This window comes from Pseudonocardia halophobica (genome assembly GCF_050948485.1).
In the GTDB taxonomy this organism is placed as follows: domain Bacteria; phylum Actinomycetota; class Actinomycetes; order Mycobacteriales; family Pseudonocardiaceae; genus Pseudonocardia; species Pseudonocardia halophobica.
This window is the reverse complement of record NZ_CP192046.1, coordinates 2,380,886-2,493,562: the sequence shown is the minus strand read 5'-3', so window position 1 is coordinate 2,493,562 and position 112,677 is coordinate 2,380,886. Positions and strand designations below refer to the sequence as shown.

At 74.2% G+C, this 112,677-nt stretch carries 105 protein-coding genes, 1 tRNA gene and 2 pseudogenes (2 of these 108 only partly in view); 53 read left to right on the top strand and 55 right to left on the bottom strand.

The genetic code is table 11. From position 1 onward, the window contains the following. The 4 genes in view from ACQP04_RS12010 to ACQP04_RS11995 are tightly spaced (at most 42 nt apart) and all read right to left on the bottom strand, a layout consistent with a single transcriptional unit that may run on beyond the window. Positions 1 to 648: the 5' portion of a 2OG-Fe(II) oxygenase gene (locus ACQP04_RS12010; protein ID WP_433507128.1), read on the bottom strand. It extends 21 nt beyond the left edge of the window; 648 of the gene's 669 nt are visible here — the first part of the coding sequence; the start codon lies at positions 646 to 648; the stop codon falls past the left edge of the window. 42 nt (positions 649 to 690) lie between these two features. After that, the gene (locus ACQP04_RS12005) at positions 691 to 1,374 is read right to left on the bottom strand and encodes a response regulator (protein WP_433507127.1); all 684 of its coding nucleotides are present in this window, start codon (positions 1,372 to 1,374) and stop codon (positions 691 to 693) included. A 24-nt stretch (positions 1,375 to 1,398) separates the two neighbouring features. Continuing rightward, complete coding sequence (locus tag ACQP04_RS12000) at positions 1,399 to 3,249, bottom strand: TIM barrel protein (protein ID WP_433507126.1); 1,851 nt, start codon at positions 3,247 to 3,249, stop codon at positions 1,399 to 1,401. Next, the gene (locus tag ACQP04_RS11995; RefSeq protein WP_433507125.1) at positions 3,239 to 4,138 is read right to left on the bottom strand and encodes a shikimate dehydrogenase; all 900 of its coding nucleotides are present in this window, start codon (positions 4,136 to 4,138) and stop codon (positions 3,239 to 3,241) included. Before ACQP04_RS11995 ends, ACQP04_RS12000 begins: the two co-directional genes overlap by 11 nt. Positions 4,139 to 4,297: 159 nt before the next feature. On the opposite strand from ACQP04_RS11995, the gene ACQP04_RS11990 reads away from it, so the two are divergent. From ACQP04_RS11990 to ACQP04_RS11975, 4 genes are all read left to right on the top strand, one after another. Then, positions 4,298 to 4,966 (top strand): TetR/AcrR family transcriptional regulator, encoded by a 669-nt coding sequence (locus tag ACQP04_RS11990; protein ID WP_433507124.1) that lies wholly within the window; start codon positions 4,298 to 4,300, stop codon positions 4,964 to 4,966. A 149-nt stretch (positions 4,967 to 5,115) separates the two neighbouring features. Further along, positions 5,116 to 6,462: an MFS transporter gene (locus tag ACQP04_RS11985; protein ID WP_433507123.1), complete on the top strand. Its 1,347-nt coding sequence runs from the start codon at positions 5,116 to 5,118 to the stop codon at positions 6,460 to 6,462. Continuing rightward, the gene (locus ACQP04_RS11980; protein ID WP_433507122.1) at positions 6,459 to 7,232 is read left to right on the top strand and encodes an N-acyl homoserine lactonase family protein; all 774 of its coding nucleotides are present in this window, start codon (positions 6,459 to 6,461) and stop codon (positions 7,230 to 7,232) included. The genes ACQP04_RS11985 and ACQP04_RS11980 overlap by 4 nt, the downstream gene beginning before the upstream one ends. Before the next feature lie 207 nt (positions 7,233 to 7,439). Next, on the top strand, positions 7,440 to 8,063 hold the full coding sequence (locus ACQP04_RS11975) for a hypothetical protein (protein WP_433507121.1): 624 nt from the start codon (positions 7,440 to 7,442) through the stop codon (positions 8,061 to 8,063). 1 nt (position 8,064) lies between these two features. Here the strand turns inward: ACQP04_RS11975 and ACQP04_RS11970 are convergent, their stop codons facing one another. Together ACQP04_RS11970 and ACQP04_RS11965 are read right to left on the bottom strand one after the other, a co-directional pair. Further along, positions 8,065 to 10,020: an amino acid transporter gene (locus tag ACQP04_RS11970; RefSeq protein ID WP_433507120.1), complete on the bottom strand. Its 1,956-nt coding sequence runs from the start codon at positions 10,018 to 10,020 to the stop codon at positions 8,065 to 8,067. 73 nt (positions 10,021 to 10,093) lie between these two features. Beyond that, a pseudogene (locus ACQP04_RS11965) lies at positions 10,094 to 10,876 on the bottom strand (glycosyltransferase); the annotation flags it as partial. Here ACQP04_RS11965 and ACQP04_RS11960 point away from each other — a divergent pair. After that, a complete protein-coding gene (locus ACQP04_RS11960; protein WP_433507119.1) occupies positions 10,842 to 11,453 on the top strand; it encodes a TetR/AcrR family transcriptional regulator in 612 nt (203 codons plus the stop codon). The pseudogene ACQP04_RS11965 and the gene ACQP04_RS11960 overlap by 35 nt on opposite strands. 58 nt (positions 11,454 to 11,511) lie before the next feature. Here the strand turns inward: ACQP04_RS11960 and ACQP04_RS11955 are convergent, their stop codons facing one another. Continuing rightward, positions 11,512 to 11,775: a hypothetical protein gene (locus ACQP04_RS11955; RefSeq protein ID WP_433507118.1), complete on the bottom strand. Its 264-nt coding sequence runs from the start codon at positions 11,773 to 11,775 to the stop codon at positions 11,512 to 11,514. Positions 11,776 to 11,840: 65 nt separating this feature from the next. On the opposite strand from ACQP04_RS11955, the pseudogene ACQP04_RS11950 reads away from it, so the two are divergent. From ACQP04_RS11950 to ACQP04_RS11925, 6 genes and pseudogenes are all read left to right on the top strand, one after another. Then, positions 11,841 to 12,593: pseudogene (locus ACQP04_RS11950) on the top strand (DUF222 domain-containing protein); the annotation flags it as partial. Then, positions 12,591 to 12,893: an HNH endonuclease signature motif containing protein gene (locus ACQP04_RS11945; protein WP_433508349.1), complete on the top strand. Its 303-nt coding sequence runs from the start codon at positions 12,591 to 12,593 to the stop codon at positions 12,891 to 12,893. The pseudogene ACQP04_RS11950 and the gene ACQP04_RS11945, both read left to right, overlap by 3 nt. A gap of 150 nt (positions 12,894 to 13,043) precedes the next feature. Beyond that, positions 13,044 to 14,303, top strand: coding sequence for an erythromycin esterase family protein (locus tag ACQP04_RS11940; protein WP_433507117.1), 1,260 nt, complete (start codon positions 13,044 to 13,046; stop codon positions 14,301 to 14,303). Positions 14,304 to 14,336: 33 nt separating this feature from the next. Then, entirely contained in the window at positions 14,337 to 14,591 is a 255-nt protein-coding gene (locus ACQP04_RS11935) for a hypothetical protein (protein WP_433507116.1), read from the top strand. 136 nt (positions 14,592 to 14,727) lie between these two features. Next, positions 14,728 to 15,153 (top strand): hypothetical protein, encoded by a 426-nt coding sequence (locus ACQP04_RS11930; RefSeq protein WP_433507115.1) that lies wholly within the window; start codon positions 14,728 to 14,730, stop codon positions 15,151 to 15,153. Positions 15,154 to 15,212: 59 nt separating this feature from the next. Next, on the top strand, positions 15,213 to 15,647 hold the full coding sequence (locus ACQP04_RS11925) for a helix-turn-helix transcriptional regulator (protein WP_433508348.1): 435 nt from the start codon (positions 15,213 to 15,215) through the stop codon (positions 15,645 to 15,647). 5 nt (positions 15,648 to 15,652) lie between these two features. On the opposite strand, the gene ACQP04_RS11920 is transcribed toward ACQP04_RS11925, so the two are convergent. Next, on the bottom strand, positions 15,653 to 16,432 hold the full coding sequence (locus ACQP04_RS11920) for an SDR family NAD(P)-dependent oxidoreductase (RefSeq protein ID WP_433507114.1): 780 nt from the start codon (positions 16,430 to 16,432) through the stop codon (positions 15,653 to 15,655). A gap of 202 nt (positions 16,433 to 16,634) precedes the next feature. Here ACQP04_RS11920 and ACQP04_RS11915 point away from each other — a divergent pair, with 202 nt between their 5' ends. Both ACQP04_RS11915 and ACQP04_RS11910 read left to right on the top strand, forming a co-directional pair. Beyond that, complete coding sequence (locus tag ACQP04_RS11915; protein ID WP_433507113.1) at positions 16,635 to 17,654, top strand: LLM class flavin-dependent oxidoreductase; 1,020 nt, start codon at positions 16,635 to 16,637, stop codon at positions 17,652 to 17,654. 26 nt (positions 17,655 to 17,680) lie between these two features. Beyond that, positions 17,681 to 18,478 carry an alpha/beta fold hydrolase gene (locus ACQP04_RS11910; RefSeq protein ID WP_433507112.1) on the top strand — a complete coding sequence of 266 codons (798 nt, stop codon included), beginning with the start codon at positions 17,681 to 17,683 and terminating at the stop codon, positions 18,476 to 18,478. Here ACQP04_RS11910 and ACQP04_RS11905 read toward each other — a convergent pair. Then, positions 18,445 to 19,119, bottom strand: a complete 675-nt coding sequence (locus ACQP04_RS11905; protein ID WP_433507111.1) for a TetR/AcrR family transcriptional regulator — start codon at positions 19,117 to 19,119, stop codon at positions 18,445 to 18,447. The genes ACQP04_RS11910 and ACQP04_RS11905 overlap by 34 nt on opposite strands. Before the next feature lie 22 nt (positions 19,120 to 19,141). Continuing rightward, positions 19,142 to 20,716, bottom strand: coding sequence for a PucR family transcriptional regulator (locus ACQP04_RS11900; protein ID WP_433507110.1), 1,575 nt, complete (start codon positions 20,714 to 20,716; stop codon positions 19,142 to 19,144). 160 nt (positions 20,717 to 20,876) lie between these two features. Here ACQP04_RS11900 and ACQP04_RS11895 point away from each other — a divergent pair, with 160 nt between their 5' ends. Together ACQP04_RS11895 and ACQP04_RS11890 are read left to right on the top strand one after the other, a co-directional pair. After that, entirely contained in the window at positions 20,877 to 21,968 is a 1,092-nt protein-coding gene (locus ACQP04_RS11895; protein ID WP_433507109.1) for an LLM class flavin-dependent oxidoreductase, read from the top strand. A gap of 1 nt (position 21,969) precedes the next feature. Next, a complete protein-coding gene (locus tag ACQP04_RS11890) occupies positions 21,970 to 22,377 on the top strand; it encodes a nuclear transport factor 2 family protein (RefSeq protein WP_037040625.1) in 408 nt (135 codons plus the stop codon). A gap of 181 nt (positions 22,378 to 22,558) precedes the next feature. On the opposite strand, the gene ACQP04_RS11885 is transcribed toward ACQP04_RS11890, so the two are convergent. Together ACQP04_RS11885 and ACQP04_RS11880 are read right to left on the bottom strand one after the other, a co-directional pair. Beyond that, positions 22,559 to 24,115, bottom strand: coding sequence for a long-chain-fatty-acid--CoA ligase (locus ACQP04_RS11885; RefSeq protein ID WP_433507108.1), 1,557 nt, complete (start codon positions 24,113 to 24,115; stop codon positions 22,559 to 22,561). Positions 24,116 to 24,211: 96 nt separating this feature from the next. Beyond that, positions 24,212 to 24,715, bottom strand: a complete 504-nt coding sequence (locus ACQP04_RS11880; RefSeq protein ID WP_433507107.1) for a carboxymuconolactone decarboxylase family protein — start codon at positions 24,713 to 24,715, stop codon at positions 24,212 to 24,214. Between the two features lie 50 nt (positions 24,716 to 24,765). On the opposite strand from ACQP04_RS11880, the gene ACQP04_RS11875 reads away from it, so the two are divergent. After that, a complete protein-coding gene (locus ACQP04_RS11875) occupies positions 24,766 to 26,187 on the top strand; it encodes a PLP-dependent aminotransferase family protein (RefSeq protein ID WP_433507106.1) in 1,422 nt (473 codons plus the stop codon). A 4-nt stretch (positions 26,188 to 26,191) separates the two neighbouring features. On the opposite strand, the gene ACQP04_RS11870 is transcribed toward ACQP04_RS11875, so the two are convergent. Beyond that, positions 26,192 to 26,662 (bottom strand): DoxX family protein, encoded by a 471-nt coding sequence (locus tag ACQP04_RS11870; protein WP_433507105.1) that lies wholly within the window; start codon positions 26,660 to 26,662, stop codon positions 26,192 to 26,194. Positions 26,663 to 26,784: 122 nt separating this feature from the next. Between ACQP04_RS11870 and ACQP04_RS11865 the strand changes: the two genes are divergently transcribed. Together ACQP04_RS11865 and ACQP04_RS11860 are read left to right on the top strand one after the other, a co-directional pair. Continuing rightward, positions 26,785 to 27,660 carry a DMT family transporter gene (locus tag ACQP04_RS11865; RefSeq protein WP_433507104.1) on the top strand — a complete coding sequence of 292 codons (876 nt, stop codon included), beginning with the start codon at positions 26,785 to 26,787 and terminating at the stop codon, positions 27,658 to 27,660. Positions 27,661 to 27,800: 140 nt separating this feature from the next. Beyond that, complete coding sequence (locus ACQP04_RS11860; RefSeq protein WP_433507103.1) at positions 27,801 to 27,998, top strand: hypothetical protein; 198 nt, start codon at positions 27,801 to 27,803, stop codon at positions 27,996 to 27,998. A 164-nt stretch (positions 27,999 to 28,162) separates the two neighbouring features. Here the strand turns inward: ACQP04_RS11860 and ACQP04_RS11855 are convergent, their stop codons facing one another. After that, positions 28,163 to 29,692: an FAD-dependent oxidoreductase gene (locus ACQP04_RS11855; protein WP_433507102.1), complete on the bottom strand. Its 1,530-nt coding sequence runs from the start codon at positions 29,690 to 29,692 to the stop codon at positions 28,163 to 28,165. Between the two features lie 39 nt (positions 29,693 to 29,731). Then, positions 29,732 to 30,676: an AurF N-oxygenase family protein gene (locus ACQP04_RS11850; protein ID WP_433507101.1), complete on the bottom strand. Its 945-nt coding sequence runs from the start codon at positions 30,674 to 30,676 to the stop codon at positions 29,732 to 29,734. Between the two features lie 142 nt (positions 30,677 to 30,818). On the opposite strand from ACQP04_RS11850, the gene ACQP04_RS11845 reads away from it, so the two are divergent. From ACQP04_RS11845 to ACQP04_RS11825, 5 genes are all read left to right on the top strand, one after another. After that, a complete protein-coding gene (locus tag ACQP04_RS11845; RefSeq protein WP_433507100.1) occupies positions 30,819 to 31,721 on the top strand; it encodes a mycofactocin-coupled SDR family oxidoreductase in 903 nt (300 codons plus the stop codon). A 119-nt stretch (positions 31,722 to 31,840) separates the two neighbouring features. Next, positions 31,841 to 32,395: a hypothetical protein gene (locus ACQP04_RS11840; protein WP_433507099.1), complete on the top strand. Its 555-nt coding sequence runs from the start codon at positions 31,841 to 31,843 to the stop codon at positions 32,393 to 32,395. Continuing rightward, the gene (locus ACQP04_RS11835) at positions 32,392 to 32,526 is read left to right on the top strand and encodes a hypothetical protein (protein ID WP_433507098.1); all 135 of its coding nucleotides are present in this window, start codon (positions 32,392 to 32,394) and stop codon (positions 32,524 to 32,526) included. The genes ACQP04_RS11840 and ACQP04_RS11835 overlap by 4 nt, the downstream gene beginning before the upstream one ends. A 92-nt stretch (positions 32,527 to 32,618) precedes the next feature. Then, complete coding sequence (locus ACQP04_RS11830; protein WP_433507097.1) at positions 32,619 to 33,518, top strand: LLM class flavin-dependent oxidoreductase; 900 nt, start codon at positions 32,619 to 32,621, stop codon at positions 33,516 to 33,518. A gap of 36 nt (positions 33,519 to 33,554) precedes the next feature. Then, on the top strand, positions 33,555 to 34,490 hold the full coding sequence (locus ACQP04_RS11825) for a cyclase family protein (protein ID WP_433507096.1): 936 nt from the start codon (positions 33,555 to 33,557) through the stop codon (positions 34,488 to 34,490). A 199-nt stretch (positions 34,491 to 34,689) separates the two neighbouring features. Here ACQP04_RS11825 and fahA read toward each other — a convergent pair whose 3' ends face one another. The 6 genes from fahA to ACQP04_RS11795 form a co-directional block, all read right to left on the bottom strand. Continuing rightward, on the bottom strand, positions 34,690 to 35,862 hold the full coding sequence (gene fahA, locus ACQP04_RS11820; protein ID WP_433507095.1) for a fumarylacetoacetase: 1,173 nt from the start codon (positions 35,860 to 35,862) through the stop codon (positions 34,690 to 34,692). Beyond that, entirely contained in the window at positions 35,862 to 36,722 is an 861-nt protein-coding gene (locus tag ACQP04_RS11815) for a hypothetical protein (RefSeq protein WP_433507094.1), read from the bottom strand. Before ACQP04_RS11815 ends, fahA begins: the two co-directional genes overlap by 1 nt. Further along, a complete protein-coding gene (locus ACQP04_RS11810; RefSeq protein WP_433507093.1) occupies positions 36,719 to 37,915 on the bottom strand; it encodes a homogentisate 1,2-dioxygenase in 1,197 nt (398 codons plus the stop codon). Before ACQP04_RS11810 ends, ACQP04_RS11815 begins: the two co-directional genes overlap by 4 nt. Continuing rightward, a complete protein-coding gene (locus ACQP04_RS11805) occupies positions 37,890 to 39,563 on the bottom strand; it encodes an FAD-dependent monooxygenase (RefSeq protein WP_433507092.1) in 1,674 nt (557 codons plus the stop codon). The genes ACQP04_RS11810 and ACQP04_RS11805 overlap by 26 nt, the downstream gene beginning before the upstream one ends. A gap of 37 nt (positions 39,564 to 39,600) precedes the next feature. Beyond that, positions 39,601 to 40,578: an MBL fold metallo-hydrolase gene (locus tag ACQP04_RS11800; RefSeq protein ID WP_433507091.1), complete on the bottom strand. Its 978-nt coding sequence runs from the start codon at positions 40,576 to 40,578 to the stop codon at positions 39,601 to 39,603. A gap of 232 nt (positions 40,579 to 40,810) precedes the next feature. Beyond that, positions 40,811 to 42,511 (bottom strand): AMP-binding protein, encoded by a 1,701-nt coding sequence (locus tag ACQP04_RS11795; RefSeq protein ID WP_433507090.1) that lies wholly within the window; start codon positions 42,509 to 42,511, stop codon positions 40,811 to 40,813. 194 nt (positions 42,512 to 42,705) lie between these two features. Between ACQP04_RS11795 and ACQP04_RS11790 the strand changes: the two genes are divergently transcribed. Beyond that, positions 42,706 to 43,524, top strand: a complete 819-nt coding sequence (locus tag ACQP04_RS11790; RefSeq protein ID WP_433507089.1) for a response regulator transcription factor — start codon at positions 42,706 to 42,708, stop codon at positions 43,522 to 43,524. Between the two features lie 22 nt (positions 43,525 to 43,546). Here the strand turns inward: ACQP04_RS11790 and ACQP04_RS11785 are convergent, their stop codons facing one another. Next, a complete protein-coding gene (locus ACQP04_RS11785) occupies positions 43,547 to 43,945 on the bottom strand; it encodes a DUF5313 family protein (protein WP_433507088.1) in 399 nt (132 codons plus the stop codon). A gap of 47 nt (positions 43,946 to 43,992) precedes the next feature. Between ACQP04_RS11785 and ACQP04_RS11780 the strand changes: the two genes are divergently transcribed. From ACQP04_RS11780 to ACQP04_RS11755, 6 genes are all read left to right on the top strand, one after another. Then, the gene (locus ACQP04_RS11780) at positions 43,993 to 44,484 is read left to right on the top strand and encodes a MarR family winged helix-turn-helix transcriptional regulator (protein WP_433507087.1); all 492 of its coding nucleotides are present in this window, start codon (positions 43,993 to 43,995) and stop codon (positions 44,482 to 44,484) included. Positions 44,485 to 44,630: 146 nt separating this feature from the next. Then, a complete protein-coding gene (locus ACQP04_RS11775) occupies positions 44,631 to 45,845 on the top strand; it encodes an ABC transporter substrate-binding protein (RefSeq protein WP_433507086.1) in 1,215 nt (404 codons plus the stop codon). After that, positions 45,842 to 46,732 (top strand): branched-chain amino acid ABC transporter permease, encoded by an 891-nt coding sequence (locus tag ACQP04_RS11770; RefSeq protein ID WP_433507085.1) that lies wholly within the window; start codon positions 45,842 to 45,844, stop codon positions 46,730 to 46,732. Before ACQP04_RS11775 ends, ACQP04_RS11770 begins: the two co-directional genes overlap by 4 nt. Beyond that, on the top strand, positions 46,729 to 47,778 hold the full coding sequence (locus ACQP04_RS11765; RefSeq protein ID WP_433507084.1) for a branched-chain amino acid ABC transporter permease: 1,050 nt from the start codon (positions 46,729 to 46,731) through the stop codon (positions 47,776 to 47,778). Before ACQP04_RS11770 ends, ACQP04_RS11765 begins: the two co-directional genes overlap by 4 nt. Next, complete coding sequence (locus ACQP04_RS11760) at positions 47,775 to 48,545, top strand: ABC transporter ATP-binding protein (protein WP_433507083.1); 771 nt, start codon at positions 47,775 to 47,777, stop codon at positions 48,543 to 48,545. Before ACQP04_RS11765 ends, ACQP04_RS11760 begins: the two co-directional genes overlap by 4 nt. Beyond that, a complete protein-coding gene (locus tag ACQP04_RS11755; RefSeq protein WP_433507082.1) occupies positions 48,542 to 49,249 on the top strand; it encodes an ABC transporter ATP-binding protein in 708 nt (235 codons plus the stop codon). Before ACQP04_RS11760 ends, ACQP04_RS11755 begins: the two co-directional genes overlap by 4 nt. 6 nt (positions 49,250 to 49,255) lie before the next feature. Here ACQP04_RS11755 and ACQP04_RS11750 read toward each other — a convergent pair whose 3' ends face one another. From ACQP04_RS11750 to ACQP04_RS11715, 8 genes are all read right to left on the bottom strand, one after another. After that, the gene (locus tag ACQP04_RS11750) at positions 49,256 to 49,624 is read right to left on the bottom strand and encodes a maleylpyruvate isomerase N-terminal domain-containing protein (RefSeq protein WP_433507081.1); all 369 of its coding nucleotides are present in this window, start codon (positions 49,622 to 49,624) and stop codon (positions 49,256 to 49,258) included. After that, positions 49,621 to 51,306: a (2,3-dihydroxybenzoyl)adenylate synthase gene (locus ACQP04_RS11745; RefSeq protein ID WP_433507080.1), complete on the bottom strand. Its 1,686-nt coding sequence runs from the start codon at positions 51,304 to 51,306 to the stop codon at positions 49,621 to 49,623. The genes ACQP04_RS11750 and ACQP04_RS11745 overlap by 4 nt, the downstream gene beginning before the upstream one ends. Then, positions 51,287 to 53,380, bottom strand: a complete 2,094-nt coding sequence (locus tag ACQP04_RS11740) for an acetate--CoA ligase family protein (protein WP_433507079.1) — start codon at positions 53,378 to 53,380, stop codon at positions 51,287 to 51,289. The genes ACQP04_RS11745 and ACQP04_RS11740 overlap by 20 nt, the downstream gene beginning before the upstream one ends. Further along, on the bottom strand, positions 53,377 to 54,966 hold the full coding sequence (locus ACQP04_RS11735; RefSeq protein WP_433507078.1) for an FAD-dependent monooxygenase: 1,590 nt from the start codon (positions 54,964 to 54,966) through the stop codon (positions 53,377 to 53,379). The genes ACQP04_RS11740 and ACQP04_RS11735 overlap by 4 nt, the downstream gene beginning before the upstream one ends. Further along, positions 54,966 to 55,781 carry a fumarylacetoacetate hydrolase family protein gene (locus ACQP04_RS11730; RefSeq protein ID WP_433507077.1) on the bottom strand — a complete coding sequence of 272 codons (816 nt, stop codon included), beginning with the start codon at positions 55,779 to 55,781 and terminating at the stop codon, positions 54,966 to 54,968. The genes ACQP04_RS11735 and ACQP04_RS11730 overlap by 1 nt, the downstream gene beginning before the upstream one ends. Next, entirely contained in the window at positions 55,778 to 56,857 is a 1,080-nt protein-coding gene (locus ACQP04_RS11725) for a cupin domain-containing protein (protein ID WP_433507076.1), read from the bottom strand. The genes ACQP04_RS11730 and ACQP04_RS11725 overlap by 4 nt, the downstream gene beginning before the upstream one ends. Then, positions 56,854 to 58,257, bottom strand: a complete 1,404-nt coding sequence (locus ACQP04_RS11720) for an MFS transporter (protein WP_433507075.1) — start codon at positions 58,255 to 58,257, stop codon at positions 56,854 to 56,856. The genes ACQP04_RS11725 and ACQP04_RS11720 overlap by 4 nt, the downstream gene beginning before the upstream one ends. A 118-nt stretch (positions 58,258 to 58,375) precedes the next feature. Continuing rightward, on the bottom strand, positions 58,376 to 59,197 hold the full coding sequence (locus tag ACQP04_RS11715; RefSeq protein ID WP_433507074.1) for a PaaX family transcriptional regulator: 822 nt from the start codon (positions 59,195 to 59,197) through the stop codon (positions 58,376 to 58,378). Between the two features lie 180 nt (positions 59,198 to 59,377). Here ACQP04_RS11715 and ACQP04_RS11710 point away from each other — a divergent pair, with 180 nt between their 5' ends. After that, entirely contained in the window at positions 59,378 to 60,094 is a 717-nt protein-coding gene (locus ACQP04_RS11710) for an alpha/beta fold hydrolase (RefSeq protein ID WP_433507073.1), read from the top strand. Between the two features lie 341 nt (positions 60,095 to 60,435). Here the strand turns inward: ACQP04_RS11710 and ACQP04_RS11705 are convergent, their stop codons facing one another. Together ACQP04_RS11705 and ACQP04_RS11700 are read right to left on the bottom strand one after the other, a co-directional pair. Next, entirely contained in the window at positions 60,436 to 61,623 is a 1,188-nt protein-coding gene (locus tag ACQP04_RS11705) for a hypothetical protein (RefSeq protein ID WP_433507072.1), read from the bottom strand. A 670-nt stretch (positions 61,624 to 62,293) separates the two neighbouring features. Beyond that, a complete protein-coding gene (locus tag ACQP04_RS11700; RefSeq protein WP_433507071.1) occupies positions 62,294 to 62,758 on the bottom strand; it encodes a MarR family winged helix-turn-helix transcriptional regulator in 465 nt (154 codons plus the stop codon). Positions 62,759 to 62,787: 29 nt separating this feature from the next. On the opposite strand from ACQP04_RS11700, the gene ACQP04_RS11695 reads away from it, so the two are divergent. From ACQP04_RS11695 to ACQP04_RS11675, 5 genes are all read left to right on the top strand, one after another. After that, positions 62,788 to 63,315, top strand: a complete 528-nt coding sequence (locus ACQP04_RS11695) for a cupin domain-containing protein (RefSeq protein ID WP_433507070.1) — start codon at positions 62,788 to 62,790, stop codon at positions 63,313 to 63,315. A 62-nt stretch (positions 63,316 to 63,377) separates the two neighbouring features. After that, complete coding sequence (locus ACQP04_RS11690; protein WP_433507069.1) at positions 63,378 to 64,091, top strand: energy-coupling factor ABC transporter permease; 714 nt, start codon at positions 63,378 to 63,380, stop codon at positions 64,089 to 64,091. Next, a complete protein-coding gene (locus ACQP04_RS11685; protein ID WP_433507068.1) occupies positions 64,088 to 64,405 on the top strand; it encodes an energy-coupling factor ABC transporter substrate-binding protein in 318 nt (105 codons plus the stop codon). The genes ACQP04_RS11690 and ACQP04_RS11685 overlap by 4 nt, the downstream gene beginning before the upstream one ends. Then, positions 64,405 to 65,145, top strand: coding sequence for a cobalt ECF transporter T component CbiQ (gene cbiQ / locus ACQP04_RS11680; protein WP_433507067.1), 741 nt, complete (start codon positions 64,405 to 64,407; stop codon positions 65,143 to 65,145). Before ACQP04_RS11685 ends, cbiQ begins: the two co-directional genes overlap by 1 nt. 5 nt (positions 65,146 to 65,150) lie before the next feature. Then, a complete protein-coding gene (locus ACQP04_RS11675; RefSeq protein ID WP_433507066.1) occupies positions 65,151 to 66,014 on the top strand; it encodes an energy-coupling factor ABC transporter ATP-binding protein in 864 nt (287 codons plus the stop codon). A 246-nt stretch (positions 66,015 to 66,260) separates the two neighbouring features. On the opposite strand, the gene ACQP04_RS11670 is transcribed toward ACQP04_RS11675, so the two are convergent. The 5 genes from ACQP04_RS11670 to ACQP04_RS11650 all read right to left on the bottom strand — a co-directional run bounded on the left by ACQP04_RS11670 (position 66,261) and on the right by ACQP04_RS11650 (position 75,143). Next, on the bottom strand, positions 66,261 to 66,599 hold the full coding sequence (locus tag ACQP04_RS11670) for an STAS domain-containing protein (RefSeq protein WP_433507065.1): 339 nt from the start codon (positions 66,597 to 66,599) through the stop codon (positions 66,261 to 66,263). A 111-nt stretch (positions 66,600 to 66,710) separates the two neighbouring features. Beyond that, positions 66,711 to 71,354 carry a Pls/PosA family non-ribosomal peptide synthetase gene (locus tag ACQP04_RS11665; protein WP_433507064.1) on the bottom strand — a complete coding sequence of 1,548 codons (4,644 nt, stop codon included), beginning with the start codon at positions 71,352 to 71,354 and terminating at the stop codon, positions 66,711 to 66,713. Between the two features lie 151 nt (positions 71,355 to 71,505). Beyond that, entirely contained in the window at positions 71,506 to 72,858 is a 1,353-nt protein-coding gene (locus ACQP04_RS11660; RefSeq protein WP_433507063.1) for an MFS transporter, read from the bottom strand. A gap of 101 nt (positions 72,859 to 72,959) precedes the next feature. Then, on the bottom strand, positions 72,960 to 74,360 hold the full coding sequence (locus ACQP04_RS11655) for a HAMP domain-containing sensor histidine kinase (RefSeq protein WP_433507062.1): 1,401 nt from the start codon (positions 74,358 to 74,360) through the stop codon (positions 72,960 to 72,962). Positions 74,361 to 74,444: 84 nt separating this feature from the next. After that, on the bottom strand, positions 74,445 to 75,143 hold the full coding sequence (locus ACQP04_RS11650) for a response regulator transcription factor (protein WP_433507061.1): 699 nt from the start codon (positions 75,141 to 75,143) through the stop codon (positions 74,445 to 74,447). 378 nt (positions 75,144 to 75,521) lie between these two features. Between ACQP04_RS11650 and ACQP04_RS11645 the strand changes: the two genes are divergently transcribed. The 3 genes from ACQP04_RS11645 (at position 75,522) to ACQP04_RS11635 (ending at position 77,142) form a co-directional block, all read left to right on the top strand. Continuing rightward, positions 75,522 to 76,265 (top strand): GAF and ANTAR domain-containing protein, encoded by a 744-nt coding sequence (locus tag ACQP04_RS11645; RefSeq protein ID WP_433507060.1) that lies wholly within the window; start codon positions 75,522 to 75,524, stop codon positions 76,263 to 76,265. A 100-nt stretch (positions 76,266 to 76,365) separates the two neighbouring features. Continuing rightward, positions 76,366 to 76,566, top strand: a complete 201-nt coding sequence (locus tag ACQP04_RS11640) for a hypothetical protein (protein ID WP_433507059.1) — start codon at positions 76,366 to 76,368, stop codon at positions 76,564 to 76,566. 48 nt (positions 76,567 to 76,614) lie between these two features. After that, positions 76,615 to 77,142: a hypothetical protein gene (locus ACQP04_RS11635; protein WP_037040547.1), complete on the top strand. Its 528-nt coding sequence runs from the start codon at positions 76,615 to 76,617 to the stop codon at positions 77,140 to 77,142. 194 nt (positions 77,143 to 77,336) lie between these two features. Here ACQP04_RS11635 and ACQP04_RS11630 read toward each other — a convergent pair whose 3' ends face one another. Beyond that, on the bottom strand, positions 77,337 to 78,338 hold the full coding sequence (locus ACQP04_RS11630) for a zinc-dependent alcohol dehydrogenase family protein (protein WP_433507058.1): 1,002 nt from the start codon (positions 78,336 to 78,338) through the stop codon (positions 77,337 to 77,339). Between the two features lie 96 nt (positions 78,339 to 78,434). Continuing rightward, a complete protein-coding gene (locus ACQP04_RS11625) occupies positions 78,435 to 79,799 on the bottom strand; it encodes a PQQ-dependent sugar dehydrogenase (protein ID WP_433507057.1) in 1,365 nt (454 codons plus the stop codon). 125 nt (positions 79,800 to 79,924) lie between these two features. On the opposite strand from ACQP04_RS11625, the gene ACQP04_RS11620 reads away from it, so the two are divergent. Then, complete coding sequence (locus ACQP04_RS11620) at positions 79,925 to 82,327, top strand: HAD-IC family P-type ATPase (RefSeq protein ID WP_433507056.1); 2,403 nt, start codon at positions 79,925 to 79,927, stop codon at positions 82,325 to 82,327. Between the two features lie 46 nt (positions 82,328 to 82,373). Further along, entirely contained in the window at positions 82,374 to 83,204 is an 831-nt protein-coding gene (gene ppk2, locus ACQP04_RS11615; RefSeq protein WP_433507055.1) for a polyphosphate kinase 2, read from the top strand. A 4-nt stretch (positions 83,205 to 83,208) separates the two neighbouring features. Here the strand turns inward: ppk2 and ACQP04_RS11610 are convergent, their stop codons facing one another. The 4 genes from ACQP04_RS11610 to ACQP04_RS11595 form a co-directional block, all read right to left on the bottom strand. Continuing rightward, positions 83,209 to 84,669: an APC family permease gene (locus ACQP04_RS11610; RefSeq protein WP_433507054.1), complete on the bottom strand. Its 1,461-nt coding sequence runs from the start codon at positions 84,667 to 84,669 to the stop codon at positions 83,209 to 83,211. A gap of 73 nt (positions 84,670 to 84,742) precedes the next feature. Further along, positions 84,743 to 86,749, bottom strand: coding sequence for a primary-amine oxidase (locus tag ACQP04_RS11605; protein ID WP_433507053.1), 2,007 nt, complete (start codon positions 86,747 to 86,749; stop codon positions 84,743 to 84,745). Positions 86,750 to 86,943: 194 nt separating this feature from the next. After that, entirely contained in the window at positions 86,944 to 87,564 is a 621-nt protein-coding gene (locus ACQP04_RS11600) for a hypothetical protein (protein WP_433507052.1), read from the bottom strand. 327 nt (positions 87,565 to 87,891) lie between these two features. After that, a complete protein-coding gene (locus ACQP04_RS11595) occupies positions 87,892 to 88,494 on the bottom strand; it encodes a hypothetical protein (protein ID WP_433507051.1) in 603 nt (200 codons plus the stop codon). 172 nt (positions 88,495 to 88,666) lie between these two features. Here ACQP04_RS11595 and ACQP04_RS11590 point away from each other — a divergent pair, with 172 nt between their 5' ends. Beyond that, positions 88,667 to 89,017, top strand: coding sequence for a hypothetical protein (locus ACQP04_RS11590; protein ID WP_433507050.1), 351 nt, complete (start codon positions 88,667 to 88,669; stop codon positions 89,015 to 89,017). Positions 89,018 to 89,235: 218 nt separating this feature from the next. Here ACQP04_RS11590 and istB read toward each other — a convergent pair whose 3' ends face one another. Genes istB through ACQP04_RS11575 form a run of 3 tightly spaced genes read right to left on the bottom strand, consistent with a single transcriptional unit; the run spans position 89,236 to position 91,903 of the window. Further along, positions 89,236 to 90,054 (bottom strand): IS21-like element helper ATPase IstB, encoded by an 819-nt coding sequence (gene istB, locus ACQP04_RS11585; RefSeq protein WP_433503543.1) that lies wholly within the window; start codon positions 90,052 to 90,054, stop codon positions 89,236 to 89,238. Next, on the bottom strand, positions 90,051 to 91,340 hold the full coding sequence (istA, locus tag ACQP04_RS11580; RefSeq protein ID WP_433503544.1) for an IS21 family transposase: 1,290 nt from the start codon (positions 91,338 to 91,340) through the stop codon (positions 90,051 to 90,053). The genes istB and istA overlap by 4 nt, the downstream gene beginning before the upstream one ends. 20 nt (positions 91,341 to 91,360) lie before the next feature. Beyond that, positions 91,361 to 91,903 carry a hypothetical protein gene (locus tag ACQP04_RS11575; protein WP_433507049.1) on the bottom strand — a complete coding sequence of 181 codons (543 nt, stop codon included), beginning with the start codon at positions 91,901 to 91,903 and terminating at the stop codon, positions 91,361 to 91,363. 367 nt (positions 91,904 to 92,270) lie between these two features. On the opposite strand from ACQP04_RS11575, the gene ACQP04_RS11570 reads away from it, so the two are divergent. Continuing rightward, a complete protein-coding gene (locus ACQP04_RS11570) occupies positions 92,271 to 92,525 on the top strand; it encodes a hypothetical protein (protein WP_433507048.1) in 255 nt (84 codons plus the stop codon). A 106-nt stretch (positions 92,526 to 92,631) separates the two neighbouring features. Here the strand turns inward: ACQP04_RS11570 and ACQP04_RS11565 are convergent. Beyond that, a tRNA-Ile gene (locus ACQP04_RS11565) sits at positions 92,632 to 92,706 on the bottom strand. Positions 92,707 to 93,017: 311 nt separating this feature from the next. Here ACQP04_RS11565 and ACQP04_RS11560 point away from each other — a divergent pair. Further along, positions 93,018 to 93,707 (top strand): YceI family protein, encoded by a 690-nt coding sequence (locus tag ACQP04_RS11560; RefSeq protein WP_433507047.1) that lies wholly within the window; start codon positions 93,018 to 93,020, stop codon positions 93,705 to 93,707. A gap of 7 nt (positions 93,708 to 93,714) precedes the next feature. Here the strand turns inward: ACQP04_RS11560 and ACQP04_RS11555 are convergent, their stop codons facing one another. The 5 genes from ACQP04_RS11555 to ACQP04_RS11535 all read right to left on the bottom strand — a co-directional run bounded on the left by ACQP04_RS11555 (position 93,715) and on the right by ACQP04_RS11535 (position 97,931). Further along, a complete protein-coding gene (locus ACQP04_RS11555) occupies positions 93,715 to 94,152 on the bottom strand; it encodes an SRPBCC family protein (RefSeq protein ID WP_433507046.1) in 438 nt (145 codons plus the stop codon). A gap of 3 nt (positions 94,153 to 94,155) precedes the next feature. After that, positions 94,156 to 94,992 (bottom strand): phosphoenolpyruvate hydrolase family protein, encoded by an 837-nt coding sequence (locus ACQP04_RS11550; protein WP_433507045.1) that lies wholly within the window; start codon positions 94,990 to 94,992, stop codon positions 94,156 to 94,158. Further along, positions 94,989 to 96,173 (bottom strand): Tm-1-like ATP-binding domain-containing protein, encoded by a 1,185-nt coding sequence (locus ACQP04_RS11545; protein ID WP_433507044.1) that lies wholly within the window; start codon positions 96,171 to 96,173, stop codon positions 94,989 to 94,991. The genes ACQP04_RS11550 and ACQP04_RS11545 overlap by 4 nt, the downstream gene beginning before the upstream one ends. Before the next feature lie 21 nt (positions 96,174 to 96,194). After that, positions 96,195 to 96,458, bottom strand: coding sequence for a hypothetical protein (locus ACQP04_RS11540; RefSeq protein ID WP_433507043.1), 264 nt, complete (start codon positions 96,456 to 96,458; stop codon positions 96,195 to 96,197). A gap of 243 nt (positions 96,459 to 96,701) precedes the next feature. Then, positions 96,702 to 97,931, bottom strand: coding sequence for a DoxX family membrane protein (locus ACQP04_RS11535; protein WP_433507042.1), 1,230 nt, complete (start codon positions 97,929 to 97,931; stop codon positions 96,702 to 96,704). A gap of 99 nt (positions 97,932 to 98,030) precedes the next feature. Between ACQP04_RS11535 and ACQP04_RS11530 the strand changes: the two genes are divergently transcribed. The 3 genes from ACQP04_RS11530 to ACQP04_RS11520 are packed head-to-tail and all read left to right on the top strand — an operon-like array spanning position 98,031 to position 101,224. Further along, positions 98,031 to 98,996 carry an ROK family protein gene (locus ACQP04_RS11530; RefSeq protein WP_433507041.1) on the top strand — a complete coding sequence of 322 codons (966 nt, stop codon included), beginning with the start codon at positions 98,031 to 98,033 and terminating at the stop codon, positions 98,994 to 98,996. 9 nt (positions 98,997 to 99,005) lie between these two features. Beyond that, complete coding sequence (locus tag ACQP04_RS11525; protein WP_433507040.1) at positions 99,006 to 100,661, top strand: alkaline phosphatase D family protein; 1,656 nt, start codon at positions 99,006 to 99,008, stop codon at positions 100,659 to 100,661. Continuing rightward, positions 100,658 to 101,224 carry a GNAT family N-acetyltransferase gene (locus ACQP04_RS11520; RefSeq protein ID WP_358206702.1) on the top strand — a complete coding sequence of 189 codons (567 nt, stop codon included), beginning with the start codon at positions 100,658 to 100,660 and terminating at the stop codon, positions 101,222 to 101,224. Before ACQP04_RS11525 ends, ACQP04_RS11520 begins: the two co-directional genes overlap by 4 nt. Here ACQP04_RS11520 and ACQP04_RS11515 read toward each other — a convergent pair. Next, the gene (locus ACQP04_RS11515) at positions 101,196 to 101,915 is read right to left on the bottom strand and encodes a TetR/AcrR family transcriptional regulator (RefSeq protein ID WP_433507039.1); all 720 of its coding nucleotides are present in this window, start codon (positions 101,913 to 101,915) and stop codon (positions 101,196 to 101,198) included. The genes ACQP04_RS11520 and ACQP04_RS11515 overlap by 29 nt on opposite strands. A gap of 80 nt (positions 101,916 to 101,995) precedes the next feature. Here ACQP04_RS11515 and ACQP04_RS11510 point away from each other — a divergent pair, with 80 nt between their 5' ends. Next, positions 101,996 to 103,441: an MFS transporter gene (locus tag ACQP04_RS11510; RefSeq protein ID WP_433507038.1), complete on the top strand. Its 1,446-nt coding sequence runs from the start codon at positions 101,996 to 101,998 to the stop codon at positions 103,439 to 103,441. 2 nt (positions 103,442 to 103,443) lie between these two features. On the opposite strand, the gene ACQP04_RS11505 is transcribed toward ACQP04_RS11510, so the two are convergent. Continuing rightward, a complete protein-coding gene (locus ACQP04_RS11505) occupies positions 103,444 to 104,229 on the bottom strand; it encodes a maleylpyruvate isomerase family mycothiol-dependent enzyme (protein WP_433507037.1) in 786 nt (261 codons plus the stop codon). Positions 104,230 to 104,332: 103 nt separating this feature from the next. Here ACQP04_RS11505 and ACQP04_RS11500 point away from each other — a divergent pair, with 103 nt between their 5' ends. The 5 genes from ACQP04_RS11500 (at position 104,333) to icmF (ending at position 112,371) form a co-directional block, all read left to right on the top strand. Next, positions 104,333 to 104,659, top strand: a complete 327-nt coding sequence (locus tag ACQP04_RS11500; protein WP_433507036.1) for a hypothetical protein — start codon at positions 104,333 to 104,335, stop codon at positions 104,657 to 104,659. Positions 104,660 to 104,966: 307 nt separating this feature from the next. Next, entirely contained in the window at positions 104,967 to 105,098 is a 132-nt protein-coding gene (locus tag ACQP04_RS11495; RefSeq protein WP_433507035.1) for a hypothetical protein, read from the top strand. A gap of 162 nt (positions 105,099 to 105,260) precedes the next feature. Then, positions 105,261 to 107,972: an ABC transporter ATP-binding protein gene (locus ACQP04_RS11490; RefSeq protein WP_433508347.1), complete on the top strand. Its 2,712-nt coding sequence runs from the start codon at positions 105,261 to 105,263 to the stop codon at positions 107,970 to 107,972. Between the two features lie 94 nt (positions 107,973 to 108,066). Continuing rightward, positions 108,067 to 108,996, top strand: a complete 930-nt coding sequence (locus ACQP04_RS11485) for a serine/threonine-protein kinase (protein WP_433507034.1) — start codon at positions 108,067 to 108,069, stop codon at positions 108,994 to 108,996. 156 nt (positions 108,997 to 109,152) lie between these two features. After that, the gene (gene icmF, locus ACQP04_RS11480; RefSeq protein ID WP_433507033.1) at positions 109,153 to 112,371 is read left to right on the top strand and encodes a fused isobutyryl-CoA mutase/GTPase IcmF; all 3,219 of its coding nucleotides are present in this window, start codon (positions 109,153 to 109,155) and stop codon (positions 112,369 to 112,371) included. Positions 112,372 to 112,510: 139 nt separating this feature from the next. Here the strand turns inward: icmF and ACQP04_RS11475 are convergent, their stop codons facing one another. Then, on the bottom strand, positions 112,511 to 112,677 hold the final stretch of the coding sequence (locus tag ACQP04_RS11475; RefSeq protein WP_433507032.1) for a MarR family winged helix-turn-helix transcriptional regulator. 277 nt of this gene lie beyond the right edge of the window; 167 of the gene's 444 nt are visible here — the last part of the coding sequence; its start codon lies off the right edge, out of view; it ends in the stop codon at positions 112,511 to 112,513.

Here is a 112,677-nt window from a genome sequence, read left to right as displayed (position 1 = left end):
GATTCCCAGCACGAACCGCTCCCCCGTGTGCACCGCCGCGACCCCGTGCCGCAGCAGCCGGCGGTGGTCCCCGCGCGAACCCCGGACGGGCCGGTGGTGCACCGGGAACACCACGGCGTCGCCCTGCCCGGGCCGCACGACGATCGGCCGCGACTGCTGCCGCGGCACCTGCTCGACGAACACGCTCTCGCCGCCGGTGAAGTCGGCGTCCGGCCGGCTGAGCATCACCAGGAGCTGCAGCGGGAAGGTCAGGTCGCCGTAGACGTCCTGGTGCAGCCGGTTGTGCCCGCCCGGCCCGTACCGCAGCAGCAGCGGGGTGGGCCGGCGCTGGCCGCGCTCCGCGCACTCCGCCCGCAGCCCGGCGAGGGTCGGCGGGAAGGTGCGCTCGCCGAGCCGCTCCGCCCACCGATTCGCGATCTCCGCCAGCGGCGGGTACAACTCCTCGCGCAGCCGCTGCACCACGTCCGGGAGCGGGTCGGCGAAGTAGCGGTAGGTCCCCTCGCCGAACGCGTGCCGGGCCATGACGACGGTGCTCCGGAAACGTGCGTCGTCGTCGAACAGGGCCGCCACCCCGGCGCACTCCTCCGGGGACAGCACGCCCGGGACGTGCGCGACACCGGTGCCGTCGAGCTCCTCCGCGAGATCCATGCCTCCACCCCACCAGCGGCGACGCCGGAGTTCCGGCGGGAATCAGACGTCGAGCCGGTAGCCCATCCCCGCCTCGGTGATGAGGTACCGCGGGTGTGCGGGATCGGGCTCGAGCTTGCGCCGCAGCTGCGCCAGGTACACCCGCAGGTAGTTGGTGCGTTCCTCGTAGTGCGGCCCCCACACCTGCCGCAGCAGCTCCCGCTGCCCGACGAGCTTGCCGCGGTGCCCGGCCAGCATCTCGAGGATCCCCCACTCGGTCGGGGTCAGGTGCACCTCCGCGTCGCCCCGGTGGACCCGCTTGGCCTGCAGGTCCACGGTCAGCTCGCCCAGCCGCAGCACGGGCTCGCCGGTCGGCGCCGCCGCCCCCGCCCGCCGGACGGCCGCGCGCAGCCGGGCCAGCAGCTCGTCCATGCCGAAGGGTTTGGTGACGTAGTCGTCCGCGCCCGCGTCGAGCGCGGCCACCTTCTCCCCGGAGTCGGTCCGCGCGGACAGCACGATGATCGGGACCGGGCTCCAGCCGCGGATGCCGGCGATGACGTCCGCGCCGTCGAGGTCGGGCAGGCCCAGATCGAGGACGACGACGTCGGGGTGCCGGTCCGCGGCCGCCCGCAGCGCCGTGGCCCCGTCGCCGGCGAGGGTCACGTGGTAGCCCTGCGCGGTCAGGTTGATCCGCAGGGCCCGGGCGATGGCCTTGTCGTCGTCGACGACGAGGACCCGGGTCTGCACGCCCCCATTGACTCACAGCCGCGCTCAGGCGCGCACGCGCTCCCGGGCGAGCCGCCGGCGGCGGTGCGCGGCCATCCGGACCGGCGCGTCGGTCCAGCCGTAGCCGTCGTGGTCGCCGACGCGCTGGACCAGCGCGAGGAACACCCGCCCGCCCAGCACCTCGGTGCAGACCTGCAGGTACGCGCCCCCGGCGGTCTCCTCGTGCAGCACCCCGAGGTCGCGGTAGGCGGCCAGCCGGTCCTTCGACAGGGCGAGCCGCGCGTCGAGGTCGGCGTAGTAGTTGTCCGGGATCGCCAGCAGCGGCGCCCCGGCCGCGCGGGCGGCGCGGGCGGCGGCGAGGACGTCGTCGACGGCCAGGGCGACGTACTGCGGCTCGGAGACCCCCGGCGCCCACTCGCCCCGCCGCAGCAGCGACACGGTGAGCGCGAGCCGGACCCGCCGCTGCGCGTCGACGACGGCGCGGCTGCGGACCAGGCCGAACGGCGCGGCGAACTCACCGGTCGCGTCCGGTTCCAGGCCCAGCACCGTGCGGTAGAACAGCGTGGCCTCGTCGAAGTGGTCGAAGGGCTGGGCCAGGCCGACGTGGTCGATCCCGGTCACCCCGATCCCCGCCCCGTCGTCCGCAGCCGTCTCGCCGGTGGGCACGAAGTCGCCGGTCCAGTCCGCCCCCTCGACGGCCCGGGCGCCGGTGCGGCAGAAGAAGAGCGCCGTGCCGTCGGGCGCGGTCACGGCGGCGAGGTCGGCCTCGGCCGGCCCGCGCTCCCGGGGCAGGACGGGCGCGCTCAGCCGGGTCGCCCTCCGCGCCGCCGCGCGGGGATCGGCCGACTCGACGGCCAGCGCGGCGACCGCGACCGGGCCGCCGGAGCGGTTCACGAGGATCCGGGCCCCGCCCTGCTCCCAGCGCTCCACGGGCTTGGTGCGGTGCAGACCGGTGCGGGCGAAGCCGAGGGCGGCCAGGACCGGGGCCAGCGACTCGTCCGCCGAGAGCTCGACGAAGGCGTGCCCGTGCAGCTCGGGGGCCGCTTCCGCGACGGGATCGGCACCCTCGCCCCGCGCGGCCGTGGCCTCGGCGAGCGCCAGCAGGGACCGGTGGGCGTCGACCGCCGCGCGGGCCGGGTCGGCCTGCCGGAAGACGTCGTTGAACACCTCGAGCGACAGCGGGCCGGTGTAGCCCGCGGCGAGCACCGGGGCGAGGAAGCCGGGCAGGTCGAACGCACCCTGACCGGGGAAGAGCCGGTGGTGGCGGCTCCACTGCAACACGTCCATCGACAGGTGCGGGGCGTCGGCGAGCTGGAGGAAGAACAGCTTGTCGCCGGGGATGTCGGCGATCGCGGCGGGGTCCGACCCGCGGGACAGGATGTGGAAGCTGTCCAGGCACAGGCCGAGCGCGGGGTGGTCCGCCCGGCGCACTGCCTCCCACGAGCGGTCGTAGGTGTTCACGTGCCGGCCCCAGGCCAGCGCCTCGTACGCGATCCGCAGCCCGCGGGCGGCGGCGCGCTCGGCCAGCGCGTGGAGCTGCTGGGCGAGGAGGTCGACGTCGGCGACGGCGTCGGGCGCGACCGAGGAGCAGACGAGCACCGTGTCGGTGCCGAGCGCCTCCATCACGCCGAACTTGTGCTCCGCGCGCCGCAGGTTCGCGGCGAACCGCTCCGGATCGGTCGAGTCCAGGTCCCGGAAGGGCTGGTAGAGGTCGATCGACAGGCCGAGGTCGGCGCAGCGCAGCCGCACCTCGCCGGGCGGCATCGGCGAGGCGACGAGATCGGGCTCGAAGATCTCCACGCCGTCGAACCCGGCGGTCGCCGCGGCGGGGAGCTTGTCCTCCAGCGCGCCGGACAGGCACACGGTGGCGATGGCGGTCCGGGGCTCACGCGACACGACCGGCACCCCCCTCGGCCCCCGCCGCCTCCACGCCGACCAGCTCGGCGAGATGGCGCAGCATCCGGGCCGGGTCCGGCTCGCGGCCGCTGAACAGCCGCAACGCCTCCGCGGCCTGGTGCACGGCCATCGGCCCGCCGTCGAGGGTGCGGCAGCCACGCGCCCGCGCGGCCCGCAGCAACGGGGTCTCCAACGGCCGGTAGACGATCTCGGCGACCCAGAGCTCCGGGCGCAGCATCGCCGGCGGCAGCGGGAGGCCGGGGTGCTCGGCCATCCCGACGGGGGTCGCGTGCACCAGGCCGTCGGCCGCGGCCAGCCGGTGCCCGAGCTCGGCGACGGCCCCGCCGCGGGCGCGCCCGGTGCCGAACCGCGCGCCGAGGGCGTCGGCGAGGCGGGCGGCGCGGGCGGCGTCGACGTCGAGCACGGCGAGCGACCCGACGCCGAGGCTCAGCAGCGCGTGCGCCGCGGCCGCGCCGGCCCCTCCCGCCCCCAGCAGCACGACCCGGTCGAGCGGCACGCCGGGCAGGCCGGCGACGAGGCCGTCGCGGAACCCGGACCAGTCGGTGTTGTGCCCGACGGCCCGGTCCCCGTCGAACACGACCGTGTTGACGGCGCCGATCGCGGCCGCGTCGGGCGAGAGGCCGTCGAGGTGCGGGATCACGAGCTGCTTGCAGGGGTGGGTGACGTTCACCCCCGCCCGGCCCTCGGCCCGTGCCCGGGCCAGCAGGTCGCCGACGGCCTCCGCGGGAAGGTCCAGCTCGTCGAGATCGAACCGCGTGTAGGTGCAGTCCAGGCCGAGCTCGCGGGCCTCGCGCTCGTGCAGCGCCGGCGAGAGGGACGGGCCGATGCCGGCCCCGATCAGGCCGGTCAGGAGGCGGTCCTGGGACATGCTCACGGGCTCCCTCGCCGTCGATGAATGTACCGGTTAGTTACTTGTACCCGCTCGGAGGACGGAAGGGAAGCGTGAGCCGGATATCGTCGGCCCCGTGAGCCGCCCTGTGACCCCCCACGTGAGCCGACGCGTGAGCCGAGCGGTCGGGACGTCCCCGTGAGCGCCCAGCCGACCGGCCCGATCGGTGCGCCGGAGCGCCAGCGCGACGCCGAACGCACCCGCGCCGAGATCCTCGACATCGCCACCGCGGAGTTCGCCGACCGCGGCTACGCGGGCGCCCGGGTCGACGAGATCGCGGCCCGCACCCGCACGACCAAGCGGATGATCTACTACTACTTCGGCAGCAAGGAGGGCCTCTACGTGGCCGTCCTGGAGCGCGCCTACCAGGGCATCCGCGCCCTGGAGCAGCAGCTCGACGTCGACCACCTCGACCCCGCGCGGGCCATGCGCGCCCTCGCCGAGCTCACGTTCGACCACCACGAGTCGCACCCCGCCTTCATCCGCCTGGTCAGCATCGAGAACATCCACCACGCCGAGCACCTCCGGACCTCGCCGATCCTGCCCGGGCTCGCCGCCCCCGCGGTCGACGTGCTCGGCCGGATCCTGGAGCGCGGCCGCCGGGCCGGCCTGTTCCGCGAGGACGTCGACGCGCTCGACGTGCACATGGTGATCAGCTCGTTCTGCATCTTCCGCACCGCGAACCGGCACACGTTCCAGGCCATCTTCGACCGCGACCTGCTGGATCCCGGGCGGCGCGACCACTACCGGCGCATGCTCGGCGACCTGGTCCTGGAGTACCTCACCGCGCACGTCGGCAGAGCCTGACGACCCCTGCCGGCGCCGGGAATCGCCGGCCAGGGGTTGACAGCGTCCCGGAGCTAACTCACTATCCGGTACGTAACCAGGCGGTACATAAGCCGTTCCGACCCGGTCCCGCTGTGTCGTGCATCGGAGCATCACTCCAGGGAGCCCACGTGTCCTCACCGACCCCCGCCGCCCCGGCGGCCCAGCCGCGCAAGGCGGCGCTCGCCGCCTGGATCGGCAGCGCGCTCGAGTACTACGACTTCTTCATCTACGGCACCGCCGCGGCGCTGGTGTTCAACAAGATCTTCTTCCCGGCGCAGAGCCCGGCCACGGGCACGCTGCTGGCGCTGGCGACGTTCGGTGTCGGCTACGTCGCGCGCCCCGTCGGTGCGTTCGTGCTGGGCCACATCGGCGACAAGTTCGGCCGCAAGCGCGTGCTCGTCTTCACCGTGCTGCTGATGGGCGCGGCCACGTTCCTCGTCGGTTGCCTGCCCTCCTACGGCTCGATCGGCGTCGCGGCGCCGATCCTGCTCGTCTCGCTCCGGCTGCTGCAGGGCCTGTCGGCCGGCGGCGAGCAGGCCGGGGCGAACTCCATGAGCCTCGAGCACGCGCCGGCGAACCGCCGCGCCTACTACACCAGCTACACGCTCAGCGGCACGCAGTTCGGCCAGATCCTGGCCACCGCGATCTTCCTGCCGATCGCGGTGCTGCCCGAGGAGTCCCTGCTGACCTGGGGCTGGCGGGTGCCGTTCTGGCTCAGCGCGATCGTCGTGGTCGTCGGCCTGCTGATCCGCCGCACGCTCGAGGAGACGCCCGTCTTCGAGCAGGAGCGCGACCGGCACGAGGTGGCGAAGGCGCCGCTGGCGGTGCTCTTCCGGGACCACTGGGCCTCGGTGCTGCGGGTGGTCGTCGCGTCGACCATCGCCACCGTCAGCACGATCTTCACCGTCTACGCCCTGTCCTTCGCGGTCAACGTCGAGGGCCTCTCCCGCTCCGCCATGCTCTGGGTCGGGGTGCTGGCCAACGTCGCCGCGCTCGTCGCGCTGCCGCTGTTCGGCCGGCTGGCCGACCGGGTCGGGCGCAAGCCGGTCTTCATCGGCGGCTCGCTCGGCTGCGGTGTGCTGATGTTCGCCTACCTCGGCTCCATCTCGATCGGCAACTACGTGCTGATCTTCCTCGTCGGCATCCTGATGTTCGGCATCGTGCACAGCGCCACGGGTGGGGTCTGGCCCGCCTTCTACGGCGAGATGTTCCCGGCCCGCGTCCGCCTGTCCGGCATGGCGATCGGCACCCAGATCGGCTTCGCCGTCGCCGGCTTCGCGCCGTCGATCGCCGCCGGGCTGGCCGGCCCCGGGGGCGCGGACTGGCTCCCGGTGGCCTGGTTCGTCGCGGCCGTCTGCGTGCTCAACGTCATCGCCGTCGCCACCGGCCGGGACTACTACCGCACACCGACCGAGCGGCTCGGCGAGCGGCCGGCCCGCACCGACCAGCAGGCCACCGCACCGGTGGCCCCGTGACCGAGGAGTTCCAGGTCTTCGCCGTCCGGTACGCCTCGCGTGCCGGGCGGCGCGGCCAGCACTTCCTCGGCTACGACGAGCGCTGGGACGAGCCGCACCCGACCGCCTACTACGTCTGGCTGGCCGTCTCGCCGCTGCGGGCCGTCGTCGTCGACGCCGGGCTCGACCCGGACCGCGGGATCCCGCTCGAGGGGCTGGAGTTCCACTGCTCCCCCGCCGACGCCGTCGCCGCCCTCGGGGCCGACCCCGCGGACGTCGACCTGGTCGTGCTCTCGCACCTGCACTACGACCACACCGGCACGGTCGCGCGGTTCCCCCGCGCGCGGCGGGTGGTGCAGCGCGCCGAGGCCGACTACTGGACCGGACCGGTCGCGAAGCGCATCGCGCGCGAGCGCTGGCTCGTGTCCGACGACGACCTCCGCGAGGTCCTCGGCACCCCCGACCGCCTCGACATGGTCGAGGGCGACCGCGAGCTCGCGCCCGGGCTGTCGGTCCACCTCGTGGGCGGGCACACCGCCGGGATGCAGCTCACCCGGGTCCGGACCGAGCGGGGTTGGGTGGTGCTCGCCTCCGACGCCGCCCACTTCTACGAGAACCTCGAGCAGGACCGGCTCTTCCCGATCCTGCACTCGACGCCCGCGATGTACGCGGGCTTCGACCGCGCACGGGAGCTCGCCGACTCCCCCGACCTGGTGGTCCCCGGGCACGATCCCGCGGTCTTCGCGCGGTTCCCACAGGTCACGGGCGTGTCGGCGGTCCGGGTGGCCTGAGCCGCCCGTGTGGTGCCCTCGCACTCGGGATCATGTCCGCCCCGCCGGGGAGTTGTGCGGCTGTGGCGGCCGCACCGGCCGCCGCGCCGGCCGCCGCTCGACCCGAGCGTCCGACCACAGTCCGAGGCCGCGGCGGTCACGCCGGAAGGGCGCCGTGCCCGCCCCCCAGCTCGCGCACGCGGGCCGCAAGGGCTCGACCGCGGCGCCATGGCGGGGCGGGGGCACCATCGGCACCGAGGACGGCGGCTGGACCGCGCTGGCGCCGTCGGCTTCGACGTCGTCGAGGTGCACGCCGCGCACGGCTCTCTGCTCCACCAGTTCCTCTCGCCGCGAGCCAACCTGCGCACGGACTCCTACGGCGGCTCCTTCGAGAACCGCATCCGGATCGTCCTCGAAGTGGTCGACGCCGTCCGCGCCGCGCTGCCGGACCGGAAGGGCCTGCTCGTGCGGCTCTCCGCGACCGACTGGGTCGACGGCGGCTGGACGGCCGAGGAGACCGTCGAGCTCTCCGCGCGGCTGACCGGGCGCGGCGTGGACCTCGTCGACGTCAGCTCAGGTGGCCTCGACGCCCGTCAGGACATCCCCGTCGGCCCGGGCTACCAGGTCCCCTTCGCCCGGAACGTCCGCGCCAAGGCCGGCATCCCGACCGGCGCCGTCGGCCTGATCACCGACCCCGCCCGGGCACGGACCGCCCTCGACGAGGAGTCCGCGGACGTGGTGCTCCTCGCCCGCGCTGCCCTCCGCGAGCCCACCTGGTCGCTCCGGGCCGCGCTCGAGCTCGGCGCCGGGGCGCCCTACCCGGTTCAGTACGCGCACGCAGCCCGGGGCTGACCTACCCCACGTGCACCGCAGGCCGACGGCGCAGGTCGGGCTCGGCCTCGCGGAGGATCTCACGGGTCACCGGGGCCACCTCGCCCTCGCCGGTGAACAGGTAGCGGAGCAGGTGCAGGACGGGGTTGCCCTCGGTCCAGTCGAAGTAGACGTGCGGCGGCTTCCCGGTGAGGTCGCGGATGGTCATGAGGAGGGCCGCGATCGCGTTCGGTGCGGAGGGGGCCTCGGTGCACAGGACGCGGTACGGCCCCCGCTGCTCGCCGACGACGCTGAGCGACGTCTCGAACTCGGACGGGTCGGTGATCCGGACCTCGACGAGCAGTACCTTGTCGGGATCCGGGATGTTGTGGTCCTCGCGCTCCTCGGCGAGCTTCTCCCGGTACTCCTCGTCGCGGGCGGGGCTGGAGGCCTCCCCCGGCCGCGGTTCGTGCGCGACGAGCCGGACCGGGCCCGGGGCGCACGAGTCGAGGAAGCCGCGGGCGGCGTCGTCGATCTCCACGTCGGTCACCCGCAGCTCGAAGGCGCGGACCACCCGCGAGGCGAACGAGACCACGAGGATCCCGACGATGAAGCAGGCCGCGATCTTCACGCCCTCCGGCCGCTCGGCGATGTTCAGCACGGTCGTGTAGACGAAGACCAGCGACACCACCGCGAAGCCGGCGAAGATCGTCCGGCTGCTCTTGCGCCGCGCCGAGAGCGTCACCGCGATCGCTGCCGAGGTCATGAGGACCAGGACGCCGGTGGCGTACGCGCCGCCCTGGGCGTCGACGTCCGCGTCGAACAGCACGGTGACCAGGAACGCGATCGCGGTGACCACGAGCACGAGCGGCCGCACCGCCCGCGCCCAGTGCGGCGCCATGCCGTAGCGCGGCAGGTAGCGCGGCACGAGGTTCAGCAGGCCGGCCATCGCCGAGGCGCCGGCGAACCAGAGGATCACGATCGTCGACAGGTCGTACACCGTGCCGAACGCGGGGCCGAGGTACTCGTGCGCGAGATAGGCCAGGGCGCGGCCGTTCGCGGGGCCGCCGGGCGCGAGCTCGGGGGCGGGGACGAGCAGCGTCACGACCACGCTCGACGTCACCAGGAACGTGCTCATGATCAGCGCGGCGGTCGTCAGCAGCTTGCGCGCCCCGGCGATCCGGCCGGCCGGGCGCTGCTCGGTGTCGTCCGGCCCGCCCTTGATCAGCGGCATCACCGAGACGCCGGTCTCGAAGCCGGACAGGCCCAGCGCGAGCTTCGGGAACACGACCAGCGCCACCGCGACGGCCAGGAACGGGTTCGGGTACTGCACCTCCAGCAGCCGCGTCCAGTCGGCGACGACGTTCGGCTCGGTCGCGATGCGCCGCAGCCCGTCGACGATCACCACGGCGTTGAGGCCCAGGTAGACCGCCACGAGCACGACGGCGATCCGGATCGCCTCGCCGAACCCGGCCAGGAAGACCGCCCCCAGCAGGGCGAGCAGGAACAGCGTGATCCCGACGTTGTGGCCGTCGAACAACTGCGGAACAAGCGGGTTCTCGACGACGTGCGCGGTGGCGTCGGCGGCCGACAGCGTCATCGTGATGAGGAAGTCCGTGGCGGCGAACCCGAGCAGGACCAGCACGAACACCTTGCCGCGCCAGAAGGGCAGCAACCGCTCGAGCATGGCGATCGAGCCCTCGCCGCGGGGGCTCTCGCGCGCCACACGACGGTAGACGGGCAGGGCGCCGAGCAGCGTGACCAGCACCAGGACGACGGTCGCGAGCGGGCTCAGCACGCCGGCCGCCAGCGCGGCGATGCCCGGCTGGTAGCCCAGGGTGCTGAAGTAGTCGACGCCGGTGAGACACATGACCCGCCACCACGGGTGCCGCTTCTCCGGCTCGGGCGGGTGGGTGTGCGGGCCCTGCCGCGAGCGCCGGCCCTCGCCCTGCAGCAGCCAGCCCCCGACCCGGTGCCTGCCGCTCTCGATCACGCCCACGGCGGCAGCATCCCCCTGATCGCACGCCCGGGCCAGGTGCTCGGTGTTTCGTCCGGTTCGTCTCGAGGCGCCGGACCGCCTCTTCCAGTGGTGGCGGCGCGGCCATCTCGGCGGCCAGCCGCCGCGCGGCACGCGGGTAGGCGGGATCTCCCAGGACAGCCCGCACCGCCTTCCCGACACGGTCGGCGTGGCGCTGGTCCGGCGCGATGCTCTCCGCGACCCCGAGCGCCGCACACCGCTCCGCACTGAGGTGCTGGTCGGAGGCGATCGGTATGATCACCATCGGCACGCCCCGACTCATCGCCTCCTTCACGCTGTTGAAGCCGCCGTGGGTGACCAGCAGCGCGCAGCGGTCCAGCAGGCGGGTGAGCGGCAGGACGGGTTCGACGTGGACGTGCGGCGGCAGCGGACGGAGCCGTGCCGCGTCCTGGTCGGTCCCGAGCGCGACGCCGGCGACGACCGGCTCCTCGGCCAGCGCCTCGACGATCGCCTCGTAGGTGCCGGGCGTCCGGTGGAAGACCGTACCGAGGCTGACGAGGACGAGCGGGCGCCCGCAGGTGTCGACGGCCCAGCCGGGCAGCGGAGCCGCCGCGCCGACCACATCGCGGTGCCGGACGTACAGCGTGGTGCCGGGCAGGATTTCGACGTAGCGCGCATCGGAGCAGTGCCAGTCGAGGCCGGCGGCGAGGTGCCGAAGGCCGTAGGCCTCGACGTCCGGCCGGAACGAGGCGGACGAGCAGAGGGCGACCTCGTGCCCCGCCTCGTGGAGCGCCCGGGCGAGCGGCACCAGCGGACGGAGGCTGCCGGTTGCCGGAGGAGGCGTGAACAGTGCGGCCGAGGAGACGGGCCGCCGCATCCTCGACGCCGCGTTCGCCGCTTTCGGCGAGGACCTCTACGACCAGGTGTCGCTGCAGGTCGTCGCCGCCCGCGCAGGGGTCACGGTGCAGACCGTGATCCGGCGGTTCGGTTCCAAGGACGAGCTGTACGCAGCCCTGGCCCGCTGGCGGTCCGAGCAGATCCGCTCGGCCCGTGACGCGACGCCGACCGGCGACGTCGGCACGGCAGTCGAGCACCTCGCCGAGTGCTACGAGCGGTGGGGCGCCGACGTACTGAACGTGCTCGCGCAGGAACGCCGCAGTGCCGCGATGGCCGAGGTCGCGGAGAACGGGCGGCGGTACCACCGCGACTGGGTCGCCCGGGTCTTCGCGTCCCAGCTGGCGAAGAGGGAGGAGACCGAGCTCGTCGGCGCACAGCTGGCTGCGGTCACCGACCTCTACACCTGGGTCGTGCTGCGCCGCCACAGCGGACTGGACCGGCAAGCGGCCACCGTCGCCATGCGCGGACTTGTCGATGCCGTGCTCCGCGCAGGAGAGTGCGGTCGGGTCAGGTCGTCGCCTCCGACCCGCAGAGGCACAGTGCCACGACTGCACTGACGGCCGTGGAGCACAGGAGTTGCTGTGCGAATCCCCGGCGTCGGCGCAGCACCGGTCTTCAAGGCGCTCGAGCTGCGGACTTTACCTTGTGTTCGAACAAGTGTTCGAGTAGGATCGGATCATGCTCCCCAGCCCGGTGGCCGACGCGTGGCGCTTGCTCGACGAGGCCGTCGACGCGCTCGCGGCCGCCGCCGGGCAGGGCGCGACCGCCGCCGAGCTCGTGGAGACGCTGCGGGTACGCGAGACGGTGGCCCGGCGACTCGATCAGCTCGGGGTGCAGGCGGTGGCCGATCTGGACCGGCAAGGCACCTTTGCTGAGCACGGTTACGCCTCCCCGGCCCGGGCGCTGCAGGATCTGTTGCGGCTCGACCGCGGGGGGCCGCGCAGCGGGTCGCGGTGGCCGAGGCGGTCTGCCCGCGGGTCGGGCTCGACGGCGCGGCGCTGCCGGCACGGTTGCCGGCCACGGCCGACGTGTTCGCCGCCGGGGACACCTCGCTGGCCCAGGTCGCGGTGATCGCCCGGCTGTTGGCCTCCCCGGCGGCGGGCCGGTTGTCCCCGGAGCTCTGGGCCGGCGCGGAGACCCAGCTGGCCGAGGCCGCCGCCACCTACACCCCGCGGGAGCTGCAGCAGTGGGGCACCGCGCTGCTCGACGCGCTCGACGAGGACGGCCCCGAACCCGACGACGGCCCGCCGCCGCAAATCAACGAGCTGCGGCTGACCCGGTTCGCCAGCAAACCCGGTGGGCGGCTGGTCGGGCGCTACGACGACGCGGCGCTGTTCGAGGCGATCGCCACGGTGCTGGACGCCAAGGCCGCCCCGCTCACCGCCGACGACGGGCGCACCGCCGCCGAACGCCAGGCCGAAGCCTTGGCCGAGGTGTGCGGGTGGGTGCTCGAGCACGGCGAGCTGCCCGCGGTCGGCGGCCGCCGCCCGACCCTGACCGTGCAGATCCGGCTCGAGGACCTGGAAAACCGGGCCCGCGCGGCGATGTTGGAGTTCGCCGGGCAACTCTCGCCGACCGCACTGCGCCAGCTGGCCTGCGACTGCGGGGTGGTACCGATGGTGCTCGACGGCGCCGGGCAGCCCCTCGACGTCGGCCGGCTCACCCGCTCGATCCCCGACGGGCTGCGCCGGGCGGTGACCGCCCGCGACGGCGGCTGCGCCCATCCCGGCTGCGACCGCCCACCCTCCTGGTGCGAAATCCACCACCTGCTCCCCTGGGAACACGGCGGCCCCACCGCCCTGGGCAACCTGCTCATGCTGTGCAAGGCCCACCACCGCCAGATCCACTCCACGGACTGGGTGGTCCGCCTGCGCGACGGCATCCCCGAATTCATCCCGCCAGCGTGGATCGACCCGGAGCAAAGACCCCGCAGTCGACCACGGTCGTGGGACGCCACCCCTGCCCATGAAGCACGGCGCATCGCTGAATTCGCGTAGCCCTCCGGCTCGCGCGCACGGCAGGACTCACCGTGCGGTGGAGGGTGCTCGGGCTCCTTCCTGCAGTCCTGCTTCCCAAGCTTCAACCCGATACTTCACAGCTACGGTCGAACTGGTCACGCGCCCCGCCTCGCTCCGGAAGGACACCGCATGACCAGCGGCATCCCCACTCCCCTGATCAGCGCCGACGCCGACGACCACGAGGCGCTCGCCGCACGGATCGCCACCCGCATCGCCGGCCTGCCGCACCCACCACGGATGCTCGGGTTCGGGGAGCCGATGCACGGCGAGGAGGAGTTCGGCCTCCTTCGGAACGCCGTCTTCGCCGCACTTGTCGAGCGGGCAGGCTTCACCACGATCGCCCTGGAGTCCAGCGCCTGGCACGGCTGTGTCGTCGACGGGTACGTCGCTGGCGGCGACGGTCCCGAGGACGAGGTCATGACCGCCGGCTTCACCCACGGCTTCGGCGCCTCCCCCGCCAACCGCGCGCTGATCCGCTGGATGCGCGAACGGAACCGGTACCGCACCGACGCGCGGCGCCTCCGGTTCGCAGGCTTCGACGCGGCCGTCGAGATGATGGCGGCGCCCAGTCCGCGCCCCGCGCTCACCGTGCTGCACGGGTTCCTGCACACCCACCTCGGCCACGACGCCGACCTTCCTCCCTGGGACACACTCGACCGGCTGCTCGGCGCCGACGAGCCGTGGGAGGACCCGGCCGCGGCGATGGACCCTGCCTGCTCGGTCGGCGGCGAGCCCCGGGTCCGCGACCTGCGCGCGATCACCGACGACCTGCGCCGCACCCTCGCCGGCGAGATCCCGCACCTGCGGCCCGTCATCGACCCGGTCGACCTGGAGGACGCCCTCCTCGCCGGGCGCACCGCCGCGGACCTGCTCGCCTACCACCAGGTCATGGCGCAGGACACCGGGCACCGGTGGGACCGCCTCGCCACCCTCCGCGACACGGCGATGGCGGACAACCTCGAGGTGATCGCGGACCACGGCCCCGCCCTCGTGTTCGCCCACAACCAGCACCTGCGCACCGGCACCACCGGGTTGGCGCTCGGCCCGATGACGCTCCGCTGGCAGCCCGCCGGCGCGCACCTCGCCGACCGTTTCGGCGACGGCTACCGCGTCATCGCGTGCGTCCTCGGCGAGGCCGCTCACCACGACATCCCCGCGCCGCCGCCGGACACCGTCGAAGGCGCCCTCCACGGCGCGCTGCCGCCCGGGAACCACCTCCTGCCGGCCCAGGCGCTCCGCCGGGCGGCCACGACCCGGAGCAGCACGAACCCGGCCTACATCCCGGCCGACCACACCCTCCTCGACGAGGTCGACGACGTGCTGTTCCTCCACACCGTCGCGCCCCGCACGAGCCCACCCCACCCCGAACCCGGGGGTGTGCTGCAGTGATCGGGGCCCGGCCCCGCGCCTAGCGTCCGCGGCATGAGGCGTGTGCTGCTCGTGGCAGCGGTGATCCTGGGGCTGTACCTCGTCGGCCGCGCGGTGGCGGAGCCGTTCGTGATCGACCTGGGCGACCCGGCGAGCTACCGCGACGACTGGGGCGGGCCGAGCCTGGCCGGGGTGCTGGCCGTGCACTGCGGGCCCGGGCTCGTCGCGCTGGGGCTGGTGATCGCGTGCGTGCGGCGGCGGTCAGCACACGTACGTGCGTCGGCGGGGGACCCACGCCGCGGCTGGTGAACGCGCTCACTCCTTCGTGTGGAGCCCCGCGCCCGTCCCGACCGGCGGCCGTTGGACCCGATGACGCTCGCCGGCACCGCCGCCGCACGAGGAGGCGGGACGACGAGGTCCCCGGACGGACGAAGAGGAGCTCTTCATGCGCACGACGACTCGCGCCGCGCTGGTCGGTGCGGCTGTCCTGCCCCTCGCGGTGATCACGCCGGGCCTGGCGTTCGCCGGCGACGGGGGCTACGACGGCCACGCGGAGAAGGGCGGCCACAGCGAGAAGGCCGACAAGGACGGGCACGACGGCGATCACCACAAGGGCGATCACGACGGCCACCACAAGAAGCACAAGAAGCACGACAACTGCTGCGACGGCGCCCGCGGCCCCGCCCATGACGGCCCGCTCGGCCCGGGCGGCATCCCGCGCTCCCCGCTGCCCGCGCCGACCGGGGCGCCGGAGGTGCTGGGGCCGATCCTGAGCGTGCTGAACCCGCCGGCCGCGCCGACCGACGAGCCGGCGCCGACCGCCACCGAGGAGCCGCCCGTCGACCCGAGCGGCGAGTTCTCCGTCCAGTAGGACCGTCGGTCCCCTACCCCGAGCCCTTCCCCGGCTGCCCCGAGGAGTACGCGGCCGGGCTGCGCGGCGACTGGCGGGCCGCGGCCGCCGCCTGGGAGCGCCTGGGCGACCCCTACGAGCGGGCGCTCGAGCTCGCGGAGTCCGGCCGGCCCGAGCCGACGCTGCAGGCCCTGCAGCTGCTCGGCGGGCTGGGCGCGGAACCCGCGGCCCTGCTCGTCCGGCGGCGGCTGCGGGACCTCGGTATCACCCGGATCCCGCGCGGCCCGCTGCCCGCCACCCGCGACAACCCCGCGGGCCTGACGGACCGGCAGGTCGAGATCCTCCGGCTGGTCGCGCGCGGCCGCACGACCGCGGAGATCGCCGCCGCGCTCGTGCTGTCGGTGCGCACGGTCGACCACCACGTGGCCGCGGTGCTGGAGAAGCTGGGCGTCTCCACCCGGCGGGAGGCGGCCGCCCGCGACTTGCTCGGCCCGGACGACCGCACGCGCCGGTAGTCGGCTCAGTAGTTGCCCTTGGCCGACCACCCGCCGTCGACCGGGTAGACCTGCCCGGTCACGAACCGGCCCTCTCGGAACAGGTACGCCACCATCGAGGCGATCTCCTCGGGCAGGCCGAGCCGGTCGATGATGTGGGCGCGGGCGTTGGCCGCCTTCATCTCCGGTGTGATGTCGCCGAGGATCGGGGTGTCGATCGTGCCGGGCGCGATGGCGTTGACCAGGATGTTCCGCGGGCCGTACTCGAAGGCGGCCTGCTGGGTCAGCCCGATCACGCCGCCCTTCGCCGCCGAGTACGAGGCGAGGTTCGGCAGGCCGCGCAGCGCGGCGAGCGAGCTGATGTTCACGATCCGCCCGCCGCCGGCCTCGATCATCGCCGGGATCACCGCCCGCATCCCGAGCCAGACGCCCTTGAGGTCGGTCGCGAGGACGTTGTCCCAGGCCTCCTCGGTCAGCCCGACGACGGTGTCCTCGCTCTGCATGTTCACGATGCCGGCGATGTTGGCCAGCAGGTCGACCCGGCCGTGCCGCTCGAGCACCCCGGCGATCCCGGCCTCCCAGTCGGCGGCGACCCGGACGTCGAGCTGCACGCCGACGGCCTGCCCGCCCTCCTTCTCCGCGAGCGCGACGGTCTCGGCGGTGTCCTTGATGTCCGCGCACGTCACCAGGGCGCCCTCGGCGGCCAGCCGCAGCGCGGTGGCGCGGCCGATGCCCTGCGCGGCGCCGGTGACCACGGCGACCTTGTCGCGCAGCGTGGCCTCCTGAAGCGGGGGGAGATCGGACACGACGTGCTCCTCTCGACGACGGCCCGGCCGACGGTAGGAACCGCCGCGCACGGCCGACAGGGCGGCGTCGCCGAGGTGTTGGGAGAGTCCACAGGACCGTCGCGGCCCGGTTGGGGACGTCGACAACGCCGCGCGCACGAGGGGGATGACACCCCCGCCCCGCCTCGGGACCCTCCCCGGCAACCGACGAGAGGGGCCACAGGTGGACGGCACGGGACCGGTGTTCGGACTCTGGTACGACTTCCGCAACCCGGACCCGGAGCGGCCGTTCGGCGCGTTCTACCGCGAGGTCCTGGAGCAGATCGCCTGGGCGGAGCAGAAGGGTCTGGGCTCGGTCTGGCTGACCGAGCACCACTTCTGCGAGGACGGCTACAGCCCCTCGCCCTTCGTGCTGGCGTCGGCGATCGGCGAGCGCACCGCGAACCTGCGGATCGGCACGAACCTGATCGTCTCGCCGCTGCACAATCCCGTGCGGCTGGCCGAGGACGCCGCCACGCTCTCGCTGCTCACCGGCGGTCGGTTCGACCTCGGCGTCGGGCAGGGCTACTGGGAGCGCGAGTTCGCGGCGTTCGGGCAGACCGTGCGGAACCGGCCGAGCCTGCTGGAGGAGGGCGTCGAGATCATCCGGCGCGCCTGGGCCGGCGACGCGAGCGGCTTCGCCGGCAAGCGGTACTCGCTGCCCGAGGGGCTGGCCGTGACCCCGCGGCCGGAGACGACGCCGCAGCTGCTGGTCGGCGCGATGGCCGAGCCCGCGATCGCCCGGGCCGCGCGCATCGCCGACGGCTTCCTCTCCACCCAGAACGCCCACCAGCAGGCCTACCTCGACGCCGTCGCCGCGCTCGGCAGGCCGGTCGAGGACGCCCGGATCTACGCCGGCCAGTGGGCCGTCATCGCCGAGGACCCGGAGCGGACCTGGGCCCGGATCGGCGAGCACGCCCTCTACCAGCTCAACGAGTACATCGCCTGGGGCGCCTTCGGCCCGCCGGACGCGACCCCGCGCTTCACCGACCCGCAGCAGATCATCGACGCCGGCGCCTACCTCCTGTGGGACGCCGACACGGCCGTGACCGAGCTGACCGCGCTGCTGCGCGGGCGCCCGCAGATCCGCGACGTGCACTTCTGGGCGCAGCTGCCCGGCGAGCCCGTCGACAGCGGCTCGGAGCGCATCGAGTACCTGGCCACGAAGGTGATGCCGCAGGTCCGCGAGCGGCTCGCCGCCTGACCCCCGATCCCCGAGAAGGAGACGACATGGCGTACCTGGAGCGCGACGGCAAGCAGGTCTACTACGAGCACCACCGCGGCTCCGGCGGGCGCCCGGTCGTGCTGGTGCACGGCTGGGGCGCGACGAGCGAGTGCTGGGACACCACGCTCACCGCACTGCTGGGCGCGGGGCACGAGGTCGCGCTGATCGAGCACCGCGCGTGCGGGCGCTCGGACAAGGACTTCGACGACGTCTCGGTCGACGCGATCGCCTCCGACGTCGTCGCCCTGGTCCGGCACCTGGGCCTCGACCGCCCGGTGCTCAACGGCTGGTCGCTGGGCGGGGCTGTCGTGGTCGCCGCGGCGGCGGAGCTGGGCGACGAGATCTCCGGCGTGGTCCTCACCGGCGGGGCGAGCCCGCGGTACACCGCGACGGACGGCTGGCCGCACGGTGGCGCCCCCGCGGACACCGAGGCGGTGCTCGCCGGGCTGGCCGCGGACCGGGCGGCGACCTTCCGCGGGATCACCTCGGCGGTGGCCGCCAAGCCGCTCTCCGACGACCTCATGCAGTCCATCTGGCTGCAGTTCATGAGGACGGGCGCCCGGGCCGCGGACACCATCCGCAGCCTGATCGACGTGGACCAGCGCGAGCTGCTCGCCGGGCTGTCCGTGCCGGTGCTGTCCCTGCACGGCACGGAGGACGCCTTCGTGTCCTTCGCCGGGGCGAAGGCGGGCGTCGAGCTCTGCCGCGACGGCCGGCTCGTCGAGTTCGCGGGCGTCGGCCACGCCCCGTTCCTCGAGGACCCGGAGACCTACCGGACCGAGCTCCTGCGCTTCCTGGCCTGACGGGGCGGGGCGTCCCCGCCCACCAGCCGCAGCGCCAGCGCGGCATACCGGGCGGCCAGCTCGTCGATGGCGAGCCGGCCGCCCGGTTCCCACCACTCGTTCGGCCCGTTGATCATGTCCAGCACGGCGAGCGCGGACAGCCGCGGGTCCTCGCAGGCGAACTCCCCCGCCGCCGTCCCCGCGGTCAGGAAGTCGCCCAGGGCGTGCTGGTAGCGGCGCCGGTAGACCTGCACCTCGTCGAGCTTCCCCGGCGACAGCGCGCGCAGCTCGCGCCCCGCCACCCACCACGCGTCCCGGTTGGCGCCGATGTGCCCCACGTGCCCGCGGACCAGCCGCTCGAGCCGCTCCCGGTACGTCCCCTCGCCCTCGAGGATCGGCAGCTGGTCCACCACGAGGTCGCGGTCGACCACGTAGATCGACTCGAGGAGCAGCTCCTCCTTGCTGGCGAAGTGGTGGTAGAGCGAGGCGGCCTGGATGTCGGCCGCCTCGGCGATCGCCCGCATCCCCACGCCGTGGTAGCCGCGCTCGCGGAACAGCCGGCTCGCCACCGCCACCAGCTCGGCGCGCCGCGCGGCGTTGCGAGGCCGGCTCGCCTGTGCCCGCGTCGCCCGGGCGGGCGTCGCCCGTGTCGCCTGGGTCACCGTGGATCTCCCTCGTGCCGGTTCAGGCGCTGCCGCCCCGCGCCAGGTCGTCGATCTGCAGGGCGAGCTGGGCCGCCAGCAGGGCGTCGAACCGCCGCAGGTCGAGGCCGCCGACGTGCTCGATGCGGCCCAGGCGGTAGCGGATGGTGTTCTCGTGCACGCCCAGCACCTTCGCCGTGGCGCGCACCTGCGCGCCGCAGGCGAGGTAGTGCCGGAGCGTGTCGGTCAGATCGCCGCCGGTCTCCGCGTCGTTACGGCGCAGCGGGCCGAGCAGCGTCTCGGCGAACCGCACGGCCACCGAGGTGCGCTCGCCGTTGACCACCAGCCGCAACGTGCGGAAGTCCGCGGCGTCGAGCACCCCGGGCCGGCCGCCGAACCCGGCGACGATCGCCTCGGCGTCCCGGCACTCGGCATGCGCGGCCGGGTAGTCCTCGACCCGCCGGCAGACCGCCGAGACGACGGCCCGGCGGCAGCCGGTCAGCGGCCCGAGCCGGTCGAGCACCGCGCCCAGCTGCGCCTTCACCCGGGCCTCCGGCGCGCTGCCGGCGGGCAGCCCGGCGAGCAGGACGACGGCGTCGGGCTCGGCGATCGCGAGCACCGGCACTCCGAGGGCGTCCGCCACCACCGCGGAGGCGGGGGCCCGGCCGTCCCGGGAGCTGCGCCCGTCGGCCACCGGGAGCCGGACGAGCAGGTGCGGCCGCTCCACCTCGAGGCCGACGTGTGCGGCCATCCGCCGCAGGTCGTCCGGGGTGCGGGAGCCGCGCAGCAGCTCGCCGAGGACGTCGTCGCGGGCCTGCACGACCGCCTGCGCGCGCCGGGTCTCCGACAGCGACTGCAGGGCCAGCACGGCCGCGGCGTACTCGGCGACCGCCGCGTCGGCCGGGCCGAGCCGCCGCCCCGTCTCGACGACGTCGAGGTAGCCGGACACCTCCCCCTCGCCGACCAGGGCGGCGACGAGGTGGCGGCGCATCAGACCGGCGTCGGGATCGGGTGGCAGCACCGCCGTGCTGCGTTCCGGTCCGAGGTCGGCGAGCGCCGTGCGGACCCGGGCGGTGCCGGGCAGGAACGAGGACTCGTGCAGCGCCGCCGGCCCCTCGGGGGCGCTCCAGGTCACGGGGTGCAGCGCGGCGTCGAGCAGCGCGACGCCGGTGCCGAGCATCGACGCCAGGAGCGCGACCAGCGCGTCGCCCTCGGTCCCGCTGGCCACGGCGGCGGACAGCCTCCGCTGCAGCTCCCGGGTCCGGCCCAGCTCCGCGAGTTCGCGGCGCTGCCGGGCCCCGACGTTCGCCTGCCGCTCCCGGCCGAGGATCGTCTCGGCGAGGCCGGCGTACGGAGCCGCCGCGGTGGCGTCGCGCTCGGCGGCGGTGTCGTCCGGCGGGCGGCCGTCGACGGCGGGGCGCTCGACCTCGAGCACCCCGGCGACCTCGCCCTCGACGAGCAGCGGCACCGCGGCGCTGGTGTGCGCGCACTCCCGTGGGTCCCCGTCGGCGGCGAGCCGCGCGAGGCCGCCGTCGGGGCGGCGGGCGTACACCACGCAGCGTGCGGCACCGAGCTCCGCGCGCAGCGCACGCGCGACCAGCGTCAACTCCGCGGTCACGTCCTGTTGCGGCGGCTCGGGGCGGACCGTTGTAGGACTCGCCATGGCTCCCCCTCGACGTCGTTGGTTCGGCAGGGCCCTGCGACTACCGTCACAATCTGCCTCCCTAACACTCGTTAGGCAAGAGTCGACGCGGGACGAGACACGGAAGGACGCCCACATGGATGTCGGTGTGCTGCTGGTGTTCCAGAACTGGCACGAGAACCTGTCCGACGGCGAGATGTTCCGGCAGGAGGCCGAGCTCGGCGTCCTGGCCGAGGAGTACGGATTCGACTCCGTCTGGGCCGCCGAGCACCACTTCGACGACTACTCGATGTGCCCGGACAACCTGCAGCTGATGACCTACCTGGCCGGGAAGACCTCGCGGATCAAGCTGGGGACCGGCGCGGTCATCCTGCCGTGGAACAACCCGCTGCGGGTGGTCGAGAAGGCGATCATGCTCGACCACCTGTCCGGCGGTCGGGTGCTGCTCGGGATGGGCCGCGGCCTGGCGAAGATGGAGTACGAGCAGTTCGGCGTGGACATGAACGAGTCCCGCCAGCGCTTCGACGAGGCCGCTCCGGTCATCGTCGCGGGCCTGCGCAACGGGTACGTCGAGAACGACGGGCCCTTCTACCCGCAGCCGCGGGCGGTCGTGCGGCCCGGCCCCGCGCCGGAGTACGACTGGACCGGCCGGATCTACGGCGTCGCGATGTCACCGGACTCGGTGCCCGCCGTCGCCAAGGTCGGCGCCCGGATGATGACCTTCATGCAGTACCCGGCGGAGGTCCACGCCGAGTCGATCAACCGCTACCGCGACATCTACCGCGAGGAGCACGGCACCGAGCCGCTGCCGGTGCACACCCAGGACTTCGTCTACTGCCACGAGGACCCGGAGGAGGCGGAGAAGACCGCCCGCGAGTACCTGTCGCGCTACTTCCTGTCCGTGGTGAAGCACTACGACTTCGCCGGCAAGCACTGGCGCGAGACCAAGGGCTACGAGGCCTACCAGGTCGGCGCGGACATGATCCGCGAGGCCGGTATGGAGGCGGCGGCCGCGGGATACGCGGACACGCAGGTCTGGGGCACGCCCGAGCAGTGCATCGAGAAGTACAAGCACCGCCTCGAGGTGCTCGGCCCGCACCACCCGTCGATCGCGCCGTCGTTCGCCGGTCTGCCCTTCGAGAAGGTCCGGGCCTCGCTGAAGCTGTTCGGCGAGAAGGTCGTGCCCGAGCTGAAGAAGCTCGGCGTCGCGGCTCCGGCGGGGGTGTGACGTGGGCGCGCTCGAGGAGGAGAACAAGAAGGTCGTCACCGAGTTCATGGAGGTCTTCTCCTCCGGTGACGTGAACGGGATCCTGGGCTCGCTCACGGACGACGCCACCTGGTGGGTCGCCGGGAACATCCCCGGCATCTCCGGGACCAAGGACAAGTCCGGCTTCGGCGAGATGCTCGGCGGGATCGCCGAGGGCACGAAGACCGGCGCCATCACGCTCACCCCGCTGGCCTTCACCGCCGAGGGCGAGCGGGTGGCGGTGGAGACGGAGTCCTACGCGGAGCTGAAGAACGGGCGGGTCTACAACAACCTGTACCACTTCGTCTTCACCGTGCGGGACGGCAAGATCAGCTCGGTGAAGGAGTTCCTCGACACCGAGCACACCACCGCGGTGTTCGTGGCACCCTGACGCCGCTCCCTGCGTGAACGAACGGCACTTTCGCTCACTAGACGTGAGCGAAAGTGCCGTTCGTGCGTTGTGGGCGGTTCCGGGGTGGGCGGGTCGCCGGAGCCGGGCATGAGCGAACGGCGCTCTCGCTCACGCTCACTACATATGAGCGAGAGCCGTTCGCCGTGGCGGGGTGGGTGCGTCAGGCGTGGACGCCGGCGGACCAGTGCTCGCGGAGGGTCCGCTTGTCGAGCTTCCCGACGCTGGTGCGCGGCAGCTCGGTGGTCACCTCGATGCGCTCGGGCAGCCACCAGCGCGGCACCCGCTCGCCCAGCCGCGCCTTGAGCTCCTCCCCGGTCGCGGCCGAGCCGGGGTTCAGCACCACGAGCGCCAGCGGCCGCTCCTGCCAGCGCGGGTGCGGCACGGCGACCACAGCGGCCTCCGCCACCTCCGGGTCGGCCAGCAGCGCCTGCTCCAGGGCCAGCGAGCTGATCCACTCGCCGCCGCTCTTGATCAGGTCCTTGGCGCGGTCGACGATCCGCATCCAGCCGTCCGGGTCGATGACGGCGACGTCGCCGGTCAGCAGCCAGCCGTCGTCGAACCGCTCGGGGGCCTCGCCGAGGTAGTACCCGGTGGCCACCCACGGCCCCTTGACCTGCAGCTCCCCCGCGGACTCGCCGTCCCACGGGAGCTCGTGGCCGGCATCGTCGACGATCCGCCACTGCAGGCCCGGCAGCAGCCGCCCCTGGCTCTGCGTGCGGCGGCGGTGCTCCTCGCGGTCGGCGATCGGCCGGGGCGGGCGGGTGAAGCTGGCCATCGGGGACAGCTCGGTCATGCCCCAGCCCTGGTAGACGGGGATGCCCAGCTCCTCCTCGAGGTCGCGGATCAGGGCGAGGCTCGGGGTGGAGCCGCCCAGCACGAGCGCCCGCAGGCTGCGCAGGTCGCCGCCGTGCTCGCGGACGTGCCGGAGGATGTCGACGGCCACCGTCGGCACCATCCCCACGTAGGTCACCTTCTCGCGCTCGATGATCCGGGCGATCTCCGCGGGCGTCGGGTGCGGCCCGGGCAGCACCTGGGTGGCCCCGGTCATCGTCGCCGCGAACGGGACGCCCCAGGCGTTGGCGTGGAACATCGGGACGACGTGCAGCACGGTGTCCGCGGCCGAGATCGCGTGCCCGTCGGCGAGGCAGGCGGCGAAGGTGTGCAGGTAGAGGCCGCGGTGGCTGTACCCCACGCCCTTCGGCCGGCCGGTGGTGCCGGAGGTGTAGCAGAGGACGGCGAGGTCGTCCTCGCGCACGCCGGGCTCGCCGTCGAAGGCCAGGCCGTCGACCAGCAGGGCCTCGTAGGCGTCGCCGGTGTCGAGCACGCCCAGCTCGGGCTGGACGCCGTCGAGCAGGTGCTGCAGCTCGGCGTCGGCCACGATCAGCCGGTCGTCGGCGTGCCCCGCGATGTAGGCGATCTCCTCCGCGGACAGCCGCAGGTTGAGCGTGTGCAGCACGGCCCCGACCTGCGGGACCGCCGCGTACAGCTCGAGGTGGCGGTGGTGGTTCCAGGCCAGGCTGGCCACCCGGTCCCCCGGCCGCACCCCGAGCCGGCGCAGTGCCCCCGCGAGCCGGTGGACGCGGTCGGCGTAGGCGGCGTAGTCGTAGCGCAGGACCTCCTCGCCGTGCGCGTACGCCACGATCTCGCGGTCGGGATGGTGCCGGCGCGCCCGGCGCAGGAAATCGGTGATCAGCAGCTCGCCGGGGCGCGTCGTCATGGCGTCAGGGTCGTCGGGCGGGGTGGGGGCTGTCACCCGCCCGGGGCCCGGCGGCTTGTGGGCTCCTTCAACGCCGGCACCACCCGCCCGGGGACGTCATCCCCGGCGCGGGCGGTAGTGGCCCGGCACCATCCGCGTGGACACGCCGAAACGGTTCCAGGCGTTGATCGCCGCGATCACTGCGACGAGCTGGGCCAGCTCGGTGTCGTCGAACCGTGCGGCGGCCCGCTCCCACACGTCGTCGGGCACGAAGCCGTCCGTGAGCACGGTGATCGCCTCGGTCAGCTCGAGGGCGGCCACCTCGCGCGGCGAGTAGAAGTGCGCCGACTCCTCCCAGGCCGCGAGCTGCACGACCCGCTCGACCGACTCGCCCTGCGCCAGCGCGTCCTTCGTGTGCATGTCCAGGCAGAAGGCGCAGTGGTTGAGCTGCGAGGCGCGGATCCTGACGAGCTCGACGAGCGCCGGCTCGAGGCCCGCGCCGGCGGCGGCGCCGAACCGGGCCATGGCCTTGTAGACGTCCGGAACGAGCTCGGCGAGCACGAGCCGCGCGGGGTGCTCGGGGTTGCGGGCGGGGGCGGGGGTCTCCTCGGTGATGGTCACGTGCCCGACGGTAGGCCCCGGTTGGCGCACGGATGTGGTCCACTTCCGGCATGGTTTCGCGGGCCACTTCGGACCTCCACCTCGACCTCGCGCCCGGTCGTGGGGTGCGGTCCGGGCTGATGGAGGCCCTGCGCGAGGCGGTGCGCAGCGGGCGGCTGGCGCCGGGTTCGCGGCTGCCCTCCTCCCGGTCGCTCGCGGCCGATCTCGGGCTGGCGCGCAACACGGTCGCGGACGCCTACGCGGAGCTGGTCGCCGAGGGCTGGCTGGCGGCCCGGCAGGGCTCGGGCACCCGGGTGGCGCCGCGCGCCGTCCCCGGCGAGCGGCCCGCGGGTCCGGCCCGCCCGCTGCCGCCGGACCTCGCCCGGCCGGCGCACGACCTGCGGCCGGGCCGGCCGGACGTCGCGGCCTTCCCCCGCGCGGCCTGGCTGCGGGCCGCGCGCCGGACGCTGGCCGCGGCTCCGGACGAGGCCTTCGGCTACGGCGACGACCGCGGGCGGCCGGAGCTGCGGGCCGCGCTGGCCGAGCACCTCGCCCGGGCTCGCGGGGTGCGCACCGCACCGGACCGGATCGTGGTGTGCGCGGGCGCGGTGCACGGGCTCGCCCTGCTCGCCGGCCTGCTGCGGACCCGCCGGGTGCGACGGGTCGCCGCGGAGGCGCACGGCCTGCACCTGCACCGGGAACTGCTCGAGCGGCACGGGCTCGCGGTCGGCGCCCTGCCCGTCGACGACGCCGGGGCCCGCACCGACCTGCTCGACGGCGAGGGGGCCGTCCTGCTCACCCCGGCCCACCAGTTCCCCACCGGTGTGGCCCTGCGGCCGGACCGCCGGGCCGCGGCGGTCGACTGGGCCCGCGCGACCGGTGGGCTGGTGGTCGAGGACGACTACGACGGCGAGTTCCGCTACGACCGGCGGCCGGTCGGCGCCCTGCAGGGACTGGACCCGGAGCGGGTGGTGTACCTCGGCACCGCCAGCAAGGCCCTCGCTCCGGGGCTGCGGCTCGGCTGGCTGGTCCTGCCGGCCGGGCTGGCCGCGGAGGTGCAGCGGGCGGTCGCCGGGGAGGGCGGGACCCGGGTGTCCGCCGTCGACCAGCTCGTCGTCGCGGACCTGCTCACCTCGGGGGCCTACGACCGGCACGTCCGGGAGCGGCGGCAGGCCTACCGGCGGCGCCGGGACGAGCTCGTCGCCACCCTGGCGGAGCGGGCACCGGGCGTGGCGGTGCGCGGGCTGGCAGCGGGGCTGCACGCGCTGGTCGAGCTGCCCACCGGGGACGACCCGCCCGGCACGGCGGAGGCCGCCGCCCAGCGGGCGGCGGCCTGGCACGGGCTGGCGGTCGAGGGCCTGGACCGGTTCCGGCACCCGGACGCCCCGCCCCGGCCGGACGCGCTCGTGGTCGGGTACGCCACGCCGTCGCCGTCGGCCTGGGCGGGGGCGCTGGAGGCGCTCTGCCGGGTGCTCGCCCGGCCCGCCGGGTGAGGAGCTAGCGGGCGCGGCGGGTGCGCAGGTGGTCGAGGCTGTAGCGGCCGCCGCCGATCGCGCAGAGCAGCAGGAAGATCCAGCTGTAGAGCGCGGCGGGCTCGCCCATGTTGTAGATCGGGTTCCAGCCCTGCGGCAGGTGCATCGCGAAGTAGGCGAAGGCCATCATCCCGGAGAGCACGAAGCCGGCCGGCCGCACGTACAGGCCGATCGCGACGAGCACCGCGCCGACGAGCTCGACCACGGAGACCCACCAGTAGAGCGTGAAGGGTGGCAGCCCGGTACCGGCGCCGTCGACACCGCCGAACAGGCCGAAGCCCATGACCGCGTGCAGCGCGTACAGGAACCCGACGACGACGCGGAACGCCAGCAGCACCAGCTGCGGCGCGGCCTCGCGGATGCCGGTCGCCGCGCTGTCGGTGGTGCCGTCGGTGGTGCGACGGGTCAGGGCGCGGGTGGTGTCGATCGTGCTCATGGCGGGTCCTCCGTCCGGTGTGTCCGTGCTGTCGTGATGTGGACCGGCGCCGGCGCGGGAACTCATCGCTCCCCGGGAATCGAGTGGGGGTTCGAGTTCCGGCGGAACGGTTACCCGGGCGCGTGGGAGTGGTCCTGGCGGTGGTGGCGGCGGTGCTGAACGCGGCCGCCTCGGTGTTGCAGCGCAAGGCCGCCCGGGAGGAGCCCGAGGAGCGGGAGTTCTCGATCGGGCTGCTGTTCGACCTGGTCCGACGGCCGGTGTGGCTGGCGGGGATCGCGTGCGTGATCACGGGTTTCCTCGTCCAGGCCGTGGCGCTGACGCTCGCCGGGGTCGCGGTCGTGCAGCCGCTGCTGGTGGCCGAGCTGCCCTTCACGGTGCTGCTGGCGGCGTGGGCCTTCGGCGCGCGCCCCGGCGTGCGGGAGTGGACGGCGATCGGCGTGCTCGCCGCCGGTCTGGTCCTCGTCGTGGTCGCGCTGGCCCCGACCGGTGGGGACCCGGTCGCGGTGTCCGGCTGGACGTGGGTGGTCGGGTCGGCCGTGGTCGCCGTGATCGTCGGCGCGACCGTGGTCGCCGGCCGCGGGACGACGGGGTCGGCGCGCGCGGGGTGGCTCGGCATCGGGACCGGCACGGCGTTCGGCTACGTCGCCGTGCTGGTGGCGGCGGTGGGCGCGATCGCCGGGCGGGAGGGCGTGCACGGCGTGCTCACCGCGTGGCAGACCTGGGCGGTGGTCGTCGTCGGGCCGCTGTCGTTCTTCCTGCTGCAGACCGCGCTGCAGGCGGGCAGCCTGGTGGCGTCGCAACCCGGCTTCACGCTGGCGAACCCGCTGCTCGCCACGGCCTGGGGCGTGGTCGTCTACGGCGAGCAGGTCCGCGGCGGAGCCTGGTACGCGATGGCCGCCGCCGGCGGAGCGGCGCTGGTCCTCGGCACGTTCGTACTGGTCCGCTCGCCGCTGCTCAGCGACGGCGACCAGGACGAGGCCGCTCCCGCCGCTCGCTGACCCCGTCCCCCGGTCGCCCGACACCGCGCTCCCCCGGCGTATCGGGCGACGGCCCGACGGTGCCGGAGCCCCCTCGGCGGGACCGTGTGTCCAGCGGGGAACGAACCCCGCGACCACCGGACCAGACCAGGGAGCACACCATGAGCATCACCTCCTTCCACCGCACCACCGGCACCGACCGTCCGGCCCGCCGCCGCAACCCCTTCCGGCTCGCGCAGTTCCGCCCGGCCGCCCCCTTCGCCGGGATCTTCCCGGCCGACCGCGACCGCGAGCGGGTCGTCGACGAGCTGCGGGCCCTCGGCGCGCCCGGCGACCTCGTCGCCCGCGCGCACGTCTGAACCACACCCCTCTCCGGTGCCTCGGCCACCCTCACCTCGGAGGGCCTGGACCGGCACTGGCGCAACGCGCGCAGGCTGGCCGGCCACGATCCCGCCACGCACGCGGCCCGGGCGATCGGCGCCTACGTCCTGCACGGGACGCCGCCACCGGGCGACGGACTGCCCTAGCGTGCGACCCGGTGCCGCCGACGCGATCCGAGCAGCGGCAACGGGATGCGGCGACGGGGCCGGTTCGGCAACCGGCCCGCCACGGCGTCGTCGATCAGGGCCTTGACGGTCTCGGCGGCGTCCGTGCGGTTGGCGCCGATCCCGCCGGTGGAGCCGCGCTTGATCCAGCCGACGACGTAGGTGCCGGGCATGCCCTCGACGCGGCCCCCGTGGTTCGGGACGGTGCCCGTGACGTCGTCGAACGGCAGGCCGGTCAGGGGGCGCCCGCGGTGCCCGACGGCCCGGACGACCATCCCGGCCGGGATCTCCACCTCGCCGTCCGGGCCGGTCACCTGGACCGCCTCGACCCGGCCGTCGCCGGTGATCGCCGTGGGCGAGGAGTGGAAGCGCAGCACCAGCCGGCGCGGTCCCTCCGGGCCCGGTGTCGACCAGTCGACCACCTCGCGGCGCGCCTCCTGCAGCAGCGCCGCGTGCTCGCCCGGCACGGCCTCGTCGATCACCTTCCCGGTGCGCGGGTCGGCGTCGTCGACCACGACCTCCACGCCCTCCCGGCGCAGCAGCGCGACGAGCTCGGGCCGCGTGTAGGCGGCGGTGTCCGGGCCGCGGCGGGCCAGCAGGACGACCTCGCGGATCCCCGACCCGCGCAGCAGCTCCAGCGCCCCGCCCGCGATCGCGGTGTCCACGAGATCGGCCGGGTCGGCCGTGAGGATCCGCGCGACGTCGAGCGCCACGTTCCCGGTGCCGACGACGACCACCCGCCCCGACGACGGGTCGACCGCGCCGGGGGCGATCTCGGGGTGGCCGTTGTACCAGCCGACGACCGTGGTGGCGGGCAGGCTGCCGGGCAGGTCCTCCCCCGGCACGCCGAGCGACCGGGACTCCGACGCGCCCACGGCGTAGACCACCGCGTCCTGCTCGGCGGCGAGCTGCTCGGGCGTGACGTCCCGGCCGACCTCCACCCCGAGCCGCATCCGCAGCCGGTGGTGGCCCTGGTGGCGGGCGAACGTCTCGCCGATCCGCTTGGTCGACGGGTGGTCGGGCGCCACGCCGAACCGCACCAGCCCGCCCGCGACGGCGAGCCGGTCGATCAGCGTGACCCTGGCGTCGGTGTGCAGGAGCAGGTCCTGCACGGCGTACATGCCCGCGGGCCCGGTACCGACCACCGCGACGTCGAGCGCCGGGAAGCCGGCCGGGACGGTGCGGTCGAAGGTGGGCGGGCCCCAGCGGTGGAACACGGGGGTCCGCTCGGCCTCCTCCACCTCCGACGACGGCCGGTCGGCGTAGAACTCCGCGTTGACCTCGGCGTAGCCCTCGAGCGGGCCGCTCAGGAGGTCGACCGGACGGATGGCGTCCACGGGGCACGCGTCGGCACACGCGCCGCAGTCGATGCACGACCGCGGGTCGATGTGGAGCATGTCCGTGGTGCCGAAGTCCGGCTCGTCCGGCGTGGGGTGGATGCAGTTGACCGGGCACGCCGCGACGCAGGACGCGTCGGTGCAGCAGGTCTGGGTGATCGCGTACGGCATCGCGGGGCCTGTCGCTCGGTGGGGTCGGCAGGGCGCCGGTCAGAGGAGGTTCGCGCGGCGGTAGATCGCCCGCGCGGCCGGCGTGAGCAGCCCGGCCGAGCCGAGGAACTCCATCAGCCCGGCGCAGCTCGAGCGCATCATCGCCTTGTGGTGCTGGTTGGCCCGCGCCTCGCGCAGCGCACGCTTGCGGTCCAGTCCGGCCGCCTCGTACACGTCGTCGCTGACCATGCTGGTCACGATGTGGTACGCGGCTCCGGCGATGACCACCGCGTCCGCCTGACGACGCAGCGCGCCCGCACCCCGCATCCGCTCGCGGACCTCGTCCCGGGCGAACTTCATGTGCCGGGACTCCTCGACCACGTGGATGTTGTTGATCGTGCGCACGAACGGGACCACGCGCTCGTCGCGCATCCAGTCCCGCTGCATCACGTCGAGGACCTCCTCGGCGACGAGGATCGCGGCGTAGGCCGCCTCGCCGCCGGCGAGCGCGGCGAACGCCCGGCCGAGCTCGACGACCGACCGCTTCGGGCGGTACGGCCGCGCGCCCAGCTTGGCCACGCCGCGGGCGAACATGATCGAGTGGCGGCACTCGTCGGCGATCTCGGTGAGCGCCCACTGGAAGGCCGGGTCGGTCGGGTCCTCGGCGTAGAAGTCCCGCAGCACCATCTGCTGCAGGATCATCTCGAACCAGATGCCGGTGCTGGCGACGGACGCCGACTCCTGCCGGGTCAGCTCGCGCTGCTGCTCCGGGGTCATCTCGTCCCAGTACGCCGTGCCGTAGAGGGTGCTCCACTCCGGGCTCGCGCCGTGGAAGCCGGTGTCCAGCGGCGTCTCCCAGTCGACCTCCTGCGCCGGGTCGAAGGAGAGCATCTCCGACGAGCGCAGCAGGCGGCGGGCGACGTCGGCGTGGTCGCCCTCGACGGCGGCATCAGCGCTGGGCACGGCGTGGTCGGCGGTGCGGTCCAGGGCAATGGTGTCGTCCATGGTCGCTCCTTCGCGGATCGACGACTGCTGGCGTTACCGGCGGTAACGTTACCGGTGGTAACACTTGCTCGCAAGCCGGGATCGTCCCCCGTCCGCGTGGAAGGCGCCGTCGGGCTACTGAGAGAATCTTTAAATCAATCGCTTGACCGAACTCGGCGGCGGGACTTCACTGGCGCCGCACCCCGCCGGCAGGTCGCGGGCCACGAGGAACGGAGAACGACCCAGCGCAGGACCCGGACGCGTCGCGGGCAAGGTCGCCCTGGTCACCGGCGCGGCGCGGGGCCAGGGCCGCGCCCACGCCGTCAGGCTCGCCCAGGAGGGCGCCGACATCGTGGCCGTGGACATCGCCGGTCCGCTGCCGAGCGTGCCGTACGACTCCCCCGCCCCGGAGGACCTGGCCGAGACCGCGCGCCTGGTCGAGAGGCTCGACCGCCGGATCGTCACGGCGAAGGTCGACATCCGCGACCTCGACGCCCTGCGCACCGCCGTCGACGACGCCGTCGCCGAGCTCGGCCGGCTCGACGTGGTGATCGCGAACGCGGCGATCTGCGTCCCGTCGGCGTGGGACGAGATCACCCCGCAGGTCTTCGACGACACGATGAGCATCAACGTCACCGGCACCTGGAACACGGTCATGGTCGGTGCGCCGCACCTCGTACGGGCGGGCGGCGGCTCGATCGTGCTGGTCAGCTCCGCGGCGGGGCTCAAGGTGCAGCCGTTCATGGTCCCCTACACCACCAGCAAGTGGGCGGTCCGCGGCATGGCCAAGGCCTTCGCCACCGAGCTCGCGAGGCACCACATCCGCGTCAACAGCCTGCACCCGACGGGCGTCGCCACCCCGATGGGCACCGGCGACATGCAGGCCCAGCTGGGCAAGGCGATCGCCGGCGACCCGCGGCTCGCCGGCATGTTCACCAACCTGCTGCCGGTCGACATCACCCAGCCCGAGGACGTCGCCGAGACGGTGCTGTTCCTCGCCTCGGACGAGTCGCGGTACATCACCGCCCACGAGATCGCGCCCGACGCGGGCGTGACGGAGTTCTGAGCTCCTCGACGGTCCGGTCCGACTGCTCCAGGTCATGACGGCGTTCGGATCGGTGCTCCACGCGTCAACATCCCGTCAGGAACGGGGCCCCCGGCGATGGGCAGGCACACCCTGGCGTCATGTACCCGAGCCGTCCGCGCACTCCCCCGTCCACGCCGCCGGTGTGCGCCGGTGGCCTGCTCCTCGGCCTGCCCGCCGCCGTCGGGGCGCAGGTGGTCGCCTGGGCCTGCGACCCGGCCGACGTCGCCGTCGGCGGCCTGGCGCTCGCGGCCCTCGCCGCGGGTCTCGCCGCGACCGCGACGTCCACGGGCGGCGCCGTCGTCGCCGGGACCGTCGGCTGGGCGGTCTACGACGGGTTCGCCGCCCACCGCCTCGGCGAGCTGCACGCCGGGGCCGCCGATGTGCGCGCGCTCCTGGTCGTCGTGGGCGCGGCGCTCGTGTTCCGCGCGCCGGCCGCGGTGCTCCGCGTGCACCGCGCCGGGCCGGGCAGGGTGCTCACAGTGCTCGGACACGGTGCACACAGGCCGCTCCTCGGGCCGGCCAGCAGTGTTGTCGCCGGCGCCGGACCCGGCGCCCGAGACGCTCCCCCACAGGAGGATCCGTGCACACGCTTCCCCAGCTCGTCGAGTACCTCAACACCCACGGCGCCCCGGCCCAGCTCGTCGACCAGGTGAGGAACCTGCAGGTGCGGCACGCCCTGACCCCGCAGGCCTTCCAGGACCTCTGCACCCGGCTCGGCTGGCGCCCGCGCGGCGTCAGCGTGGCCGACGCCGTCGCCTGGGTGCGGCAGGGCGTCCGCGGCTGACGGTGCCGCTGCAACGGGGGTGCGTCGGGCACGCACCCCCCGCGCCGCGGGCGACCCTTGCCCGGCCGTCCCGCCCGGTCCACTCTCGACGCGTGCCCGACCACCGACACGACCTGCTCTTCGGCGCCTTCGTCACGCCGGTCGCGGACCCGCCGGACCAGGCGGTCGACCTGGCGGTGGCGGCCGACCGGGCCGGCCTGGACCTCGTCGCCTTCCAGGACCATCCGTACCTGCCGGAGTTCCTCGACGCCTGGACGTTGATGTCCGTCGTCGCCGCCCGGACCGAGCGGATCCGGCTCACCGGCGACGTCCTCAACCTCCCGCTCCGCCCACCCGCCGTCCTCGCCCGCAGTGCCGCGAGCCTCGACCGGCTCAGCGGTGGCCGCGTCGAGCTCGGCCTCGGCGCGGGCGCCTTCTGGGACGGCATCGAGGCCATGGGCGGCCGCCGGCTGAAGCCCGGCGAGTCCGTGCAGGCCCTCGAGGAGGCGATCGCGATCCTCCGCGGCGTCTGGGCCGCCGACGAACGCGGCGGCGTCCGCGTCGACGGCGAGTTCCACCACGTCGCCGGCGCCAAGCGCGGCCCCGCGCCCGCCCACCACATCGGCATCTGGGTCGGCGCCTACGGCCCCCGCATGCTCCGGGTCGTCGGCCGCCTCGCCGACGGCTGGTTGCCCTCGCTCTCCTACCTGCGCGACGGCCCCGCCTCCCTCGGCGCCATGAACACCCTGATCGACGAGGGCGCCGCCGCGGCCGGCCGCGACCCCGGCGCGATCCGCAGGCTGCTCAACCTCGAGGGCCGTTTCGCGCAGACCGGCGGCGGCCTGCTCGTCGGTCCGCCGGAGCAGTGGGCCGAGGAGCTCGCCGACCTCGCCCTCTCCGAGGGCATCTCCGGCTTCATCCTGATGTCCGACGACCGGGCCACCCTCGAGCGCTACGCCCACGAGGTCGCCCCGCGCACACGGGAGCTGGTCGAGGCGGAGCGGCGTGGGTAGCGCAGAGGCGATGCCGGGATGACGGCAGGGAGACCGATGCCCACACAGGACGACGTGCTCGGGTACTTCGACACGCTGTCGAACTGGGGGCGGTGGGGCGACGACGACGAGCTCGGCACCCTGAACCACATCACCGACGACGTCCGGTTGGCGGCGGCGCGGGCCGTGCGGCACGGCAGGAGCGTGTCGTGCGCATGGGAGGTCGGCGTACCGGACGACATGGAGCGGTCGACGACGACGTGCCCGTGTGCCGCCGACATGCCGGGCGCCGAGAACATGCCGGCCCGATTCCGCAACGACCGGCGCTGGGGCTTCTCGTCCGAGCGGCTCGGCATCACGTTCCACGGCAACACCCTCACCCACGTCGACTCGCCGTGCCACATCTTCTGGGACGGCACGATGTACAACGGGCGGTCCCACTCGTCGGTCGACGCCGCCACGGGATCGGCGTGGGCGGCCGTCACGGCGGCGGCGAACGGGATCATCACGCGGGGTGTCCTCCTGGACATCGCGAGGGTCCGCGATGTGCCGTGGTTGGAGCCGGGGCAGGGTGTGTTTCCCGAGGATCTCGAGGAGGCCGAGCGTCGCCAGGGTGTGCGGGTGCGCTCCGGCGACGCGGTACTCCTGCGGACCGGCCAGGGCCGCGTCCGGCACGAGGCCGGTGCGGCCGGCGGTGTCACGCAGGCCGGGTGGCACGCGTCCTGCCTGCCGTGGCTGCAGGAACGGGAGGTCGCGCTGATCGGCGCCGACACCCCCCAGGACGTCCAGCCGTCGGGGTACGAGGACGTGTTGATGCCGGTTCACGCCGTGGGCCTGGTGGCGATGGGTCTGTGGCTGCTCGACAACTGCGACCTGGAGGCGTGCGCGACAACGGCCGCCGAGCTCGACCAGTGGGACTTCCACCTCGCGGTCGCGCCGGTCCGCTTCGCCGGTACGTCCGGCAGCCCGGTCAACCCGATCGCCACGTTCTGACCGCGGGCCCAGCGGCACCCTACGGATCGACGCACCTGCCAGCCACAAGACGGGGCTCTCCGCTGATGCGATCGGTCGGCGCCCGGACCCCCCGTCCGGACGCCGACCCCCTGCCCTGATCCTCGTTCCGGGCCGACCGGGCGTTAGTCGGGTAACGCGCGGCGAGCCCGTCGCGAGGCGCGGAGGGGACGGACGCTGCTCAGCGGGCCGGCGTGATCCGCCCGGTGACCTCGCCGAACCCGATCCGGGTGCCGTCCGGGCCGGGCGCGGTGGCGGAGATCGTGACCTCGTCGCCGTCGAGCAGGAAGGTCCGTTCCTCGCCCTTCACGGTGACCGGCTCGCGCCCGCCCCAGGTCAGCTCGATGAACGCGCCGCGCTGGCGCTTGTCCGGGCCGGAGACGGTGCCCGACGCGAACAGGTCCCCGGGCCGCGCGGACGCCCCGTTCACCGTCATGTGCGCCAGCATCTGCGCCGGCGACCAGTACATCTCCCGGTACGGCGGGCGGGCGACCTCCTCGCCGTTCCACTCCACGACCAGGTCGACGTCCAGGCCCCAGTCCTCGCTGCCGCGCAGGTAGCCCAGCGGCTGCGGGTCCTGCCCGGGTAGCGGCACCCGCGCCGCCTGCAGCGCGGCGAGCGGCACCACCCACGGGCCGACCGAGGTCGCGAAGCTCTTGCCCAGGTTCGGGCCCAGCGGCACGTACTCCCAGGCCTGGATGTCGCGCGCGGACCAGTCGTTGACCAGTACCGCGCCGAAGACGTGGTCGGCGAACTCGTCGACCCCGATCCGCCCGCCCAGCGGCGAGCCGACGCCGACGACGAACCCCAGCTCGGCCTCGATGTCCAGCCGCCGCGACGGCCCGTACGTGGGCGCCGCCTCGTCGGGCGCCTTGCGCTGCCCACAAGGCCGGACGACGTCCGTGCCGGAGACGACCACGGTGCCGGCGCGGCCGTGGTAGCCGACCGGCAGGTGCTTCCAGTTCGGCATCAGCGGCTCGGCGTCCGGGCGGAACAAGCGGCCGAGGTTCGACGCGTGGTGCTCCGAGGCGTAGAAGTCCACGTAGTCGGCGACCTCGAACGGCAGGTGCAGGGCCACGTCCCGGACCGGGTGCAGGGCCGCGTCGGGCAGGTCCCCGCCGACGAGGGCGGTGACCCGCTCGCGGACCTCCGCCCACCGGCCCGGCCCCTGGGCCAGGAACGGGTTCAGCGACGCCGCGGCGAACACGGGATCGTCGAGCAGCACGGACAGGTCGATCACGGTGTCGCCCAGCCGCACGCCGACCCTCGGGTCACCGCCGGCGGCGGAGAAGACCCCGTAGGGCAGGTTCTCCCGCCCGAACGGCGAGCCTGCGGGGACCTCGACGACGCTCATCAGTGGATTCCTTCCGGGACCGGTGCGGTCAGGACGCCGAGCGCGACGAGCTCGTCGCGCGGGTCGGTGATGCTGCAGGTGCCGAACGAGGTGAACGCCGCCCGCACCCCGGGGTCGGCGGCGCGGACCAGCCCGGCGACGGTCGCGCCGTCGCGTTCGGCGAGCAGGGTGCGTGCCTCGGACTCGGTGCCGCCCCGGACGAGCGCGTCCGTGGCGAGCAACAGGTTGAGGAAACCGTGCTGCTCGAACCCCGTCCGCGGGTCGGTGTTGCGCACCGCGTGGTGCAGCCCGGCGGTCGCCTTGAACGGCACCCCCGCCTCGACGACGGCGGCGATCCCCGCGGCGAGCTCGGCCTCGTCCGGGTGCAGGTCGGCCCGGATCCCGCCGGTGCGGAACTTGGCCCGGTACCGCCCCGACGACGAGGCCAGCGCCTCCAGGACCGCGACCCGGCGCAGGTCGCGGGGCACCTCGACGTAGACGTCGAGATCACCCGGCACCCCCGCCGCGAGCAGGTCGAGGAACTCGGCGGTCGCCATGCCCTCCGGCACCGCCACCTCGACCGACCGCACTTCCACCGGCAACGGGGCGACGTCGGCCAGCGCGGCGGGAAGGTCCGCCGGCCCACCGGGCAGCGTCACCGACAGCGGCAGCCGAACATCCGGCGGGAGCAGGGGCCCCAACCGTGGGAGCGCCGCCGCGGCCAGCACCAGCGGCCCGACCAGCCCGGCGTACCAGCGGTCCCGCCGGTCCCGGTACGCCCGCACCGCGTCCGGCAGCGGGGCGAGGCCGGGTGGGAAGACCGCGGCGTCGTCGCACAGCCCGGCGACCAGGGCCGGTACGCCGGCGACCCCGCCCGTCACGACCCCGGTCCCCGGCCCGCCCAGGTCCAGGCGTAGCGGTCGTCCTCGGCGGCGATGCCGCCCTCGCCCAGCTCCATGGGCCGGAACGTGTCCACCATGACGGCCAGCTCGTCGAAGAACTCGGCCCCGATCGACCGCTCGACCGCCCCCGGCTGCGGGCCGTGCGAGTGCCCGCCCGGGTGCAGGCTGATCGAGCCCTGCCCGATCCCGGACCCCTTGCGCGCCTCGTAGTTCCCGCCGCAGTAGAACATGATCTCGTCCGAGTCCACGTTGGAGTGGTAGTACGGCACCGGGATCGACAGCGGGTGGTAGTCCACCTTGCGCGGCACGAAGTTGCAGATCACGAAGTTCTGCCCCTCGAACACCTGGTGCACCGGCGGCGGCTGGTGCACCCGCCCGGTGATCGGCTCGAAGTCGGCGATGTTGAACGTGTACGGGTACAGGCAGCCGTCCCAGCCGACCACGTCGAACGGATGCGTCGGGCAGACGTACCGGGTCCCGGTGATCCCCCGCGAGCCGCGGTGCTTGACGAGCACCTCGACGTCGGTGCCCTCCACCACGTACGGCTCCGTGGGCCCGTGCAGGTCCCGCTCGCAGTACGGAGCGTGCTCGAGCAGCTGCCCGTAGCGCGACAGGTACCGCTTCGGCGGGGCGATGTGCGAGTTCGCCTCGATCGCGTAGAGCCGCAGCGGCTCCGAGCCCGTCGGGATCCAGCGGTGGGTCGTCGCGCGCGGGATCAGCACGTAGTCGCCCTGCCCGGCCTCGAGCACCCCGAACACCGTCTCGACGGTCGCGGTGCCGGACTCGACGTAGACGCACTCGTCGCCGACGGCGTTGCGGTACAGGGGCGAGGTCTCCCCCGCCACCACGTAGGAGATCCGCACGTCGGCGTTGCCCAGCACCAGCCGCCGGCCCGTCACCGGGTCCACGGCCTTCCAGTCCTGGCCGGTCAGCCGGTGCAGCTCCAGGTGCCGCGGGACCAGCGGCCGGTTCTCCGTCAGCGACTGGTCCGGCAGCTCCCACGGCGTGGCGTCGACGATCGCCGACGGCACGCCCGTGTGGTAGAGCAGCGAGGAGTCCGAGGAGAAGCCCTCCTCCCCCACCAGCTCCTCGTAGTGCAGGCCGCCGGCCGCGGTCCGGTGCTGGGTGTGCCGCTTGGGCGGGACGTCACCGACTCGCCTGTAGAACGCCATCGTGGCTCTCCTCCCGGGTGCCGGGGTGCGCGGCGGCGCGGTGCAGCGCCGCGATGATCTCTTCGGTGGTCGGACCGGCCAGGACGGCGGCGACATGGGCGTCCGGGCGGACGACCCACACCTCGTCGGGCCGGGCCGCGAGGGTGGCGGTGAAGGTGCCCTCGGGGTCGATCTCGTGCAGGGCGAGGACCCGGACCGGGCCGGGCACGGCCGCCGCGGCCCGCGTGGCCGCGGCCCGGTCGACCCGGGCGCCGGTCAGGAGCAGGAACCCGTCGCGGGCCAGCGCGCGGGCCCGGCCGTCGGCGTTCGTCCCGGCGACGACGACGGGTGCGTCGGGCAGCAGCACGCCCGGTCCGGCCGGCGGGACCTGCCCGCGCGGCGGGCGCCCGCCGAAGGGCCGCCGCGCGTCGATGGTGGTCAGCGGCGAGTCGACGTACCAGAACGGCTCGGACAGCCGCCCGGAGTCGACGCGGGCGCGGGCCTCGGCGTCGGACGCCGCCCGGGCGAGCACCTCGGCGCGGTGCCGCGCGCGGGCCTCGTCCGGCGGGACCAGGAAGTCCATGGTCGCGGTGGTGACCGCGATGTTCTCGACGGCCGCGGCGTGCCGCTCGTGGTGGTAGCTCTCCAGCAGCTCCTCCGGCGCCCAGCCGTGGCCGACGTAGGCGATCTTCCAGGCGGCGTTCTCCGCGTCGCCGACCCCGGAGTTCAGCCCCCGGGCCCCGAACGGCGACACCAGGTGCGCCGCGTCGCCGGCGACGAGGATCCGCCCGCAGCGCATCCGGTCCACCACGCGGGAGTGGAAGCGGTACACCGACTTCCACACGATCTCGTAGTCCCGGTCGCCGACGATCTGCCGGATCCGGGCGTCCAACGCCCCGGAGGCGACCTCGGCGTCGAGGTCGTAGTCCGCCGGCACCTGCCAGTCGATCCGGAAGGTCGAGTCCGGGCACGGGTGGATCAGCACCTGCCGGCCCGGGTTCCACTCCGGGTCGAAGAAGAACCGCCGCTCGGAGGCCCAGCCGGGCAGGTCCGCGCGGATGTCGCAGATCAGGAAGCGGTCGTCGAAGGAGTGCCCGTCGAAGCTCACCCCGAGCAGCGCGCGCAGCTCGTCGCTGCGGGCCCCGGCGCAGACGACGAGGTAGGAGCCGCGCAGCTCCCGGCCGTCGTCGAGGCGGGCGACGACCCCGGAGCCGTCCTGCTCGACGTGGACGACCCGGTGCCCCCAGCGCAGGTCCACGAGGGGTTCGGCCGCGATGCACTCGTCGAGGATCTCCTCGGTGCGCGTCTGGGAGATGTTGACGAACGGCGGGAACGCCGAGCGGCCGGGGTCGGCGAACTCGACCGCGAACAGCTCGCGGTCGCGGTGGAAGGTGCGGGCGGTGGTCCAGGTGACCCCCTCCGCGGCGATCCGCCGGCCGGCGCCGACGGACTCCCAGACGTCGAGGACGTCGCGCTGCTGGCAGATCGCCTTGGACCCGACCATGTCCCGTTCGGGACGCCGGTCGAGGACGATCGTCGGCACGCCCCAGCGGGCGAGCAGCAGGGCGGTGGTCTGCCCGACCGGGCCGGCGCCCAGGACGAGCACCGGCGCGGCGGGCCAGGCGCCCGCGGCCCGGTCCCTGCTCGGCGAGCGAGGTGCGGTGGTCATGCGGTACTCCCGTCGTCGCGAGTCCTGAACCGGGGGCTCAGCCCTGCAGCTGGGCCCAGACCTCCTGGTCGCGCTCGGCGGTCCAGATGACCGGGCGCTCGATGCCGGACAGCTCGTCCCACAGCCGCGAGACGTCGAACGGCAGGCAGTGCTCGAAGATCGGCCAGTGGCCGTAGTCGTCCACCAGCGCGGCGTGCGCGGCCTCGAACGCCTCCTTGAGCGTGCCGCCGCGCTGCTGCACCCCGCCGACCTCGCGGATCATCACCTGCAGGAACCCGCGGGTCTGCTCGATCGCGGCGTCGACCTCGGTACGGCCGCGGCTGACCGCGCCCCGTCCCCCGACCAGCTGCTCCGCGCCGAGCGCCTTCACGGCGTCCAGGGTGGTGCCCGCCCAGTCCCGATGGAAGGCGTCACCGGTGTAGAGCGCGGCCTGGGCCTCGACGAGGTCGCCGGCGAAGAGGATCTTCTGCCGCGGCAGCCAGGCGGTGATGTCACCCTCGGTGTGCCCGCGCCCGTGGTACTGCAGCACCAGATCACCGCGGTCGCCACCGAGATCGACGGTCAGCCGGTCGGCGAAGGTCAGCGTCGGCCACGTCAGCCCCGGCACCGAGTCCGCCGCCTCGGCCAGCCGCGGCATCCGCGCGAACTCGGACTCCCAGTCCTGCTTGCCCCGCTCCGCGACCAGGTCCCGGGTGATCTCGTGGGAGACGATCGTCTCGGCATCGAACGCGCTCGCGCCCAGCACCCGGACCGCGTGGTAGTGCGAGAGCACCAGGTACCGGACCGGCTTGTCGGTGTGCTCGCGCAGCTTGGCCAGCCACTTCTCGGCGGCCACCGGCGTGGCGAGGGCCTCGAAGCAGACGAGGAAGTCCTCGCCCTCGACCGCCCCGATGTTCGGGTCGCCCTCGGCGGTGAGCGCGTAGACGCCGTCGGCGAGGACCTCGAGGGTCTGCTCCTTGGCGGCGGTGTCGGCGGAGGAGGCGAACGGCTTGGCCGCCCCGGAGGTGTGCGTCATCGACAGTCCCTTCCCGTCCTCGGGAGGTCGCGGGTCCCGATCGCCGCGGCGGCGATCAAATGTTTGACTATCTGGACCGTAGGGCGTCGACGCGAAGAACACCAGAACCCGTCAAGGCTTTGAACACTGATGGAGCAGTGGCCCGGCGCGGTGGTGACAGGGCGGACGGTGACCCCGCCATGCGGTGGACACACCAGCGCCGGGCCCCGCCCGCACCGTCTGGCCGGGCGCGTCAGCCCTTCAGCTCGGGGAACCGGTCGTCGCGCCACTCCGTGCCGCCGCCCGCGCCGGCCTCCTCGCGCGCCCGCAGCTCCACCCGGCGGATCTTGCCGGAGATCGTCTTGGGCAGGTCGAAGAACTCCAGCCGGCGCACCCGCAGGTAGGGGGCCAGGTTCTCGCGCGCGTGCCGCAGGATCTCCAGCGCGGTCTCCCGCGTCGGCTCCCAGCCCGGGGCGAGGGCGACGTAGGCCTTCGGCACGGCCAGGCGCACCGGGTCCGGCGCCGGGACCACCGCCGCCTCGGTCACCGCCGGGTGCTCGATGAGCACGCTCTCCAGCTCGAACGGCGAGACCTTGTAGTCGGAGGCCTTGAAGACGTCGTCGGTGCGGCCGACGTAGAACAGGTACCCGTCGTCGTCGCGGGTGGCGACGTCGCCGGTGTGGTAGTAGCCGCCCTCGGTCGCCTCGGCCTGCTTCTCCGGGTCGCCGAGATAGCCGGTCATCAGGGTGAGCGGCGCCCCGGCGACGTCCCCGGTGAGGTCCAGGCAGATCTCGCCCTCGACCTCGCTCGGCCGCCCGGTCAGCGGGTCGACCAGCACGACCGGCACGCCCGGCAGTGGCCGGCCCATCGAGCCCGGCTTCACCGCGGAGCCCGGGGTGTTGCCGACCGACGCCGTGGTCTCGGTCTGCCCGAACCCGTCGCGCAGGGTCAGCCCCCAGGCCCGCCGGACCTGCTCGATCACCTCGGGGTTGAGCGGCTCGCCCGCGGCGACCACCTCGCGCAGTGCCCCCGGCCCGCCGGACAGGTCGGCCTTGATCAGCATCCGCCACACCGTCGGCGGGGCGCAGAACGTGGTCACACCGTGCTCGCGGATCTTGCCGAGCAGCGCCGCGGCGTCGAACCGCGAGTAGTTGTGCACGAAGATCGAGGCCTCGGCGATCCACGGTGCGAAGAAGCAGCTCCACGCGTGCTTGGCCCACCCCGGCGAGCTGATGTTGAGGTGCGTGTCGCCGGGCCGGATGCCCAGCCAGTACAGCGTGGACAGGTGACCCACCGGATACGACTGCTGGGTGTGCTCCACGAGCTTGGGGCGGCTCGTCGTGCCGGAGGTGAAGTACAGGAGCAGCCGGTCGTCGGCGGCGGTGCCGGGGTGCGGGAGCGGGTCGTCGGCGGCGGTGGCCGCGTCGGCGTGCTCCAGCCAGCCCTCGACGGTCCCGCCCACGGCGATCCGGGTGAGGCCCTCGATCCCGGCGAACTTGGGGGCGTCGGCGGCACCGGCGATCACGTGCCGCGCGCCGCCGCGGGCGATCCGGTCCGGCAGGTCGGCGGCGCCGAGGGCGGTGGTCGTCGGCATGATCACCCCGCCGAGCTTCATCACGGCGAGCATCGACTCCCACAGCTCGACCTGGTTGCCGAGCATCAGCATCACGCTGTCGCCGCGGCGGACTCCCTGCTCGGCGAGCCAACGGGCCAGCCGGTTCGACCGGCGCCGCAGCCCGTCGAACGACCAGGACGCGACGCTCCCGTCCTCCTCCGCGATGGTCAGCGCGGGCCGGTCCACCCCGTCGGCGATCACGTCGAACCAGTCGTGCGCCCAGTTGAAGGGCGCGTCGAACACCGGCCACGCGAACGCGGCGACGGCCTTCTCGTGGTCCTCGCGCAGGTCCAGCAGCAGGTCGCGGGCGGCGCGGTAGCGGTCGTGGCTGGTCGTCATCGTGGCGTCGTCTCCCGGTCGGCGTCCGTACGGATCCGGTCCGGGGCCGTGGCCCCCGGCGGATCGGCGGCCGGAAGCGTGACCGGCGGCGGACCGGCGTCACTACCCCCGAACAGGGGTAGCGCGCGGGCCACCAGGACCGGACCCTCTTCCCGGGGCCGTCGACGGCGGCCCGGCGACGACGAGGAGGTCAGGTGGCCGACGACGACTCGCCGGTCGGCATCGTCGACCGGGTCGTCGGGCAGCGGCTGCGCCAGCTGCAGCGGACGACCGGGCTGCCCGTGGTGTTCGGCGGGGCGACGCGGCCGCGCCGCGACGGGCCCCGGCTGCGGATCGGGCACCTGCGCGGCACGCTCGGCGACTCGCTGCGCGACCTCGAGGTGGGCCGCGGGCGCGGGCTGGGCGGCTCGACGCTGCTGACCGGCACGGTCTGCCGGGTCGACGACTACGCCTCCACCCGCGCGATCACCCACGACTTCGACCACCACGTGGTCCGCGAGGAGCGGATGACCTCGGTGGTCGCGGTGCCCGTCGCGGTGGGCGGTGCGGTGGGCGCCGTGGTGTACGGGGCCGTCCGGGCGCCGCACCGCATCGGCGACGTCGTCCTGGACCGGGTGGCCGCGTTCGGGGCCGCGCTCGAGCGCGAGATCGCGGCGCTGCTCCCGCCGCCCGCCCGCCCCCGCAGGTCGCCGGAGGCCCGGGCACGGACGGCGCTGGCCGAGCTCGCCGACCTCGCGCGGACCGCGACCGATCCCGACCTGCGCCACCGGCTCGCCCGGATCGTCACCGAGCTCGGCGGGGCGGACCCGGCCGCGCCCCGGCCCGCGCTGGCCCCCCGCGAGCTCGACGTGCTCGGGCTCGTCGCCCTGGGCCGGACCAACGCCGAGGTCGCCGACGCGATGGGGCTGAGCCAGGAGACGGTGAAGGCCTACCTGCGCAGTGCGATGCGCCGGCTCGACGTCCGGAACCGGACGGCCGCGGTGCACGCCGCGCGGGAGCGGGGCCTGCTGTGACGGGGCGCCTGCCGGTGCAGTATCAGCCGTCCTGCCGCCAGCGGGCGGCGTAGCGCTCCTCCTGCTCGCGGCGCTCGTCGGCGTGGGCCTCGTCGCGGATCGCGGCGGCGCCGCCCTGCGGGTAGCCGGCCTTGACGGCACGGTGCTCGGCCGACTCGTACATGTACGCGAACGAGTAGAAGTAGCCGATGAGCAGGCCGCCGAGCACCGCCATCGCGCGGACCCAGGGCTCGCCGGGGATGAACACGTACAGCAGCACCGCGATCGGCAGCAGCTGCACGGTCGCGCGGGCGAAGTGCCGCCACCGCCAGCTCGGCGTGGTGACGTCGTGCAGCACCCACTCCTTGTGCCGCGCGGGCAACCCTGTGCCGTAGGCGTAGAGGAGCCATCGCAGCGGATTCGGCCGGACCGTCTCGGACATCATCCTCACCCCAACACTTTGTACACCAAGGATCGTACACTGGCGTCGTGACCGACTCCGGAGGACGTGACGAGGGTGACCTCGTGACCGTCGCAGAGACCGATCTGCTCAAGCTCGACCGGCAGGTCTGCTTCGCGCTGGCCGTGGCGGCGCGCAACGTGATCGCGCTGTACCGCCCGCTGCTCGAGCCGATGGGCCTCACGCACCCGCAGTACCTGGTCATGCTCGCGCTGTGGGAGCGCTCGCCCCGCTCGGTGACCGACCTCAGCACGGCCCTGGCGCTCGACCCGGGCACGTTGTCCCCGCTGCTCAAGCGCCTGGAGGCGGCCGGCTACGTGACGCGGAAGCGCGTGGAGGGCAACGAGCGCATGCTCGCGGTCGGTCTCACCCCGGAGGGCCGGGCACTGCGGGCGCGGGCCGAAAGGATCCCGCCGGCGATCATCGACCGGCTGGGGATGCCGATCTCCGACCTCGAGCAGCTGCACGCCGTGCTGACCGAGGTCATCGCCGCCAGCCGGACCGAGCCGGCGGGCGGCTGACAGGGCACACGGGGCGCGTCACGATTCCCTTTCGTCACGGTGCGAGTGGTTGACACCCGTCCGAGTGATTCGACACCATCCGTGTCCTCCGACACACCCGTGTAGTACGTCGGCCCCCACCACATCGTTCGACGAGGAGCGGTTCGATGGCTGAGTACACCCTGTCCAGGCGGCGCCTCCTCGGGCTCCTCGGCGCGGCGGCGGCCGCCCCCGCGCTCGCGGCGTGCGGCAGCAGCGTGGGCGGGGGCTCGTCCGGGAGCGGCGGCGGGCAGGGCGGCCCGGTCAAGATCGGCCTGGTCATCCCCCAGTCCGGGGTGTACGCGGCGCTCGGCACGGACATGCAGCGCGGCTGGGACCTCTGGCTGCAGCAGCACGGCAACCGGATCGGCGGCCGCGAGGTCACGACCGTGGTGGCGGACGAGGGCGAGAACCCGCAGAGCGGGGTGCCGGCCGTCCAGCGGGTGCTGCAGGCGGACCAGGTCGACATCGTCGTCGGAATCGTGAACTCCGCGACGGCGCTCGGCGCCGCCCCGCTGATGAGCGAGTCGAAGAAGGTCCTCGTCGTGGCCAACGCGGGCGCCGCGGACATCACCGGGAAGTCCCGCACGCCCTACGTCTGGCGGACCTCGTTCCAGAACGCCCAGGTCGCCGCGGCGGCGGGCCCGTACCTCGCGCAGCAGGACATCCCCGGCGGGGTATTCCTCATCGCGCCGGACTACGCGGCCGGCACCGAGGTCCGGGCCGGCTTCAAGGCCGCCTACGAGGCGGCGGGCGGCCGGATCGCCGGCGAGGCGGCGCCGCCCTTCGGCACCACCCAGGACTACCAGCCCTTCCTCTCCCAGATCCGGCAGTCCGGCGCGGGCGCGGTGTTCTGCTTCTTCGCCGGCGCCGAGGCGGTCCGGTTCGTGCAGCAGTACGCCCAGTTCGGGCTGAAGGACTCCGTGCCGCTCTACGGGTCGGGCTTCCTCACCGAGGGCGGGGTCCTCACCGCGCAGGCCGACGCCGCGGTGGGCGTGCGCACCTCGCTCTTCTACACCGACCGGCTGGAGAACCCGGCCAACCGCGCGTTCGTCGACGCCTACCGCGGGGTCTACCAGGCCACCCCCACCTGCTACTCGGTGTCCACGTGGGACGCGGCCGCGGTGCTGGACCGGGCCCTCGGTTCGGCGGCCGCCCTCGACGGCGACGCGGTGAGCGCCGCCCTCGGGCAGGTCGGCGCGATCGACGACAGCCCGCGCGGCTCATGGACCTTCGACGGCCAGAGCCCGCGCCAGACGATGTACCTGCGCACCGTCGAGGGCGTCCCGGGACAGCTCAGCAACGCGGTCACCGCCGATCTCGGGCAGAAGGCCCAGGTATGACGGGCTGGCTCGCCGCCAACCTGATCAGCGTCCTGAACGGGCTGGCCATCGGCGCCCTGCTGTTCGTGCTGGCCGTCGGGCTCTCGCTCGTCTTCGGGATGATGGACGTGCTGAACCTCGCGCACGGCGCCCTGTTCGTGACGGGTGCGTACGTGGCCGCGGCGCTCTCCGCCGGCGGGCCGTCGTGGGGCGCGTTCCTCGGCGCGCTCGGCCTCGCCGCGGTGATCGGGCTGCTCGCGGGCGGCATGCTGTCCGCGATGACCGAACCGCTGCGCCGCCGGTCGCACCTGGACCAGGCGCTGCTCACCCTGGGCGTGGCACTGATCGTCGCCGAGGTGCTGCAGATCGCCTTCGGCGACGACCCGCTCGCCGTGCCCGCGCCGCCCGGGCTCGACGGGTCGGTCTCGCTGGCCGGCGCCGCGTACCCGACGTACCGCCTGGTGATCATCGGCGTCGGCGCGGTCCTGGCCGTCGCCCTCCACGTCGTGGTCGAGCGGACGACGCTCGGGGCCCTGGTCCGCGCCACCGTGGCCGACCGCGACATGGTCGCCGCGATCGGCGTGGACAACCGGCGGGTGAAGGTCGCGGTGTTCGCCCTCGGATCGCTGCTGGCCACGGTGGCCGGCGTGCTCGGCGGCCCGGTGTACGGCGCGAGCGTCGGGCTGGACTCGACCGTGCTCATCCTCGCACTCGTCGTCGTGGTCATCGGCGGCCTCGGCTCCGTGCGCGGCGCTCTGGTCGGCGCGCTGGTGATCGGGCAGATCGAGTCGCTGGGCCGGGCGCTGCTGCCGGACCTCGCCTCGTTCGTGCTGTTCGGCGCGCTGGCACTGGTCCTGGTCCTGCGCCCGCAGGGCCTGTTCGGGAGCCGGGCGGGAGCGGCGGCGTGACCGAGCTGTCCTCGAGATCGGAGGCACCGGACGTGCCCGAGGTGCCCGGCAACGTCGTCGGCGGGACCGCGGCGCCCCGCCGGCCGGTCCGCCGCCCGTACGCGGCGGTGCCGGGGATCGTCGTCGTGCTGGTGCTCGCCGCGGCCCCACTGTTCCTGGCGCCCTTCGCCACCACCACGCTCACCCGGCTGCTCGTGTTCGGGCTGCTCGCGGTGAGCCTCGACCTGCTCGTGGGGGTGACCGGGCTGCCGTCGCTCGGGCACGCCGCCTACTTCGGCGCCGGCGCCTACGCCGCGGGCTGGGTCTCGATCCACCTCACCCCGGCCGTCCCGGTCCCGCTCCTGGTGGGGGCGGTGGTCGGCGGCCTGGCCGCGGCGGCGACCGGCTGGGTCGCCGTGCGCTCCGCCGGGGTGTTCTTCCTGATGCTCACCCTCGCGATCGGCGAGATCCTCGCCCAGGTCGCGCAGAGCTGGGACTCGGTGACGGGCGGCGCCAACGGCCTCGCCGGCATCCCTGCGGCCAGGCTCGGCGGCACGCCGCTGCTGAACGCCGGGTTCCTCTACTGGTACGTGCTGGTCGTCGGGCTGCTGATGTTCGCGGTGGTGTGGGTGCTCGCCCGCTCCCCCTTCGGCGCCGCGCTGCGCGGGATCCGGGACAACGAGCCGCGGATGCGCGCGATCGGCTACCCGACGACGGTCTACAAGTACGCCGCCTTCGTCGCCGCCGGCACCGTGGCCGGGGCCGCCGGGTCGCTGCTCGCCGCTCAGCAACGCCTCGTCACCCCCGCCGACCTCGGCTTCACCACCGCCGCGCTGGCCCTGCTCGCCGTGGTGATCGGCGGCGCGGGCTCGCTGTGGGGCCCGGTGGTCGGCGCGGCGCTCGTCGTCCTGGTGCGCGACGCCCTGGGCCCGAGCCTCGGCGGCCACGGCGAGCTGCTGCTCGGTGTGGTGTTCGTGCTGGTCGTCTACCTGCTGCCGCGGGGCGCCGCCGGGCTCGCCGGCATGCGCCCGGCCCGGCTGCGTCCCCGGCGGAGGAGGAACCCGTGAGCGCCCTGACCTGCCGCGGGGTGCGCCGCTCGTTCGGCGCCCTCCGGGCCGTCGACGACGTCGACCTCACCGTGGAGCCCGGCGCCCGGCACGCCCTGATCGGCCCCAACGGCGCCGGCAAGTCCACGCTGTTCCGGCTGCTCACCGGACGGATGCGGGCCGACGCCGGCACCGTCCACCTCGGCGATCGGGACGTCACCGGCCTGTCGGAGGTGCGCCGCTGCCGGCTCGGGATGAGCCAGACCCTGCAGCACGCGAGCCTGTTCGCCTCGCTGACGGCCGCCGAGACCGTCGCGCTCGCCGTGCGCCGGCACGGCCCCGCGGGCGGTGGCGCGCGGATCCTCCCGTGGCCGGGCCGACACCCGGCGGTCGACGAGCGCACGGACGAGCTGCTCGCGCAGGTCGGGCTCGGTGACCGGGCCGGGCTGCCCGTGCCCGCCCTCTCGCACGGCGAGCGCAAGCAGCTGGAGGTGGCGCTGGCGCTCGCCTGCGCCCCGGCCGTCCTGCTGCTCGACGAGCCCGCCGCGGGCATGTCCCCCGCGGAGAGCGCACGGCTGCTCGCCCTGCTGGCCGGGCTTCCGCGCGACGTGACGGTGCTGTTCGTGGAGCACGACCTGGACCTCGTGTTCGACCTCGCCGACCACGTCACCGTGCTGCACCTGGGCCGGGTGCTGCTGTCCGGCACGCCCGACGAGGTCCGGGCGAGCGACGCCGTCCGCGAGGCCTACCTCGGCACCGCCCGCCGCGAGGAGCTGTTCACGTCATGACCGGATCCTCGCTGCGGGTCGAGGCCCTGACCGCCGGCTACGACCGCAGCACCGTGCTCGGCGGGGTGGACCTGAGCATCGCGTCCGGCGGCGCGCTCGGCCTGCTCGGCCGCAACGGCGTCGGCAAGTCCACCCTGGTCATGACGCTGATGGGGCTGGTCACGCCCACGTCCGGCCGGGTCCTGCTCGACGGCCGGGACGTGGCCGGCCGGCGGCCGGACGTGATCGCCCGGGCGGGGGTCGCGCTCGTGCCGCAGGGGCGGCGGATCTGGGCGCCGCTCACGGTGGCCGAGCACCTGGCGCTGGCGGCCCGGGGGCACGGCCGGCGCTGGACCGTCGACGGCGTCCTCGACCTCCTCCCCCGGCTGCGCGAGCGCCTCGGGCAGCCCGCCGGGCGGCTCTCGGGCGGGGAGCAGCAGATGCTGGCCGTGGCCCGCGCGCTGCTCACCGATCCCCGGCTGATGCTGCTCGACGAGCCGTCCGACGGTCTCGCCCCGGCCATCGTCGACCAGATCGCCGACCTCCTCGGGACGCTCCGCCGGGAAGGGGTGGCGATCCTGCTGGTCGAGCAGGACCTCCACCTGGCCTTCGCGGTGTGCGACGAGATCGCGGTGATGGAGAAGGGCCGGATCGTGCACCGGGTGGCCACTCGGGAGTTCCGGGCCGACCGCGCCACCGCGCACCGGCTGCTCGGGGTGGCCTGACCCGCGTCAGAGCCAGCGCGGCAGCGGCGGCCGGGTCGGGTCGGCGACCCGGCCGGTCAGCTGGCCCACGAGCTCGGCCGCGGAGCCGGTCACGGTCGCCGGGGCCGGCACGCGTCCGCCGGTCCCAGCCGCCAGGTGCCGGTCCGGTCGGCGGGGGCCAGCAGTGTCTCGACCCCCGTGCGGGCCCAGCCGGCCAGCCGGGTCAGCGCCTCGGCGTTGCGGGCGACGTGCCCCCACGACGTGGGCCCGGGTCCAGCCCGGCAGCGCGCTCGAGGCCTGCAGCTCGTCGTCCGTCAGCGCCGCGACCTGGGTCTCCAGGAAGGCGATGCCCTCCCGCATCCAGGGCAGCGTGCGGTCGAGGTCGTGCCGGCTCATGCGGACGCCCCGGCGAGCCGGTCGGCGATGTCGGCCCGCAGCGCCTTCTTGTCGATCTTGCCGACCTTCGTCGACGCGAGCTCGTCGACCACCACCAGGTGCTCGGGCAGCTTGAACCGGGCGACGCCGATCCGCTCCATCGACGCCCGGATCTCCTCGAGCGTCACGGCCGCCCCGGGCCGCGGGACCACGTAGAGGCAGACCCGCTCCCCCAGCTCGCGGTCGGGCATCGCGACCGCCGCCACCTGCGCGACGGCCGGCAGCTGGTAGACGAGGTTCTCCACCTCCTCGGCGGAGATCTTCTCGCCGCCGCGGTTGATCATGTCCTTGTCCCGGCCCTCGACGACCAGGTTGCCCTCGGGCGTGCGCCGGCAGATGTCGCCGGAGCGGTACCAGCCGTCCGCGGTGAAGGCGCGCGCGTTCTGCTCGGCCGCCCTGTAGTAGCCGCGCGGGGTGTAGGGGCCGCGGGTGAGCAGCGAGCCGGGCTCGCCCTCGGGCACGTCCTGGTCGAGCTCGTCGACGAGCCGCACCTCGTCGTCCGGGCACATCGGCCGGCCCTGGGTGGTGCAGACGACCTCCTCGGGGTCGTCGAGCCGGGTGAAGTTGAGCAGCCCCTCGGCCATCCCGAACACCTGCTGCAGGGTGCAGCCGAGGACGGGCCGGACCTTCCGCGCCAGCTCGTCGGCGAGGCGGGCGCCACCGACCTGCAGCACGCGCAGGCTCGCCACAGGCCCGCAGCCGTGCTCATCGGCGTGGTCCAGCCACCTCCCGGCCACCGCCGGGACGACGGCGGTGTGCGTGACCCCCTCGGCCTCGACGGTCGCGAAGGCGCGGGCCGGCTCCGGCGACGGCAGCAGGACGACGCGCCCACCGGCCAGCAGCACGCCGAGGATGCCCGGGCAGGCCAGCGGGAAGTTGTGCCCCGCCGGCAGGCTCACCAGGTAGACGGTGTCGGGGTCGACGCCGGCCATCGCCGCGCTGGCGCGGGCGTTGTAGGCGTAGTCGTCGTGCGTGCGGGCGATTAGCTTCGGCAGGCCGGTGGTCCCGCCGGAGAGCAGGAAGACCGCGACGTCCCGGCTGCCCACCCGCAGCGCGTCGAGCCGCGCCCGGTCGGCGGCCGGGTCGCCGGCCGGCCCGCAGAGCGCCCGCAGGTCCACGCTGCCGGGCGCGACGTCGTCGCCGGCGACGAGCACGTGCCAGGGTCCCCCGGTCTCCGGCACCACCTCGTCGGCCAGCTCGTGCGCCAGCGCCTGGTGGTCGAAGTCGCGCATCCGGTCCGGCACCGCGATGGCGGTGGCCTCGACGTGCCGGGCGAGGTGGGCGAGCTCGGTGCGGCGGTGTGCGGGCAGCGCCATCACCGGTACGATCCCGGCGCGCAGGCAAGCCAGGGTGAGCACCACGAACTCCCACCCGTTGCCGAGCTGCACCACGATCCGGTCGCCCCGGGCCAGGCCAAGGTCGAGCAGCCGAGCCGCAGCGGCGTCGACGCGCTCGGCGAGCTCGCGGTGGGTCAGCCGCAGGCCCACGGCCGCGTCGACGAGCGCCGGGGCGTCCGGCCGGGCGTCGGCGACCTCGCGCAGCAGCGTGCCGAGCGGCACGCCGGCCCAGTAGCCCTTCGCGACGTGCTCCGCGGCGACGTCGGCGGGCCAGGGCACCGTGTGGTCACCGATCGGGCTGGGCATCGCTGGCCTCCTGGGGGATGACGACGGCGTCGAGCGCGACCAGACCGTCGGCGGTCAGGCGCAGGGGGTTGACCTCGATCTCGGCGAGGCCGGGATTGGCGACGAGCAGGTCGCCGAGGGCGGACGCGACCCGCCCGAGCGCGTCGGGGTCGAGGACGGGACCGCCGCGCCACCCGTCGAGCAGCGCATGCCCGGCCAGCTCGGCCGGCATCTCCGCCGCCTCGCCGGGCCCGAGCGGGGCGAGCCGGATCGCGACGTCGGCCAGGGCCTCGGCGGTCGTGCCGCCCAGCCCGAGCAGCACGATCGGGCCGAACACCGGGTCGCGGCGGGCGCCGAGCACGAGGTCCACCCCGGCGGGCGCCATCCGCTCGACGAGGTAGCGCCGCGCGCCGACCGCGTCGAGCCGGTCGAGGGCCTCGTCGAGCCCGGCCCCGTCGGCGATCCCGAGGTGCACGCCGCCGATCTCGGTCTTGTGCATCACGGCGGCGTCGAGGATCTTGACGGCCACCGGGCCGCCGAGCGCCGTGAGAGCAGTGAGGGCGGCGTGCGCCTCGGCCCGGCTCGCGCAGGCCCGCCGGGGCGCGGTCGGGACCCCGAGCCGGTCGAGCAGGCCCTTGGCCGCGTGCTCGTCGTGCGGGCCCTCGGCGCCGGTGGGGACCTGCCGCGGGACGACGGGGTCGGCCCGGCGGGCGCGCACGCGGGCGTCGGCGAGCAGGGCACCGACGCCGGCCGCGACGCCCCGCGGATCGGCGGCGACGGCGATGCCGGCGTCGAGCAGGGCGCGGCGGGCCCGCACCACCTCGTCGCCGGTCCCGCCGAGCCCGAGGACCACCGGCACGCCGTCGACCCGGCCCTCGCTGGCGGCGGCGACGAGGTCGACGGCGTCGGGCTCGTGCAGCGCGTACCCCGCGACCACGTCGACCTCCGGGTCCCCGGCCACGGCCCGGAACACCCGGTTCAGCTCGGGGCCGGGGCGGCCGGTGTCGACCGGGTTGAGCTGGAAGGTCAGCGGCGGCAGCAGCCCGGCGAGCGTCTCCTGGGTGGCCGCCGCCAGCTCGGGCACCCGGGCACCCCGACCGCTGAGGTCGTCGAGCAGCAGCAGACCCGGTCCGGCCTGGGCGGTCACGACGCCGACGCCGGCCGCGCGGGCAGGCCGCGCCCGGGTCACCGACAGCGCCCCGACGGCGTCGACGAGCTCGCGCTCGTCGCCGACCAGGACCGCGCCGGCCTGGGCGAGGGCCGCGCGCGTGGTGCGCCACGAGGTCGCGAGGGCGCCGGTGTGGGAGGCGGCGAAGGCGCCGACGTCGTGCCGGCCGACGACGAGCGCCACCACCGGCCGCCGGGCGGCGAGCCGCCGCACGGCCGCGACCAGCCGGGGCCCGTCGGCCACCGACTCGACGTGCAGGGCGACGGCACCGGTGTCCGGGTCGTCGGCGAGGTGGTCGAGCACGTCGGGCGCCGAGACGTCGACGCCGTTGCCGAGCCCCACGGCGAGGCTGACCCCGTGCCCGGCCTCGGTGAGCAGGAAGGCCAGGGCGTGGTTGACCCCGCCGCTGGCCGCGACGACGGCGACCCGGCCGGGCCGGACCTGCGCGACGCCGGGCACGAAGCTCGCGGTCACCCCGGCGTGCGGGGCGAGGAACCCGCTGGTGTTGGGGCCGAGCAGGCGGATCCCGGTCTCGGCGACCACGGCCGCGAGCTTCTCCTGGTACCCGACGCCCGGGCCGCCGGCCTCGGCGAACCCGCCTCCGCACACGACGGCCGCACCCGCGCCCGCCGCGGCGGCCTCGGCGAGCACCTCGGGGCAGGCCGGCGCGGGCACGCAGATCATGGCGAGGTCGACGGGCCCGGCCCCGGCCGCGGCGCGCACCGAGGGGTGCATGGTCGCGTCGCGGCCGTTGACCAGGGCGAGGTGACCGCCGCGCGCGGCGAACCCGCCCAGCGAGCGGGCCAGGGCCGCGCCGAGCTTGCCCGGGCTGCGGGAAGCGCCGACGACGGCGATCCCACGCGGGGCGAAGAGCGCCCCCAGGTCGGCCGAACCCGTGGTGTCGCGACGGGGCACGGTGCTGGTCACGCCGGCACCCCCACGAGGTCGGCGCGGCCGGAGAGCACGGTGGTGAGCGCGCGGTCCCGCGCCCGCCCGTCGTCGTCGGCGTCGCCGGCAGCGGGCTCGACGAGCAGCGCCGGGAGCCCGCTCTGCAGGCGGGCCTGCTCGCAGGTCAACGTGCGGGTCAGCGCGGTACCGCCGTGCACGGCCACGAGGACCGGCGGGGTGTCGAGGCGCGCGAGCGCGGTGAGCCGCGCGAACACGTCCGGCAGGCCGGCCTCGGTCTCCGGGGCGGCGACGAGCGCGCCCCACGGCCCGGAGTCCGCGTGCTCCGCGAGCGGCAGGGTGCCCTCGACCGTGTCCGGCCGACCCTCGTCGGTGGAGACCCGGACCAGCCGGCCCGGCGTGGACCAGCCCCCGCACGCGAACGGCGTGTCGAGGGGCTCCGCGCCGTGCGCGCCGACCCAGCCGCGGTGGCTGGCGGCGACGAACTCCGGGTCCCGCCTCGCCAGCCGCCCGTCGGTGATGCTGCGGGAGAGGAAGTGGTACGCGAACTGCCACGGCTCGAAGGCGTCGTGGTACTCGCCGAAGTGCTCCCACCAGGCCAGGCTCGGCCGCGCCGAGTCCTGGATCTTCCGCACCGACGGCTGGGCGGCCTCCTCGTACGCCACGAGCGCCGCCGGGAGGTCGTCCGGGTGCGCGGCGAGCGCCGCGGACAGCGCGACCGCGTCCTCCATCGCCATCTTCGTGCCCGAGCCCACCGAGAAGTGGGCGGTGTGCACGGCGTCGCCGAGGAGGGCCACGGGGCGCGGCCGCAGCGCGTGCCACCGGCTGGTCCGGCGGGTGCGGAAGTTGCCCCAGCGGGAGTTGTTGACCAGCAGCCGCTTCCCGTCGATCTGGTCGGCGAACAGCTTCTCCAGGTACTCCTTGGAGATCGGGTCGCTCTCACCCGGCGGCCGGGTCACGTCGAACTCGTCGAGCCCGGCCCGCCGCCAGGACGCGTCGTCCGTCTCCACGATGAAGGTCGACATCTCGTCGGAGATCGGGTAGCCGTGCACGGCGAACACGCCGTCGGGGCTGCGCTCGTGCACGAAGGTCAGCCCGTCGAACAGGTAGTCCGTGCCGAACCAGATGAACTTCGCCGTCGCGGTCTCGACCTCCACGCCGAGGTCGGCGTCGAGCTGCTCGCGGATCCTCGAGCCGGTCCCGTCCGCGGCCACGACCAGGTCGTAGCCGGCGAGCTCGTCGAGGGTGACCTCCGTGGAGAACCGCAGGTCGGCGCCGACGTCCCGGGCGCGGGCCTGCATCAGCGCCAGCAGCGTCCTGCGCACCACGGCGGCCATGCCGTTGCCGCCGCAGCGGATCCGCTCGCCCTTGAGCCGGACCTCGATCTCGTCCCAGTGCCGGCCGTGCTCGGTCAGCGCCTGCCGCAGCACCGGGTCGGCCTCGTGGATCCCGGCCAGCGTGCGGTCGGAGAACACCACGCCGAAGCCGAACGTGTCGTCGGCCCGGTTCCGCTCGAACACCGTGACCTCGATCGACGGGTCCGCCCGCCGGATCAGGGTGGCGAAGAACAGCCCGCCCGGGCCGCCCCCCGCGACGGCGATCCGCATCAGTGTCCCTTCACCATCGTGTTGCGCTGCTCCCCCAGCCCCTCGACGCGCGTGACGAGCGTCGAGCCCTCGGCCAGGTAGTGCGGGGGCGTGCGGGCGTGCCCGACCCCGCCCGGTGTGCCGGTGGCGATGATGTCGCCCGGCACCAGCGTGATCACCTGCGAGACGTAGGCGACCAGGTCGGCCGGGGAGAACACGAGGTCCGCGGTGTCGGCCTTCTGGACCACGTCGCCGTCGACCTCGCAGGAGATCTCCCCCGGAGCGCCCTCGTCCACCACCAGCCACGGGCCCACCGGGGTGCTGCGTTCGAAGGTCTTGCCCTGCAACCACTCCACGGAGCGGTACTGGAAGTCCCGGGCGGTCACGTCGTTGACCACCGTGTACCCGGCGATCGCCGCGGCCGCCTGCTCCGCGTCGGCGTGCCGGACCTCGGCGCCGATCACCACGCCGAGCTCGGCCTCCCAGTCCACCTGCTCCGACCCCGCCGGCAGCTCGACCGGGTCGTACGCGCCGACCAGCGCCCGGGCGAACTTCGCGAACAGCGTCGGGTACTCCGGCAGCCCGCGGCCCATCTCCAGGATGTGCGTGCGGTAGTTCAGCCCGACGCAGACGACCTTCTCCGGGCGCGGGACCAGGGTCGCGTAGTCCAGCCCGGCGAGGTCGTGCCGCGGGCCGTCCGCGGCCGCCGCCGCGGCCCGCCAGTCCGGGCGGGCCAGGAACTCGCCCAGGTCCGCGGCCCCCAGCTCGACGGCGGCGTCGGGGTCGACGCGGACGGCGGCGGTGCCGGTGGTGGTACGGATGGTCGCGAGCTTCACGAACGGTCCTCTCGTGCGGTGCGGGCGAGACCGAGGGCCTCGAGGACGGGGTCGTCGGAGTAGCGGAAGGCGTCGAGCCCCGAGGCGGTGTCGAACGCGAGCCCGGCCCAGGAGGGCACGCAGAACAGGTCGCCGCGGCCGATCTCGTAGCGCTCGTCGCCGACGGTCACCACGCCCGAGCCCTCGAAGACCTGCCAGACCGAGGACCCCGCGGTCCGGGTCAGCGCGGTGGAGGTGCCGGCGCGCAGCCGGTGCATCTCGCAGCGCATGGTGGACAGGCAGTCCCCGGCCGTCGCGGGGTTGGTGAAGCGGACGACGGCGTGCCCGGGCTCGACGACGCCGGGGTGCCCCTCGCGCTCCAGCTCCAGCTGCGCGGTGAGCGCGGCGTCGGTGTGCTGCCAGCGGTAGGCCATGAGCGGGGACGCCTTCGGAGCGGGTGCACCGACGGGCGTGAGCCCGGGGTGGCCCCACAGCCGCTCGTTGCGCGAGACCTCCGGGGTCTCCTTCGTGGCCAGCACGTCCGGGCCGAACTCGAAGAACCCGGCGTCGAGGGTGCGGACCAGCGGGATGTCCAGGCCGTCGATCCAGGCCATCGGGTGGTCGGTGGTGTTGTGGTGCTCGTGGAAGTGCATGCCCGGGGTGAGCAGCAGGTCCCCGCGCCGCATCGCGACCGGGTCGCCCTCGACGTTGGTCCACACCCCCTCGCCCTCCACCACGAACCGGAACGCGGTCTGGGTGTGGCGGTGCGCGGGCGCCTCCTCGCGCGGGCCGAGGTACTGGATCGCCGCCCAGAGCGTGGGGGTGGCGTACGGGGTGCCCGGCAGGCCGGGGTTGGCCAGCGCGATCGCGCGGCGCTCCCCGCCCCGGCCGACGGGCACCAGCTCGCCGGCCTTCTCGGCCAGCGGGAGCAGGGTGGACCAGCGCCACAGGAACGGCACCGAGTCCGGCCGCGGGCTGGTGGGCATCAGGCCGCCGATCTGCGTCCACAGCGGCGTCATGTGCGCGGCGGCGAAGGCCGCGTACAGCTCGTCGAGCTGCTCCTGCTCCTGCGGGGTGATCTCCGGTGCGGTGGTCATGCCGTCGTCTCCTCCTTCGTCGTGCCCGCGGTCTCCGCTGTGCCCGTGGTCGTCGTGCCCGTGGTCGTCGTGCCCGTGGTCGTCGTGCCCGTGACGTGTCCGGACGGGACCGCGGCCGGCCCGTCCCCCCGCCGCCGCGGGACCAGAGCGATGAGCAACGCACCCGCGAGCGCGGGCACCGCGAACCCGTAGAAGTTCCACTCGAAACCGATGCCCGAGGCCAGCACCCACCCGCCGAACAGCGGCCCGACGATCGCGCCGGCCCGGCCGACCCCGAGCGCCCAGCCGAGCGCGGTGGCCCGCACCGCGGCCGGGTGGTGCACGGCCACGTAGCCGTTGACCAGGATCTGCGTGCCCACGCTGCCGAGCCCGGCCACGGTGACCGCCACGAGCAGCAGCCCGGTGTCGACGCGCTGGCTCAGCACCACCAGGCAGGCCGTGGCCAGCAGGAACGCGGCCACGGTGACCGGCTTCGGACCGAACCGGTCCGCGAGCAGCGAGGCGACGACGGCGCCCACCACGGCCCCGACGTTGAGCACGAGCAGGAAGGTCAGCGCCGACCCGAGCGGGTAGCCGGCCTGGCGCATGATCTGCGGGAGCCAGGTGTTCAGCCCGTAGACCAGCAGCAGGCCGCAGAAGCTGGCCGCGCCGAACAGCAGCGTGGCGGCGAGGGCGCCCCGGCGGAACAGGGCCTTCGGCCCGGCCGTGTCCGCGGCCGCCGCCCGCTCCTCGCGCAGCGCCGGCAGGTCCACTCCGTACCGGGCCGCGAGGGCCGCCGCCTCGTCGTCGCGGCCCTTGGCGAGCAGGTAGCCCACGGACTCGGGCAGGAACCGCCAGGCCAGCGGCAGCACGACGACGAGCGGTGCGGCGCCGATGGCCAGCAGCGGGCGCCAGCCGTGGTCGGCGGCCAGCAGCAGCGCGAGGACCGCCGCGAGCACGCCGCCCACCGAGTAGCCGGCGAACATCAGGGCGTTGTAGAGCTGCCGGCGGCCGCGCGGGGCGTACTCGACGGTCAGCGCGATCGCAGACGGGATGACGCCGCCGAGCCCCAGCCCGGCGAGGAAGCGCAGCAGCCCCAGCGCGCCGGGGCTCGGGGCGAAGGCGCAGGCCACCATCAGCACCGAGAACCAGGTGATGCCGACCAGCATGATCCGGCGGCGCCCGATCGCGTCCGTGACCGCGCCGGCGCCGAGCGCGCCGATCAGCATGCCGGCCAGGGCGTAGCTGCCGATGGCGCCGGCCTGCGCCGGTCCCAGGTCCCAGCCCGGCTCGGCCAGCAGGCTGGGCACGGCCGAGCCGTAGACGATCAGGTCGTAGCCGTCGAAGACGATCGTCAGGAAGCACAGGGCGACCACGACGAGTCCGGACCGGGGGGTGGTCGGTCCTGTCGTCCGTGACACGGGCACCACGCTCCTCGTCGGTGAACGCACACCGCCGCCGTGGCGGGTGCGGACCTCACGTTACAACGTGACGCCGACGACCGTCCAGATCCTGTAACTAATGAGCGGGGTGACGGGGCTAACCCGCCTCCTCCTCGGGCATCGCCGTCCCGGTGAAGGCGTCCACACAGGCCTCGGCGGGCCCTCGCAGCAGCCCGTGGGCCTCGAGGAACACCTCGTGGGCGAGCCGCCCGCTCCAGCCCTCCGGAAGCAGCTCGGGCGGCAGGTCCGGGTCGCGGAACGGGAAGCGGCGGTAGTCGTGGATCAGGTTCATCCGCTCGACCAGCGCGTCGGCGCCCTGCAGCTCGCCCGCGCGGTACGCGGCGAGCCGGGGCCGGTAGGTCTCGAGCAGCTCGGCGTAGGCGCGGTCCAGGCCCGCGAGGTCCCAGGACCGGGCGGCGATGTCCCGGTCCGCCGCGGTCCCGACCGACCGCGAGCGGAAGACGTCGAGCTGCACGGCCGGCTCGTCGGCGAAGGCCTCGCGGACCAGCCCGGTGCGGTCGTGCGGGCTCAGCCAGACCGACGAGGACAGCGGCCCGAACCCGAACCACGCGAGCTTCTTGCGCAGCTGCTCGCGGAGCCCCCGCTCGGTCTCGGGCACCGAGTAGATGACCATGTGCCACTGCCCGTCCCACGGGCCCTGAGCACGGTGGAAGATGCGCTCACGGCCCTCGTCGAGCAGCGCCCAGGCCGCGTCGGTGAGGGCGTAGACCGTCTCGCGGCCGTCCCGGCGGCTGGACAGCCAGCCCTCCTTGCGCAACCGGGTCACCACGACCCGGACCGTGGGCTCGGGGACGTCGAAGCACCCCATCAGCGACACGAGGCTGCGCAGCCGGGCCTCGCCACCCCGGTAGCGCAGGTAGTCGCCGAACAGGTCGAAGACCAGCGACCGCGCCTTCACGAACCCACCTCCCCCGCGCGCACGGAACCGTGCGCCGGACCCCAGTGTCCCACCCCGGGCGCCCTCGTCGATGACGCGATCACCGGCGAGCCGCGCCGATCTCCTGCCGACCGGCGCGTGATTGACACGTACTGGAACGCTCACCAGGATGTGCGCACCCCACTCGACGAGGAGCACCCGATGTCCGAGACCTTCGTGCTGATCACCGGCGCCTGGCACGGCGGCTGGGCCTGGCGGCCCGTGGCCGAGCACCTGCGGGCCGCGGGCCACCGCGTGCTCACCCCGACCCTCCCGGGCCTGCACGACGGCGACGACCCGACCCGGTACCACCTCGCGGACGTCGTCGACGCCGTCGTCGACCTGGTCGAGCGGGAGGACCTGCGGGACGTCACGCTCGTCGGGCACAGCTGGGGCGGCTACGTGATCACCGGCGCGGCGCCGCGGCTGTCCGCCCGGCTGCGCAAGGTCGTGTACTGGAGCGCCTTCGTGCCCGCCGCGGGCCGCTCGCTCTACGACGAGGTGCCGCCGCAGTACCAGGAGCTGTTCACGCAGCTCGCGCAGGCGTCCGGCACGAACTCCGTGGCGATGCCGTTCGAGGTCTGGCAGGCCGCGTTCATGAACGACGCACCGGAGGAGGTCCAGCGGGCCGTCCACGCGCTGATGGTGCCGCAGCCCTTCCAGTACTTCACCGAGACCGTCGAGCCGCTCGACCCGGCCGCACTGGGCGTGCCCGTCACCTACGTGCTGAGCAGCGAGGACGTCGCCCTGCCGCCGGGCGAGTACGGGTGGGACCGGTTCGCCGGCAGGCTCGGGGTCACCCCGCTCGCCGCCCCCGGCAGCCACGAGGCCTGCTTCACCGAGCCCGCCGGTCTGGCCGAGGCCCTGCTCAAGGCCTGAGCGGCGGGCCGGAGGTCATCGGGCCGGGATCACCGGGCGGGCGCCTCCGCGGCGCCCGCCCGCACGGCCGCGACGAACTCCGCGGCCGGTCCGGTGCACCAGGTGACCCGCACCCTGGATCACGACGGTCCGGGGCGCCGGCCGGCGCGCGACGACGCGCCGGTCGCCGCGCAGCGCGGACCCGAAGCGCACGAAGACCTTCGCCGCCTCCCGGCGCCGGCCGGCCCGCGAGCCGCTCGAGGACCGCCTCAACGGATCGTCGACGACCAACACCGCACAGCAACATATGACGCCCTCGCCCGGGGGAGCCGCGGGCGAGGGCGTCGTGCGGGGTCAGGCGGTCACGCCTGGGGTTGCTCCTGCGCCCCGTCGCCCGACCGCGGGTCCTGGCCGGGCTGGTTCGGCGGGAACCGCAGCGGCGGCAGATCCTGCAGCGGGAGCTGCGGGGCGTTGCCGACCTCCGCGGGCAGCGGCGCGCCGGCCGCCGGGTTGCCGACCGGGGCGAGCGGGTCGGCCGGGGCGTAGGTCTCCGGCCGCGCCAGGCCGCCGGAGTCGGTGCCGTCGAACGACCCGGTGCGGTCGCAGCCGGCCAGGGTCACCGTCAGCGGCCCGTCGGTGGCCACGTTCAGGTCCGCGTCGCAGTCCACGCCGGCCCGCTCCGGGTCGATCGTGACCGCGCCGACACCCGCCGACCGGACGTCGAGCACGTCCTCCGCCGGGGCCTCGACCGCCGGGTCGAGGTGCCGGAACTCGCGCAGGTACGGGTTGACCGGCGAGAAGTGCCCGTCCGCCACCCCGAGCTCGCGGCCGGGCGCCGGCGGGATCGCGTCGGTCACGCCCTGCCCGCGGGACACGACGTCGATCGTGCCCAGCTCGGGCCCGCGGGTCGCGACGTCCGAGAGCCAGTAGGCCTTGTCCGCCACGAGCCCGGACTCCGGATCGTCCATCAGCGGGTTGCGCACGAAGGTGACGTGGTGCGGGTCGACGGCGCGCGGCGCGTCGCCCAGCCACCCGGTCGCCCCGTCCCACATGCCGTTCTTGCACATCACGAGGTGCTCGGCGGCGAGCCCGACCCAGCTGTGGAACTCGTAGTCGTAGTCCCCGGCGGCGTAGGCGTCGGCGCGCTCGCGGGTGATGTTGTAGGCGATGAAGTCGTCGTTGACCCCGGCCCACTCCATCACCGGCTGGTTGCGCGGGCTCGGCAGCAGCACGGACAGCTTCGAGCCCGGCTCGTGCACCGTCAGCGTGTCGACGCCGACCGTGTCACCCACCTGGTCGGCCACGCCGTTGAGGCCCGGGAACGAGGGGGCGACGTTGAGCCCGTCGCAGAGGAAGGCCCTGTTGAACTCGTCCGGGAAGGTCAGGGACAGCTTGTTGGCCATGTAGGCGCCGGAGGAGAAGCCGCCCATCGCGGTCCGCTCCGTGTCGAGGTCGTAGTGCCGGCGGGCGTCGGCGATCGCCTCGAACACCGCCGCGCCGGACTCGCCGTAGCCCCACTCGTCCTGCCCGCGGGCGTCGACGTCGATCACCAGCGTAGGGTGGCCCGGACGCTCGGCGAACTGCCGGTACAGGTCGCGGTCGCCGGCGACGTCGTCCCCGGGGCGGAGCGCGCGTAGCCGTTGGTCCAGACGAGCGACGAGTACCCGTGCTCCGGTGCCGGGGCCTCCGGCACGAACACCGTGTAGCGCTGCAGCCGGCCCGGCAGGTCGGGGACGCAGTCGTCCCGGCACGGCCAGCCGAAGGCCAGGCTCGGCCGTCCCTCGCTGTCCTCGCCGGCGCCGGTCTGGATCCCGCCCTGCTGCGTCCCGGAGCCCGGAGGAGGGCCGCCCGGGTCCTCGGCAGCCGCCGCCCCTGCGCCTTCTCGAAGTGCGAGGCGAAGATCCGCGTCTGGTAACCGCTGGTCGGGACGCCGGCTCGTCGTCGACGCCGTCGGCGAGCTTCCCGAAGTCGACCTCGGCGAAGAACGGCGACAGGTCGCCCGCGGCGATCGCGCGCTTCTGGTCGTTGTCCCGGTACGGCGCCTCGAAGGGCTCGTCGAACCGGAAGGCGCTGTCGAAGAAGGCCGACGGTGTGGCGTCGCCCGCGATCGCGCCACCGGGGTGCGTCTCGTCCGCGGTGAGCTGCGGGACCAGGTTACGCTTTCCCTCCGGGCGCCGGAGAAACGAAACACGTGTGGGTGGGCAGCGGTCGGCCGGCTGCTCAGCCGGGCGCGGAGTAGGCGCCGCGGATCGCCTCGAGGTCCGCGCGCAGGGCGTCGACGCGGTCGGCGCCGATCAGCCGGGCGACCTGCCGCTCGAGCTCGGGCACGAGGTCCTGGGCGATCGCGATCACGTCCCGCCCGAGGTCGGTGGGAACGACGAGCTTGGCCCGCCGGTCCGAGGGGTCGGGCACCCGGTCCACGTAGCCGTGCGCCTCGAGGTGCCGCACCAGCTCGGCCATGCCCTGCTTGGTCATCTGGGCACGTTCGGCCAGCACACTGACCGTGGTGCCGGTGTCGTCCAGGTACTGGAAGACGGCGCCGTGGGCGGCGCGCACCGCGGTGTGGCCGCGCTCGGCCAGCCGGGCCAGGGCCCGGGCGTTGAGCGCCGCGAAGGCCTCGCGCATCAGCACGGCGAGGTTCGCCGGCCGCTCGGCACCCTTCCAGTCCGGCAGACCCCTCGACACTGGACAATCTCCTTGTCTACTCTTCCTACATGGACAAGTTACCTGTCGATTATCCCACGGCCGAACGCCTCCGCACGGGCCCGGACGAGGTCACCGTGCTCGCGACCGGCGAGCAGACCGGTGGCGCGCTCTTCGCGGTGCAGATCCGCATGCCGCCCGGCGGCGGTCCACCGGTGATGCACCGGCACGACCCGGGCGAGGTCTACTACGTCACGAGCGGCGAGTTCACCTTCTACCTCGGTGGCGCCGACGATCCGGGCCGCCGGCGCGTCACGGCCGGCGTCGGCGCCGTCGTCCCGCTGGCCGGCGGCACCCCGCACACGGTCCGCAACGAGTCCGACCGGGACGCGGTGGCGTTCGTCGTCCACGCCCCCGGCGCGCCGATGGAGGGGTTCCTGCGCGCGGTGGCAGCCCTGGACGGGGAGCCGGGGATGGACGAGATCCTCGCCGCGGCGGCGCGCACCGGGATCGAGATGCTCGGCCCGATCCCGGACGTCGGCCCGCGGGATGACACGACGGTGATCCGACCCACAGTTGAAGGAGTGTTCAACCGTTGACCTGATCCGGAGCGGAACCTTACGGTCCCACGGTCCGCGGAAGTGTCCGGAAGGAGCGGGTCGTGCACATCGCCGAGGGTTATCTCCCACCCCTGCACGCCGCGGCGTGGGCCGTCGCCTCCGCCCCGTTCGTGGTGCACGGGGCGCGGGCGGTCGTGCACCAGGTCCGGACCGACCCGGACTCGAAGCTGCTGCTCGGCGCGGCGGGCGCGTTCAGCTTCGTGCTCTCGGCGCTGAAGATCCCCTCGGTGACCGGCTCCTGCTCGCACCCGACGGGCACCGGGCTGGGGGCGGTGCTGTTCCGACCACCGGTGATGGCGTTGCTCGGGACGATCGTCCTGTTCTTCCAGGCGGTCCTGCTCGCCCATGGCGGGCTCACGACGCTCGGGGCCAACGTCTTCTCCATGGCGATCGTCGGGCCGTGGGTCGCCTACGGGACCTACCGGCTGGTCCGGCGCGCGGGCGGCGGCCTCGGGCTGGGCGTGTTCCTCGCCGCGGCGCTGGGCGACCTCGCGACCTACTGCGTGACCAGCGTGCAGCTCGCCCTCGCCTTCCCCGACGCCGCGTCCGGCGTCGGCGGCGCGATCGTGAAGTTCGGCTCGATCTTCGCGATCACGCAGATCCCGCTCGCCGTGAGCGAGGGCCTGCTGACCCTGCTCGTGGTGCGGCTGCTGGTCCGGGTCAGCCCGGACGAGCTGCGTCGCCTCGGGGTGCTGCCCACCCCGTCCGCCCCGTCCGCCACCGGGGAGTCCACCGCGAAGGAGGTCGGCGCGTGAGGCGCTCCACGCTGGTCAACTGGCTGCTGGTGCTGGCCGTCGTGGCGCTCGCCGCGATCCCGGTGCTGTTCGTGCAGGGTGAGTTCGGCGGGGCCGACGGGGTCGCCCAGGAGGCCATCACCGACTCCCACCCCGACTACCGGCCCTGGTTCACGGCGATCTACGAGCCTCCGTCGCAGGAGATCGCCTCCGGGCTGTTCGCCCTGCAGGCCGCGATCGGCGCCGGCGTGCTCGGCTACTACTTCGGCGTGGCGCGCACCAAGCGCCGGCTCGGTCGCGGCCCGTCCGTGCAGCGCCCCGAGGACTCCGCCTGATGCTGCCGCTCGACGCGGCGGCCTACACGAACCGGTGGCGCCCCCGGCACCCCGGGGAGAAGGCGCTGCTCTCGCTCGGCCTGCTGGTCCTGACCCTCGTGCTGCCCACCTGGCCGGGCGCGGCGATCACCGGCGGGGTGGCCCTCGTGCTGGTCCTCGGTCCGGCCGGGCTGCCGGCCCGGACGCTGTGGCGGGCGGTCCGGGTGCCGCTCGGGTTCGTCGTCACCGGGATGCTGCCGCTGCTGGTCGCGGTCGGCGGGGACCCGTGGCTCCGGTGGGAGCCCGCCGGGCTCCCGCAGGCGGCCCAGCTGGCCGGTCGCGCGACCGCCGCACTGCTGTGCCTGCTGCTCTTCGCCGCCACGACCCCGCTCGCCGACCTGCTGCCCCGGCTGAACCGGCTCGGCGTGCCGCCGGCGGTCACCGAGGTCGCCGCGTTGACCTACCGCTTCCTGTTCCTGCTGCTGGAGTCGTTGCGGGCGGTCCGGGACGCCCAGGCGGGCCGGCTCGGCTTCCGCACCTGGCGGACCTCCTACCGCTCGCTGAGCGGGCAGGGCGCGGCGGTGTTCGTGCGCGCGTTCGACCGGGCCCGGCGGCTGGAGCAGGGGCTCGCCTCCCGCGGGTACACCGGTTCGCTGCGCGTGCAGGTCGCGGCGCGCGAGCTCTCCCCCGCCTTCGTCGCGGCGACGTGCCTGCTGCTCGCCGCCGTCGTCGCGGCCACGTCGCTGCTGGCCCCGCGGTGAGCCCGGTGACTCCCGCGGGCCCGATCCTGCAGGCCGACGGCCTGGTCTTCGCCTACGACCCCGCGCGGCCGGTGCTCATCGGCGCCACCCTGTCCCTGCACGAGGGCCGCCGCCTCGCCGTGCTCGGCCCCAACGGCGGCGGCAAGACGACCCTGTTCCGGCTCCTGCTCGGGCTGCTCGAGCCGGGCGGGGGCCGGGTGCTGCTCGACGGTCAACCGGTCCGCCGCGACCGGCGCGGCCTGACCCGGCTGCGCGAGCAGGTCCAGCTCGTCCTGCAGGACCCGGACGACCAGCTCTTCGCCGCCGACGTCGCGCAGGACGTGTCGTTCGGCCCGCTCAACCTGGGCCTGGCCCCCGCCGAGGTCACCGCCCGCGTCGAGGCGGCGCTGGCGGCGTTGGGCATCGCCGACCTCGCCGACCGCCCCACCCACCTGCTGTCCTTCGGGCAGAAGAAGCGCACGGCGATCGCGGGCGCGGTCGCGATGCGCCCGCGGCTCCTGGTGCTCGACGAGCCGACGGCCGGGCTGGACCCGGCCGGCGTCGAGGAGCTGCTCGTCACGCTCGACGAGCTGCACCGGGCCGGGACGACCGTCGTCCTCTCCACCCACGACGTCGACCTCGCCCACCGGTGGGCCGACGAGGTCGCCGTCGTGGCGGACGGCCGGGTGCGGGTGGCCCCGGTCGAGGAAGTGCTCGGCGACGCGGAGCTGCTGCGGTCCGCGCGGCTGGGCCCGGCCTGGGCGCCGGGGGTCCACCGGCTCCTGCGCGCACTGGGCTCCGCGGCGCGCCCGCGCACCCCCGCCGAGCTGTACGCCGCGCTCGGGGAGATCGGGGAGCTGACCGTTCCGGTGGGCCGGACGGAGCCCTGAGCAGCGGGACCGGGCCCCGGCGGAGGGGCCTGTCGTCCCCGCCCGCCGGGCCGTTGGGCCCTGCTCGCGACCACGCGTACACGGGACGGTCGCCTCGCGGGGCCGCCCGGCCGAGGCCGGTGGTCCCCGTGGCGGAGCACGATCGGGGCGCCCCCCGTCCGGCTCCGGGCCCGGTCGCCTCGTCGGCGACCGGGCTGGCTCGGACCGCACTCCCCCGTGGTCCACACCGCCGGGACCAGGGGAGTCTCATCCGTCCGCGAGGACCTGCCGGACCTCCACCGTGCCGATCAGGCCGGCCGACTCCAGCGCCCGGTGCGCCGGCCCGCCCCCCTCGCCGGTCACGAGGACCAGCCGGGAGCCCTGCTGGCGGGCCAGCTCGTGGAGGTCGACCAGCGCGGTGAGCCCGCTCGGGTCGACGCGGGTCACCGCCACGAGATCGACGACGATCGTGGTGCCGGCCCGGATGTAGGCCGTCAGCAGCTTCCGGGCGCTGCGGGTGTCGGGTGCGTCGAGCTCGCCGGAGAGGCGGACGAGGGTCCGGTCCCCCACCTCGATCTCGAGCCGGCACCCCTGGGGATTCGTCATGTCGGTGATGGGCGATCGCCTCCTGCAGCAACGGACCGGGCCGGAGACGGGCCGGCGGGGGGCGTCGCCGCGGGCCCGTCACGCTGCGTATCGGATTCGTCGCTCGCTGTGTTACACGGTTGTCGGCAGAGCCGGGAGCTCACGCGCCGGGTTGCCGCCCCACCGCGCCCCGGCCGGGATCTCCTCGCCCTTCATGACGAACGAGTCGGGGGCGATCTCGACGGCGTCCCCCAGGGTCACGCCGTAGTGCACGAACGCGCCGACCCCCAGCGTCACACCCGACCCGATGGCGATGTGGTCGGACTTGAAGGCGCCGTCCTCCTGCGAGTGGCACTGGATGATGCTGCCGAAGTTCAGGGTGCAGTCGTCGCCGATGGTGGTCAGGCTGCGCTCGAGGACGGCGCCGCCGTCGTCGAACACCCGCCGGCCGACCTTCGTGCCGACCAGGCGCATCAGCAGGTTCTTGTACGGCGTGCCGGCCAGCAGCCGGTCCAGCGGCGGCACCATCAGCTTCCAGTACCGCTCGTGGCGCCAGAAGCGCACGTCGTAGATCGAGCACGACTGCGGGCGCAGTCGCCGGAACCCGTTCCCCAGCCGCTCCCAGAACGCGAACCACAGGATCGTGAACAGCAGGGTCGCGGCGGACTGCACGGCGAACGCGGCCGGGCCCCAGTCGTGGTAGTGGTCCACCGCGAGCAGCGCCAGCAGCAGCGTCCCGAGCACCTGGCCCCAGCGGACCAGCAGGAACAGCCCGATGGTGCGCAGGTTGTGCCCGTTCTTGCGGCGCAGCCGCCGGCGGCGCTCCCGGACGTCGATCTCCAGCACCCGGTCCCGCTGCACGGTGCGCGGGATCTCGAAGGCGGGCGAGCCGAGCAGCCCCACGCCGTGGCGGACGGGCCCGTCGATCGGCACCGCGACCTTGGTGGCGAGCAGGCAGTCGTCGCCGGTGCGGCCGCCGATCGGGTAGGCGATGTTGTTGCCCAGGAAGTTGTTCGCGCCGATGGCCACCCGCGAGGTACGGAACGAGGTGTTCCCGAAGTCGGCGTTGACCACCGACAGCCCGTCGGCGACGACGGTGCCGCGCCCCACCGAGGTCAGGAAGGGCGTCTCCTGGGCCAGGTTCGAGCCGAAGTTCGAGCCCGTCTGCTCGACCTTCCCCAGGTCGTAGCCCAGCAGGTACAGGTAGCTGACGATGTAGGAGCTGTCGCCGAACAGGTAGACGAACAGCCGCACGTTCGTCAGGCGCGTGATCGTGCGGTGCAGCGAGTACCGCCAGCCGTACAACGGGTACAGGCGGTCGGGCCGGACGAACGGCGCCAGCATCCGCGGCACCGTGAACACCACCAGCAGCCCGACGAGCAGCCCGCCGACCATCAGGACGACCGACTCGATCACCGCGTTGACGTAGAAGTGCGCGGTGGTGTGCCCCGCCGCGCCGGGCTGCAGCAGCTCCGCGAACCGCGGCACGCCGGTGAGCAGCATGAACAGGCCGCCGAAGCCCAGCGGCAGGTAGATCGCGAACAGCTTGACCAGCTGGCTCGTCACGTAGCCGGCCTTGCGCAGCGCCCGGATCCGGAGCGGTGACACGGCGCGGAAGTCCGTGCCGGTCGGCTCCGCGGGCGAGCCGTGCCAGCTCTGTCCCGCCGGGACGCTCTGCCCGCGGTGCAGCGAGGAGGCGTGCCCCAGCTGGGCGCCGTCGCCCATCGCGGTGCCGATGTCGAGCACGCTCTTCTCGCCGATCACGACGTCCCGGCCGAGCGTGACCCGCCCGGTCTGGATCTTCCCGGCGTGGGCCCGGTAGCCCAGCAGCACGGCGTCCTTGCGGATCACCGTGCCCGAGCCGATGGTGAGCAGGTCGGTGGCGACGGGCAGCTGCTTGGTGAAGATCGCGACGTTCTTGCCGACCTTCGCGCCCAGCGCGCGCAGGTACAGCGTGTACAGCGGCGACCCGACCATGACGAGCACCAGCGGGTTGGCCCGGGTCAGCACCCTGACCAGCCAGAACCGGAAGTACCGTAGGCTCCAGACCGGGATCTCCCCCTCCTTCCAGCGCCCGATCAGTACCCACTTCGCCGCGACCGGCAGCACGCACATCGCCAGGAACGCGGCCCCGCCGGCGGCGGCGGAGCGCACGTAGATGTCCAGCAGGCCGGTGCTCCCCAGGATCCAGACGTAGGCGCGGTCCATCACGTAGCCCAGCCCCGTCACGTACAGCAGGAAGCTGGCGAGCTGGAGGAACCCGGTGAGCAGGTAGCCGACGGTGCTGTGCCGCACCGGGGCGACCGGGGCCTGCGGCGGGGCCTGGACGGACGCGGGGGCGGCCGCGGCGGCCATGCCCGCGATCGTCGGGTTGGCGTAGACGTCGCGGATGGAGATCGACGGCAGGTCCTCGCGGCCGCGCAGCCGCGCGCAGAACCGGGTCATCACCATCGAGTCCGCGCCGAGGTCGTCGAACACGTTGCGGTCGACGGGCACCTGGTCCACGGCCAACACCTCGGCCAGGACCTGCGCGAGCCCCTCGACCACCGACGCGCCGTCGACGGCCGGGGCGGGGGCGGGGGTGGCGCCGGCGAAGGCCGTGGCGAGGCCGGCGATGGTCGGGTGGGCGTAGACGTCCTTGATCGAGACCGAGGGCAGGTCCTCGCGGGTGCGCAGCCGCGCGCAGAAGCGCGTCATCACCATCGAGTCGGCGCCCAGGTCGTCGAAGACGTTGAGGTCGACGGGCACGTGCTCGACGGCCAGCACCTCGGCCAGCACGCCCGCGAGCGCGGCGGCCAGGCCGGCGTGCGACGGGGCGGCCGGAGCCGGGGCCGGAGCCGGGACCGGCGCCGGGGCCGCGGTCGGAGCCGGGACCGGCGCCGGGGTGGGCGCGGGGGCGGCCGGCGCGGGCGCGACCGGGGCGGCCAGGATCTGGTCCAGGGTCAGGACCTCGGGCGCCGGAGGTGCCGTGGGCCGGAGGATCTGGTCCAGCGTGAGCACGTCGGGAAGCGGCTCGGGCTGCGGCCCGGGCCGGGGCTCGGTGTGAGGCTCGGTGTGGGGCCGGAGCTCCTCGATCTGCTCGTGCAACCGGGCGTTCTCGGCCCGCAGCACCGCCATCTCGGTGCCGCTGCGCGGCGCGGGCAGGCCGGGCAGGGCGGCGCGGTCCGCCCGGCCGTCGGCGGTCAGCGGGAGGGAGGCGAGCCGCTCCAGGCGACCCGGGACGTGGCTGGCGGGGAGCCGGTCCCGCAGCCGGATCCGGAGCTCCTGCTCGTCGGCGGGACGGTCGGACCGGCAGGTGTAGTAGCCGGTCAGCTCGGTGCCGTCGGGGCCGGTGCCGTGCGCGACCACGACCGCGGACGCCACGCCGGAGACCGCCAGCATCACCGACTCGATCGCCGTGAGGTCGATGCGCTCGCCGCCCACGACGACCTGCAGTGCGATGCGGCCGCGGTACTCGATCTCCCCGCCGGCGTCGACCCGGCCCAGGTCGCCGGTGCGGTAGATCCGGCCGGAGGGGTTGCCGGGGATGCCGAGGAAATCGTCGACGAACGCGTCGCCGGAGTCGAGGTAGCCGCAGGCGAGGCCGAGCCCGGCCACGCCGATCTCGCCGGTCTCCCCGTGCGGCAGGGCCAGCGGGAACTCCGGGTCGAGCACCACGGCCGCGTAGGTGGGCAGGGGCGTGCCGACGGTCACCGGCCGGTCGGGGTGGGCCTCGGCCCAGGCCGCGGTCACGGTCGCGCCGGGCGGCACGTACGCCGTGAGCAGGCGCCGGTCGGGGCGGTGCCACCGCGCGACCAGGCCGGGCGGGCACGGCTCACCGGACACCAGCAGGAACCGCAGCCGGGGCAGGTCCCGCTCGAGCGTCGAGAGCAGGGCGGGGGTGGTGCACAGCGCGGTGACGCGGCGCTCGTCGAGCTCGGTGTGCAGCGCCGGGCCGCGCAGCGCGGGGCCGTCGGGCGCGGGCACCAGCGTCGCGCCGGCGGCCCACGCCATCCACACCTCCTCGATGCCGCCGCCGGAGGACAGCGCGCGGCCCTGGTAGAGACGGTGCCCGCGGATCCCGAAGGTCTCCGAGGCGATGCGCACGGCGTTGCAGATGGCGCGGTGGTCGATGGCGACGCCCTCGGACCACCCCGAGTCGTCGGCGACGTGCACCACGTACGCGGGCCGGTCGTCGAGCCCGCCCCGCTCGGCCGGCTGCAGCCGCTGCGGGCTCATCTCCGCGATCAGCGCGGCGGCCTCGTCGAGCGCGAGCACGGCGGCCCCGCCGGTGCGCAGCGCCTCCGGGCCCGCCACCCGGCCGCGCAGGTGCGAGCGGCTGAGCACGATCCGCGCCGAGGTGTCCGCGACGACGAACGCGAGCCGGTCGGCCGGCGCGTCGGGGTCGAGCGGCACGCACGTGGCGCCGATCTTGAGGACGGCGAGCAGCGCGACGTAGGCCTCGACGCGCTCGTCGAACAGCAGCGCGACCCGGTCGCCGGCCCCGGCGCCGTGCAGCCGCAGGTAGCGGGCGAGCCGGTTGGCGCGGGCGTCGAGCTCGTCGTAGGTCAGGGCGCCCCCGGGGGCGTCGACGGCGAGCTGGCCGGCGCGGCCGTACTCGCGGATCCAGTCGCACCGCTCCTCGAAGACCGAGTCGAGGCGCTCGTGCCGGCGGACCCGCCAGCCCTGCGCCTCGTGCCGGTCGACGACGACCAGCTCCGAGAGCGGCACGTCCGGCCGGCCAGTGGTCGGCGGCCCGTGCTCGCCCGGCTGCGTGCCGGATCGTGTGATCGACATGTGGTCCCCCGCTGCTCCACCCGACGTGCGGACCGCGTGGGGCGGTCCGCCGGTGGTTCGAGGGTGTCGGTGCGCGCGGATCCGGAGAATGGGGACGCGCCTCCGGTCGTCCGGGGCTGTCCCCCGGATCCGCGGGGGTTGTCCCCCGGGCTCAGCCGGGCTCGCCGTCCGTCGGGGCGGGGGCGGTGCGGCGCCCGGCGGTCGCCGCCACCCCGACGACGGCGAGCGCGGCGGCCAGCGCGCCCAGGCCGGCGGCCACGGACGCGGCCGCGGCCACCACGCCGACGAGCAGCGGGCCGCCCGCGTCGCCCAGCTCCCGTCCGACCTCGGCCGAGCCCATCGTCTGGCCGAGCCGCTCCGGCGGGGAGGACGCGGCCAGCGACGCGAACGCGACCGGGGTGGCGATCCCGACCCCGAGCCCGATCACGACGGCCGACACCACCAGCGCGCCGATCCCGGTGACCACGGCGGCGAGGACGAAGCCCGCGACCATCAGCGCGAACCCGACCGCGAGCGCCGTGCGCGTGCTCAACCGGCCGCGGTCGTGCGCCCGGCCGGCGCGCGGCTGGACCAGCGTCGAGGACAGCGCGAGGCACGCCACCACGGCGCCGGTCACGATCGGGCTGAGCCCGGACGCGGTCCCGAGCACCGGCAGGAACCCGACGGCCGTCGCCAGGGCCGCGGTGGTGCCCGCGAGCGCCGAGGTCGGGCGCAGGAAGGCCGGGGCGGACAGCCGGCGCGCGAGGTCGACCACCGTCTGGCGCTGCCGCGGCAACGCCGGCAGGGCGGGGACGGCCAGGACGACCCACACCGTCACCACGGCGGCGACGGCGGCGAGGACCACGAACAGCGCCGTGAGCCCGGCGAAGGTGATGACCACCCCGCCGAGCAGGGGGCCCGCGGTGTAGCCGAGGCCCTTCCACGCGCCGTAGGAACCGAAGACGCGCCCGCGGCGGCCGCCGGCCCCCAGCCGTCCGACCATCGCCCCGGCGGCGGGCGAGAACGCCGACGCGGCCGCCCCCTGCCCGAGCCGCGCCAGAGCCAGCGCGACGGCGCCCCCCGGGCCCGCGGCGATCCCCCCGACCAGCGCGACCAGCACGTAGGCCAGGGACACCACGACGAACGCGGCGAGGCCGCCCAGCAGCACGCGCCGCGGGCCCCAGCGGTCGGCGAGCGAGCCGAACACCGGCTTGAGCAGGACCTCCGCACCGTCGTAGACGGCCAGGACCAGGCCCAGGGCGAGCAGGGACAGCTGCCCGGCCCCCGCCTCGGCGCCCGCGCCCGTCGCGACGGCGTGCGCGCCGAACGCGGTGACGAACCCGGCGGCGTACAGCGGGAACAGCACGGCCTGCCGCGGCGCGGCCGTCGCGGGCGGCGCGCCCGTCGCGGGGGCGCCCGGACCGCCCGCGGCGGTGCCTCCGGGGCCGTCCTCGGCCGTGCTTCCGGGGCCACCCGCGGTCGTGGTCTCCCGGCGGTCGTCCGGTTGGGCGGGGGTGTCGGCCATGCCCGGCGTCGTTCCCTTCCTGCGTCGGCCCACACCGGGCCGAGTGGCACGGAGCGGGCCGACGGTACCGGCACCGGTCGGGCTCCGGGCCGCCCTCGCGGTCAGCCCGGTGAACGGGACACCTCGTCCGTCGGGTCGCCGCCCTCCCCGGACCCGTCGTCCAGCGGCAGGAAGAGCGTCATCACCGGCGGGCTCTCCCGCGAGACGACCAGCCGGCCGCCCTGGTCCTCGGCCAGCCGGGTGGCGAGCGGGAGCCCCAGGCCGATGCCGTCGGCCGGCGTCTCGGTGCGCGGGCGGCCGTTGCGCTCGGGACGGCCGTCGGTGAAGCCCGGGCCCTCGTCGCCCACGTCGACCGCCACGGCGTCGCCGACCTCGCGCACCCCGACCCGGACCGCTCCCCCGCCGTGCCGCAGCGCGTTGTCCAGCAGCACCGCCAGCACCTGCCCGATCGCGGCCCGCGACCCCACGACCGCCGGCTCCGCGCCCCCGGGCTCGTCGGCGCCCGCCCCGTCCAGCTCCACCTCGAGGCTGCGGCCCTCCGCGACCAGCCGGGGCCGGTAGGTCTCGGCCACCTCGTCGAGCACGGCGTGCAGGTCGACCGGGCCGTGCCCACCGCCTCGCGAGCGCGCGAGGTCCAGCAGCTCCTCGACCGTGCGGGTCAACCGCTCGGTCTCGACGACGGCGGCGTCGAGCGCGGGACCGACGTCGGCACCCGGCCGCGCACCGGCGTCCGCCCGGGCGTTCTCCAGCCGCAGCCGCAATGCCGCCAGTGGCGTCCGGAGCTGGTGCGACGCCTCCGCCGAGAACGCCCGCTCGCGGGCGAGGAGGTCGTCGAGCCGGGCGGCGGTACCGGCGAACGCGGCACCGAGGGCGTCGACCTCGGCCAACCCGGCCCGCCGCGGCCGCACGCCGAAGTCCCCGTCGCCGAGCCGGTCGGCCAGCACGGCCAGCTCCTCCAGCGGACGGGCCAGCCGCCGGGCCTGTCGCCGCGCGATGACCCACGCCGCGGCCAGGACGAGCGCGGCCAGGCCCAGCATGCCCAGCCACAGCGGCACCAGCGCGGTGTAGACCGCCGACACCGGGTGCGAGGCCCGGACCGCGCCGACGATCTCGTGCTCCCCGAGCACCGGCACGGTCGCGATCAGGTCGCCGCCGCTCTCGACGACCTGCGGGCCGGCACCGGCGAGCACGGCCGCGACGTGCTCGTCGCCGGTCGGGGTGCCGTCGCCGGCCACGAGCAGCCCGTCGTCGTCGAAGAGCCCGAGGGTGGTCCCCGGCGTCCCCGAGCCGGGCAGCACCGCGGGGATGCGGTCGTGGGCGAGGTCGGTGAGCACCGCCGCGGCGGTCAGGTCGGCCAGCCGCTGCAGCGCGACGCCCTCGTCCGCCACGGCGTAGCGGGCGAGCCCGAGGGCCAGCGGCACGCCGAAGAGCGTCACGGCGATCGCCGCGATCGCCACCGAGAGCGAGACGATCCGGGTGCGGACGCGAGCGGTCCCTCGCACGGTCACCCCCCAGCCCCACGCGGGTCGCGGCGGTCCCTCGGCGGTGGCACCGGCGCCGAGTTCGCCGTCGCGGAGGGGTGCAGGCTAGGCCGTCGGCGGGTCGAGGCGGTAGCCGTGCCCGCGCAGCGTGCGGATCCGGGGCAGCCGGGTGCCGGCCGGGAACCCGGACAGCCGCCTGCGCAGCGCCGCGACGTGGACGTCGAGGGTCTTGGTGGACCCGCCCCAGTGGTCGTCCCACACGTCGGCCATCAGGGTGCGGCGGCTGAGCGCGGCTCCGGGGTCGCGCACCAGCCGCTCCAGCAGGTCGAACTCCTTCGCGCGCAACACCACCTCGCGACCGGCCACGGCCACGCGGCGTTCCCGCAGGTCGAGCTCGAGGTCGCCGAGCCGTACGGGCTCGCCGGCCGGTCCCGGGCGCCCGCGCCGGAGATGCGCCCGGACCCGCGCGAGCAGCTCCTCGCGGCGGACGGGCTTGGTGAGGTAGTCGTCGGCGCCCGCGTCGAGCCCGACGACGACGTCCATCTCCGCGCCCCGGGCCGTCAGGATCACGACCACGGCGTCGGCGGAGAGCGCCCGCAGGGCCCGGCAGACCCGGATGCCGTCGATGTCGGGCAGCCCGAGGTCGAGCAGCACGAGGTCGAGCGGCTCCCCCGCGCCGGCACAGTCGAGGGCGGTGCGGCCGGTGCGGGCCCACACCACCTCGTGCCCGTGCTGCGTGAGGCTCTCGACCAGGCCCTCCCCCAGGCCCCGGTCGTCCTCGACGAGGAGGATGCGCGCGCTCACGACGACATCATCCCGGGCGCGGAGGGATTCGCGGGCCGCGAACGTACGAGCCTGCTGAGAGGCCGGTTAGCCGACGGCAAAATCTTGCGTCCGCGGGCGCGCGGGCCTTGCCCGCGCTCTCCGCCGGTCGGTACACACGCAGGTAGGTGGAAGGTTCCCCCCGTCCACCTGTCCGGGCCGGGAGCCGCCCCCTTGATCTGCGGCCCCGGCCCCCGGACACCGGCCGGCCGACGTCCCGGCCCACCCCTCCCCGCTCGCGGATCCGTGTCCCTCCGGTGTGATCCCCCGCAGCCGTGGTACCGAGGAAGGACCCACCCGGCACGACCGGGCGAGTTGCGTACGCTCGAACTGCCCGTCACCGCGAGCAGGAGGGACACCATGTCGGAGCACGACCGGTACGGCGATCTCGGGGCTCCTCCGCCGCTCGTCGCCGAGTTCGTCTCGCTCTCCGAGAAGCTGCTCGACGCGCCCACGGTGCAGGACGTGCTCGACCGGATCGCCCAGGCCGCGGTGCGCGTGGTGAACGGCGCGGACATCGTCAGCGTCTCGCTGAGGTCGCAGGACGGCACCATCGACACCCCGGCCACCACCGACCAGGTGGGCGTGCGGCTCGACGAGCTGCAGAACGAGTTCGACGAGGGCCCGTGCCTCGACGCCAGCCGCATCCCCGGCATCGGCATCGCCTTCTCGGCGGACCTCGCCGCCGGCAAGGAGTTCCCGAAGTGGGGCCCCGCGGCCGCCGAGCTGGGCGTCGGGAGCGCGTTGGCGGTCGGCCTGTTCCCCGCGCAGGAGCCGCCGCGCATCGGCTCGCTCAACGTCTACTCCCGGCGCCCGGGCGGCCTCGAGCAGGCCGACCGCGACGCGGCCCTGGTCCTGGCGGCGCACGCCTCCACCGCCATCGCCGGCTCGCTCGCCTCCACCCGGGCCGAGCTCCAGGTCACCCAGCTGACCGAGGCCGTACGCAGCCGGGACGTGATCGGTCAGGCCAAGGGGATCCTCATGGAGCGCCGCGGCGTCGACGCGGAGGAGGCCTTCCGGATCCTGCGGTCGGCCTCGCAGTCTCTCAACGTCAAGCTCGCCCGCATCGCGGAGACCCTCACCCAGCGCCGCGGCGAGCTCTGACCCCGCCCGTCCCTCACCCCGTCGGGGCGAGGTGCGGCCGCCGCGCCTTGCCCATGGTGGACGGCGGCGCTGCGGCGCCGGTGTCGAGGGAGGGCGACCGATGGCACGACCCCTGGCCGGCCCCGGACATCCCTACCTGCGGCCGGTCGCCGAGGACGGGGACCGGGCGAGCGTGCTGATCGCCGTCCTGTGCGCCGACGTGCGGGAGGCGGCGCAGCACGGCCTGATCACCCGGGCCGAGTCCGACGAGCTGCTCGCCCGCCTGGCGACCGTCGTGGACCAGGCCGTCGGGGCGCAGTGAGCCCCCCTTCCCCCGATCCCCCGGGGACGACGAACAGGAGGAGGGCCCATGACGATCGGACCGGTCCAGATGCTGGTGCTCGGGTTCGACCACCCGAACTTCCAGGGTGGGATCCGCGCGGAGCTGGAGCGGCTCCGCGCCGACGACACGGTGCGGGTGATCGACTTCCTGGCCGTGTACAAGGCGGTCGGCGGCGAGGTCAGCGTGCTGAAGGAGTCCCAGCTCGACGAGGCCGAACGGGAGGAGTTCGGCGCGGTCGTGGGCGCCCTGGTCGGCGTCGGTGCGGGGCTCACGCCGGAGGAGGGCGCGGCCCTCGGGGAGGCCGCGGCGGACCGGGGCGTGGAGCTGCTCGACGAGGAGGCGTGGGACGTCCTGGCCGACATCCCCGAGGACACCGCGGCGGCGCTGGTCCTGCTCGAGCACCGCTGGGCGATCCCGCTCCGCGACGCCGTCGCCCGCGCCGGCGGCATGCGCCTGGCGTCGGAGTTCATCAGCCCGCTCGACCTGGTCCAGGTCGGCCTGGTCGCCCAGCAGGAGGCCGAGGCGCTGGTCGCGTCCTCGGCCGACACCGTCTGACGGCGAGGGGGCAGGAGATGTTGGGTCGAGACCGGCGGATCGCCCGGCGCAGCGGACGCCGCACCGCCAGGCGCACATCCAGGCGTCTGGCCAGGCGCTACTGAGAACCCGTCGGGCCCCGGAGGCGGCGCCCCCTCCCACGAGGGGGCACTCGCCGATCTCGTTCAGGGCTGTGTGCCTGCGGGTCCGGGTCCTCACCCGGGCAGCAGCACGGCCGCGCCCGTGATCCGGTCCGCCGCCAGGTCGGCCAGGACGCGGTCCGCCGTCGACAGCGGCCGCGGGTCGACGGTGGGCCGGACGTCGAGCGCGGCCGCGAGCCGGAGGAACTCCTCGCCGTCGGCCCGGGTGTTGGCGGTGACGCTGCGCAGCTGCTTCTCCCGGAAGAGCTCGCGCTCGTAGTCCAGCGCCGGGACGTCGGTGAGGTGGATGCCGGCGATCGCGAGGGTGCCGCCGGCATCGAGCGCCCGCAGCGCGACCGGCACGAGCCCGCCGACCGGGGCGAAGGTGATCGCGGCGTCGAGCGGCTCCGGCGGCTCCGCGTCCGCCGGGCCGGCCGAGGCGGCGCCGAGCGCGAGCGCCAGCTCCCGGGCCTCCGGCGAGCGGGTCAGGACGTGCACGGTGGCACCCTGTGCGACGGCGACCTGTGCCACCACGTGGGCCGACGCGCCGAAGCCGTAGATCCCGAGCCGCCCGCCCGGCGGCAGCTCCGCCCGCTTCAGCGCCCGGTAGCCGACGATGCCGGCGCACAGCAGCGGGGCGGCCGTCGCGTCGTCGAGCTGCGGCGGGAGGGCGTAGGCGTACGCCTCGGGGACCACCGCGTACTCGGCGTAGCCGCCGTCGGCGTCCCAGCCGGTGAACCGGGCGTCGGGGCACAGGTTCTCGCGGCCGGTCCGGCAGAACCGGCAGCGCCCGCACGTCCCGCGCAGCCACGCGATCCCGATGCGGTCGCCGATCGCGAACCGTCGCGTCCCCGTGCCGAGCGCGTCGACCACGCCGACGATCTCGTGCCCCGGCACCGTGCCCGGGTGGTGCGGGGCGAGGTCCCCCTCGACGAGGTGCAGGTCCGTCCGGCACACCCCGCAGGCCGAGACCCGGACGCGGACCTCGCCGGAGCCCGGTTCCGGGTCGTCCCGGTCCACCTGGGCCAGCGGGCCGGTCGTCATCGGTCCCGGTCGCCGCACGATCCACGCCTTCATCCCGTCAGCATGGCGTGCCGGAGGTCCACAGGGGAATGGTCGCGCGTCCCGCCGGTGCAGGTCCCTGGTCCCTCGCCGGAGATCACCGGGCCGTCCTCACCGCCCCGGCGGGGCCAGCCGGTAGACCGCGCCGGCGTCGTCGTCGGTCACGTAGACGGCGCCGTCCGGGCCGGCGACCGCGGCGACCGGGCGGCCCCAGCGGGAGCCGTCGGCCTCCTGGAAGCCGCCGACGAGCGTCTGCTGCGGCCCCAGCCCGCCGTCCCGCCAGGGGAAGAACGACACCTCGGGTGCCCGCGGGGGCTCGGCGTTCCACGAGCCGTGCACCCCGACCAGCGCCCCGCGCGCGAACTCACCGGGCAGGCCGCCGTCGACGAACGCCAGCCCGAGCGGCGCCGAGTGGCCCCCGAGCGCCTGCTCGACCCGCGGCAGCACGGCGCAGTCGAGCGCGGCGCCGTCCGGGTTGGTCTGCACGTCCCGGGTGAACGGGACGTCCGTGAGGACCTGCGCGGTGCCCGCCACGCCCGGCTGCACGTCCGGGTCGGGATTGCAGTACGGCCAGCCGAGGTTGCGGCCCGGGGTGAGCCGGGCGAGGGCCTCGGCCGGGTGGTCCCGCACGTAGGACTCGACGACCTCGCCGCGTGCCGAGCCCGAGGTCTGGCCGTACGCCCGGTCGAAGGGGTACTGGATGTTGTCCCGGTTGTTCACCGCGGTCCACACCGCCCCGTCCGGCGCGACCGCCAGCCCGGTCCCGTTGCGGACACCCACGGCGAACGGCTCGGGCGGGCCACCGCCGGGCGGCACCCGCAGGATCGACGCCCGGGGCGGATATGCCGCGAGGTCGCCGGCCGAGATGTTGCCCGTCGAGCCGACGGACACGTAGACGGCGCCGTCCGGACCCACGGCGACGCTCTTCAGCGCGTGCGCGTAGCGGCCCCGCAGGTCCGGGCTCTTCGCGTCCGGCAGACCGGTGACGACCGGCACGGGTGTCCCCGCGCGGCCCTCGGCGTAGGGGTACGCGTCGACCCGGTTGCTCTGCGCCACGTACAGGGTCGACCCGGCGAACGTCAGGCCGTGCGGCTGGTTCAGCCCGTCCAGCAGCGGCGTCTCCGTGGCGGTGCCGCGCCCGTCCGGCACCAGCCGCACGACCCGGCCCTCCTCGGGGACCGAGACCAGCAGCGACCCGTCCGGCGCCCACGCGGCCAGCCGCGCCTCGGGCACCCGCGCGAACACCGACATCGACCAGCCGGGCGGCACGAGGGCCTGCCGCGGGGTGTCGAACGGCCCCGGGTCGAGGCCCTCCGGGACCGCGACCGTGACCGGCACGAGGCCCGCCGGTACCGCGGCCGTCGGCGCTCCGGCCGCGGGCGACCCCGTACCCGGGCCTGCTCCCGACGAGCACCCGGCCAGCAGGACCGCCGCGACGATCGGGAGCACCCGGCGCACCGCACGCGACAGCCGCATCGACAGCCCTTCCCCCGACCGACAGAATCGGACCGATCGTCGGCTGTCGGGCGTCGGGTGGGCGTAACGCGGGCCGCGTCCGGTCCGAGGACGGCTCGGGGCGGCGCGAGGGCGGGGGGACGCGCGTGGAGGACGTGCTCGGACGCGGCACCGTCATGGAGTCGCCGCTGGGCGACCGCGGACTGACCGCCGCGGAGGTCGCCGAGCGGGTCGACGCGGGCCGCACGAACGCCGTCGACGCGCAGACCAGCCGCAGCGTCGGGCAGATCGTGCGGGCCAACGTCGTCACGCCGTTCAACGGGCTGCTGTTCGCGCTCTTCCTCGTCATCGCCGCCACCGGCCGCTGGCAGAACGGCCTGTTCGGGCTGGTCATCGTGGCCAACACGGCCATCGGCGTGATCCAGGAGGTCCGCGCCAAGCGCACGCTGGACCGGCTCGCCGTGCTCAACGCCCCGCACGCGAGGGTGGTGCGGGACGGCGAGGTGGCCGAGATCGAGGTCGCCGACGTCGTCGCCGACGAGCTGGTCGAGCTCCGCTCCGGGGACCAGGTCACGGCGGACGGGACGGTCACCGCGTCGGCCGGGCTCGAGGTCGACGAGTCGCTGCTGACCGGCGAGTCCGACCCGATCGCCAAGGTCCCCGGCGACCAGGTGCGGTCCGGCTCGATCGTCGTCGCCGGGCAGGGGCGGTTCCGGGCCACCGCCGTCGGCGCCGACGCGTACGCCACCCGGCTCACCGCCGAGGCCAAGAGGTTCACGCGCACCCCGAGCGAGCTGATCTCCGGGACGAACACCATCCTGCGGTGGATCTCGGTGATGATGCTGGTGGTCGCGCCGCTGCTGGTGTGGAGCCAGTTCCGCACCAGCGACGCCGACAGCTGGCAGGACGCGGTCACCGGCACGGTCGCCGCGCTCGTCGGGATGGTGCCCGAGGGGCTGGTGCTGCTGACCAGCCTGGCGTTCATGCTCGGCGCGGTCACGCTGGCGCGGAAGCGGACCCTCGTGCAGGAGCTGCCCGCCGTGGAGGTGCTCGCCCGCGTCGACGTCGTCTGCCTCGACAAGACCGGGACCCTGACCCACGGCGACATCGTGTTCGACCGGCTCGTCCTGCCGCGGGACGCGGACCCGCTCGCCGAGGCGGAGGTCCGCGAGGCGCTGGCACTGAGCTGCACGGAGCCGGGCGGCAACGCCACCGCGGCGGCGCTCGCCACCGTCTTCTCGCACACCTCGTGGACCGCGACGGCGAACGTCCCCTTCTCGTCGGACCGCAAGTGGTCCGCCGTCGGCGCCGGCGAGCACGGCACCTGGGTGCTCGGGGCACCCGAGATGGTCCTGCCGGAGCCCGCCGATCCCGGGTCCGCCGACCTGCTGGAGACCGCCGGGAAGATCGCGGAGGACGGGCGGCGGGTGCTCGTGCTCGCGCACACCGACGACGTGGTCGACGGCCCGGTCCTCCCGCCGCTGCTCGAGGCGCGGGCGCTCGTCGTGCTCGCCGAGCGGATCCGGGACGACGCCGCCGACACCTTGCGCTACTTCGCCGAACAGGGCGTGTCCCTGCGCGTGATCTCGGGCGACAACCCGCGCACGGTCGGCGCGGTCGCGACCGCCGTCGGGCTGCCGGGCATCACCGCCGCGGCCGACGCCGTCGACGCCCGGACCCTGCCCGAGGACCCCGACGCGCTCGCCGACGTCCTCGAGGCGAACCCCGTCTACGGCCGGGTCACGCCCCAGCAGAAGCGGGCCATCGTCGGCGCGCTGCAGCGCCGCGGCCACGTCGTCGCGATGACCGGCGACGGCGTCAACGACGCCATGGCGCTCAAGGACGCCGACATCGGCGTGGCGATGGGCAACGGCGCCGCCGCCACGCGCGCGGTCGCGCAGCTCGTGCTGCTCGACGGCCGGTTCGCACACCTGCCCGACGTCGTCGCCGAGGGCCGCCGGGTCATGGCGAACATCGAGCGCGCGGCGAACCTCTTCCTGGTCAAGAACGTCTACTCGCTGCTCATGGCGCTGGTGGTCATCGCGACCGCGGCCGCCTACCCGCTCGCGCCGATCCAGCTCACGCTGATCTCGGCCGTCACGATCGGCATCCCCGGGTTCGTGCTCGCGCTGGCCCCGAACCGGCGGCGCTACGTGCCCGGCTTCCTGCCCCGGGTGCTCTGGTCCGCGGTCCCGGTCGGCGTGGTGATCGGCACCGCGGCGTACTCCGGCGACCGCACCATCCGCTGGCTGGAGCCCACCGGCGGGCTGGTGGCCGGGCAGACGGTGGCGACCGTGACCGTGCTGGTCGCCTCGCTCTGGGCGCTCACCCTGTTCGCCCGCCCCTTCAACCGGTGGAAGGTCCTGCTCGTCGGCGGCCTGGCGCTGGCCGTCGTGGTGATCCTCGCGGTGCCCTTCCTGTCCCACACGGTGTTCCTGCTCGACGTCACGTGGCTCCGCGTCGGCGTCGGGGTGGGGCTCGGCGCGGTGGCGGGCGTGGTCATCGAGGTGATCGGGCGGGTCGTGCGGTCCCGCTCGGCGGCCGGCTGACGATCCCCCTGTTCCCTTTCGGGCGCCTCTCGCCGACCCTTCACCCATGACGAAGAAGGCGAAGGCGCCGAAGCGCCTCCCGCGGGAGCTCTACGAGGCGGAGCTGCTGCGCCTGCAGGGACAGCTCGTGCAGCTGCAGGAGTGGGTCAAGGCCACGGGCGCGCGGGTCGTCGTGATCTTCGAGGGGCGCGACGCGGCGGGCAAGGGCGGGGCGATCAAGCGCGTCGTCGAGCACCTCAACCCCCGGGTCGCGCCGATCGTGGCGCTCCCCGCGCCCACCGAGCGCGAGCGGACCCAGTGGTACTTCCAGCGCTACGTGGAGCACCTCCCGGCGGCCGGCGAGATCGTGCTGTTCGACCGCTCCTGGTACAACCGCGCCGGCGTCGAGCGGGTCATGGGGTTCTGCACACCGCACGAGTACACGCGTTTCCTGCGGCAGTGCCCGATCTTCGAGGACCTGCTGGTCGAGGACGGGATCCTGCTCCGCAAGTACTGGTTCTCGGTCAGCCCGCAGGAGCAGGAGAAGCGCTTCCGCGAGCGCGTCGAGAGCCCGTTGAAGCAGTGGAAGCTCTCCCCCATGGACCTCGAGTCGATCGCCCGGTGGGACGACTACTCGCAGGCCAAGGACGACATGCTCGTCCACACCGACACCGACACCGCGCCCTGGACCATCGTCGAGTCCGAGGACAAGCGCCGGGCCCGGCTGAACTTGATCGCCCACCTGCTGGACAGCATCCCCTGGGAACCCGTGGTCCGCGCCCCGCTCGCGATCCCCGCCCGCCCGGAGGGCCGCGGCTACGTCCGCCCGCCCCGCGAGCTCGAGCGCGCCGTCCCCGACCACGCCGCGACGCTGCTGGAGAAGGAGGAACCCGCCTGAGCGATCACGGGTTCTCCTTCCGACGGTGCCGGGGATGCGGCGGGACCGGCTCCTCCTCGAACGATCCGACCTCCTCGACGAGCTGGGGCCGGCGGGTCCGGGCCAGCGCGTACCAGGCCAGGCCGAGGACGACGAGCCCGAGGAAGATCCACGGCATCAGGTTGAGCGGGTAGTCGGGCACCGGGATCACGTTCTTGTAGAAGACGTAGAGCAGTGCCGCGATGACCACGACCGCGAGCACCGCCGACGCGGGGTTGAACTCGTCGCGCCTCCGCAGGAAGAACGGCAGCGCGACGGCCATCAGCACGTAGGCCAGCATGTAGCCGAAGGTGCCGATCGTGCCGGTGTAGGTGAACACGTTGAGCGGGGTCATCCCGGAGGCGACCAGGATGACCGGCACCACGAGCACGACCGGCGCGATGACGGCGATCGCCACGTGCGGGGTCTTGTGCGTGGAGTGCGCCCGGCCCAGCGCCCTGGGCAGGATGTCCTCCTCGCCCATCGTGTAGAGGATGCGGGACGAGGCGTTGATGCAGGCGATCGTGACCGCGAAGAACGACGCCGTGATGCCCAGGTCGACGATCCAGGAGACACCGCCCAGGCCGTAGCGGGCGGCCAGGTCGCTGATCGGCGCGGTGCTCTGGCTCAGGGCGTTCGGGTCGCCGAAGCCCCGCACCATGTCGTAGGCCGCGAAGACGTACAGGACGCCGACCAGGACCGCGCTGCCGAGCACGGCGCGCGGGATGGCACGGTGCGGGTCGCGCGCCTCCGCGCCGAGGCTGGCGGCGCTCTCGAACCCGACGAAGCCGAGCACACCGAGCACGATCCCGAAGGCCACGCCGTCGAACGACAGGGTCGAGAGGTCGAACGGGGCGGTGGCCCCGCGGCCGTCACTGCCGACCAGGACGGCGATCAGCACGACCAGGATGGCGGCGACCGAGACGATCTCGAGGACCAGCCCCACGCGTGTGGAGATCTTGATGCCGATGATCGCGAACGCGGCGGCCCCGACCGCGGCGACCGCCAGGATGATGCAGACCGCGAGCGTGCCGCCGACCGGCAGCCCCAGCGTGGTGAGGAAGCTGCCGAAGTAGATGGCGGTGCCGACCACTCCGATCATCGCGATGAACCCGTAGCCGATGACCAGCCCCCACCCGGCCGCGAACGCCCCTGCCGGGCCCAGGCCCTTCGCGACGTAGGAGTACAGCGACCCGGAGGAGGCGAACCGGCGCCCGAACTGCGTCGCGACCAGCCCGACCAGGATGACGACGACGGTCGCGGCCACGTAGGACAGCCACGCGCCCTGCCCGGCGTAGAGGGCGATCAGCGCCGGAGTGGTGGCCATCGCGGCGCTGGGGGCGATCCCGGCCACCGACTGGGCCAACACGTCGAGCTGGCTCATCGTCCCGTGGGCCAGCCCGGTGTCGGAGTGGACCGGGTCCGGCCCGGCCCCCGCCGCGCTCACGAGTCCTCCTCGCTGGCGCTCGTCGGCCGCGTTCGCGGCGCTGCTGCGTGGGATGGTTCGCTCGCGAGCTCGCTCACGGGATCACCTCCTGCGTCGGGGCCGGGTGCCCGTCTCCGTGCCCGGCCTGTCCGTCGGCGGTGTGGCACGCCGGGGACCGCGGCGTGTCCAGCGCCGGGTTGCCGTCGAAGAAGCCGACCGGCTTGAGCGAGAACCCGATGGAGGTCACCGGCATGACCGGCCAGTCCTCCGGGCGGACCACGTGGTGGGCGCCGAAGGAGTACCAGACGACGAGATCCTCGTTCTCCAGCGGGCGGTCCGCCTTCTGGTACTCGAGCAGCCCGCCCGGTGACCCGTGCTGGTTCGGGTAGTCGCCGGCCGCGTAGTTCTCGCGCGGGTCGTAGCGGGTGACCCACAGGTGCTTGTAGGCGAACTGCGCCCGGGCGAACGCCTGCGACCCCTCCTGCTGCAGCGGCAGCACGTTCTCGCCCGGCATCAGCTTGTAGCCGGTCGGCTGACCGAGCTCGTTGATCTCGTTCGGGTTGACGACGTACCACACGCGTGCGACCAGCGGGTCGATCAGCCGGCGCGCCTCGCTCTCCCGCGACAGCGGCGTCTTCCTCGTGACCCAGGCGTTGCCGTACGGGTTGTCGGGCCCGGGCGGCACCGCGGCGGCGTCGACCTCGTAGACCGAGTTGCGGTCGCCGTCGACCTGCATGTCCAGCCGGACGTTGAAGAAGTGCTGGTGGTGCGGCCCGTACAGACCGGGGGCCACGACGACGCCGTGGCGCGGTTCCTCGCCGTCGGCCAGGGCACCGGTGGAGAGGACGCCGGTAAGCTTCACCTCGAACTGGATGGTGCCGTCGGTGTAGAGGTACCAGAAGAAGCCGTACTCGTAGTTGCCGACCGTCGCGATGCAGGAGATCACCAGGCGGCGCGAGCGGCGGACCTCCGCCTTCTCGGTGCGGAAGTCGGTGTGCTTCCAACTGATCCCGTGGTCCTCCTCGTGCATGCAGATGGCGTTCGGGATCGTGACCGGCCGGCCCTCCTGGTCGTTCGCGGTGACGTCGAAGTAGAAGATCTCGCCGAGGCAGTCGCAGCCGAGGGTCAGCGGGTTGAGCAGCACCCCGACCCCGTACTCGCCCTCGTCGAAGACGTTCTTGATCCGGTGCGTCGGCGCGGGGTCGCCGTACGGGATGTACATCTCCGACAGCGAGGCCCGGTAGAGCACCGGCCGGAGCCGGCCCCGGTCCTCGTACCCCACCTGGTGCAGCACCAGGCCCTCGCGCGGGGTGTAGCCGACCCGCAACCGCCACTTCTGCCAGCTCACCTCGTGCCCGTCGACGGTGAAGCTCGGGCCCTCCGGCTGCGTGATCTCCAGCGGTTTCACGTCCTCGCGCAGGCGGGTGAACGCCGGCCGGTTGTCACCGTCGAACATCAGCTCGGGCGCGTAGTTGCCCGCCTTCGGCGGCAGCGGCACGACGCCGTGGTCGCGGACGTCGATGACCTCCATCTTGTCCATGTCGAGCAGCACGATCAGCCCCTCGACCGGCCGCGCGTAGCCGTTGTCGTCCTCCCGCGAGCGGACGAACGTCAACGGCCGGAGCAGCCGGCGACCCGTGGGGTCGTCGATGTCGTAGCCGGCCGCCCACGGGTCGATCATCGCCAGCGAGAAGTCGGTCACCCCTCGCTTGCGCATCGCCTCCTGCCACCGCGGATCGGACCGTGTGATGTCCTCCGCGCTGAAGAACTCCTCGAGCATCACACTGGGCTGGACGTCGTCGATCACCTCCCAGGAGGCCACCACTCCGCGGTCGAGCGAGACCACCGCTTCGACGGTCTGCTGGTGACGGCGGTCGTACAGGACGACGAAGGCCGCCCGTTCGGGAGTCGGGCCGTCGCCACGGCCGTGGTCGAGGACCTCGCGCTTGGGGGGCTCGTGGAGCGTGACGGTCACGAAGCGGAGCGCCTGATCGATCTGTCGCTCGGCCCGCAGGATCTCCGTGGTGCGTCGGATCTCCTCAGGAGCGAGCGGCGCCAGAGGATTCGCCGTGGAGGTTGCCGGCCGCGTGCTGACTGACATCGGTACTCCTCGTCATTGAGGCGTGGTACGACGGCGCCGAGGCGGACCGCGGGAGGTGCACGCCGGTACTGCGCGGCACACCTTCTCGATCATGGGTCAGAGCGTGACCGAGGTCGCCCGGGGAGGGGCGACGACGCGGACGCCCGCGACCTTGCCGATCCTAGCCCCGACCTGCGGAAAAAAGGGCGCGAAAATCACCGGACATCTCGAGGCTCGTCGCCTCGCACGTGCGGACCGGAACCCGTGCCGGTCTCCCCCGGGCCCTGGGCGACGACCCTGAGGGCGAGATCCCGCAGCCTGCGGTAGGCGCGCCTGTCCCGGCGGTAGTACCAGAGGTCGTAGATCAGCAGGTTGATCGGGACCCACAGGACCACCCACGCGACCGTCTGGAGCCCGGTCGACAGGGCGTCCTCGATCGAGCCCGGTTCGGTGGTCCCGAGGGCGCCGACCGCCCCGTTGATGAACAGCACGGCGAGCAGCCCCCACAGGAGCGTGCGGATCCCGAGCCGCCGGACGCCGTCGACGTCGTCGTTCAGGGCGGCGATCCGGCGGCGGCACTCCCGTGCCAGGGCGGCCCGGGCACGCTCCTCGAGGCCGGGCGTGAGGACGTCGGCCGGCAACCCGACGGTCACCTTCAGCGGGGCCTTCCGCGTGGCCCGCTGGACCGCCCGCACCATCTGCTCGAGGCCGGGTCGCGGGTCGTAGTCCTCGAGCTCGGGCGCGAACGGGTCGAGCTGTGGGGCCTCGAACAGGTGCTCGATCCGCCCCATCGGGAGGTACAGGTCGACCTCGCGCGGGCGGCGCCGGAGCCTCACGACGCGAACCTAGCCCGCGGGGGGCCCACCGGCGCAAGCAGCGCTCCCCCGACCGGGTCAGGGCGCCTCGTGCCGCAGGGTGGCCGGAGCACCCCGGCGGGCCGCCGTTCCAGGCCGCCCTGGTCGACCACGTCACGGAGTGAGCCCTGCGCACCTGCTCGCCGACGACATCGTCTCGCGAGCGGGGCTCGACCCTGCCCGGCCGGTCGACTCGCTCTCGAATGATCACCCGAGGGCGGCGCGCGACGAGCAGGTCCGAACGACAGCGGCGATCCCTGACGTGGCCCGTCGCCGGCGCAGCGCTGATGTTCGCTCCGCAGGCTCCGGTCAGCGCCTGCTCATGTGCTCCGGGTACCAGCGGGTGATCTTGAAGGCGCCCACCAGGACGACGATCGGCAGGACCCAGTTCGTCCAGTCGCTGGTCGACGGCAGCCGCACCGCGACGTAGCCCAGGAGGGCCGTGACGAGGAAGGCCAGCGCCCAGACCAGCGTCAGTACCCGGTTCACGTGCTTGAACTGCGGGGTCGACCACACCTCCTCGGGTGTGGACTCCCGGGCGTACTGCTCGGTGAACGGTACGAACGCCAGGGACGCCAGCGCGACCAGCCCGAGCACGCCGCTGGAGATCGTGGTCGAGTAGGTGTCGAGCACGTCGCGGTCGTGCGCGCCGAGCACCGTCCCGGCGATCGCGAGCCCGACGAAGAACACGATCGTGACGACGTCGAGCAGCTTGGTCCGGCGGTGCCGGGTCGAGGGGATCGCCAGGATGATCGCGGCGAGCGCCGCGCCGATCGCGCCGTACTCCCAGGTACTCGGGCTGCCGGCGACGACCCAGAAGATGATCCACGGCAGGAAGCCGCCGACCGGGCTCTGCGCCAGGCGCTCCACGAGCGACGGCCGGCGGAGGCCGTCCTCGACACGCTCGTCCATGGGGGCCTCCGCTTCGTCGGCAAGGACCCGTGGCTGAGTCGCCGGACGGCGTCAGCGCGGGTCCGGAGTGAACCGCTCCGGGGCGCCGGATGTCGATACCGCGACCGGGTGACGACCACATCGACCCGCGCAGTCGTGCCCACGAAGCCCCCTGCTACGCCACCATCACCGCATGCCGAAGTACCGGGTCAACGACGCCGCGGTCGACCATGCCCACCACCTCATCGACGCCCGCCGCTACGTCCTGCGCAGCCGCTGGGGTGACGTCCAACCCACCGCTGCCGACGGAACCCGCTACCTCAAGACCCACACGTGGGACGAGTACGGCTCGTGGCACCTCGGCCTCACCGACGGTGCCGCCGCCGACACCAAGCGCCGCTACGCCTTCGTCTTCGGCGACTACAAGCGCATCCACCGCATGGGCATCATCAGCTGTCACTACCGCGCCGCCGAGTGGGGCCACAAGGAGATCGAGCTCGCAGCCCACGAGCTGCTGCAGTACCTCGACGACTCCCGTCGGTAGCGGCAAGGCTCAGCCCGTACGCGGAACTCCCGCGTTGTCGACGGAGGCCCAGCAAACTAGCACGAGATGGCGTCACGGCGGTCGCCGGCGAGCAGTCTCTGAGGGACTTGGGAGAAGACATAGACAGGCCGGGGGCCGACGCTTTCGCGCCTGATGTCAACGGATCCTGAAGGTTGACCCTCCTGGGGTCTGCGAATTTTGACCCCTCGGGTGGTTGGTCAGTCCTGGTTGGCGCGGTTCTGTTTGGCGAGGAGCTCGCGTCGTTGGCGGGTGCGGTAGGAGTCGCCGGTGAGGGTGAGGACCTCGGCGTGGTGGACGAGGCGGTCGATCATGGCTGCGGCGACGACGTCGTCGGAGAAGGTCTCGCCCCAGCGCCCGAAGGGCAGGTTGGACGTGACCATGACCGAGCCGACCTCGTAGCGGGAGGCGATGAGCTGGAAGAACAGGTTCGCCGCGTCCTGGTCGAAGGGGATGTAGCCGACCTCGTCGATAATGATCAGCTTGTAGCGGCGGATTTTCTTCAGCTCGGCCTCCAGGCGTCCGGCCTGGTGAGCGTCGGCGAGGCGGGTGATCCAGTTGTTCGCGGTGTCGAAGAGCACCGAGTAGCCGGCGTGGGCGGCTTTGACGCCCAGCCCGATCGCCAAATGTGTCTTCCCCAGGCCGGGCGGGCCGAGCAGGATTACGTTCTCGGCCTTCGCGACGAACGTGCCGGTCGCCAGGTGCGCCAACACGTCTCGGCGCAGCGAGGGCAGGTGGTCGAGGTTGAAGTCCTCGATCGTCTTCACCGCCGGGAAGTGGGCGGTGCGGATGCGCATGGTGGTGCCGGCGGACTCGCGTTCGGCGACCTGGCGCTGCAGGACCGCGGCCAGATACTCCCCGTGCGACCAGTTCTCGTCCCGTGCCTGGTCGGCGAGCTCTTCCCAGCAGCGCCCGATCGTCGGGGTCTTCAACACCCGGGTCAGGTAGGCCAGCATCGAGGGCAGCCCCTCTGCAGGCAGCGCCGCGGCTGAGCGGTCGGGGACAGTTGCACTGGTCATGGGTTGCTCGCTTCCGCCGCGGGCGCGGCAGTTGGGGTGGTCGGGTTGAAATCGACGCCGAACAGGGCGTCGTAGTCGGGCAGGGCGCGGATCGCGACCGGGTGTCCGTCGCTGTGGCGGCGGGCTCCGCGCTGCTGGGTCTGCTGTTGGGCGCGGCGTTGCTCGGCCAGCGCCAGGCGCATCTGGTGCGCGGTCGCGACGTGGCCCGGGTCGGTGAGCACGGCGTGTTTGGCCCAGCTGCGCTCGTGCTCGGCGACCGGTGCTCCGTCGCAGAACACCAGCACTCGCGTCGGGGAGGCGGTGACGTCGACGAACCGCCCGATCACCCGCGGGTCGACGGAGTAGTCGCAGGTGTCGACGCGGACGTAGTAGTCGCGGGCGAGCCGGATCCGGTGCGTCAGCCCGACCGTCGGGGCGACCGGTGGCAGCGGGGTCATCGCCTGGCGGTCGGTCTCGAGCAGATCCACCGGGCGTGCCTGCAACGCTCGGACCGTGCGGGAGTTCGCGCGCGGCAGCCAAGCCCCGAGCTGGTCGTTGAAGTCCTGCGGGCCGGCGAACGCGCGGCCGGGCAGGAACGAGGTCTCGAAGAAGCCGTTGTTGCGCTCGACCATGCCCTTGAACTCCGGATCCCGCGGCGGGGCCAGCCGGATCCGCGTGGCCAGAGTCCCGGCGAACGCCGCGGCCGGGACGCTGACCCGTCCGGTCCCGCCGATCGCGGACTCCCGGTCCCAGACCAGCGTCTTGGGCACCCGCCCGAGCTGGGAGATCAGCAGCCACATCCCGGACAGGATGTCCCCGGCCTGGCGCGAGGGGATCATCGTCGCGGACAGGAACCGGGAGAACGCCAGCGTCACCACCAGCACCGGCAGGATCCGGGCCTGCCCGGCGGTGACCGGGACCGGGGTCTCGGGGAACCACAGGTCGCACTGCGCGACCTGCCCGGGCTCGTAGACGACCCGGTCAGCCGGGTCGATCCCCACGTACTCGGGCCGGATCCGGGCCAGCAGCTTCTTGAGCGGTCCCTCCGAGTAGGGCCAGCCGATCCGCTGCGCGATCACCGGCCCGGGCATCCGCGGCCACTCCACCAGCAGTGCCCGCACCTGCGGCTCGTAGGCGTCGGCGACCGAACCCCGCGGCCCCCGCTCGTAGCGCGGCGGCCCGTCCGAGCGCAACGCCGCCCGCACCGTGTTCCGCGCGACCCCGAGCCGCCGGGCGATCTCCTTGATCGGCACACCCTCAGCCCGATGCAGCCGACGGATCTCCGCCCAGTCCTCCACGTTCAACACCTCCCCAGCGTCGGGAGGGGTCAAATTTCCCGGACCGCCAGGGGGTCAGATTTCAGGATCCGGCGACACCTGAACACCCAGATGACGTCGAAGCGATTGTCGGGCCATGTTCGGGGCACGGATCGGCCGGTTCCTGCCAGGAAACGTGCGGCGATATGGGGGATGCGATGGTGTTCCCAGCACACCAGGACCGGTCCCGGACCTCCGTCGAGCACGGCCGCGGTGAGGTCGGCTCCCTCGTCGACGGTGGCCGGGTAGTCGTGACTGATCTCGAGGCGGCGGGCAACCCCGTCGAGCGTCTGAGTGGTGCGATGGTGCGGGGTGTGGTGCCCATAGTCCGGGCTGAACAGCCGCGCGGGCTCCGACAGACCGCGTTCGGCCATGAGTACGGGGTCGCCGAACAGGACCGCCAGCGCGCCGGAGCGCTGCCAGCCGCGCGGGGTGAGGGAGTGCTTGTTGGGCCGGCCGGAGGACTCGACGCCCCGCCCGCCGCGGCCGTCGTCCTCGGGCTTCTCCCCGTGGCGGATCAGCAGGATCGCGGAGGGAGGTTCCGTGGCGGTCATCGCCGTGCACCCGCCGTGCGTGTTCGCGTGGCCGGACATCCGACGCGAAGCCGAAAGAACACCCGGCCAGCGTAGGCGAGGCGAGGGGCCGGTGCGTCAGTTCGGGGTAGCTGGGCCGATCGCTCGCAGATGATGGCGCAGGGGCGGACGCCCCGGCGCCCACGGCGGCGCAGAAGTGTGTCCGCCCACCCACCCCACCTCGCGCACCACCGATGTCGGTGCGCCACCCGCGCAACGCACGGCCCGATGGAGACCGACCGGACACTGATCCGCCCATTCGAGGTCCATCCGGGAGGAGCAGCTCGCCGAGCTCCGCCGCCGCCTCGTCGCGACGCGATTCCCCTCCCGCAGCGTCGGCGCTCCGATCATGTTGGGAGGACGCACGAGCTCTGGCCGCAGCGCTCGCGAGCGGCCGGCCTCCGCCCGCGGTCACGGTGCCGGTCGGCTTCACCACCTTCCCGGCGAGATCTGGGCGTCGCCCCGGAGCTGGGTCGAGGCGGTCTACCCCGACCTCGCCTACTTCACCGAGGCCGAGAAGGGCGGGCACTTCGCCGCCTGGGAGGAGCCCGACCTGTTCGCGACCGAGCTGCGGGCCGCGTCCCGGCCGCTGCGCAAGAGCTGAGCTTGTCGGCGCTGTGTGGGACGACCCGCGGTGAGGGACGCTGCGAGCAGCTGCAGGGGTCGGGCCGGCAGCCGGCCGCCCCGGATCCGGGTCCATGGTCGGAGCGTGGGGCAGGTCGGGCTCGAACCGACGACCTGACGGATTATGAGTCCGCTGCTCTGACCAACTGAGCTACTGCCCCTCGCGCGACAGGCTAGCGCCCACGTCCACGGCGACACCTCGCGCTCGTCAACTCCCGACTCGCGCTGCCCGAACTCCCGACTCGCGCTGCCCGAACTCCCGACTCGCGCTGCCCGAACTCCCGACTCGCGCTGCCCGAACTCCCGACTCGCGGTGCCGGAAGTCCCGACTCGCGGAGGGGTGACGGCGCGACTCGCGGGCGCCGGACCGCCGGTGATCACTCATTCGTTGAACGTTCAGCTCGCTCTCAGCAACCCCTCGTTACGGTCGCTCGTTGAAAGTTCAAATGCGAGGCGAACACACGATCCGGGGGTGCCCGTGAAGCTGCGGACGTACTGGAAGCGCTACCTGCTCGGCGCGGTCGCGCTGGTGGTGGTGCTGGCGGTCGGAGGGCCGCTGTTCTACGCCAAGGTGATCGAGGGCGACGCCGCGGCGCCGCTCGCCGTCGGCACCGACCAGACCGCCGCGACCGGCGAGCTGGGCGGCACCTACGCCGTGTCGACCGGCTCCGAGTCCGGCTACCGGGTGCACGAGATCCTGGGCGGCCAGAGCATCGACGCCGTGGGCCGGACCCGGGACGTCTCGGGCTCGGCCACGGTGAGCGGGTCGCAGGTCACGGCGGGCGATGTCACCGTGCAGCTCGCCACGGTGAAGAGCGACCAGGCGCGCCGCGACAACCAGTTCACCGGCAACATCATGAACGTCGCCGAGCACCCGACGGCCACCTTCCGGCTCACCGAGCCCGTGGACCTCGGCGAGGGCTTCAGCGGGGGCGAGCGGGCGACGGCCGACGCCACCGGCGAGCTGACCGTGCGGGGCGTGACCCGCCCGGTCACCTTCCCGCTCACCGCGATCCGCAACGGCACCGGGATCGACGTCTCCGGCTCCGTCCCGGTCACGTTCGCCGACTTCGGCGTGACGCCGCCCAGCATCGGCGACGTCGTGACCGTCGATCCGACGGGTCAGATCGAGTTCCTGCTGAAGCTGGCGCCGGCCGCCTGAGCGGGCCTCAGGCGAGCTTCGCCCGCAGGCCGTCGATGCCGCCGGCGTAGACGCCCTGCGCGAAGGTCCGGTTCAGCTCCTCCTCCTGCCCCGCGTCCGCGTCGTACTCCGACCACCACTCGACGAAGCTCTCGCCGGTGTCGGTGATCGGTGCGACGCGGACCGTGGACACGTAGCGGCGTGCGTTGAAGGGGTTCGCGCCGGTGAAGGCGTAGGTGAGGGTGCGGTCTGCGTCGTCCATCGCGAGCAGCTTCTCGTCGAACGGGTCCCCACCGTCGGCCAGGGTGAGCCTGCGGACGGCCCCGACCGCGCCGTCCGTGCCCTCGACGATCTCGCTGTTCGCGATCGCGGGCAGGAACGCGGGCAGGTCGTTGAAGGCGCGCAGCAGCGCCCAGACCTTGTCGGCGGGCGCGGCGACGACTCCACTGGCGTACGGACGCGGCATGGCTCAGTCCTCTCGGTGCAGGGCGTTCTTGAAGGCGCGGGTCTGCTCGACCAGCGCTGTCTCGGTGGGCAGGCGCTCCATGGAGGACGCGCCGTAGAACCCGTGGCAGGCCTTCGTCCGGCCCAGCACGTACGCGGCGTCCTCCGGCATGGCGATCGGGCCGCCGTGGCAGAGGACCAGCACGTCGTCGCGCTCCTCGAGGGCCGCGGCGGACCACTCGTCGATCAGCGCGACGCAGTCGTCGAGCGACTTCGCGGTCTCCGCCCCGATGGAACCGCCGGTGGTGAGTCCCATGTGGCACACCACGATGTCGGCGCCCGCCCGGGTCATGGCGCGGGCGTCCGCGGCCGAGAAGACGTACGGCGTGGTCAGCAGGTCGAGGCGGCGCGCTGCCTCCACGAGGTCGACCTCCAGCCCGTACCCCATGCCCGTCTCCTCGAGGTTGGCCCGGAACACGCCGTCGATCAGGCCGACGGTCGGGAAGTTCTGGATGCCGGCGAAGCCGAGGTCGGCCAGCTCGCGGAGGAAGCGGTCGGTGAGCATGAACGGGTCGGTGCCGTTGACGCCGGCCAGGACCGGCGTGTGCCGCACGACCGGCAGCACCTCGGCAGCCATCTCGACGACGATGTCGTTGGCGTTGCCGTAGGCGAGCAGCCCGGCGAGCGAGCCCCGTCCGGCCATCCGGTAGCGGCCGGAGTTGTAGATCACGATGAGGTCGATCCCGCCGGCCTCCTCGCACTTCGCCGACAGCCCGGTGCCCGCTCCCCCGCCGACGATCGGCTCGCCGCGGCGGGCCATGTCCCGGAACCGCTGCACCAGCTCCGCGCGGCGGAACCTCATGCCGTCACCTCCCGCCACGCGGTTACGACCGCGTCGGCGAACTCGGGATCGTTGATCGCCACCGGAACCTTCCGCAGCACGGCGTGGCTGTCCAGTCCGGACTCCAGCGCGGCGAGCAGGGCGGCGTCGGCCTCCGTGTCGTGGAACGGCTGCCCGGGCACGTCGAGCAGCGACACCCCGCCGGTCGGGACGAGGAACAGCGCCGGCCCGGTGAACGCGTTGATCTTGCGGGCGAGGAAGTCCCCGATCGCGGCGTTCTCGTCCGGCGTGGTCCGCATGAGCGTGACCTGCGGGTTGTGCTCGTAGAAGAGGCGGTCGGCGAAGCGGGCCGGCACGGTGTCCCGCGCCCCGAAGTTGACCATGTCGACGGCCCCGACCGAGCCGACGTACGGCACCCCGGTGCGGGCGATCGCGTCGAGCCGGTCCTCCCCCGCCGCCATGACCCCGCCGACGAGCAGGTCGGCCACCTCGGTGGTGGTGAGGTCGAGGACGGACGAGACCAGGCCGTCGTCGACGAGCTTCTCCATCGCCTGCCCGCCGGTGCCGGTCGCGTGGAAGACCAACGGGTCCACCTCGGACCCCAGCCGTTCGACGACGGCGGTGACCAGCGGTGTCGTCACGCCGAACATGGTCAGCCCGACGGCCGGCCGGTCCTCCCCCGCCGGGATCTCGCGGGTCAGCGCCCCGGCGAGCATGTGCGCGGCGTTGCCGAGGACGAGCCGCGAGATGCGGTTCAGCCCGGCGACGTCCGTGACCGAGTAGAGCATCGCGATGTCCGCGGCACCGACGTACGGCGCGGTGTCGCCGGACGCGACCGTCGACACCATCACCTTGGGCACGCCGACCGGCAACGCGCGCATCGCCGGCGTGACCAGCGCGGTGCCGCCGGATCCGCCCAGGCCGAGCACCCCGCCGACCTCCCGCGCGGGCAGCCAGCGCTCCAGCGCGACGGCCATCGCCGCGACCGCGGTGCCCCGGTCGCCGGTGAAGACGGCGTCGACCCCGTCCGGGTGTGCGGCGGCGACCTCGGCGGCGGACACCTCCGCCCGCGCGGCGCCCTTCTCGGAGGTGGACACGTCCACCGAGGTCACGGCCAGGCCCGCGGCGCGGAGCAGCTCCGCGACGTGGCGCAGCTCCGCGCCCTTGGTGTCGTGCGTGCCGATCACGTACGCAGGGCCCATCCGTGGAGTCCTACCGCACGATCACTCCTCGCGCAGCCGGTACTCGCCGCCGTGTCCTGCGACCTCGTGCAGGACGTAGTGGTGGACGATCTTCGGCCCGCCGTGGAGGTGGACGTGCCGGACGACGGCCGGCGCCTCCTGCTCGGCCGGGCGGGTGCGGACCCGGCCGTCGAGCGGGCCGCCGACGAACCAGTAGGTGTCGCGCGGGGTCTCGTCGGCGGGGTCCGGCCGGGGCGTCCGGGCGGCGACCCAGTCGTCCCAGTCCTCCTCCGAGGCTGCGGGCATCCGGCCACGGTACGTGACGGCCCGGCGACGGCGCACGGGTCGGCGGGGTCACGCCGGAGCGCGACTCACCGAGGGCCACAGCGCGACTCGCGGTGCCGGAACTCCCGACTCGCGGTGCCGGAACTCCCGACTCGCGGTGCCGGAACTCCCGACTCGCGGGGGCGGGGCCGCACACGGAACAGCCCCGCCACCGGCGCACGTCGGTGGCGGGGCCGGGCCTCCGGGTGGAACGGGTCCTGCGTGTCAGGCGACGGCCTTGGCGCGCTTGCGCGCGTCCTTGGCGATCCCCTCGACGGCCTTGGCGCCGGCGGAACCGGCGGTCGAGCCGGCCTCGACGGCGCGGTGGGCGACGTCGCTGCCGAAGCGCGACACCTGCTCACCGGCGTGCGCGGCGAGCGCGGTCAGCTGGTCGACGTAGCCGGGGGCCTGCGTGCGGGCCTTCTTCGCGGCCTTGCGCGCGCTCTTCTCCCACTCGGCGCGCTTCTTGTCGGCCACCTTCTCCCACTGGGCCCGCTTCTTCGACGCGGCCTTGGCCCAGGCCTCGCCCTTCTGGTCGGCGAGCTTCTCCCAGGCCTTGCCGCGCCGGTCGAGCTCCTTCTGCCACTCCGCGCTGCGCTTGTCGACCTCCTTGCGCAGCGCCGCGCCGCGCTTCTCGGCCTTCTTCGCGGCCTTCGCGGCACGCGTCGACAGGTCCTCGCCCCACACCGACGCCTGGTCCGACGCGGTGGCGGCCCAGCCCGAGGCGCGGTCGGAGGCCGTCGCGCCCAGTGCCGAGGCCGTGGCGCCGAGGGCGGCGGCACGCTCGGACGCGGCGGAGCCCAGCTCCGCGGCCCGTGCCTTCACGACCGGCGCCTTCTCCGCGACGGTCGCGGACAGCGACTCGGACAGCGCCGACGCCTTGCCGGCCAGGTCCGACCCGGTCGACGCACCCGACCCGCCGATGCCCGAGACCAGCCCGGAGACCGAGTCGCCGGCGCTGTGCGCGGCGTCGGAGAGCGCCTCGGCCCGCTTCCCCAGCGCGACCGAGGCGGCCTCGGCGGCCTTGCGGCTGCGCCAGGCGACCGAGGGCTTGCCGTGGGTGTCGGCGGCGGCGATCAGCAGCCCGCCGAGCAGGCTCACGTTCTTGAAGAAGTGGACCTGCTGGGCCTGCTTCGCCTCCGGGTCGGACTCCTCCCAGAAGCGGTGCCCGGCCAGGGTGGTCGGGATCAGGGTCGCGGCGAGGACGGCCGACGAGGTCCGGGGCAGCTTCCCGAGTGCGAGCAGGGTGCCCGCGGCCACCTTGACGCCGCCCTCGACCTTCACCAGCGTCTCGTTGTCGGGGCGCTTGTCCAGCGGGGACATCGCCACGGCCTTGTCGATCGCGGGCGCGGCGTAGTCCAGGACGGGCTTGGCGGCCTCGGCGTGCGCCCCGGGTTGGCGCAACGCGTTGATTCCGCCCGAGATGAAGATGGCGGCCAGCATGGGACGGGCCACACGACGCAACACAGGCATGGGGTCGCGTTCCCCACGCACGCGGGTGGCAAACACGGGTGCCGCTGGCGGGGGACCCCCCGCGTTCGGAATCATGCCGGGGTGGCGAGACACGCGATCGGACTGGACATCGGCGGCACCAAGGTCGCCGGCGCCGTGGTGGCCGAGGACGGGACGGTCGTCGACGAGCTGACCGAACCGACTCCCGCGACCTCGGACGCGCCGACCATGTCGCGTCTGCTGCTCGGGATGATCGACACACTGCGGCGCAAGAACCCCGGGGTCGTGGCCGTCGGGGTGGGCGCGGCGGGCACCGTCGCGTGGCCGAGCGGGCAGATCCTGTGGGCGCCGAACAACGCCTACCGCGACTGGGCCGTGCGGGCCGAGATCGAGGAGGCGACCGGCCTGCCCGCGGTCGTGGACAACGACGCGAACGTGGCCGGACTGGCCGAGGCACGTCTCGGCGACACCCTCCACAAGGAGATGGTGCTGGTCACCGTCGGGACCGGGGTGGGCAGCGGGATCGTGCTGGGCGGCCGGATCTACCGCGGGCCGCACGGGCTCGGCGCCGAGCTGGGGCACATCATCGTGGACCCGAACGGCCCGCTCTGCGGCTGCGGCAACCGCGGCTGCCTCGAGTCGCTCGCCTCGGGCACGGCCCTGACCCGCACCGGCCGCGAGGCCGCCGCGGCGGATCCCGACGGGCTCATCGCCAGGCTGGCCCGCGAGAAGAACGCCGAGGTCACGGGGCAGATCGTCACGGAGGCCGCGCTGCAGGGCGACCCCACGGCGCGGCGGCTGTTCCAGACCCTGGCCCGGTGGCTCGGCATCGGCATCGCGTCCGTCACCACGATCTTCGAGCTCGACGCCGTGGTGATCGGCGGGGGCGTGGTCGACACGGGCGAGCTGCTGCTCGCCCCGCTGCGCGAGGCGGCCGCAGAGTTCGCCTACGCGAAGTCGGTCCGGCCGCTGGTCCCGGTGCTGCCGAGCACGTTCGGCAGCGCTGCCGGCAAGATCGGCGCCGCCCTGCTCGCACTGGATCACGCGGACGATCGGAGCACCCGTTAGCGTGACGGCGTGACCCTCCTCCTCGGCCCCGTCCTGCGGCACGTCGGTGAGACCACGGCCGTCGTGTGGGTGCAGACGGCACGCACGGCCACGGTCGAGGTCCTGGGCAGCAGCGCACGGACGTTCGAGGTCGCGGGGCACCACTTCGCGCTCGTCGTGGTGACCGGGCTGGAGCCCGACGCGCGGATCCCGTACGAGGTGCACGTCGACGGCGAGCGCGCCTGGCCGCTGCCGCACAGCCCGTTCCCGCCGAGCGTGATCCCCACCCGCGGGCCGCGCACCGCCGGGCGGGCGCGGATCGTGTTCGGGTCCTGTCGGTACGTGAAGCTCTCGGACCGGAAGCTGGCCGCGCTCTTCGGCCTCGACGCCCTCGACGCCTACTCCGCCCGGATGGCCGGCCGCTCCGCCGAGGAGTGGCCGTCGGCGCTGCTGCTGCTCGGCGACCAGGTCTACGCCGACGAGCTCACCCCGCAGACCCGCCGCCGCATCGCCGGCCGCCGGCAGCGGCACCCCGACTGGCCGGACGACGAGATCGTGGGCTTCGACGAGTACGTCGGCCTCTACCGGGACTCCTGGATCGACCCGGAGATCCGCTGGGTGATGTCCACCGTGCCGACGGCGATGATCTTCGACGACCACGACGTGCGGGACGACTGGAACACCTCGGCGACCTGGCGCGCGGAGATGGCGCGCACGCCGTGGTGGCGCGAGCGCATCCGCTCCGCCCTGGCCTCGTACTGGGTCTACCAGCACCTCGGCAACCTCTCCCCGGAGGAGCTGGCCGCCGACCCGGACTGGACGAAGGTGCAGGCCGCGGAGGGCGACGTCTGGCCGCTGCTGGTGGACCTCGCCGACCGCGCCGACGCCGAGGTCGACGGCAGCAAGGGCCTGCGCTTCAGCTTCCGCTGGGACATGGGGCGCAGCCGGCTGGTGATGATCGACTCGCGCAACGCCCGGATCCTCGACGGCGACGAGCACCTCATGCTCGGCGAGCGCGAGTTCTCGTGGGTGGAGGAGCAGGCGACGGCCCCGACCACCGACGGGGAGGACGTGGACCACCTGCTGCTCGGCACGTCCGTGCCCTGGCTGCTCGCGCCGGCGTTGGGCGACCTGGAGACGGTCAACGAGATCGCCGCGGCCCGCCCGGGGTTGCGCGGCCGGATCGGCGAGGCCGTCCGCCAGGCGGCGGACATGGAGCACTGGCCGGCGTTCCGGGCGTCGTTCGACCGGCTGGGCGAGCTGGTCGGGCGGGCGGCCCGCGGGGCGGGCCCGCGGCCGCCCGCGACCGTGACGGTAGTGTCCGGTGACGTGCACCACAGCTACACGGCCCGGGCGGAGCTGCCCGGCGTGCCCGCGAGCGCGGCACGCGTCCACCAGGTCGTCTGCTCACCGGTGCACAACCACGTGCCGGGTGCCGTCCGGGCCGCGTTCCGGCTCGCCTGGTCGAAGCCCGCCGCCGCGTGGGCCCGGGCCTGGGCCGCCCACCACGGCGCCCCGGCCCCCGGGCCGCGGTGGGACCGGGTCGGCTCCCCCCTGTTCGGCAACCACATCGGGACCCTGCTCGTCGACGGCCGGCACGCCGAGGTGATCTTCGAGAAGCCCCGGTCGGCCTCCGCGCTCGACGAGCGGGCCCGCGTCACCCTCAGCGCGGAGGACCACGCATGAGCACGCTCGGACACCCGGGACCCGGCGCGGTCCCGCTGCGCGGCGACGAGCCGCCGGAGACGGACGGCACCGGCGCGCTGGCCGGACAGACCGTGGTGCTGCGGCCCACCGAGCCGCGGCACGTCGGCGAGTTCCTGCAGATCCTGCAGCACCCCGAGGTCGAGCGGTGGTGGGCCGGCTACGACCTCGAGCGCGTGCGCCGGGAGCTGCTCGGGCCGCACTGCTACGCGGTCGAGGCCTATCGCGAGACCGTCGGGCTGATCATGTTCCACGAGGAGGAGGACCCCGACTACCGGCACGCCGGCATCGACGTCGCGCTGCACCCGGACGCCCACGGGCAGGGCCTCGGGGCCGACGCCGTGCGCACGCTCGCCCGGCACCTGTTCGACGTGCGCGGGCACCACCGGATCGTCATCGACCCCGCCGCGACGAACGAGCGGGCGATCCGCAGCTACGAGCGCGTGGGGTTCCGGCGGGTCGGCGTGATGCGCGAGTACGAGCGCAGCCCCGACGGCACCTGGCACGACGGCCTGCTCATGGACCTTCTTCCCGGGGACCTGTAGCGAGCCCGGCCAGGCCGCTCACCAGCAGCTCGAGGCCGAACCGGAACCGCTCCTCGTCCGTGCCCGAGGTCAGGTGGGGCAGCAGCGAGACGAAGGTCGGGAACCGCTCGGCCGGCAGCGCGGCGAAGAACTCCTGCATCTGCCGGGCCTGGTCGTCCCACTGCCCGTGCCCCTCCTCCCGCTGCGCGCGCATCGCGCCCTCGACGGCGCTCGCGCTGACGTACAGCCCCACGACGTCCGCCGACCAGGCGACCGCCTGCTCGGGGACGCGGCCCAGGCGCAGTAGCCGCATGGTCGTCTCGGTGACGCGCAGCGCGTTGGGTCCGAACGGGACCGACCCGAGCGCGGCACGGGCGATGTCCCGGTAGCGCATCAGGGCGGCCCGCGAGTCGACCCACAGCTGCGTGAGCTGCTCCCGCCAGCGCTCCGGGTCCGGCTCGGGCAGCGGGATCTCCGCGGCGACCTCGTCGAACAGCAGCTCGACGAGCTCGTCCTTGTTCGCGACGTGCGCGTAGAGCGAGGCCGCGCCGGTCGACAGCTCGGTCGCGACGCGGCGCATGCTCACCCCGTCGATCCCCTCCTTGCGCAGCACCCCCATCGCGGCCTCGACGATCGCCTCCCGCGACAGGGAGCGCCGCACCGGCTGCTTGCGCGGGGTGCGCCAGGGCGGCTCGGGCAGATCGTGCTCCACGCCACCGATTCTATTTGACACGAACGCCGTTCGTGAGTAGAACACCGTTCGTTCCGAACAGTGTTCGCCGAGGGGGCCCCGTGGAGACGCTCTACCGATGGCGCTGGCTCGCGCTCGCCGCCGTGCTGATCGCCGAGATCATGGACCTGCTGGACGCGACGATCGTCGGTGTCGCGGCCCCGTCGATCGAGCGCGACCTCGGCGGCGGGTCCACGACGATCCAGTGGGTCGCCGCGGGCTACACGCTCGCCTACGCGGTCGGGCTGGTCACCGGGGCGCGGCTGGGCGACCTGCTCGGGCGGCGCCGGGTCTTCCTGGCCGGGCTCGCCGGGTTCGTCGTCACCTCCGCGTTGTGCGGCCTGGCGACGACACCGGGAACCCTGATCACCTTCCGGGTGCTGCAGGGGCTGTGCGGGGCCGTGCTGATCCCGCAGGGCTTCGGCATCGTGCGGACGGCCTTCCCGCCCACGGAGCTGGGGAAGGCGTTCGGCGCCTTCGGGCCGGCGATCGGGCTGTCGGCAGTGGCCGGGCCGATCGTGGCCGGGGCGCTCGTCGCCGGCGACGTGGCCGGGCTCGGCTGGCGCGCGGTCTTCCTGGTCAACGTGCCGATCGGGCTCGCGGGGCTGGCGCTGGCGTGGGCGGTGCTGCCCGAGTCCCGGGCCGAGGACGTGCCGGGCGGGGTCCGCTCGCTGGACCTCGGCGGGATGCTGCTGGTCGGGCTCGGCCTGGCCGTGGCCGTCGTGCCGCTGGTGCAGGGCCGGGAGCTCGGATGGCCGGCGTGGGCGGTCGCGCTTCCCGTCGCGGCCGTCCCGCTGCTCGCCCTGTTCGGCCGGCACCAGGTGCGACGCGCGCGGGCCGGGCGTCCGCCGCTGGTCGAGCCCGCGCTCTTCCGCATCCGCGCGTTCGCCGGCGGCACGGTCGTCGGGCTGGTGTTCTTCGCCGGGATGACGGGCCTGGTCCTGGTGCTGGGCCTCTACCTGCAGCTCGAGCTCGGCTTCGGCCCGCTGCAGGCGGGCCTCACCCAGGCGCCCTGGGCGTTCGGGGTGGCGGCCGGGTCGGTGCTCGGCGCGGGCGTGCTCGCCCCGCGGCTCGGCCGGGGCGCGATCCAGCTGGGCGCCGCCGTGATGACCGTCGGCGTGCTGGGTGTGCTCGCCACGCTCGGGTTCGCCCCGGTCACCGGGTGGACGCTGGCGCCGGCGCTGGTCGTCTGCGGCGTCGGGATGGGCGTGCTGCTCGCCCCCTTCTTCGACATCGTGCTGGCGGGCGTCGACGGCCCGCTGGTCGGCTCGGCCTCGGGCGTGCTCAACGCCGTCCAGCAGCTCGGTGCCGCCGTCGGCGTGGCCACCCTGGGCACCGTGTGGTTCCAGGTCGCGGCCGGGGCGGGCATGACCGCCGGCTTCCGGGTGGTGCTGGTCGCGGTCGCGGTGACGACCGTGCTGGCCGGCGCGCTCACCGTGCTGCTCCCGCGGCGCGCCGCGACCCCGCAGGAGACACCGGAGGCCGCGCCGGAGACCGCACCGACCTGAGGTCAGAAGGGGGTGGCGGCGAGCCAGGCGTCGAACACGCCGGGCTCGCCGAACACCTCCAGCCGCGGGTCGTCGGCGGGCAGCCGGCGCAGCATGGCGAGGTAGAGGACGGTGGCGGGCCCGCGGACGGCGACGGTGCCCTTCGCGTGCCCGTGCTCCCAGGCGATCCCGGCCCGCTCGCCGGAGCCGTCGGGGCGGACCGTCCACTCCCCCGCCGGACCCAGGTCGCCGTCCGTGGCGTGCAGGTGCAGCGTGGCGCCCTCGGGCAGCAGCTCCCGCCCGCGCCGGGCGGCGACGAGGTCGAGCCACTCGGACAGCCCGTCGGCGGCGAGCGCCGGCGCGAGGTCGCTGTCCTGCCCCAGCGCGAGCTGCGCGTCGGCGCGGTGTGCCGTCTCCTCGTGCAGCCGGCGGCGGATCCACCAGGCCGCGGGCTTCGGCCCGGTGAACGACCACGCCGGGGCCTCCGGGCCGACCGCGTCGACGGCGTCGAGCACGGCCTGGGCGCTCTCGCGCAGCCACGCCACCGTCCCGTCCAGGTCGGCGGGCGGCTTCCCGCCGGGGACCTGCCGGGGATCGAGCGCCTCCGTCACCCGCTCGGTGATCATCGTGGCGGCCCAGCGGTGGCCGCGCCCGACGTGGCGGAACAGCTGGGTCAGCGTCCAGCCCGGGCAGGTCGGGATCTCCGTGCCGTGGTCGGCCGTGCGTACGAGCTCGGCCAGCCGCGCGTTCTCGTCGAGGAGGGCGGCCCGGACGTCGAGCGCGGTGGTGGGGGCGGCGTCGCTGCTCATGTCCGGAACCTAACCCACGCCGACGGGCGGGCGGGTCCCACGCTCACGGGGGGATTCCCGGACCGCAGGCATGATCCGTGATCGCCGTGGGTAAGCGATCCACATGGCGCCCGAGCATCACGACTGGACGCGCCACGGTGCGGGACGATCCCTGCTGTGGTGGCCGCTCTCCTCGTTCGTGCTCATGGCGGTCTTCCCCGACGCCGGCATCCTGCCGATCGTGCTGTCCGCCCTCGCCCTCGCCCTCGTCGGCGTCACGGGCACGGTGGCCGCCCGGATGCTGCGCCGCCGGCTCCGGGCCCGCCGGGCGGAGGGCGTCCCGGCCGCCCTCACCGCCGCCGTCGGCGACGTGGTCGACGAGGCGGTCGAGAAGGTCGAGTCCGTCATCGACCCCGCCGCCGAGCCGGCGGCGCAGCGCCGCGCGGCCTGACGTCCGGCCCCGCCGCCCCTCGGTCCGCGGAGAGTGACCGAGCGACGAACCGGGCGATCCGCGGACATTCGTCGTGACGGCATTCACACCACGCTCGCGCGCCTCACGATGCGGGCAGTGACCGATCACGGCCCGATCACATCACCCGACCGGGCGGTGCTCGCCCGGACGCCGCACGCCCGACGTTCACCGACCGTTTAGCCCGATCGAGTGGCGTGTCGAGAACGTCGCAACCTCCTTCCCGTTCGCGCTTTAGGCGAGATACGCGGTGCGCAAATCGCGGCCGCGCTCCGAAGAAGGAGTAGCCATGCCTTTCGCGGACCTGCTGCCGCTGCCCGGCGGCCCGAAGAAGCCGAAGAAGCACGACAAGTGCTCGCACTCGAAGAAGTCGTGGAGCAAGTCGCACGGCAAGAAGCACAAGAAGCACGGGCACAAGTGACCCGGGTGCTCCCAGAACCGTTCTGAGAGCGATGAACGTGCGGCGGCCCCTCCCGCGCTGCGGTGGGAGGGGCCGTCGTCGTCTTCCCGACCGATCTTCTCGCCCGACGTTCCGGCCCCCGCACTCCCCCGTACTCACCCGGACCACCGGAGGCACGTGAAGATGCCGTCCCCCACCGCCCGTCACCGCGCGACGAGGCGCGGTTCCGGCCGCGCGACCCGGCCCGTCACCGAGGTCAGCGAGGTCACCGAAGCCCCGGAGCCCGCTCCCGGGCCGGAGCCGACGCCCGAGCCCTTCCCCGCCGTCGACATCGCGCCGTCCGAGGTCGCGACCACAGCTGTCCCCGTGACCAGCGCCGATGCCGCCGCGGATCCCGACCTCGACACCGGCACCGGCACCGGCACCGGCAGCAGTGTCGACGCCGTTGCCGAGGACCGCGAGGGCGACCGCGAAGGCGACCGCGCGGCCCGCACCGCGGACGCGCTGGTGCCCGAGGCGCCCCACCTGACCGTGCGGCAGATCTTCCGCCGGTTCTGGCCCTGCACCGCCGGCTTCCGCGGCCGCTTCGCGCTCGGCCTCGTCCTCTCCGCGCTCAGCCCGCTGACGATCGCCGCCAGCCTGTGGCTGTTCATGATCCTCGTCGACGACGTGCTGACCCCGCAGAACTACGCGTTGCTCCCGTGGGTGATCGGCGCCTATCTGGCCGTCTCCGTCCTCGGTGCGGTGATCGACTATTTCGACTCGTACATCGCCGCGTGGGTCAGTGAACGATTCGTCCTCGTCCTGCGCACGCGCGTGTTCGCACATCTGCAGCGACTCTCGCTCGGATTCTTCGAACGGCGCCAACTCGGCGACGTGATGTCGCGGTTGTCGAGCGACATCGGCGCGATCGAGGAACTCGTGCTCACGGGCGTCGCGATGACCGTGACGTACGGCGTCCAGGTGATCGTCTTCACGACCCTGCTCTTCTACCTCAACTGGCAGCTGGCGTTGATCGCCATCGCGGCCGCGCCGGTGTTCGGCCTGGCGTCCCGGTTCTTCGCGCGGCGGATCAAGGCCGCGTCACGGGAGAAGCGGCGGCGCACCGGTGGCATCGCGGCCGTGGCCGAGGAGAGCCTCGGCAACGTCGCCCTCGTGCAGGCCTACGGTCGACAGGCCAGCGAGACCGAGCGCTTCCACCGGGAGAGCCGCGGCGCCTTCGCCGCGCAGATGGTGGCGGTGCGGCTCAAGTCCCTGTTCGGACCGCTGGTCGGGATGCTGGAGGTCGTCGGCGTGCTGACCGTCCTCGGCGTCGGCATCTGGCAGATGGCTCGCGGCAACCTGACAGTCGGCGGGCTGCTGGTGTTCACCGGGTACCTGAGCCAGCTGTTCGGCCCGGTCCGCGGCTTCGGCGAGATGGGCAACACGATCTACGCCGCGGCGGCGGGTGCCGAGCGCGTGATCGAGCTGCTGGACGAGGAGCCGCAGGTCACCGACCGGCCCGACCCGGTGCGGATCGAGCGCGCCCGCGGCGACCTGCGCCTCGAGGACGTCACCTTCACCTACCCGGGCACGACCGAGCCCGCGCTGGAGCAGGTCTCGATCCTCGTCCCGCGCGGCCACACCGTGGCGGTGGTCGGCCCCAGTGGCGCCGGCAAGACCACGCTGACCAAGCTCCTGCTGCGCTTCTACGACCCGGACGCGGGTTCCGTGGTGCTCGACGGCCACGACCTGCGCGAGCTCGCCCTGGCCGACGTCCGGCGCAACGTCGCGGCGCTGCTGCAGGAGACGCTCGTGTTCGACGGCACGGTGCGCGACAACATCCTCTGGGGCCGGCCCGACGCGAGCGAGGCCGAGATCGTCGAGGCCGCCCGGGCCGCCGACGCGCACGAGTTCATCACCGCCCTGCCCGACGGCTACGACACCCGGGTCGGCCAGCGCGGCCGGCTGCTCTCCGGCGGCCAGCGGCAGCGGCTGGCGATCGCGCGGGCCATGGTCCGCGACGCGCCCGTGCTGATCCTCGACGAGCCGACGACGGGACTCGACGCCGGCGCCACCGAGCGCGTCCTCACCCCGCTGCGCCGACTGATGGAGGGCCGCACCACCCTCGTGATCAGCCACAACCTGCGCACGGTGACCGATGCCGACCAGATCGTCTACCTCGAGGACGGCCGGATCACCGCTTCCGGGCGGCACCGCGAGCTGCTCACCCGCAGCCCCGGCTACGCCGAGCTGTACCGGCTGCACCACCCCGGCGCGGAGCCCGCGGACGAGCACCTGCCCGCTGCCCTGCGCCACGCGTTCGACGGGCTCGACGCCGACGGCGGGTACGACGAGCACGAGGACTACGAGGACTACGGGGACTACGGGGACTACGGGGACTGCTTCGAGAACGACCTCGACGCCGACCTCGACGCCCTGCGGACGGCCTCCTGGCCCGCCGACCCCTGGGCCGAGACCACGCTGCTGCCGACCTTCCGCACGCCGGGCGCGCACGTCGGGCTCTCCGAGCTCGCCCCGCTCTCGGGCCCGGAGGCGCTGTCCCGTTGGGCGCTGCCCGCGCGCCGGACGGCGGTGGCCGAGCCGCTGCCGGCCCTGGTGGCGGAGCCCACAGCCGGACCGGACGCCGCACCCACGGAGCGTTTCGTCGCCGTCACCGGGGCCTCCGAGATGCCCGGCGGGCGGCACCGCGCGAGGATCGACCGCGTGGGGTTCGACGGTGCGGTGGTCGACGACGTGCGGGGCGTGCAGGCGGGCGCCCACGGCACGGTGGGGACGGACGGGATGAACGGCACGGACGGACCGATGGACGTGGACGCGATGGACGCGCTGTACGCGGCCGACGCCTACGGCGAGCGCACCGGCTGGAGCGTGCGCCACGGCGGTCCGCGATGACCGACCGCCGCGGCCGGCGCGGGGCCGCGCGATGAGTGCCGCCGCCGTGGAGCCGGATCCGCACGCGGGTCCGGCTCCCGGCACCCTCCGCGAGGTGGGGACCCGCAGCACGACCCGCGGGACCGACGGGCCGGTGACCCGGTCCGGCCTCGACGGCCCGCCCCCGCTCGCGCCCGGCCGGGAGGTCGCGCCGGGCTACAGCGTGGTCCAGCACCTGCGGCGCGGCGAGGACTACGACACGTACGACACGTGGAGCGCCGTCCACCACTGCCACACGGTGGCGAAGGTGCTGCGGCCGGACCTCGTGGGCGACGCCCGCACCCGCCGGGGGCTGCTGCGCGAGGCCAAGCTGCTCCGCTCGCTGCGGCACCCGTACATCGTGCGGCTGCTCGACCTGGTCGACGAGCGCGGTCCCGACCCGGTGATGGTGCTGGAGTCGCTGCCCGGCGGGACCCTGTCCGACGCGCTGGACAGCTACGGCCGCTTCCCGGAGGCCGCGCTCGCCCACCTCGGCCAGCAGCTCGGGGCGGCCCTGCGGTACCTGCACGAGCAGGGCCGGGTGCACTGCGACGTGAAGCCCAGCAACATCGTCGTCAGCGCGGGGGTCACCCGGGTGATCGACCTGGCGCTCGCCCGCACCCCGGGGCCGGCGCCGGCCGAGGTCGGCAGCGCCCGGTACATGGCCCCCGAGCAGATCCTCGGCGGCGTCGTCACGCCCGCGACGGACGTCTGGGCGGTCGGCGTGGTCCTGCACGAGGCCGCGACCGGCGTCCGCCCCTTCCCCGACGGCGTCGCGGACCCGGAGCAGACCGGCTCGCACAGCCTCTCCCGCACCGACTCGACGCACCCGCGCGCCGAGCTGGCCCGGCTCTACCCGCAGCTGCTCAAGCCGGCACCCCGGCTCCGGTCCCGGCGCCGGCTCCCGGTGCGTGTGGCGAGCGCCCTCGACGGCTGCCTGCTCGCCGATCCGGGCTCCCGGCCCACCCTCGCCGAGGTGCACACCGCCCTCGACACCCTCCTGTGAGCGCCGACTGCCGCCAGAGCGGCAGTTCGCGCTCACGACCGCCGCTGACCTGCGGAGACGCCTCCGACCGACGTCACATCGCGATCTCTTGTACGTCCGATACTAGGATGTCAAACTAAATGTGCGGGGTACGTCGTCGTGCAGGAGGTCCGATCCATGGGTGACAGCGAGCTCTACGTCCCGAAGAACCCGATCCGCTTCGTGACGGCCGCGAGCCTGTTCGACGGGCACGACGCGGCGATCAACATCATGCGGCGCATCCTGCAGCGGCAGGGCGCCGAGGTGATCCACCTGGGTCACAACCGCTCGGTCGACGAGGTCGTCACCGCGGCCATCCAGGAGGACGTGCAGGGCGTCGCCATCAGCTCCTACCAGGGCGGGCACGTCGAGTACTTCTCCTACCTGGTCGAGCTGCTGCGCGAGCGCGGCGCCGGCCACGTCAAGGTGTACGGCGGCGGGGGCGGCGTGATCGTCCACGAGGAGATCGAGCTGCTGCACTCCCGCGGCGTCTCGCGGATCTTCTCCCCGGACGACGGCCAGCGCCTCGGCCTGCCGGGCATGATCAACCTGATGATCCGCGAGTGCGACACCGACCTCGCGACCGAGCCCCCGGCGTCGTACGACGGGGTGTTCACCGGCGAGACCGCCACCCTCGCGCGGGCCCTGACCCTGGCCGAGTCCGGAAAGCTGCCGGCCGAGGTGCTCGAGCGGGTCAAGGCGAGCGAGAAGCAGGTCCCGGTCCTGGGCATCACCGGCACCGGCGGCTCCGGCAAGTCCTCGCTGACGGACGAGCTGGTGCGCCGCTTCCGCCTCGACCAGGAGGACAAGCTCCGGATCGCGGTGCTGGCCGTGGACCCGACCCGGCGCAAGGGCGGCGGCGCGCTGCTCGGCGACCGGATCCGGATGAACGCCCTCAAGGGCGACCAGGTCTACTTCCGCTCGCTGGCCACCCGCGGCAACGACGGCGTGATCCCCGAGAACCTCGGCGACGTGATCTCGGTGCTCAAGGCGGCGGGGTTCGACCTGGTCGTCGTGGAGACCCCGGGCATCGGGCAGGGCGACGCCGGCATCGTCCCGTTCGTCGACCGCTCGCTGTACGTGATGACGCCGGAGTTCGGCGCCGCGTCGCAGCTCGAGAAGATCGACATGCTGGACTTCGCCGACGTCGTGGCGATCAACAAGTTCGAGCGCCGCGGGGCGGAGGACGCGCGCCGGGACGTCGGGCGCCAGCTCGTGCGCAACCGGGACGCGTTCGGCGAGAGCTGGGAGGACATGCCGGTCTACGGCACCTCCGCCGCCACGTTCAACGACGACGGCGTGACCGCGCTGTACCAGAAGCTCGGCGCGCTGCTGGCGGAGAACGGCCTGACGCTGCACGAGGGCCGGCTGCCGAAGGTGGACCGCAAGACCTCCACCGAGTACGCCGCGGTGATCCCGCCGGAGCGGGTGCGCTACCTCGCCGAGATCGCCGAGACCGTGCGCGGCTACCACGCCGACACGGAGGCCGAGGCGACCAAGGCCCGCGTCCGCCAGCACCTGCGCACCGCGAAGGAGCTCGTCGGCGAGTCGGTCGACGAGGCGCTGCAGAAGGCCGAGCAGGACCTGTCCGCCGAGACCGCGCAGCTGATCGACACCTGGCCGCAGGTCGTCGAGGACTACTCCGGCGACGAGCTCGTGGTGAAGGTCCGCGACAAGGAGCTGCGCACCCAGCTGACCCGGGAGACGTTGTCGGGCAACAAGGTCCCGCGCGTCGCGCTGCCGCGCTACACCGAGGACGCCGAGCTGCTGCGCTTCCTGCGCAGGGAGAACCTGCCCGGCAGGTTCCCGTTCACCGCCGGGGTGTTCCCGTTCAAGCGGGAGGGCGAGGACCCGGCCCGCATGTTCGCCGGCGAGGGCGACCCCTTCCGCACCAACCGCCGGTTCAAGTACCTGTCCGAGGACTCGGACGCCAAGCGGCTGTCCACGGCGTTCGACTCGGTGACCCTCTACGGGCACGACCCGGACACCCGCCCGGACATCTACGGCAAGGTCGGCACCTCCGGCGTCTCGATCGCGACGCTCGACGACATGAAGGAGCTGTACGCCGGCTTCGACCTCTGCTCGCCCACCACGTCGGTCTCCATGACGATCAACGGGCCGGCGCCGACGATCCTGGCGTTCTTCCTCAACGCCGCGGTGGACCAGCAGGTCGAGAAGTTCCGCGAGGAGGAGGGCCGCGAGCCCGACGAGGCCGAGCGCGAGGAGCTGACCGCCTTCGCCTACGCCAACGTCCGCGGCACGGTGCAGGCCGACATCCTCAAGGAGGACCAGGGCCAGAACACCTGCATCTTCTCCACCGAGTTCTCGCTCCGGATGATGGCCGACATCCAGGAGTGGTTCATCCAGCACAAGGTGCGGAACTTCTACTCCGTCTCCATCTCCGGTTACCACATCGCCGAGGCCGGGGCGAACCCGATCAGCCAGCTCGCGTTCACGTTGTCCAACGGCTTCACGTTCGTGGAGAGCTACCTCGCGCGCGGCATGGACATCGACGACTTCGCGCCGAACCTGTCCTTCTTCTTCTCCAACGGCATGGACGCCGAGTACACGGTCATCGGCCGGGTCGCGCGGCGGATCTGGGCCGTGGCGATGCGGGAGAAGTACGGCGCCAACGAGCGCTCGCAGAAGCTGAAGTACCACGTCCAGACGTCGGGCCGGTCCCTGCACGCGCAGGAGATGAACTTCAACGACATCCGGACCACGCTGCAGGCGCTCTGCGCGCTCTACGACAACGCGAACTCGTTGCACACCAATGCCTACGACGAGGCGATCACCACCCCCACCGAGTCCTCGGTGCGGCGCGCGATGGCGATCCAGCTGATCATCAACCGCGAGTGGGGCCTGTCGATGAACGAGAACCCGCTGCAGGGGTCGTTCATCGTCGACGAGCTGACCGACCTCGTCGAGGAGGCCGTGCTCGCCGAGTTCGACCGGATCGCCGAGCGCGGCGGCGTGCTGGGCGCCATGGAGACCGGCTACCAGCGCGGCAAGATCCAGGACGAGTCGATGCTCTACGAGCACCGCAAGCACGAGGGCACGCTCCCGATCGTCGGCGTGAACACCTTCCGCAAGCCCGGGGCGGACGACGAGGAGCCGCAGGAGATCGAGCTCGCCCGCGGCACCGAGGCCGAGAAGCAGTCCCAGCTGGACCGGCTGGCGGACTTCCAGGCCCGGCACAAGTCCGAGGCCGAGCAGGCGATCCGCCGGCTGCAGGACGTCGCCACCGGCGAGGGCAACGTGTTCGACGAGCTGATGAAGGCCGCCCGGGTCTGCTCGCTGGGGCAGCTCACGGACGCCTTCTTCGAGGTGGGGGGCCAGTACCGGCGCAACATGTAGCCGGTTCACCCGCCACACCCGCGTCGCCCCGCACCTGGTCAGTGCGGGGCGACACCCTTCTCGCGCCCCGTGAGCGAACGGCGCTCTCGCTCATTCCTGGTGAGCGAGAGTGCCGTTCGCTCACCTGGGGTCTGCTCGCTCATCGGGCGTGGGCGGCGAGGACGCGCTGCAGCGCGGTCGCGATCGTGTCGCGTTCCTCCGGTGTGAGGTGGTCGGCGAAGTGCTTCGCGATCCCGTCGAGGTAGCCCGGCGCCGCGGCGCGCAGGCGCTCCCGGCCCGCGGGCGTCAGGACCGCCCAGCTCCCCC

Excerpts from the sequence above, each read along its gene's own strand:
- ACQP04_RS11995 (WP_433507125.1), bottom strand. The coding sequence starts at position 4,138 with ATGTCCCAGGACCGCCTCCTGACCGGCCTGATCGGGGCCGGCATCGGC.
- ACQP04_RS11975 (WP_433507121.1), top strand. The coding sequence starts at position 7,440 with ATGGCGGGGCGGGGGCACCATCGGCACCGAGGACGGCGGCTGGACCGC.
- ACQP04_RS11940 (WP_433507117.1), top strand. The coding sequence starts at position 13,044 with ATGACCAGCGGCATCCCCACTCCCCTGATCAGCGCCGACGCCGACGAC.
- ACQP04_RS11935 (WP_433507116.1), top strand. The coding sequence starts at position 14,337 with ATGAGGCGTGTGCTGCTCGTGGCAGCGGTGATCCTGGGGCTGTACCTC.
- ACQP04_RS11930 (WP_433507115.1), top strand. The coding sequence starts at position 14,728 with ATGCGCACGACGACTCGCGCCGCGCTGGTCGGTGCGGCTGTCCTGCCC.
- ACQP04_RS11910 (WP_433507112.1), top strand. The coding sequence starts at position 17,681 with ATGGCGTACCTGGAGCGCGACGGCAAGCAGGTCTACTACGAGCACCAC.
- ACQP04_RS11895 (WP_433507109.1), top strand. The coding sequence starts at position 20,877 with ATGGATGTCGGTGTGCTGCTGGTGTTCCAGAACTGGCACGAGAACCTG.
- ACQP04_RS11885 (WP_433507108.1), bottom strand. The coding sequence starts at position 24,115 with ATGACGACGCGCCCCGGCGAGCTGCTGATCACCGATTTCCTGCGCCGG.
- ACQP04_RS11875 (WP_433507106.1), top strand. The coding sequence starts at position 24,766 with ATGGTTTCGCGGGCCACTTCGGACCTCCACCTCGACCTCGCGCCCGGT.
- ACQP04_RS11870 (WP_433507105.1), bottom strand. The coding sequence starts at position 26,662 with ATGAGCACGATCGACACCACCCGCGCCCTGACCCGTCGCACCACCGAC.
- ACQP04_RS11860 (WP_433507103.1), top strand. The coding sequence starts at position 27,801 with ATGAGCATCACCTCCTTCCACCGCACCACCGGCACCGACCGTCCGGCC.
- ACQP04_RS11855 (WP_433507102.1), bottom strand. The coding sequence starts at position 29,692 with ATGCCGTACGCGATCACCCAGACCTGCTGCACCGACGCGTCCTGCGTC.
- ACQP04_RS11850 (WP_433507101.1), bottom strand. The coding sequence starts at position 30,676 with ATGGACGACACCATTGCCCTGGACCGCACCGCCGACCACGCCGTGCCC.
- ACQP04_RS11840 (WP_433507099.1), top strand. The coding sequence starts at position 31,841 with ATGTACCCGAGCCGTCCGCGCACTCCCCCGTCCACGCCGCCGGTGTGC.
- ACQP04_RS11825 (WP_433507096.1), top strand. The coding sequence starts at position 33,555 with ATGCCCACACAGGACGACGTGCTCGGGTACTTCGACACGCTGTCGAAC.
- fahA (WP_433507095.1), bottom strand. The coding sequence starts at position 35,862 with ATGAGCGTCGTCGAGGTCCCCGCAGGCTCGCCGTTCGGGCGGGAGAAC.
- ACQP04_RS11810 (WP_433507093.1), bottom strand. The coding sequence starts at position 37,915 with ATGGCGTTCTACAGGCGAGTCGGTGACGTCCCGCCCAAGCGGCACACC.
- ACQP04_RS11805 (WP_433507092.1), bottom strand. The coding sequence starts at position 39,563 with ATGACCACCGCACCTCGCTCGCCGAGCAGGGACCGGGCCGCGGGCGCC.
- ACQP04_RS11800 (WP_433507091.1), bottom strand. The coding sequence starts at position 40,578 with ATGACGCACACCTCCGGGGCGGCCAAGCCGTTCGCCTCCTCCGCCGAC.
- ACQP04_RS11795 (WP_433507090.1), bottom strand. The coding sequence starts at position 42,511 with ATGACGACCAGCCACGACCGCTACCGCGCCGCCCGCGACCTGCTGCTG.
- ACQP04_RS11785 (WP_433507088.1), bottom strand. The coding sequence starts at position 43,945 with ATGTCCGAGACGGTCCGGCCGAATCCGCTGCGATGGCTCCTCTACGCC.
- ACQP04_RS11775 (WP_433507086.1), top strand. The coding sequence starts at position 44,631 with ATGGCTGAGTACACCCTGTCCAGGCGGCGCCTCCTCGGGCTCCTCGGC.
- ACQP04_RS11770 (WP_433507085.1), top strand. The coding sequence starts at position 45,842 with ATGACGGGCTGGCTCGCCGCCAACCTGATCAGCGTCCTGAACGGGCTG.
- ACQP04_RS11755 (WP_433507082.1), top strand. The coding sequence starts at position 48,542 with ATGACCGGATCCTCGCTGCGGGTCGAGGCCCTGACCGCCGGCTACGAC.
- ACQP04_RS11750 (WP_433507081.1), bottom strand. The coding sequence starts at position 49,624 with ATGAGCCGGCACGACCTCGACCGCACGCTGCCCTGGATGCGGGAGGGC.
- ACQP04_RS11745 (WP_433507080.1), bottom strand. The coding sequence starts at position 51,306 with ATGCCCAGCCCGATCGGTGACCACACGGTGCCCTGGCCCGCCGACGTC.
- ACQP04_RS11735 (WP_433507078.1), bottom strand. The coding sequence starts at position 54,966 with ATGCGGATCGCCGTCGCGGGGGGCGGCCCGGGCGGGCTGTTCTTCGCC.
- ACQP04_RS11725 (WP_433507076.1), bottom strand. The coding sequence starts at position 56,857 with ATGACCACCGCACCGGAGATCACCCCGCAGGAGCAGGAGCAGCTCGAC.
- ACQP04_RS11710 (WP_433507073.1), top strand. The coding sequence starts at position 59,378 with ATGTCCGAGACCTTCGTGCTGATCACCGGCGCCTGGCACGGCGGCTGG.
- ACQP04_RS11695 (WP_433507070.1), top strand. The coding sequence starts at position 62,788 with ATGGACAAGTTACCTGTCGATTATCCCACGGCCGAACGCCTCCGCACG.
- cbiQ (WP_433507067.1), top strand. The coding sequence starts at position 64,405 with ATGCTGCCGCTCGACGCGGCGGCCTACACGAACCGGTGGCGCCCCCGG.
- ACQP04_RS11670 (WP_433507065.1), bottom strand. The coding sequence starts at position 66,599 with ATGACGAATCCCCAGGGGTGCCGGCTCGAGATCGAGGTGGGGGACCGG.
- ACQP04_RS11665 (WP_433507064.1), bottom strand. The coding sequence starts at position 71,354 with ATGTCGATCACACGATCCGGCACGCAGCCGGGCGAGCACGGGCCGCCG.
- ACQP04_RS11660 (WP_433507063.1), bottom strand. The coding sequence starts at position 72,858 with ATGGCCGACACCCCCGCCCAACCGGACGACCGCCGGGAGACCACGACC.
- ACQP04_RS11645 (WP_433507060.1), top strand. The coding sequence starts at position 75,522 with ATGTCGGAGCACGACCGGTACGGCGATCTCGGGGCTCCTCCGCCGCTC.
- ACQP04_RS11640 (WP_433507059.1), top strand. The coding sequence starts at position 76,366 with ATGGCACGACCCCTGGCCGGCCCCGGACATCCCTACCTGCGGCCGGTC.
- ACQP04_RS11635 (WP_037040547.1), top strand. The coding sequence starts at position 76,615 with ATGACGATCGGACCGGTCCAGATGCTGGTGCTCGGGTTCGACCACCCG.
- ACQP04_RS11630 (WP_433507058.1), bottom strand. The coding sequence starts at position 78,338 with ATGAAGGCGTGGATCGTGCGGCGACCGGGACCGATGACGACCGGCCCG.
- ACQP04_RS11625 (WP_433507057.1), bottom strand. The coding sequence starts at position 79,799 with ATGCGGCTGTCGCGTGCGGTGCGCCGGGTGCTCCCGATCGTCGCGGCG.
- ppk2 (WP_433507055.1), top strand. The coding sequence starts at position 82,374 with ATGACGAAGAAGGCGAAGGCGCCGAAGCGCCTCCCGCGGGAGCTCTAC.
- ACQP04_RS11605 (WP_433507053.1), bottom strand. The coding sequence starts at position 86,749 with ATGTCAGTCAGCACGCGGCCGGCAACCTCCACGGCGAATCCTCTGGCG.
- ACQP04_RS11595 (WP_433507051.1), bottom strand. The coding sequence starts at position 88,494 with ATGGACGAGCGTGTCGAGGACGGCCTCCGCCGGCCGTCGCTCGTGGAG.
- ACQP04_RS11590 (WP_433507050.1), top strand. The coding sequence starts at position 88,667 with ATGCCGAAGTACCGGGTCAACGACGCCGCGGTCGACCATGCCCACCAC.
- istB (WP_433503543.1), bottom strand. The coding sequence starts at position 90,054 with ATGACCAGTGCAACTGTCCCCGACCGCTCAGCCGCGGCGCTGCCTGCA.
- ACQP04_RS11575 (WP_433507049.1), bottom strand. The coding sequence starts at position 91,903 with ATGACCGCCACGGAACCTCCCTCCGCGATCCTGCTGATCCGCCACGGG.
- ACQP04_RS11570 (WP_433507048.1), top strand. The coding sequence starts at position 92,271 with ATGTTGGGAGGACGCACGAGCTCTGGCCGCAGCGCTCGCGAGCGGCCG.
- ACQP04_RS11555 (WP_433507046.1), bottom strand. The coding sequence starts at position 94,152 with ATGCCGCGTCCGTACGCCAGTGGAGTCGTCGCCGCGCCCGCCGACAAG.
- ACQP04_RS11550 (WP_433507045.1), bottom strand. The coding sequence starts at position 94,992 with ATGAGGTTCCGCCGCGCGGAGCTGGTGCAGCGGTTCCGGGACATGGCC.
- ACQP04_RS11545 (WP_433507044.1), bottom strand. The coding sequence starts at position 96,173 with ATGGGCCCTGCGTACGTGATCGGCACGCACGACACCAAGGGCGCGGAG.
- ACQP04_RS11540 (WP_433507043.1), bottom strand. The coding sequence starts at position 96,458 with ATGCCCGCAGCCTCGGAGGAGGACTGGGACGACTGGGTCGCCGCCCGG.
- ACQP04_RS11520 (WP_358206702.1), top strand. The coding sequence starts at position 100,658 with ATGAGCACGCTCGGACACCCGGGACCCGGCGCGGTCCCGCTGCGCGGC.
- ACQP04_RS11505 (WP_433507037.1), bottom strand. The coding sequence starts at position 104,229 with ATGAGCAGCGACGCCGCCCCCACCACCGCGCTCGACGTCCGGGCCGCC.
- ACQP04_RS11500 (WP_433507036.1), top strand. The coding sequence starts at position 104,333 with ATGGCGCCCGAGCATCACGACTGGACGCGCCACGGTGCGGGACGATCC.
- ACQP04_RS11495 (WP_433507035.1), top strand. The coding sequence starts at position 104,967 with ATGCCTTTCGCGGACCTGCTGCCGCTGCCCGGCGGCCCGAAGAAGCCG.
- ACQP04_RS11490 (WP_433508347.1), top strand. The coding sequence starts at position 105,261 with ATGCCGTCCCCCACCGCCCGTCACCGCGCGACGAGGCGCGGTTCCGGC.
- icmF (WP_433507033.1), top strand. The coding sequence starts at position 109,153 with ATGGGTGACAGCGAGCTCTACGTCCCGAAGAACCCGATCCGCTTCGTG.